The sequence below is a fragment of the Alteromonas sp. BMJM2 genome, from assembly GCF_027257845.1.
Classification (GTDB): Bacteria; Pseudomonadota; Gammaproteobacteria; order Enterobacterales; family Alteromonadaceae; genus Alteromonas.
Genome location: NZ_JAPVOT010000002.1, coordinates 1 through 115343, shown reverse-complemented (window position 1 = coordinate 115343; position 115343 = coordinate 1). Strand labels below are relative to the sequence as shown.

113 protein-coding genes and 2 pseudogenes (1 of these 115 running past the window's edge) are annotated in these 115343 nt (G+C 44.5%); 42 read left to right on the top strand and 73 right to left on the bottom strand.

The genetic code is table 11. The features are described 5' to 3' along the window. Positions 1 to 122, bottom strand: the beginning of a protein-coding gene (locus O9X84_RS03245; RefSeq protein WP_269518122.1) for an ATP-binding cassette domain-containing protein. Its footprint begins 1825 nt before the window's first position; only the first 122 of its 1947 coding nucleotides appear in the window; the start codon lies at positions 120 to 122; its stop codon lies beyond the left edge, outside the window. A gap of 117 nt (positions 123 to 239) precedes the next feature. Here O9X84_RS03245 and O9X84_RS03240 point away from each other — a divergent pair, with 117 nt between their 5' ends. Then, positions 240 to 446: a YheV family putative zinc ribbon protein gene (locus O9X84_RS03240; RefSeq protein ID WP_269518120.1), complete on the top strand. Its 207-nt coding sequence runs from the start codon at positions 240 to 242 to the stop codon at positions 444 to 446. Between the two features lie 80 nt (positions 447 to 526). Here O9X84_RS03240 and O9X84_RS03235 read toward each other — a convergent pair whose 3' ends face one another. From O9X84_RS03235 to O9X84_RS03225, 3 genes are all read right to left on the bottom strand, one after another. Continuing rightward, positions 527 to 700 carry a hypothetical protein gene (locus O9X84_RS03235; RefSeq protein WP_200883155.1) on the bottom strand — a complete coding sequence of 58 codons (174 nt, stop codon included), beginning with the start codon at positions 698 to 700 and terminating at the stop codon, positions 527 to 529. Positions 701 to 797: 97 nt separating this feature from the next. Continuing rightward, positions 798 to 1031, bottom strand: coding sequence for a SlyX family protein (locus tag O9X84_RS03230; RefSeq protein WP_269518394.1), 234 nt, complete (start codon positions 1029 to 1031; stop codon positions 798 to 800). A 95-nt stretch (positions 1032 to 1126) separates the two neighbouring features. Next, complete coding sequence (locus tag O9X84_RS03225; protein WP_269518118.1) at positions 1127 to 2104, bottom strand: WD40 repeat domain-containing protein; 978 nt, start codon at positions 2102 to 2104, stop codon at positions 1127 to 1129. 152 nt (positions 2105 to 2256) lie between these two features. On the opposite strand from O9X84_RS03225, the gene fkpA reads away from it, so the two are divergent. Continuing rightward, positions 2257 to 3042, top strand: coding sequence for an FKBP-type peptidyl-prolyl cis-trans isomerase (gene fkpA, locus O9X84_RS03220; RefSeq protein WP_269518117.1), 786 nt, complete (start codon positions 2257 to 2259; stop codon positions 3040 to 3042). A 402-nt stretch (positions 3043 to 3444) separates the two neighbouring features. On the opposite strand, the gene O9X84_RS03215 is transcribed toward fkpA, so the two are convergent. Continuing rightward, positions 3445 to 3714 carry a hypothetical protein gene (locus tag O9X84_RS03215; protein ID WP_269518116.1) on the bottom strand — a complete coding sequence of 90 codons (270 nt, stop codon included), beginning with the start codon at positions 3712 to 3714 and terminating at the stop codon, positions 3445 to 3447. Positions 3715 to 3958: 244 nt separating this feature from the next. Here O9X84_RS03215 and greB point away from each other — a divergent pair, with 244 nt between their 5' ends. Both greB and O9X84_RS03205 read left to right on the top strand, forming a co-directional pair. Further along, positions 3959 to 4444 carry a transcription elongation factor GreB gene (greB, locus tag O9X84_RS03210; protein ID WP_269518115.1) on the top strand — a complete coding sequence of 162 codons (486 nt, stop codon included), beginning with the start codon at positions 3959 to 3961 and terminating at the stop codon, positions 4442 to 4444. 169 nt (positions 4445 to 4613) lie between these two features. After that, the gene (locus tag O9X84_RS03205) at positions 4614 to 6980 is read left to right on the top strand and encodes a Tex family protein (protein WP_269518114.1); all 2367 of its coding nucleotides are present in this window, start codon (positions 4614 to 4616) and stop codon (positions 6978 to 6980) included. 68 nt (positions 6981 to 7048) lie between these two features. Here O9X84_RS03205 and O9X84_RS03200 read toward each other — a convergent pair whose 3' ends face one another. From O9X84_RS03200 to bioH, 3 genes are all read right to left on the bottom strand, one after another. Beyond that, on the bottom strand, positions 7049 to 8152 hold the full coding sequence (locus O9X84_RS03200) for a putative metalloprotease CJM1_0395 family protein (protein WP_269518113.1): 1104 nt from the start codon (positions 8150 to 8152) through the stop codon (positions 7049 to 7051). A 10-nt stretch (positions 8153 to 8162) separates the two neighbouring features. Next, positions 8163 to 8468 (bottom strand): hypothetical protein, encoded by a 306-nt coding sequence (locus O9X84_RS03195; RefSeq protein WP_269518112.1) that lies wholly within the window; start codon positions 8466 to 8468, stop codon positions 8163 to 8165. 153 nt (positions 8469 to 8621) lie between these two features. Further along, positions 8622 to 9446 carry a pimeloyl-ACP methyl ester esterase BioH gene (bioH, locus tag O9X84_RS03190; RefSeq protein ID WP_269518111.1) on the bottom strand — a complete coding sequence of 275 codons (825 nt, stop codon included), beginning with the start codon at positions 9444 to 9446 and terminating at the stop codon, positions 8622 to 8624. A gap of 135 nt (positions 9447 to 9581) precedes the next feature. On the opposite strand from bioH, the gene O9X84_RS03185 reads away from it, so the two are divergent. Further along, positions 9582 to 10280, top strand: a complete 699-nt coding sequence (locus O9X84_RS03185; RefSeq protein ID WP_269518110.1) for a ComF family protein — start codon at positions 9582 to 9584, stop codon at positions 10278 to 10280. Between the two features lie 79 nt (positions 10281 to 10359). Here O9X84_RS03185 and O9X84_RS03180 read toward each other — a convergent pair whose 3' ends face one another. After that, positions 10360 to 12999 (bottom strand): M14 family zinc carboxypeptidase, encoded by a 2640-nt coding sequence (locus O9X84_RS03180; protein WP_269518109.1) that lies wholly within the window; start codon positions 12997 to 12999, stop codon positions 10360 to 10362. A 161-nt stretch (positions 13000 to 13160) separates the two neighbouring features. Here O9X84_RS03180 and nfuA point away from each other — a divergent pair, with 161 nt between their 5' ends. The 4 genes from nfuA (at position 13161) to O9X84_RS03160 (ending at position 15391) form a co-directional block, all read left to right on the top strand. Next, positions 13161 to 13739, top strand: coding sequence for a Fe-S biogenesis protein NfuA (gene nfuA, locus O9X84_RS03175; protein ID WP_163106077.1), 579 nt, complete (start codon positions 13161 to 13163; stop codon positions 13737 to 13739). A gap of 20 nt (positions 13740 to 13759) precedes the next feature. Beyond that, entirely contained in the window at positions 13760 to 13993 is a 234-nt protein-coding gene (locus O9X84_RS03170; protein ID WP_269518108.1) for a hypothetical protein, read from the top strand. 177 nt (positions 13994 to 14170) lie between these two features. Further along, a complete protein-coding gene (locus O9X84_RS03165; protein WP_269518107.1) occupies positions 14171 to 14866 on the top strand; it encodes an aspartate/glutamate racemase family protein in 696 nt (231 codons plus the stop codon). Positions 14867 to 15007: 141 nt separating this feature from the next. Beyond that, positions 15008 to 15391, top strand: coding sequence for a VOC family protein (locus O9X84_RS03160; RefSeq protein WP_032095298.1), 384 nt, complete (start codon positions 15008 to 15010; stop codon positions 15389 to 15391). Between the two features lie 92 nt (positions 15392 to 15483). On the opposite strand, the gene O9X84_RS03155 is transcribed toward O9X84_RS03160, so the two are convergent. Continuing rightward, positions 15484 to 16830 (bottom strand): MATE family efflux transporter, encoded by a 1347-nt coding sequence (locus O9X84_RS03155; protein WP_269518106.1) that lies wholly within the window; start codon positions 16828 to 16830, stop codon positions 15484 to 15486. Positions 16831 to 16881: 51 nt separating this feature from the next. Here O9X84_RS03155 and O9X84_RS03150 point away from each other — a divergent pair, with 51 nt between their 5' ends. Then, positions 16882 to 18090, top strand: coding sequence for a polysaccharide deacetylase family protein (locus O9X84_RS03150; RefSeq protein WP_269518105.1), 1209 nt, complete (start codon positions 16882 to 16884; stop codon positions 18088 to 18090). A 101-nt stretch (positions 18091 to 18191) separates the two neighbouring features. Here O9X84_RS03150 and O9X84_RS03145 read toward each other — a convergent pair whose 3' ends face one another. Genes O9X84_RS03145 through O9X84_RS03120 form a run of 6 tightly spaced genes read right to left on the bottom strand, consistent with a single transcriptional unit; the run spans position 18192 to position 22740 of the window. Continuing rightward, positions 18192 to 18779 (bottom strand): GNAT family N-acetyltransferase, encoded by a 588-nt coding sequence (locus O9X84_RS03145; protein ID WP_269518104.1) that lies wholly within the window; start codon positions 18777 to 18779, stop codon positions 18192 to 18194. Positions 18780 to 18783: 4 nt separating this feature from the next. After that, positions 18784 to 19431: an SCO family protein gene (locus tag O9X84_RS03140; RefSeq protein ID WP_269518103.1), complete on the bottom strand. Its 648-nt coding sequence runs from the start codon at positions 19429 to 19431 to the stop codon at positions 18784 to 18786. After that, positions 19428 to 20345, bottom strand: coding sequence for a heme o synthase (gene cyoE, locus O9X84_RS03135; RefSeq protein ID WP_269518102.1), 918 nt, complete (start codon positions 20343 to 20345; stop codon positions 19428 to 19430). Before cyoE ends, O9X84_RS03140 begins: the two co-directional genes overlap by 4 nt. Continuing rightward, positions 20338 to 21498: a COX15/CtaA family protein gene (locus O9X84_RS03130; protein ID WP_269518101.1), complete on the bottom strand. Its 1161-nt coding sequence runs from the start codon at positions 21496 to 21498 to the stop codon at positions 20338 to 20340. The genes cyoE and O9X84_RS03130 overlap by 8 nt, the downstream gene beginning before the upstream one ends. 5 nt (positions 21499 to 21503) lie before the next feature. After that, positions 21504 to 22043 carry a hypothetical protein gene (locus O9X84_RS03125; protein WP_032095292.1) on the bottom strand — a complete coding sequence of 180 codons (540 nt, stop codon included), beginning with the start codon at positions 22041 to 22043 and terminating at the stop codon, positions 21504 to 21506. Beyond that, positions 22036 to 22740, bottom strand: a complete 705-nt coding sequence (locus O9X84_RS03120; RefSeq protein WP_269518100.1) for an SURF1 family protein — start codon at positions 22738 to 22740, stop codon at positions 22036 to 22038. The genes O9X84_RS03125 and O9X84_RS03120 overlap by 8 nt, the downstream gene beginning before the upstream one ends. Before the next feature lie 45 nt (positions 22741 to 22785). Between O9X84_RS03120 and O9X84_RS03115 the strand changes: the two genes are divergently transcribed. Next, the gene (locus O9X84_RS03115) at positions 22786 to 22995 is read left to right on the top strand and encodes a DUF2909 domain-containing protein (RefSeq protein WP_032095373.1); all 210 of its coding nucleotides are present in this window, start codon (positions 22786 to 22788) and stop codon (positions 22993 to 22995) included. Positions 22996 to 23077: 82 nt separating this feature from the next. Here O9X84_RS03115 and O9X84_RS03110 read toward each other — a convergent pair whose 3' ends face one another. From O9X84_RS03110 to O9X84_RS03085, 6 genes are all read right to left on the bottom strand, one after another. Continuing rightward, a complete protein-coding gene (locus O9X84_RS03110) occupies positions 23078 to 23956 on the bottom strand; it encodes a cytochrome c oxidase subunit 3 (protein ID WP_269518099.1) in 879 nt (292 codons plus the stop codon). Between the two features lie 24 nt (positions 23957 to 23980). Continuing rightward, complete coding sequence (locus tag O9X84_RS03105) at positions 23981 to 24568, bottom strand: cytochrome c oxidase assembly protein (protein WP_269518098.1); 588 nt, start codon at positions 24566 to 24568, stop codon at positions 23981 to 23983. A gap of 90 nt (positions 24569 to 24658) precedes the next feature. After that, positions 24659 to 26272: a cytochrome c oxidase subunit I gene (ctaD, locus tag O9X84_RS03100; protein ID WP_269518096.1), complete on the bottom strand. Its 1614-nt coding sequence runs from the start codon at positions 26270 to 26272 to the stop codon at positions 24659 to 24661. A gap of 9 nt (positions 26273 to 26281) precedes the next feature. Further along, entirely contained in the window at positions 26282 to 27445 is a 1164-nt protein-coding gene (gene coxB / locus O9X84_RS03095) for a cytochrome c oxidase subunit II (protein WP_269518095.1), read from the bottom strand. A 587-nt stretch (positions 27446 to 28032) separates the two neighbouring features. Continuing rightward, positions 28033 to 28659, bottom strand: a complete 627-nt coding sequence (gene lexA / locus O9X84_RS03090; protein WP_269518094.1) for a transcriptional repressor LexA — start codon at positions 28657 to 28659, stop codon at positions 28033 to 28035. A gap of 112 nt (positions 28660 to 28771) precedes the next feature. Continuing rightward, positions 28772 to 31063 carry a sensor domain-containing diguanylate cyclase gene (locus tag O9X84_RS03085; protein ID WP_269518092.1) on the bottom strand — a complete coding sequence of 764 codons (2292 nt, stop codon included), beginning with the start codon at positions 31061 to 31063 and terminating at the stop codon, positions 28772 to 28774. 271 nt (positions 31064 to 31334) lie between these two features. Here O9X84_RS03085 and O9X84_RS03080 point away from each other — a divergent pair, with 271 nt between their 5' ends. Further along, a complete protein-coding gene (locus tag O9X84_RS03080) occupies positions 31335 to 31826 on the top strand; it encodes a GNAT family N-acetyltransferase (RefSeq protein ID WP_269518091.1) in 492 nt (163 codons plus the stop codon). Between the two features lie 254 nt (positions 31827 to 32080). Beyond that, positions 32081 to 34537, top strand: coding sequence for a glycerol-3-phosphate 1-O-acyltransferase PlsB (plsB, locus tag O9X84_RS03075; protein WP_269518090.1), 2457 nt, complete (start codon positions 32081 to 32083; stop codon positions 34535 to 34537). 154 nt (positions 34538 to 34691) lie between these two features. Here the strand turns inward: plsB and ilvA are convergent, their stop codons facing one another. Together ilvA and ilvD are read right to left on the bottom strand one after the other, a co-directional pair. Further along, the gene (gene ilvA, locus O9X84_RS03070; RefSeq protein WP_269518089.1) at positions 34692 to 36233 is read right to left on the bottom strand and encodes a threonine ammonia-lyase, biosynthetic; all 1542 of its coding nucleotides are present in this window, start codon (positions 36231 to 36233) and stop codon (positions 34692 to 34694) included. Further along, complete coding sequence (gene ilvD / locus O9X84_RS03065) at positions 36230 to 38080, bottom strand: dihydroxy-acid dehydratase (RefSeq protein ID WP_269518088.1); 1851 nt, start codon at positions 38078 to 38080, stop codon at positions 36230 to 36232. The genes ilvA and ilvD overlap by 4 nt, the downstream gene beginning before the upstream one ends. Before the next feature lie 622 nt (positions 38081 to 38702). On the opposite strand from ilvD, the gene O9X84_RS03060 reads away from it, so the two are divergent. Together O9X84_RS03060 and O9X84_RS03055 are read left to right on the top strand one after the other, a co-directional pair. Further along, the gene (locus O9X84_RS03060; RefSeq protein WP_269518087.1) at positions 38703 to 39320 is read left to right on the top strand and encodes a trimeric intracellular cation channel family protein; all 618 of its coding nucleotides are present in this window, start codon (positions 38703 to 38705) and stop codon (positions 39318 to 39320) included. A 93-nt stretch (positions 39321 to 39413) separates the two neighbouring features. Next, the gene (locus O9X84_RS03055; RefSeq protein WP_269518086.1) at positions 39414 to 40928 is read left to right on the top strand and encodes a YifB family Mg chelatase-like AAA ATPase; all 1515 of its coding nucleotides are present in this window, start codon (positions 39414 to 39416) and stop codon (positions 40926 to 40928) included. A gap of 66 nt (positions 40929 to 40994) precedes the next feature. Here the strand turns inward: O9X84_RS03055 and ilvY are convergent, their stop codons facing one another. Further along, complete coding sequence (gene ilvY, locus O9X84_RS03050) at positions 40995 to 41861, bottom strand: HTH-type transcriptional activator IlvY (RefSeq protein ID WP_163107632.1); 867 nt, start codon at positions 41859 to 41861, stop codon at positions 40995 to 40997. A 155-nt stretch (positions 41862 to 42016) separates the two neighbouring features. Between ilvY and ilvC the strand changes: the two genes are divergently transcribed. Beyond that, positions 42017 to 43492, top strand: coding sequence for a ketol-acid reductoisomerase (gene ilvC / locus O9X84_RS03045; RefSeq protein WP_269518085.1), 1476 nt, complete (start codon positions 42017 to 42019; stop codon positions 43490 to 43492). An 82-nt stretch (positions 43493 to 43574) separates the two neighbouring features. On the opposite strand, the gene O9X84_RS03040 is transcribed toward ilvC, so the two are convergent. Continuing rightward, complete coding sequence (locus tag O9X84_RS03040; protein ID WP_269518084.1) at positions 43575 to 44822, bottom strand: multidrug effflux MFS transporter; 1248 nt, start codon at positions 44820 to 44822, stop codon at positions 43575 to 43577. A gap of 605 nt (positions 44823 to 45427) precedes the next feature. Between O9X84_RS03040 and O9X84_RS03035 the strand changes: the two genes are divergently transcribed. Further along, on the top strand, positions 45428 to 47179 hold the full coding sequence (locus O9X84_RS03035) for an autotransporter assembly complex protein TamA (protein ID WP_269518083.1): 1752 nt from the start codon (positions 45428 to 45430) through the stop codon (positions 47177 to 47179). Then, positions 47176 to 51015: a translocation/assembly module TamB domain-containing protein gene (locus O9X84_RS03030; protein ID WP_269518082.1), complete on the top strand. Its 3840-nt coding sequence runs from the start codon at positions 47176 to 47178 to the stop codon at positions 51013 to 51015. Before O9X84_RS03035 ends, O9X84_RS03030 begins: the two co-directional genes overlap by 4 nt. A gap of 16 nt (positions 51016 to 51031) precedes the next feature. Here O9X84_RS03030 and O9X84_RS03025 read toward each other — a convergent pair whose 3' ends face one another. Together O9X84_RS03025 and O9X84_RS03020 are read right to left on the bottom strand one after the other, a co-directional pair. Beyond that, a complete protein-coding gene (locus O9X84_RS03025; protein ID WP_269518081.1) occupies positions 51032 to 51652 on the bottom strand; it encodes a hypothetical protein in 621 nt (206 codons plus the stop codon). Further along, on the bottom strand, positions 51645 to 52151 hold the full coding sequence (locus tag O9X84_RS03020) for an RNA polymerase sigma factor (protein WP_269518080.1): 507 nt from the start codon (positions 52149 to 52151) through the stop codon (positions 51645 to 51647). The genes O9X84_RS03025 and O9X84_RS03020 overlap by 8 nt, the downstream gene beginning before the upstream one ends. Before the next feature lie 232 nt (positions 52152 to 52383). Between O9X84_RS03020 and O9X84_RS03015 the strand changes: the two genes are divergently transcribed. Continuing rightward, on the top strand, positions 52384 to 52656 hold the full coding sequence (locus O9X84_RS03015) for a hypothetical protein (RefSeq protein ID WP_269518079.1): 273 nt from the start codon (positions 52384 to 52386) through the stop codon (positions 52654 to 52656). 54 nt (positions 52657 to 52710) lie between these two features. Here the strand turns inward: O9X84_RS03015 and O9X84_RS03010 are convergent, their stop codons facing one another. From O9X84_RS03010 to proB, 4 genes are all read right to left on the bottom strand, one after another. After that, positions 52711 to 53613 (bottom strand): DMT family transporter, encoded by a 903-nt coding sequence (locus O9X84_RS03010; RefSeq protein ID WP_269518078.1) that lies wholly within the window; start codon positions 53611 to 53613, stop codon positions 52711 to 52713. Positions 53614 to 53631: 18 nt separating this feature from the next. Beyond that, a complete protein-coding gene (locus tag O9X84_RS03005; RefSeq protein WP_269518077.1) occupies positions 53632 to 54573 on the bottom strand; it encodes a D-2-hydroxyacid dehydrogenase in 942 nt (313 codons plus the stop codon). Beyond that, the gene (locus tag O9X84_RS03000) at positions 54570 to 55007 is read right to left on the bottom strand and encodes an acyl-CoA thioesterase (protein ID WP_269518076.1); all 438 of its coding nucleotides are present in this window, start codon (positions 55005 to 55007) and stop codon (positions 54570 to 54572) included. The genes O9X84_RS03005 and O9X84_RS03000 overlap by 4 nt, the downstream gene beginning before the upstream one ends. A 68-nt stretch (positions 55008 to 55075) precedes the next feature. After that, a complete protein-coding gene (gene proB, locus O9X84_RS02995) occupies positions 55076 to 56194 on the bottom strand; it encodes a glutamate 5-kinase (RefSeq protein ID WP_269518075.1) in 1119 nt (372 codons plus the stop codon). Between the two features lie 197 nt (positions 56195 to 56391). Between proB and O9X84_RS02990 the strand changes: the two genes are divergently transcribed. From O9X84_RS02990 to O9X84_RS02975, 4 genes are all read left to right on the top strand, one after another. After that, positions 56392 to 58875 carry a M1 family metallopeptidase gene (locus O9X84_RS02990; RefSeq protein WP_269518074.1) on the top strand — a complete coding sequence of 828 codons (2484 nt, stop codon included), beginning with the start codon at positions 56392 to 56394 and terminating at the stop codon, positions 58873 to 58875. A 22-nt stretch (positions 58876 to 58897) separates the two neighbouring features. Then, on the top strand, positions 58898 to 59410 hold the full coding sequence (locus tag O9X84_RS02985) for a DUF6702 family protein (protein WP_442864502.1): 513 nt from the start codon (positions 58898 to 58900) through the stop codon (positions 59408 to 59410). Positions 59411 to 59585: 175 nt separating this feature from the next. After that, positions 59586 to 59984: a hypothetical protein gene (locus O9X84_RS02980; RefSeq protein WP_269518073.1), complete on the top strand. Its 399-nt coding sequence runs from the start codon at positions 59586 to 59588 to the stop codon at positions 59982 to 59984. Between the two features lie 238 nt (positions 59985 to 60222). Beyond that, positions 60223 to 61554 (top strand): ABC1 kinase family protein, encoded by a 1332-nt coding sequence (locus O9X84_RS02975; RefSeq protein ID WP_269518072.1) that lies wholly within the window; start codon positions 60223 to 60225, stop codon positions 61552 to 61554. Between the two features lie 48 nt (positions 61555 to 61602). On the opposite strand, the gene O9X84_RS02970 is transcribed toward O9X84_RS02975, so the two are convergent. Next, entirely contained in the window at positions 61603 to 61911 is a 309-nt protein-coding gene (locus tag O9X84_RS02970; RefSeq protein WP_269518071.1) for a DUF6482 family protein, read from the bottom strand. Between the two features lie 81 nt (positions 61912 to 61992). After that, positions 61993 to 63243 carry a sterol desaturase family protein gene (locus O9X84_RS02965; protein ID WP_269518070.1) on the bottom strand — a complete coding sequence of 417 codons (1251 nt, stop codon included), beginning with the start codon at positions 63241 to 63243 and terminating at the stop codon, positions 61993 to 61995. Between the two features lie 465 nt (positions 63244 to 63708). On the opposite strand from O9X84_RS02965, the gene O9X84_RS02960 reads away from it, so the two are divergent. From O9X84_RS02960 to O9X84_RS02935, 6 genes are all read left to right on the top strand, one after another. Beyond that, positions 63709 to 64569, top strand: a complete 861-nt coding sequence (locus O9X84_RS02960) for a DUF3014 domain-containing protein (protein ID WP_269518069.1) — start codon at positions 63709 to 63711, stop codon at positions 64567 to 64569. Continuing rightward, positions 64556 to 65143, top strand: a complete 588-nt coding sequence (locus O9X84_RS02955; RefSeq protein WP_269518068.1) for a DUF1285 domain-containing protein — start codon at positions 64556 to 64558, stop codon at positions 65141 to 65143. The genes O9X84_RS02960 and O9X84_RS02955 overlap by 14 nt, the downstream gene beginning before the upstream one ends. Before the next feature lie 229 nt (positions 65144 to 65372). Continuing rightward, entirely contained in the window at positions 65373 to 66665 is a 1293-nt protein-coding gene (locus tag O9X84_RS02950; protein WP_269518067.1) for a metal-dependent hydrolase family protein, read from the top strand. A gap of 27 nt (positions 66666 to 66692) precedes the next feature. Continuing rightward, positions 66693 to 67292, top strand: a complete 600-nt coding sequence (locus tag O9X84_RS02945) for a YqaA family protein (protein ID WP_269518066.1) — start codon at positions 66693 to 66695, stop codon at positions 67290 to 67292. Between the two features lie 133 nt (positions 67293 to 67425). Next, positions 67426 to 68007, top strand: a complete 582-nt coding sequence (locus O9X84_RS02940) for a hypothetical protein (protein ID WP_269518065.1) — start codon at positions 67426 to 67428, stop codon at positions 68005 to 68007. A 22-nt stretch (positions 68008 to 68029) separates the two neighbouring features. Then, positions 68030 to 68209 carry a hypothetical protein gene (locus tag O9X84_RS02935; RefSeq protein ID WP_269518064.1) on the top strand — a complete coding sequence of 60 codons (180 nt, stop codon included), beginning with the start codon at positions 68030 to 68032 and terminating at the stop codon, positions 68207 to 68209. 9 nt (positions 68210 to 68218) lie between these two features. Here O9X84_RS02935 and tusA read toward each other — a convergent pair whose 3' ends face one another. Genes tusA through rph form a run of 3 tightly spaced genes read right to left on the bottom strand, consistent with a single transcriptional unit; the run spans position 68219 to position 69833 of the window. Next, positions 68219 to 68479, bottom strand: a complete 261-nt coding sequence (gene tusA / locus O9X84_RS02930) for a sulfurtransferase TusA (protein ID WP_032095263.1) — start codon at positions 68477 to 68479, stop codon at positions 68219 to 68221. Further along, positions 68469 to 69110, bottom strand: a complete 642-nt coding sequence (gene pyrE, locus O9X84_RS02925; RefSeq protein ID WP_269518063.1) for an orotate phosphoribosyltransferase — start codon at positions 69108 to 69110, stop codon at positions 68469 to 68471. Before pyrE ends, tusA begins: the two co-directional genes overlap by 11 nt. Before the next feature lie 9 nt (positions 69111 to 69119). Further along, a complete protein-coding gene (gene rph / locus O9X84_RS02920; protein WP_071981038.1) occupies positions 69120 to 69833 on the bottom strand; it encodes a ribonuclease PH in 714 nt (237 codons plus the stop codon). 546 nt (positions 69834 to 70379) lie between these two features. On the opposite strand from rph, the gene O9X84_RS02915 reads away from it, so the two are divergent. The 3 genes from O9X84_RS02915 (at position 70380) to O9X84_RS19610 (ending at position 72256) form a co-directional block, all read left to right on the top strand. Next, positions 70380 to 71243 (top strand): YicC/YloC family endoribonuclease, encoded by an 864-nt coding sequence (locus O9X84_RS02915; RefSeq protein ID WP_269518062.1) that lies wholly within the window; start codon positions 70380 to 70382, stop codon positions 71241 to 71243. A gap of 337 nt (positions 71244 to 71580) precedes the next feature. After that, positions 71581 to 71871 carry an Arm DNA-binding domain-containing protein gene (locus tag O9X84_RS19615; RefSeq protein WP_442864499.1) on the top strand — a complete coding sequence of 97 codons (291 nt, stop codon included), beginning with the start codon at positions 71581 to 71583 and terminating at the stop codon, positions 71869 to 71871. A 10-nt stretch (positions 71872 to 71881) separates the two neighbouring features. Further along, positions 71882 to 72256: a phage integrase central domain-containing protein gene (locus O9X84_RS19610; RefSeq protein WP_442864498.1), complete on the top strand. Its 375-nt coding sequence runs from the start codon at positions 71882 to 71884 to the stop codon at positions 72254 to 72256. 106 nt (positions 72257 to 72362) lie between these two features. Here the strand turns inward: O9X84_RS19610 and O9X84_RS02905 are convergent, their stop codons facing one another. Together O9X84_RS02905 and O9X84_RS02900 are read right to left on the bottom strand one after the other, a co-directional pair. Further along, positions 72363 to 73592: a type II toxin-antitoxin system HipA family toxin gene (locus tag O9X84_RS02905; protein WP_269518061.1), complete on the bottom strand. Its 1230-nt coding sequence runs from the start codon at positions 73590 to 73592 to the stop codon at positions 72363 to 72365. Then, positions 73585 to 73896 carry a helix-turn-helix domain-containing protein gene (locus O9X84_RS02900; protein ID WP_269518060.1) on the bottom strand — a complete coding sequence of 104 codons (312 nt, stop codon included), beginning with the start codon at positions 73894 to 73896 and terminating at the stop codon, positions 73585 to 73587. The genes O9X84_RS02905 and O9X84_RS02900 overlap by 8 nt, the downstream gene beginning before the upstream one ends. A 324-nt stretch (positions 73897 to 74220) precedes the next feature. On the opposite strand from O9X84_RS02900, the gene O9X84_RS02895 reads away from it, so the two are divergent. Both O9X84_RS02895 and O9X84_RS02890 read left to right on the top strand, forming a co-directional pair. Continuing rightward, positions 74221 to 74526: a type II toxin-antitoxin system HigB family toxin gene (locus O9X84_RS02895; RefSeq protein WP_269518058.1), complete on the top strand. Its 306-nt coding sequence runs from the start codon at positions 74221 to 74223 to the stop codon at positions 74524 to 74526. A 99-nt stretch (positions 74527 to 74625) separates the two neighbouring features. Next, the gene (locus O9X84_RS02890; RefSeq protein ID WP_000354815.1) at positions 74626 to 74997 is read left to right on the top strand and encodes a helix-turn-helix domain-containing protein; all 372 of its coding nucleotides are present in this window, start codon (positions 74626 to 74628) and stop codon (positions 74995 to 74997) included. Between the two features lie 2 nt (positions 74998 to 74999). On the opposite strand, the pseudogene O9X84_RS02885 reads toward O9X84_RS02890, so the two are convergent. The 4 genes and pseudogenes from O9X84_RS02885 to O9X84_RS02870 all read right to left on the bottom strand — a co-directional run. Further along, a pseudogene (locus O9X84_RS02885) lies at positions 75000 to 75473 on the bottom strand (DUF927 domain-containing protein); the annotation flags it as partial. Positions 75474 to 75636: 163 nt separating this feature from the next. Beyond that, positions 75637 to 76258, bottom strand: a pseudogene (locus O9X84_RS19590) (DUF927 domain-containing protein); the annotation flags it as partial. Further along, positions 76245 to 76334: an AlpA family phage regulatory protein gene (locus O9X84_RS19605; protein ID WP_442864501.1), complete on the bottom strand. Its 90-nt coding sequence runs from the start codon at positions 76332 to 76334 to the stop codon at positions 76245 to 76247. The pseudogene O9X84_RS19590 and the gene O9X84_RS19605, both read right to left, overlap by 14 nt. Next, positions 76307 to 76501, bottom strand: a complete 195-nt coding sequence (locus O9X84_RS02870; protein WP_442864497.1) for an AlpA family phage regulatory protein — start codon at positions 76499 to 76501, stop codon at positions 76307 to 76309. The genes O9X84_RS19605 and O9X84_RS02870 overlap by 28 nt, the downstream gene beginning before the upstream one ends. 401 nt (positions 76502 to 76902) lie before the next feature. Here O9X84_RS02870 and O9X84_RS02865 point away from each other — a divergent pair, with 401 nt between their 5' ends. After that, entirely contained in the window at positions 76903 to 78216 is a 1314-nt protein-coding gene (locus tag O9X84_RS02865) for an ATP-binding protein (protein WP_269518055.1), read from the top strand. Between the two features lie 142 nt (positions 78217 to 78358). Here the strand turns inward: O9X84_RS02865 and O9X84_RS02860 are convergent, their stop codons facing one another. The 3 genes from O9X84_RS02860 to O9X84_RS02850 are packed head-to-tail and all read right to left on the bottom strand — an operon-like array spanning position 78359 to position 81155. Further along, on the bottom strand, positions 78359 to 79477 hold the full coding sequence (locus tag O9X84_RS02860; RefSeq protein WP_269518051.1) for a hypothetical protein: 1119 nt from the start codon (positions 79475 to 79477) through the stop codon (positions 78359 to 78361). Positions 79478 to 79525: 48 nt separating this feature from the next. Then, a complete protein-coding gene (locus tag O9X84_RS02855; RefSeq protein ID WP_269518050.1) occupies positions 79526 to 80875 on the bottom strand; it encodes a type II toxin-antitoxin system HipA family toxin in 1350 nt (449 codons plus the stop codon). Continuing rightward, the gene (locus tag O9X84_RS02850; RefSeq protein WP_269518049.1) at positions 80865 to 81155 is read right to left on the bottom strand and encodes a helix-turn-helix domain-containing protein; all 291 of its coding nucleotides are present in this window, start codon (positions 81153 to 81155) and stop codon (positions 80865 to 80867) included. The genes O9X84_RS02855 and O9X84_RS02850 overlap by 11 nt, the downstream gene beginning before the upstream one ends. Positions 81156 to 81894: 739 nt before the next feature. Here O9X84_RS02850 and O9X84_RS02845 point away from each other — a divergent pair. Together O9X84_RS02845 and O9X84_RS02840 are read left to right on the top strand one after the other, a co-directional pair. After that, positions 81895 to 82944, top strand: a complete 1050-nt coding sequence (locus O9X84_RS02845) for a LacI family DNA-binding transcriptional regulator (RefSeq protein ID WP_269518048.1) — start codon at positions 81895 to 81897, stop codon at positions 82942 to 82944. 114 nt (positions 82945 to 83058) lie between these two features. Further along, on the top strand, positions 83059 to 83541 hold the full coding sequence (locus tag O9X84_RS02840) for a nuclear transport factor 2 family protein (protein ID WP_269518047.1): 483 nt from the start codon (positions 83059 to 83061) through the stop codon (positions 83539 to 83541). A 42-nt stretch (positions 83542 to 83583) separates the two neighbouring features. Here the strand turns inward: O9X84_RS02840 and O9X84_RS02835 are convergent, their stop codons facing one another. From O9X84_RS02835 to O9X84_RS02825, 3 genes are all read right to left on the bottom strand, one after another. Then, complete coding sequence (locus tag O9X84_RS02835) at positions 83584 to 84225, bottom strand: OmpA family protein (protein ID WP_269518046.1); 642 nt, start codon at positions 84223 to 84225, stop codon at positions 83584 to 83586. Between the two features lie 541 nt (positions 84226 to 84766). Next, on the bottom strand, positions 84767 to 85969 hold the full coding sequence (locus O9X84_RS02830) for an HD-GYP domain-containing protein (RefSeq protein WP_269518045.1): 1203 nt from the start codon (positions 85967 to 85969) through the stop codon (positions 84767 to 84769). Positions 85970 to 86015: 46 nt separating this feature from the next. Then, entirely contained in the window at positions 86016 to 86357 is a 342-nt protein-coding gene (locus O9X84_RS02825; RefSeq protein WP_269518044.1) for an MGMT family protein, read from the bottom strand. Between the two features lie 86 nt (positions 86358 to 86443). Here O9X84_RS02825 and O9X84_RS02820 point away from each other — a divergent pair, with 86 nt between their 5' ends. Continuing rightward, on the top strand, positions 86444 to 87046 hold the full coding sequence (locus tag O9X84_RS02820) for a tRNA-uridine aminocarboxypropyltransferase (protein WP_269518043.1): 603 nt from the start codon (positions 86444 to 86446) through the stop codon (positions 87044 to 87046). A 19-nt stretch (positions 87047 to 87065) separates the two neighbouring features. Here the strand turns inward: O9X84_RS02820 and O9X84_RS02815 are convergent, their stop codons facing one another. From O9X84_RS02815 to rpmH, 23 genes are all read right to left on the bottom strand, one after another. After that, a complete protein-coding gene (locus tag O9X84_RS02815) occupies positions 87066 to 87935 on the bottom strand; it encodes a hypothetical protein (protein ID WP_269518042.1) in 870 nt (289 codons plus the stop codon). A gap of 1153 nt (positions 87936 to 89088) precedes the next feature. Then, positions 89089 to 89502, bottom strand: coding sequence for a F0F1 ATP synthase subunit epsilon (locus O9X84_RS02810; RefSeq protein WP_032095253.1), 414 nt, complete (start codon positions 89500 to 89502; stop codon positions 89089 to 89091). A gap of 59 nt (positions 89503 to 89561) precedes the next feature. Beyond that, positions 89562 to 90947 carry a F0F1 ATP synthase subunit beta gene (gene atpD / locus O9X84_RS02805; protein ID WP_269518041.1) on the bottom strand — a complete coding sequence of 462 codons (1386 nt, stop codon included), beginning with the start codon at positions 90945 to 90947 and terminating at the stop codon, positions 89562 to 89564. A gap of 33 nt (positions 90948 to 90980) precedes the next feature. Continuing rightward, positions 90981 to 91841, bottom strand: coding sequence for a F0F1 ATP synthase subunit gamma (gene atpG / locus O9X84_RS02800; RefSeq protein WP_269518040.1), 861 nt, complete (start codon positions 91839 to 91841; stop codon positions 90981 to 90983). 64 nt (positions 91842 to 91905) lie between these two features. Next, positions 91906 to 93447, bottom strand: coding sequence for a F0F1 ATP synthase subunit alpha (gene atpA / locus O9X84_RS02795; protein WP_032095250.1), 1542 nt, complete (start codon positions 93445 to 93447; stop codon positions 91906 to 91908). 13 nt (positions 93448 to 93460) lie between these two features. Further along, positions 93461 to 93994 (bottom strand): F0F1 ATP synthase subunit delta, encoded by a 534-nt coding sequence (gene atpH / locus O9X84_RS02790; protein WP_269518038.1) that lies wholly within the window; start codon positions 93992 to 93994, stop codon positions 93461 to 93463. 14 nt (positions 93995 to 94008) lie between these two features. Continuing rightward, positions 94009 to 94479 carry a F0F1 ATP synthase subunit B gene (atpF, locus tag O9X84_RS02785; protein WP_032095248.1) on the bottom strand — a complete coding sequence of 157 codons (471 nt, stop codon included), beginning with the start codon at positions 94477 to 94479 and terminating at the stop codon, positions 94009 to 94011. Positions 94480 to 94524: 45 nt separating this feature from the next. After that, entirely contained in the window at positions 94525 to 94746 is a 222-nt protein-coding gene (gene atpE, locus O9X84_RS02780; RefSeq protein WP_032095247.1) for a F0F1 ATP synthase subunit C, read from the bottom strand. Between the two features lie 94 nt (positions 94747 to 94840). Then, entirely contained in the window at positions 94841 to 95674 is an 834-nt protein-coding gene (atpB, locus tag O9X84_RS02775) for a F0F1 ATP synthase subunit A (RefSeq protein WP_032095246.1), read from the bottom strand. Between the two features lie 82 nt (positions 95675 to 95756). Then, positions 95757 to 96140, bottom strand: a complete 384-nt coding sequence (locus tag O9X84_RS02770) for an ATP synthase subunit I (RefSeq protein WP_269518036.1) — start codon at positions 96138 to 96140, stop codon at positions 95757 to 95759. A 206-nt stretch (positions 96141 to 96346) separates the two neighbouring features. Further along, the gene (locus O9X84_RS02765; protein WP_269518034.1) at positions 96347 to 97225 is read right to left on the bottom strand and encodes a ParB/RepB/Spo0J family partition protein; all 879 of its coding nucleotides are present in this window, start codon (positions 97223 to 97225) and stop codon (positions 96347 to 96349) included. 45 nt (positions 97226 to 97270) lie between these two features. Beyond that, positions 97271 to 98065 carry a ParA family protein gene (locus O9X84_RS02760; protein WP_269518033.1) on the bottom strand — a complete coding sequence of 265 codons (795 nt, stop codon included), beginning with the start codon at positions 98063 to 98065 and terminating at the stop codon, positions 97271 to 97273. Positions 98066 to 98078: 13 nt separating this feature from the next. Further along, on the bottom strand, positions 98079 to 98723 hold the full coding sequence (gene rsmG / locus O9X84_RS02755) for a 16S rRNA (guanine(527)-N(7))-methyltransferase RsmG (RefSeq protein WP_269518032.1): 645 nt from the start codon (positions 98721 to 98723) through the stop codon (positions 98079 to 98081). A 31-nt stretch (positions 98724 to 98754) separates the two neighbouring features. Further along, a complete protein-coding gene (gene mnmG, locus O9X84_RS02750) occupies positions 98755 to 100656 on the bottom strand; it encodes a tRNA uridine-5-carboxymethylaminomethyl(34) synthesis enzyme MnmG (RefSeq protein WP_269518030.1) in 1902 nt (633 codons plus the stop codon). A gap of 706 nt (positions 100657 to 101362) precedes the next feature. Beyond that, the gene (locus O9X84_RS02745) at positions 101363 to 102187 is read right to left on the bottom strand and encodes an ATP-binding protein (RefSeq protein ID WP_269518029.1); all 825 of its coding nucleotides are present in this window, start codon (positions 102185 to 102187) and stop codon (positions 101363 to 101365) included. 6 nt (positions 102188 to 102193) lie between these two features. Beyond that, positions 102194 to 102862 (bottom strand): DnaT-like ssDNA-binding domain-containing protein, encoded by a 669-nt coding sequence (locus O9X84_RS02740; protein WP_269518028.1) that lies wholly within the window; start codon positions 102860 to 102862, stop codon positions 102194 to 102196. Further along, a complete protein-coding gene (gene mioC / locus O9X84_RS02735; protein ID WP_269518026.1) occupies positions 102859 to 103296 on the bottom strand; it encodes an FMN-binding protein MioC in 438 nt (145 codons plus the stop codon). Before mioC ends, O9X84_RS02740 begins: the two co-directional genes overlap by 4 nt. A 3-nt stretch (positions 103297 to 103299) precedes the next feature. After that, positions 103300 to 104688, bottom strand: a complete 1389-nt coding sequence (mnmE, locus tag O9X84_RS02730; protein ID WP_269518025.1) for a tRNA uridine-5-carboxymethylaminomethyl(34) synthesis GTPase MnmE — start codon at positions 104686 to 104688, stop codon at positions 103300 to 103302. 2 nt (positions 104689 to 104690) lie between these two features. Then, the gene (locus O9X84_RS02725; RefSeq protein WP_032095236.1) at positions 104691 to 105173 is read right to left on the bottom strand and encodes a YajQ family cyclic di-GMP-binding protein; all 483 of its coding nucleotides are present in this window, start codon (positions 105171 to 105173) and stop codon (positions 104691 to 104693) included. Positions 105174 to 105237: 64 nt separating this feature from the next. Beyond that, a complete protein-coding gene (gene yidC, locus O9X84_RS02720) occupies positions 105238 to 106896 on the bottom strand; it encodes a membrane protein insertase YidC (protein ID WP_269518023.1) in 1659 nt (552 codons plus the stop codon). A 10-nt stretch (positions 106897 to 106906) separates the two neighbouring features. Next, the gene (yidD, locus tag O9X84_RS02715) at positions 106907 to 107176 is read right to left on the bottom strand and encodes a membrane protein insertion efficiency factor YidD (protein WP_442864495.1); all 270 of its coding nucleotides are present in this window, start codon (positions 107174 to 107176) and stop codon (positions 106907 to 106909) included. After that, entirely contained in the window at positions 107140 to 107499 is a 360-nt protein-coding gene (gene rnpA, locus O9X84_RS02710) for a ribonuclease P protein component (protein WP_032095234.1), read from the bottom strand. Before rnpA ends, yidD begins: the two co-directional genes overlap by 37 nt. A gap of 17 nt (positions 107500 to 107516) precedes the next feature. Then, positions 107517 to 107651 carry a 50S ribosomal protein L34 gene (rpmH, locus tag O9X84_RS02705; RefSeq protein ID WP_014290886.1) on the bottom strand — a complete coding sequence of 45 codons (135 nt, stop codon included), beginning with the start codon at positions 107649 to 107651 and terminating at the stop codon, positions 107517 to 107519. Between the two features lie 589 nt (positions 107652 to 108240). Here rpmH and dnaA point away from each other — a divergent pair. The 4 genes from dnaA to gyrB all read left to right on the top strand — a co-directional run bounded on the left by dnaA (position 108241) and on the right by gyrB (position 114776). Further along, complete coding sequence (dnaA, locus tag O9X84_RS02700) at positions 108241 to 110010, top strand: chromosomal replication initiator protein DnaA (protein WP_269518021.1); 1770 nt, start codon at positions 108241 to 108243, stop codon at positions 110008 to 110010. Positions 110011 to 110043: 33 nt separating this feature from the next. After that, positions 110044 to 111144, top strand: a complete 1101-nt coding sequence (gene dnaN, locus O9X84_RS02695; RefSeq protein WP_269518020.1) for a DNA polymerase III subunit beta — start codon at positions 110044 to 110046, stop codon at positions 111142 to 111144. A 114-nt stretch (positions 111145 to 111258) separates the two neighbouring features. Beyond that, entirely contained in the window at positions 111259 to 112347 is a 1089-nt protein-coding gene (gene recF, locus O9X84_RS02690) for a DNA replication/repair protein RecF (RefSeq protein ID WP_269518018.1), read from the top strand. Between the two features lie 8 nt (positions 112348 to 112355). After that, a complete protein-coding gene (gene gyrB / locus O9X84_RS02685; RefSeq protein WP_269518017.1) occupies positions 112356 to 114776 on the top strand; it encodes a DNA topoisomerase (ATP-hydrolyzing) subunit B in 2421 nt (806 codons plus the stop codon). 125 nt (positions 114777 to 114901) lie between these two features. Here the strand turns inward: gyrB and O9X84_RS02680 are convergent. After that, the coding region (locus O9X84_RS02680) for an IS3 family transposase (protein WP_269518016.1) at positions 114902 to 115343 on the bottom strand (442 nt) is incomplete at its 5' end.

Genomic DNA, 115343 nt, shown 5'->3' with positions numbered 1-115343 from the left:
GACTTTCCACACCCGTTGCTACCTATCAACGCCACTTTATGACCAGGAAATACCTGAGCAGATGCGTCTTCTAGCAGCATTTTTCTGCCGCGCAATAGCGATACATTTGAGAGCTTTATCATGACTTACCTACGTTGGGACAACTTCGGGCGCGTATAATAGCAAAAACTTAAGGTAAAAGCTGATCAACGCACTGTGTTTGGCGGTATAATAAGGGCATCGCATCAAAAGGTATAGATATGTCAAAATCAGTGAGACGCCGCTTTGTCGCTGGCGCAACGTGCCCAAAGTGCAAAGAGTTAGATACAATTTCTTTATATTATGAAAATAATGTGGAGAAGCTAGAGTGTGTGGCGTGTGGTTACAATGAGGCACAAACCGACGAAAAGGTGAGTGCAGTAACAAGAGAAAGTGAAAACGTTATTGGTATATTCAAGCCTCACTAATTCCTGAGACTGGAAATCACACAAATTCGATACAAGGCGTAAATAGGCATTTACGCCTTTTTTATGGTTGGAATTCCTCGTTATATCGTGCAGCTGTCACCACAATCGTTGGCACCATCTCGCATGCCTTCAATGGCTTGATTGTCTTTTTCATCTTTTTTAGCTTGGTTTTCAGCCATCGACTTTTCCACTGAATCAAAGTCAATATTATCGAGTGCATCTATGTCAAATGCATCCATATCAAAATCGCTCATTTCTTTATCCTTCTATTGCTGAACAAGCTCATCACAGCTTGCTACTTAACCTGAATCCATTTAAGGAAGCGTGCAGGCGTTTTTTATTTGATGTAAATTAAAAGTGAGGAGGCGGTGTTTCCTCGGATTCTTTTGCCATATTTGATGGCTCAATAGACTTTACTCTGTCCACAACATGACGAACCTTAAACGACAAATCGTCCAACTGCTTTTGCTGAGAGGACAGGGCATCATTTAATGAGTCAATGGTGTACTCTTGAAAAGCTACTTTGGTTTGCAGTTCTTCAATACTTTCATGGGCGCTGTCTAACTGCGCCTGTAGCGTTGCCATTCGCTTTTCTTCGTCATCGTGTTTGTGGGTCATCGCGGTCTCTATGGTTTTTCGCTGTTTATTGCACGTTGCTACAGCGAGACTGACTTCTGTGACTATCGCTCTCGCTGCCACTCTTCGGCTAAGCCACTGCTGCTTTCTGTGACTATGTTACCATTTGGCAAGAACCCAACGCCATACACAACTGACGTAGGAGGCGATATTGTTTCACGTACTGCAACCTGAATAGACTGAATTTGATCGCCTGTCTCAATATCCCACAGGTAAGCTTTGCGCGAGGGCGCTCCGGTAAGTAAATACTTACCATCTTTTGAAAACTCCACATCGGTAAATATTTTTTGTCGCGCAATGTAATTTAGGCTGCTCACAGGTTGACCGGTTTGCACATTCCAAATTTGCGATTTACTTTGGCTATCGGCGGTAAAGGCAAATCGACCTTCATCGTCTAATGCGACTTTAGTGACTCGAGTGGGATGGGTAAAGGTATGCAAAATTTGTCCGGTTTCTGTGCTCCATAGATACGCAAGGTAGTCGTTGCCACCAGTGAGTGCATACTTACCGTTTGGCGAAATATCAATAGAATTCACTTTTTCTTGGTGCCCCAGAAACTCAAGACGACGCTGGGTACTGGGCTCAAAAAACATCACTTTACCGCTCGAGCGAGCCACGAGTATTCCTCTGCCATTATTAGTAACGGCTACATCTCTTATGTTCGATTCATCAATACGCCAAAACCCTACGGGCTCGCCGGTTTCCATGTCCCACAATGCAAAAGCAACTCTGTCTGCGGTAACAACAAATCGCTTATCTGCACTGATATGCACCGATACCACCAAGTTATTACCTTCGCTTTGATGTCCCCAACGGTACAGAGGTTCGCTATCACCAATACGCCACACATTAATGCCATTATCGACCCCAGAGACAACGGCAATGGTCCCGTCTGCGGAAATATCTGCCGCATATGCACCTTCTTCAACATGACGCCACTGCTTTAATGGCGTAGTATCAGGAACCGTACACCCTACGGATCCGCAAATAGCTGTGATGAGTAATAATAATCTCAGGAACATTTTGGACCTAAACATAATCAAATGGGTTTCGCTTTGTAAACGCTACGTTTAACATAGCACGGATATCGCATCTTTAACTATCGTGCTCACTGCCTTAGATGCAGCAGTATAGACATTGAAGCATGATGATAAAAATTAATGGAGACGTTTTTATGCAGAAGTCGCTCGTTGCCTTATCAACACTAGCTGCGCTTGGACTATTCGCTTGCCAGCCTAATACTTCAGATGAGGCTACAACTACCAGCGCAGACAATGCCAACGCATCTTCTGTTGCAGCAGAAGAAATGACAGATACGCAAAAGCAGGCATACGCAATGGGTGCAAGCATGGGCTTATTTGTCACCAACCGAGCTGAACAGCAAGAGCAACTTGGTTTAGCACTAGACCAAGACGCACTTAAGCAAGGTTTTACTGACGGTCTAAACGACACACTTAAGTTTACGCCAGAGCAAATTCAACAAATTGCTCAACAAGGCGAAGAAATGTTGCGTACTAAGCAACAAGAAATGGCGGCACAAGCGGCAGAGAAGAATATTGAAGCCGGTGCTGCTTACCTTGCAGAAAATGCAGAGCGCGATGGCGTAACCACTACCGAATCAGGCCTACAATACGAAGTGCTTGAAGAAGGTGAAGGCAACAGCCCTGCTGCCACTGACATGGTTAAAGTACATTACCGTGGCACCTTGCTAGATGGCACTGTTTTCGACTCATCATATGACAGAGGCGAACCAGCTGAGTTTCCACTAAACCGCGTTATTCCTGGCTGGACTGAGGGTGTCCAATTAATGAAGGAAGGCGCTAAATACCGCTTCCACATCCCATCAGAACTTGCCTACGGCGAGCGTGCCACTGGAGCGATTACGCCAAACTCAACACTTATCTTTGACGTTGAGCTACTTGAAGTGAAAACCTCAGCAACAGAAGCACCAGCAGAATAAAGCTTGGCGCTTAGGGTGACGTTTTATCACCTCACAAAATGGCACAAGCACTAAAAAGAAAAAGCCGACGCTTAGTACGTCGGCTTTGTTGTTTAGTGAGTCAGCTAATTCCGTGCCTACCATTCCCTATAAGCGAGTGGTGTTCAACCACGTCTTTATCCAATTAGTAAAGTGGATATTTCAATGTGCTAGGTGCCTCGAATCACTATCTAACTATAGTACAAACATTGAGCTTTGCATTTTGAAATGCGCTTTTTCTTGTAACATTTTAGACTTAAACCACCTTGGTTAGACCGTTTTGGCTTAACGCATATGCTCTCAAACGCTCAGGACTACCTTTCGTGCTCAATACCGCTTGAGGCTGTTTTACCGCTCAAGGCTGTTTTACCGCTCAAGGCTGTTTTACCGCTCAAGGCTGCGGCGGCGCTCGGTCTGCAATTTATAAGTGGCGAAATGCTTAAGCAGTGACTGCCCGAATTTATACATTGCTATGCCTGCAAAAATATAGAGCACGGTTTGAGCACTTTCTAAACGAACAACCACATCTAAAAAAGCATAAAATAGCAGTAGCCCACCAGTTAGCAGCACTACAAAACCGAGTATAGTTCCACTCACATTAAGCGAGTCATTGTGAGATTTTTGACGGTAAAGTACGGATAATTTGTTCTGCATAACACCCCCTTAAATTGTTCACTATTTATACTTTGACAAGCGGGTAAAAGATTATGTTCCTCCAATCGCCGCAAATTTATATCCTTTTATTCGTTGAAAATCCTACAACTCTTATTACACCACACTGACGACGTATTTTTACTGTGGGGCTTTTGCTAACCGCCTTTCCAATAATTAAGGATTGGGTTTTTTATTAACACCCACATACAATAGGTAAACATCCACCATTCATTGACAGGACATTGTGAAGACTCCACTTATCACTCGAAAAGGTTACACGAAACTCAGGAACGAGCTCGAGGTTTTGTGGCGTGAGGAAAGGCCTGAAATAACACGCAAAGTTACGTGGGCGGCAAGCCTTGGCGATCGCAGTGAAAATGCTGACTACCAATACAACAAAAAAAAGCTGCGCGAGATAGATCGTCGTGTTCGTTATTTACGAAAATGCCTAGAAAATCTGAAAGTAGTAGACTACAACCCAGAGCAGGAAGGTAAGGTATTTTTCGGCGCGTGGGTAGAAATCGAAAACGAGGCGGGCGAGGTATTAGAACTGAGACTGGCCGGTTACGACGAAATATTTGGTCGTAAAGACTACATCTCGATCGATTCCCCAATGGCAAGAGCCCTTGTAGGTAAAGAAGAAGACGACGAGTTCGTGGTGAAAACTGAGACCGGCATAAAGGAATGGTGGATCAATAGAATTTGGTACGATCCCACCGATAAAATTTAGCATAATACCTATCACACCATTAACTAGCGGATGATCAGACGACTTTTGCCAAATGGCAATGCTATACTCGCCGCTATTATTTCCAATACAAACACTGCACCACGAACATTGGGTTCGGGCAGGTTTCTCGCTTTTGTCAAAAGCGCATCAATAGTATTTTGGGCCACATATGATTATCAATAAAATTGCTGAAGAACTTTCCGTTCAGGCGTCGCAAGTCAATGCAGCAGTAAAGCTTCTCGATGGAGGAGCGACCGTTCCTTTTATTGCTCGATACAGAAAAGAGGCCACTGAAGGGCTCGACGACACCCAGTTGAGAAACTTAGAGCAACGTCTTACCTATTTGCGTGAACTTGAAGAGCGCCGCGACGTGATCCTTCGTTCTATTGATGAGCAAGGTAAACTCACCGACGAATTAAAAGCTAGCATTGGCAATGCTGATAGCAAAACCACCCTTGAAGACTTATATCTGCCCTTTAAACCCCGCCGTCGCACCAAAGGACAGATTGCGATTGAAGCGGGTTTGGCGCCATTAGCCGATTTGTTATTCAATGAGCCTGACACCAACATTGAAGGTGCGGCAAATCAGTACGTAAACGCAGAGAAAGGGGTAGCCGATTCAAAAGCCGCTTTAGAAGGCGCTCGTTTTATCTTGATGGAACGCTTTGCTGAAGACGCAGCGCTACTCGGAAAAGTACGTCATTACCTCACCGAAAACGCGCACCTGAAAAGCGTGGTTGCGCCAGGGAAAGAGAAAGACGCGGCAAAATACAAAGACTATTTCTCTCATAGTGAGAAATACAAAGGGGTTCCCTCGCACCGCGCACTCGCTATGTTTAGAGGTCGTAACGAAGGCTTACTTCACATTCAGATAGATGCAGACCCTCAGCAAGAAGAAAAAGGGCCGTCTCATTGCGAGCATATTATTGCTTCACACTATTCTATTAGCCACCGCGGGCGTTCCGCCGATGACTTTCTCGCGCAGGTTGTACAGTGGACATGGAAAATTAAAATTGGCCTTCATATGGAAACCGAGCTTTTCAGTGCACTTAGAGAGCGCGCTGAGAAAGAGGCCATTGATGTATTCGCTAAGAACCTCAACGACCTGTTAATGGCTGCTCCTGCGGGTGCTAAAACCACAATGGGTCTAGATCCAGGCTTGCGCACTGGCGTAAAGGTAGCCATCGTTGATAGCACCGGAAAAGTACTAGCTACCAATACAATATTCCCTCATGCCCCACAAAACCAGTGGGACAAATCGAGCCGAACGTTAACCACCTTGTGCAAACAGTACAAAGTGGACCTAATTAGTATTGGCAACGGAACCGGGTCTCGAGAAACTGACAAGCTAGTTGGAGAAATGTTGAAAAACAACTCAGATCTTAGCGCACAAAAAATCATGGTGAGCGAAGCTGGTGCATCGGTTTACTCAGCGTCAGAGCTAGCATCAAAAGAGTTGCCAACCCTCGATGTTTCTATTCGTGGGGCAGTGTCTATTGCACGTCGTTTGCAAGACCCGCTGGCAGAACTGGTAAAAATTGAACCTAAAGCGATTGGTGTAGGCCAATATCAACACGATGTAAGTCAAAGCCAGCTTGGCAAGTCACTAGACCGCGTTATAGAAGATTGTGTGAACGCTGTTGGAGTTGATTTAAACACGGCCTCACCCGCTTTGCTAAGCTACGTGTCAGGGCTAAATAAAACGTTAGCTCACAATATTGTGAAGCTTAGAGACAGCAAGGGCGCGTTTTCAAATCGCAAAGCCTTATTAGACGTTGAGCGTTTAGGCCCTAAGGCTTATGAACAAGCCGCTGGATTTTTGCGCATTGTAAACGGAAGCAACCCACTAGATGCTTCGTCGGTACACCCTGAAGCTTATCCTGTGGTAGACAGAATTGTCGATACGGCAGCAGTGGCGGTGAATGATATTATTGGCAATACCGAATTGCTGAAAAGCTTATCTCCCGAAGAGTTTACCAATGACGACTTCGGTATTCCTACGATTAAAGACATATTTAAAGAGCTTGAAAAACCAGGTCGCGACCCTCGTCCAGAATTTAAAACGGCTTCATTTAAAGAAGGCGTAGAAAAAATTACTGACTTAGAGGCGGGAATGATCCTTGAAGGCGTGGTGAGCAATGTAGCCAACTTTGGCGCTTTTGTTGATGTGGGTGTTCACCAAGATGGTCTAGTGCATATTTCGGCGCTGACCAACAAGTTTATCTCAGACCCTCGCGAAGTGGTTAAAGCAGGTGACATTGTAAAAGTGAAGGTGATGGAAGTGGACGTAGCGCGTAAACGCATTTCCTTCACCATGCGCCTTGAAGATACACCCAACCAGTCTCGCGACAATGCAAACGGCGGCGATGCTAATAACGCTAGAGACAGCCGCTCAAAGCAGGATAAGGGGCCACGTTCAAATCAAAATGCGCATAAGGGCAATCAGCGAGGCGGGCAGAATCGCAATACCAAGCCTCAGCAAAATAGTGCAATGGGCAACGCCTTTGCTGATGCACTAGCGAAAGCGAAAAAGTAAGTAAGCACATTCTGTAACGTAAAAAGGGGCTTAGCGAAAACGCTAAGCCCCTTTTTTTATGTTAACTATTAAGCTTGCAGTGAAAGACCTTCACGGGAGGGTGTGTAAGCTTGAGTATAGAGGTTTTGAATGCGACCTATGCGCGCCTGCATGGCGCTACTCTCTTCTGCCTCTAACGACTTTACTTCTGACGCCTGCGCTTGGGACGTGACAGTAGTTTCGTCGAGACGTCTAGTCGGAGTGTCCACCCCTGCACTATCAGTAATTTCATCAATACTCGGTGGGGCAACGTCTACAGCAGGAATAGTAATTTCGCTAGGGTTTAACGCGCTAATACCCTGAGCGCTAGGACCTTGAGCGCCTATGCCTTGATCGCTAGGACCTTGACCGCTAGGCTCTGATTCACTCACAGCGCCATTGGCACTAACACCTGTGACAGAATTAACACCCTCTGCAGCGCTAACATCGCCACTAGACTGTAACGAGTCTCGGTTTTCTTTTGCTATGTCGTTGCGGGCATCAAACGCTTTTTGCGCAGCTTCCGCAGCGACTTTCAAGTCTTGAGAAGAAGGCTGTGCCGGCGCCAATGCTGCTGCTCTTACTTGCTGCATTTTACGCAACGTTTGTTCGGCAGACTGCTCTTCTGAAATATCTATTGATACCTCTCCGCCGGTAACATAACGCTTATTGTCTGGGCCTGTTGTGTACTCGTATTGTGGAGAGCCAGCATATTGACCGCCAGTAGCAGCGTGCGCTTGCTCGTGGGTACGCACTTCTTGATCTCTAGCCTTGAGGTCCTCAATTTTCTGCTTGTCTTCTTCAGTTAGTGAAGGCTGTGCAGATTGCTGCTGGTTTCTTTGCTCTTGCTCCGCGCTTTCTTTGCCTGCACTTTCATCTTGCGCGTTATCTTTTTCTTGGCCAAACACATTTTGAAACGCGGCTTGAAGGTCTGTCTGAATTTGTGGACGGTCGTAGGTGACAGGAGGTTGAGGTAAACCTGGGCTTTTCGCTTTATCAGCTTCAGAGCCTAAGCCTTTTTGCGAAGCACCTTGTTCTGCATCACCGGCTTTCGGAATAGTTTCGCGCTGTACATTATCCCGACGGGCAGACTCAGTGTTCGTATTCGCAGTGGGATACGCTATAGCGGTAAGGATAGGCGCTACAAAATTCACTGATTTACCCTTACGCTAGTGTATCGATAATGGTGCCAACAGTATCATTTGCCACATCGATTACTTTTGCCGATGCCTGTGCATTGAGACTGTTGACGTTGAGCGAAATAAGGTCGGAGGTAATATTAGCGGGCGCTTTTTGTGATGAGTTCGGTAAAGAGCCGCTCTGTGATGTACCGCCTAATTCTTGCTGGCGACCTGCAGTCTGTTGGGCGATATTGGACGCAGCCTGAGTCATACCATCGCTGGCACGCTGCAAACCGGATTGTCCTGCAAAAAACGCAGAATTGAGTGTGACGCCACTTACATCAGACATATACTTCTCCTAACCTCTCATGCGCAATTATTAACCAACAAGAGGAAAAGATAAAGTACTCACAGGAGCTTTCGCACTAAGTCTCTGTACCTGTAGTGAATTTTTGTGCGGCCGCTTTTACCCAAAGCGGCTTAAGCGCGAATTTGATGACGACTACGACGCCCTCTGCTGCTGTAAATTGGCCGCGAAGCTCGTTAATATGTCAGCAGTTTGCTGTGGATGTGAGATAAACGGCGCATGGGAGGCATGAGGCAAAACCACTGTATCGGCCTGCGGATGAAGCTCACAGATTCTATCGATTCCCGCGGTGGGAACAAGGCTATCTAATCGCCCATATAATCGCAGCGTCGGAACCGATATACGACCAACAACCTGCCTTAAATCTTCTTTTGCAAGAATACCCAGACCGCGCTTTAACGCTTCTTCTGCTGGCTCAGGGTAATCTGTAACATGCTCTCTTATTGTTTTGATATCGTTTTTAGCCGTCGCACTTCCCATCGCCTGAATAGCAAGAAAACGCTCTAACGTTTTCCTGTAGTTCTTTTCCAATTGGGCCTCAAACATGGTGAGTAAGTCTTCTGCAATCCCTGGCCAACAAGGCCCGGCACTGAACCGGGGGGTCGACGCTATTGTAATAAGGCCAGCTAATTTCTGCGGCGCATCAATCGCTATTTTTTGCGCGACCAAACCACCTAATGACCACCCTGCCAATACGCAATGCTTAGGCAGTTGTACGCTAATCATGTTTGCTAAGGCCTCTACAGTGTAAGGCTTAGGAAGGTGGTGCGCATTTTCACCAAAGCCGGGCAAGTCGATAGTGGTAACACAGAAGTGATCTTGTAAGTAGGGAATAAAGGAAGAAAACGCACCGCTGTTCATTCCCCAGCCGTGAAGAAGTACTAGGTCCACTCTCGAATCGTTGAAATCAGTACCATGAGTACGGGTGACAAGCGCGTCATTTATCTGCAAACTTTCCATTTTACACCTCTTGTTCGTGAGTCGTGTCGTTAGCGAAAAAGACAATATAGAAAAAGAGCCAACCTTTTGCGATCCACTGAGCTTCTATACAAAGCCCATTGACCAAAATACGTTAAAAAACTGGCGGAGTCTTCGATGAACCTTTCATGTCTACTATGTTATCAGGCAAGTCCTGCGCCAGTGTGTCAATGGTGTGAATCTGATCTCTTTTTTTTTAATGATGACATACACGGGAACAATCTTCTGAAGTTTGGCCCAGTGGGACGCCACGTCACTCATAGGCATTATCACTCACTCTCCATTCTGAGTCTTCATACCTGGCCAATGTCATCCTTAATTCACCAGTTTAAGTTTAATCATTCTCTCGCTGCGGGCAAGATGCTAAACAAGTGGTTTGTCGATAAAAAGCAACACTGCACACTTTCAGTGCCTGATTTACTTCTCCCAGTGCCCATTAGTGCATGGCGTCTTGCTAAACGTCATTACAATCAAGCCGGCGTTATGGCCGAATTTATCGGTAAGGATTTAGGTATTCCTTGTTTGCATCAATGGGCCATAAGAACGGGAGCGAGCAGTCAGCACCAATTATCAAAGTCCCAAAGGAAAAAGAACGCTGAACACGCATTCGCGTTGACACCATATGCGCTGAATGATGTTATCGCTCAAAAGAGTGATAAGTTTGTTGTAGCTATTGTAGATGATGTAGTAACAACTGGAGTAACGGTAGACAGGCTCAGCAGGCTATTGGTACAGCGCTTCCCACAAGTGACAATACAGGTGTGGGCGATGACATTTACTCCACCACCTAAAAGCACCCTATACCAGTCCACATAGATAACTGGTATTAATAAAAAAATGACGGCGTTAACGAGCGCTAACCCCGCCAAGTCTAACATAGCGCTTTTAAGTGCTATCAGCGGATGAAGTGAGACTGATAAATGGCATTTGCTAACATCTTGTTTGTGCCATACCAGTAGCCTCTAAACTGAGTGTTGTCCGTAAACCCTATGACAACACCGCGCCCTAGCTTCTCTGCAATAACCGCAGGTGTTTCTGCCAACAGGGCTACCATCGCTGTATCGCTGAACCCTGCCATTAGCGGGCCTTTGGTGTAACGCGCCGGAGTGGTAAACGGTGAGTACTCATTTTTCACTATCATGTTGCTCGTTTTAAATAGCGGCAGTGTGTCGTTGCTGTAGCCGTAAAACAGTGGATGAGTGGTATCAATATTGGCCTCGTAAATTGCGCCGGCAATCAGCTTTTTAGCATAAAGCGCCGAACTATCACCGTATGCAAGGCTGCTTTCATCATAGGCATTATCCACAACATCGCGGTTTACAACGTCAATATCTAACCAGTTGTTATCAGCAAAATAACGTAACGCAGACTTTTGACCTATGGCAACACCACCGGCCTCTACCCAACGCTTCAGTGCTAGGCCCTGTGTTTCAGAAAAGTCGTAGCGACCGTCAGGGAAGATAATGTGCGTATAGGTAACGCTGCTATCGCGCAATGCGTTTAGCAAGTTTTGTTGCTCTACAATACTCGCTGACAGTCCAATTTTGGTGTCGAAATAATGCCAAATTTCACCCACATCGTATTCACGAGTGCCTTCACCGCCCACAATAATAACCCGCGGCTCTTTGATGGGCGCCATACTGCGGCTGCCTAAGTCACTACCTGTAGGTGTTAAACCGCTTTTTAAGCTATGCACCGGCACCTGCATTTGCTGCGATACTTTCTCGATAATAGCCGCTATATTGGCAGGCTGCTCAAGGCCTGTAGGTACAACAATACTGCCCGCCGGGAGCTCTACCACGCTGTTGTCAAACTTCACGGCTGCAAAACTCTTCTCTGAACTTCTCACCTGAACGCCAGCTTCTAGAAGCGATTGTAGTAACGCAGGAGAAAAATACGGCTGCCATGAGAATGCGTATGCATAGGCATCGCCGTTTATCTCGGGAAGCGCTAGTGCCGCCAGCCTTCCATCGTATTGTGCAGCAGTTGTGCGCGTTGTCCCGCGCATATCGCTTTTTCCTACAGGGGAATAATCAAGATTAAACGCAAGCGCTAAATTCCATGTAGACACATCGTAAAACGTATTATTTTCAAAGGATGTTTGTGTAGAAAAGATAGACTTTACCAAGCGGTATTGAGGCTGCGCCGTAGGTACGAAAATAGCGTTGTTAGCTTTATAACTAACATCGTTAATAGTGGCGTTTTTGGTCATCACATCATAGGTGATACCGTGCTGGTCTAATAGGTTAGTAAACGCCAAAAAGCGTGCGCTATCGTTTGATGCACTTACAACAAAACCGAAAGTGTCATCATCTTTTGCCAACGCCTTGGTGCTATTTACAAAGCCCGCTTGGTAATCAAGTATGGCCGCTTTATTGGCGATTGCGCCTCTAAACGTACTTAGCGACGTTGTAATTTGATTTTCGATAGTATCGCTGAAGGCCAGATCGCCGTTAATAGAAGACTGCAGGTGACCACGCGAACTCGCTTGCTCAAAGAGGATGCCAATGCTGCCATGCAAGTCTGGGTACGTAGAGCCTTTCCCCGCATAAAAATCATCAAACGCTTCTTCGGTAAAATAAAGCTGGCCTTTGGCATCAAATGCCGCCGCATGATGATCGGCAATGGCTTCAGTCAGCGTCACGTTTTCGTCAGGGGTAAGCGGATTTTTGCGCGAGCGCACACCGGGTTGGAAGAAATAGGTGCTGTCGGTTCCCATTTCATGGAAGTCGGTTAATACGTGGGGACGCCACTTGTGAAATTGCTTAATTCGCGCTTGAGACTCCGGATGCGCTAAAAGCAGCCAATCGCGGTTTAAGTCGAACCAATAGTGATTTGTTCTACCTGAAGGCCAGCCCTCGTCGTGCTCTCTGTGATTGCTGTCGGCAACTAACTGTTTGCCCTTATGCATATTTGCCCACTGAGCGAAACGAGACAGTCCGTCGGGGTTGAAAGATGGGTCGAGCAGCACAATATTGTTATTTAACAACTCGTCGATTTCTTCACCTTGACCCGCTGCAAGATAATAAGCGAGGGCAAGAGATGCATTCGCACCTGATGGCTCGTTTCCATGGATGCTGTAACCCATGTAGAAAACAAGGGGCGCATCGCTTGAAGGAGAATTTCCTTTATCTAACACTTTGATGTGCGCATCTCGCATGGCATCAAGGTTATCGCGATTTGACGGCGCAGTAATGGTGAGAAGCAAAAGAGGACGGTTTTCGTGGGTACGTCCGGTTTCCTCAATGGTTATACGGTCAGATTTTTGTGCCAGCATGTACATGTAATTGACCAACTGATCATGACGTACATGCCACTCGCCAAGATGTGCCCCTAAAACCGACTCAGGTGTAGGAATGGCGGGGTCGTAAGTTACCGTTTTAGGTAAATAGGCCTGTACAGGCATTCCGCCTTTATCAGGCTCGATAGTGATTGTTGATGCGCTTGCAGACATGCACACAAGCGAGCCTATCAATAGCGCGGTTATCCGTCGAAGGTGTGTTTTTTTGGCGGTGTTATACAGATTCGCTAGCATAGCGCTTCCCCGTCTTGTTGTTTCATAATGGCATGTTGAAAGTAAGGTTTTAAATATCAACATGTTCTAAATTTTTAATTAATACTTGACTGTTTTAGTCAGGTAAATTTGGTACAATGCACCAAATTTTGAACACTTTTTGAATACTATAGGACTTGCCGATGATAACTATATCAGAAGAAGCCCAGTCTCACTTCGCAAAACTGCTGAGTAAACAAGAGTCTGGCACGAATATTCGTGTATTCGTCGTAAACCCAGGCACCTCGTCGGCTGAATGTGGCGTGTCTTATTGCCCGCCAGATGCCGTAGAGGACACTGACACTAAGCTAGAGTTTAACGGTTTTGATGCCGTTGTTGACGAAGAGAGCGCGCCGTATCTCGAAGAAGCTGAAATTGATTATGTAACCGATCAAATGGGCTCGCAGCTTACGTTGAAAGCTCCTAATGCAAAGGCGAGAAAAGTGGCCGATGACGCGCCTCTTGTTGAGCGTATTAATTACATGATTGAGTCAGAAATCAATCCTCAGTTAGCCAATCACGGCGGACAGGTTGTACTGACAGAAATTACTGATGATGGCTTCGCTATTCTTCAATTTGGTGGTGGCTGCAACGGTTGCTCAATGGTAGATGTTACGTTGAAAGACGGTATTGAAAAGCAAATGCTTGAACAGTTCGCTGGTGAGTTAAACGGCGTACGCGATGCCACAGAGCACGAAGCTGGCGAGCACTCTTACTACTAAATCTGGCGCAGGTGTAACACGTGATACCCACACCAGATATTCACACAAGCTGGCAGCGGTTTAAAATAGGTCTCACTATTTTCGCTGCTGGCGTTGTGCTTCTTTTTTCCATCAGTGATATTCATATTGTCCTTCACTATGTTTCTCTAGCGGTATTGCTCTGTGGCTTTGCTTATTCTATGTGGGGTTATTTGGGCATTTTTTTGCAGCGCTTTGCTTCTTTGAAAAATGCTAAACGGCCACCTGAGGGTTAGGGCTTTGCAGACTTAAGTATCCAACTTTCCCTCATCTTTCTCATTTCCCTTGTCCACCTCTCCTCTCTCATTTTCCTTATCGTAGGGGCTTCGCGCTTGCATTCTTGGCACTTGCATTACTGTGCAGTACGTTGCAATGTACTTAATAACTACCCGTTCACATTTAAATATTAAACGATGAAAAAGTTAGGCCTTATTGGCGGCATGAGCTGGGAATCGACAGTGAGCTATTATCAGATGATAAACCGCGCTGTAAACGAAAAACTAGGCGGCTTTCACAGTGCTAAAATTCTGCTTAGCAGTGTAGACTTTGCTGAGATAGAGCGTTTGCAACGCGCTCAGTCATGGTCCGAAATGGCGACATTGCTGCACGCTGAAGCTAAGGCGCTAACTACTGCTGGCGCAGACGCCATTGTCATTTGTACCAATACAATGCACAAAGTCGCTGATGAGGTGGCAAGCAATTTACCAATTCCTCTATTACATATTGCAGACGCAACTGGCGCAGTGCTCGTTAACGATAGCGTGAAAAAGGTAGGTTTGCTTGGCACAAAATTCACCATGGAACAGACCTTTTATACCGAGCGCTTAAAATCGAATTTTGATATTGAAGTGGTTGTTCCACCGCAACATGAGCGGGACATTATTCACAACGTCATTTATGAACAATTATGCAAGGGCGTGATTTGCGCTGAATCTCGTAAAGCGTATATTGATATTATCGATGGATTTGCATCTGAAGGGGCAGAGGGCGTAATTCTTGGTTGCACTGAAATTGCGTTGCTAGTGCAACAAAGTCACACCGCAATTCGCCTTTACGATACAACTGCAATACACGCTGGGGCAGCCGTCGACTTTGCCGTTGATGTATAGACGTGCTCTAGTATTGGGGGCTTTTAGTTTTAACAGCCTTAGCGTTGATAGATTTGTTTCTGATAGATTTGTTTCGATAGACGGCTTTCAGATAGCTCAGCTTCTCATCGCTTAATTTTTGATAATAAAAAAGGATACACCATGTTTAGCCATTTAATGATAGGTGCAAACGACCTAGACGCATCTAAAAAGTTTTACGATGCCACGTTAGCCGTTTTTGGTTATGACGCCGGCGTTTATGATGAGCACGGTCGCTTATTCTATTTCACGCCAAAAGGGATATTAGCACTGACAAAGCCCATTAATGGAGAAGAAGCGACTCACGGCAACGGCTCTACAATAGGCTTAGCAGCGAGCTCGCCAGAATTGGTTGATGAATGGTTTAAGGTAGGTAGCGAAAACGGTGGCGTAGTGTGTGAAGACCCACCAGGCATTCGCGGAAACGACGACCGCCAGCTGTACCTTGCTTACTTACGTGACCCAACGGGTAATAAACTTTGCGCCACCCATATCATTAAAAAGTAGCGCTCTAATGACTTAGGCGCAGTGAGCATGCTCTCACTGCGCTTATCCTTGCGGCGCAAATCCTTACGCCGCAAATCATATTCAATGCTAGGCTATGAATCACTTTTACACAGTGTGTCGTTAGCTGCTAATCGATAAAAGCTTGCACCTAACGTTATGCCTCTTGCAAACAGAAAGGCAATAAGTGCGTACCACAAACTTGTATTGCCCGCTTGCTGAGTAAAAAACCATATTGGAAAATACACGCCAAGTGCACTAATGACCATAGTATTGCGCATGGACGATGCTCTTGTTAGCCCCACAAATACGCCGTCAAATAAAAAGCACCAGTGCGCCAATATGGGCAGTAGCACCATGAGAGGGAGGTAGGGTAGCGCAGCGTCAACAATATCGACATGTTCCGTCAGCAAACGGATAATCCCGTCGCCAAAAGCATAGAAAACCACGCTATAGGCAATGGCAAACAATGAAGACCAAAATAGCCCTTGATAGGTTCGTCGCTTAATTTCATCAGCGTCTTTCGCCCCTTTTGCCTCACCCACAAGCGCTTCAACGCCATAGGCTATGCCATCTAGCCCTAGCGCAATCAGTACGAAAAACTGCATTAAAATGGCGTTAACAGCGGCTGATGTTTCGCCATATCGCGCCCCTTGAATGGTCAGAAAGGCTAGGCAACCTTGCAATGCCAAATTGCGAATTAACATATCCCCATTGAGCTTCATCAACACTCTGCGCGCCGCGCGGTTGAACCAAACTCGCGCGATATGCACGCCCTTTACTTGATTAAGCGCAAGATAAAGTGCCATCGCCATCATGCTGTACTCAGCAATAACACTTGCAAGGGCGACACCGGCTACGGAAAAGCCTAGCCCATAAACAAAAGCGATATCTAATCCAGCATTTAGCAAATTACCAACTATTTGGATAATCATTACCTGTTTGGTTTTTTGCTGCCCCACCAGCCAGCCTATTAACACTAAATTAAGCATGGCTGCTGGCGCGCCCCAAACCCGAGTACTAAAATACCCATTTAGGTAGCTAGCCACGCTTTCATTTGGCTGAGTTAACGCTAAACCAGCGTGCAGTATGGGCTGCTGTAGTAGCAAAATAACAAAGCCGAGGATGCAAGAAAACGCAATGGTCTGCCAAAGCACTTTGGCAGACTCCACTTTAGGGGCTTCGCTTCCTCTCGCTTGTGCACTTAAGCCTGTGGAAGACATACGTAAAAAGCCACAAACCCAGTAAATTTGAGTAAGAATAAGCGCACCGATAGATGCCCCTGCTAGCATTGCAGGTATTTGCATATGGCCTAATACTGCGGTGTCGACTAAACCCAGAAGCGGTGTGGTAATATTGGCCAAGATCATGGGCAGCGCAAGCGCAAGCAAACGTGTATGATCAAACCATAACGGTTTTGGCTGTTTGGTGGCAATTGACATCAAGGCTCTCAAACATAGACTGAAATTAGGTTCAATAAGGAGAAGTGTACCATGCTAATAACGCTGAACAGAGAGCGTAAATCCTCATTCACAGCACTCGGTAGCCTGCGTGCCTGCATTGCACTTTTCACGCTGCTGTCATTTCACTGTTTCTCCGCATTTGCGTATTTACCCACTGCACCTACAGCATTGGAAACTAAGACAGTGCGAAGCGCTAAAGTGATAAAAGGCAGCTTTTCAAAAGACAAAGCGCTTGATAAAACATCTCCGTCAACTCAAATGACCAATGCAGCAATACTACTTTATCACCACGTTTCTACAAAAACGCCGTCTAGCACCAGTGTAACTCCAGACACTTTCAAGTCGCACATGGAGTACATAGCTATTAATCACACGGTTTTACCTCTCACTGACGTTGTAAATGCACTCCAACAGAACGAGCCGCTGCCTGAAAATGCTGTGGCTATAACCTTTGACGACGGTTATGCCAATATTTTAGAAAATGCCCACCCTATTCTGAAGAAACTGGGCTTCTCCTATACGGTATTTATTAATCCAGATGAGATTGGCGTAGCACCGCAACAGCTTACTTGGGAAGAAGTGAAGAGGATGCAGGGTGAAGGCGTTATTTTTGCAAATCACACCCTAGATCACCTGCACATGCTTAATGATGAGTTTACCGATGAGAACTGGCTTGAGCGTGTGTTTGAGAATGTCGAAGCTGCAGAAAAGAAAATAGACAGTGAGCTGGGTGTCAGCCTTAAATACCTTGCCTATCCATTTGGAGAATATAATTTAGCGCTGGCAGCAAAGCTTGAAGAAAATGGCTATGTGGGCTTTGGCCAACACTCTGGTGCCGTAGGTGAAACCAGTAATCTTCTTGCATTACCTCGCTTCCCAGCTGCGGGCCCTTACGCAAACCTCAAAACCTTAAAAACCAAGTTAAACAGCCTTGCTATGCCGGTGGTACACACTACCCATGCTGAGCCACGAGTGCGCAGTAATACCCTATCTGACACGATAACACTCACCGTTGATGAAGAAGATGTTAGCCTAAACCAAGTGAACTGCTTCTACTTTGGTCAGAATATAAAGACTCTTGTGGATAACGATAAGGTAAGTTTTTCCATAGATAACGTGCTGCCCGTTGGTCGCTCACGAGTAAACTGTACCGCACCGTCGAAAAGCATGGCAGGTCGTTTCTATTGGTATTCCATGCCGTTTTTCTTGGCTGATGGTGATGGGCGCTACCCTGATTAGCAAGCGCACTGATTTACCACAGCTGTAAAACAGTGAGAGCCTTTAAAAAGGCTCTCTTTGCATCAACTAGCATGACCAACATCTCATTAAAAACACACGTATTATACGCTGCGATAAAACCGAATGAATCCTTTATTGATAGCCTCTTCATTAAAACCTAACGATTGATAAAACCGAATGGCTTCGATATTCGATACTTCTACGTCTAACACAATGTGACGTTTTTGTAGTTCAGTGGCTTTTGCTTGCATAGCGTTAACTAATGAACGGCCAATACCCTGGCGTTTGCCGCCTTCTGACACAGCCAAGTGACCAATCATTAATTCGGTATTGCTAGGAGGGGTTAGATTCACTGCCACTGTTTGATTTCGCATTACAACGGTAATCGCTTCATCTAGGGTAAAGTACGACGTTATACTATCTAAGGTAGCTCTATCAAATGCAGTGCCAAGCTTACTGTGCCACGCCGTGACTAGGCCTAAAATTTGATTGCCTTTTTCTGCCACCCAATGGTTTTCGAATCCATATTGCCCGCCACCGAGCTGCCATGCATGGGCTAAATAACCTAACGCCGTTTTGTCCTTAGCGTGCCCAAAAATAGCATTGAGTAACGTTTCAGCGGCACTTAAAATTAACGGTGTTGCAAATGGAGCGTCAGATGCCACGCCCGGTCTTATATTGATTTCCATATGACTACTTCGCAATAATAATTGGCATATCAGCCAGAATTTGCTGTGGATCGCTTATCGATAGTTTGCCCGGCTCTCTTGTGGGTTTAAACCTTCCTACAGCACGCCCTTTAGGATCGATAAGTACAATTGAAGCGCTGTGGTCTACGAGGTAATTGGGGTTATCTGTACTTTCAGAAATGGCGTACATCATGCCAAGGTTTCTGACTAACGGAAATAACGACTTATGCTCACCTGTAACCGCAATGAACTCTTTATTAAAGTAGCCTACATACTCAGAAAGTCTATCTAAGGAATCTCTATTTGGATCAATTGAAATAAAAACGACGCGCACTGGATAGGTGCTTTCTATCTGCTGAAGCTGCGGGTAAATTCCGTTTAACTCAGCCATGGTCGTAGGGCAAATATCGGGGCAAAAGGTATAGCCCACAAAAACTAAGCTCCACTGCTCTTTTAATGATTGCTCAGTGAACGCCTCGCCGGTGTGATGTAAAAGCGTAAAGGGTGCAACCGCTCGTGGTTGTGGATATGCCTTGAAATAAGACGGTGTTTCACCATTGTCAGTACTAGGCGGTGCTATATAAAGCGCACCAATAACACCACCTATAAGAGCAAGAAATGCAACGACGCCAACAATAAACTTTTGATTCATAAACTCACTGGTATGTAATGGTCTAGTAGCAATACCACAAACAATACCATGAGATGAATAATTGAAAACCTAAAAGTTTTCATCGCAGTTTGATCATCAGCGGCAAACTTTAACTTAATAGCGTAGAGCAAAAAGCCTATATTTAATGCACTAGAACCAACAAGATAAATCATATCGCTCATGCCGGTTAGGTAGGGCAGCAAGCACACTAACCCTAATAGAACGGTATAGAGCAACACTGACGTTTTAGTGAAATCCACACCGTGGGTTACGGGCAGCATAGGCACTTTTGCTTTGGCATAGTCCTTTTCTCGATGAATAGCCAGCGCCCAAAAATGCGGCGGTGTCCATGTGAATATAATAAGCACTAAAAGCAGTGCGTGTGCATGAATTTCACCCGTTACTGCGGTCCAGCCAAGAAGTGGAGGTGCAGCTCCAGCCAGCCCACCAATAACAATATTTTGCGGCGTTGCCCGCTTTAAGTACATGGTATACACGAAGGCATACCCCACTAAACTGGCGAGGGTTAGCCACGCCGTCAGCATGTTGACAAAAACCGCCAATACCACAAAGCCTACCGCCCCTAACGTACCGGCAAACCACAGGGCATTGTTGATACTTACCTTTCCTTTTGCCACCGGCCGATTAAAGGTGCGCGCCATTACACTATCTATTTTATGATCGACAACATGGTTAATTACCGCTGCCGAAGCAGACAGCATTCCAATGCCGGCTAAACCACTGACTAGGGTAAGCGCATCTACCCACGCAGGCGTTGCTAGGCACATTCCCACTAGTGCAGTCAGTAGCAGTAACATCACCACATTCGGTTTTGTCATTTCATAATAATCTTTCCACGATACAGCATTGTGTGAACGGGTGACTCGAGATTGAAGAGAGGCTGATTTAGCCATGAAAACCTCCTGTGGCCTTAGATAGGGCTTGTGGTAAAGCGTGAGACGATAACGTTGTATGACAAGCTGCATTCACTGACGAATCATAAGTAGTTGCAGCTGACGTGTGTTTAATCAGTGAAAAAACTATCCACAGTAGGGACAAAAGTAATATAGCGGCAAACGCGTTGTGTAATACCGCCACGGCTAATGGCAAAGCGAACACCACATTGCTAACCCCTAAAGCAACTTGCGCAAACAGGCAGCCAATCATTACCGCGCTAACGCGCTTAAGCTGCAGAGAAACACCGTGTTTGAAAAAGAGTGTGAGCCCTAGACCCAGTAAATACGAAAAGGTAATCAGTGCCCCGGCCCGATGAACTATGTGCATGGTTGCTCGCTCACCGTAATCATGTGCGCCAAACTCATAGTTCTCAGCTTCTGGAACACTGAATGCGCCTGCAAAATCAAGTCGACTTTGCCAGCCTTCTTCACAAACAGGCATATCAGTGCACGCCAAGGCGGCGTAGTTAGCTGATGTCCACCCTCCAAGTGCAATTTGAATCACAAGCACACCCACACCAACCAATGCGAAAGTTTTCATCCGTGAAAGACCGGCCATTGAAGGCGTTGCAACTGGCTCAGCTGAGTCTATAGAAACTGGCCCCTGTGAGACCGAGCTTTGTGAAACTGAGTTGGTGCTAGTGTCGGCTTCTCGCAGTCGTAAATACAAAAGAAACAAACAGGAAAGCACGCTGAAACCGCCTAATAAGTGGCCCATAACAACCACTGGCAACAAATTAAGAGTGACTGTCCACATACCGAGTGCAGCTTGAAAGGTAACAAGCCCCAGCAGCAGTAAAGGCAGTTTAAAAGGGGTACCTTGCTTGCGCTGCCTAAAAGCGATAAACGCAATGGCGGCAATGCACAAACCTAAGGTGCCGGCAAAATAACGGTGTATCATTTCGTTCCATGCCTTGAAGGCTTCTACCGGCCTTTCTGGGTAAGCGGCATTTGCCGCATTCACCTTATCATCACTCAGGGGCACCGTTAGGTTGCCGTAACAGCCGGGCCAATCTGGACAGCCCAAACCGGCGTCGGTAAGGCGAGTGTATGCGCCAAGAATAATGACAACGGCGGCTAAAAAGAGGCTGAATAACGTGATTTTTTTCATAGCTATCACCCTATGCGAGATAATTTAAGCAGTTTTTTAATATCGGCGAGCATATTACGGCTTTCCATCACAGCTTCTTCTTTGTCGTCGCTGATTTGATAAAAAAGCATGGCATTATTAAGCGTATCTACTACGTACACACTTTGAGAAGCAAGTTGTGCTGTGTCATCTACCGACAGCGTGGCAACGTTAGGATAATCCACAAGCGAAGCCAGTGCGTTAGCGTCACTCGTGGGTGTTGCCAACACTAATGCTTGGGCGCGGTCAGACTCTTTACCGAGCGCTAACCACACTTGATTGATACTGAAAAGTGCATTTTCACAGCGCGAATCGCACTGGGCAGGCATGACGTATAAAAGGCGCCATGTGGGGGAACTATCCTCTAACAACGTCGTTAAATTGATAGTAGGCTCTAGGAGTGCGCCCTTATTCGTTGAGGCTTTGTTAAACCAATCATTTTCTAGGGCGAGCTTTGCTAACACCACGGGGAGTACAAATACAGCGACCATAATTATTAGTGTTTTTTTGGATGTAGTATTACTCATGAATACGTCCTTTTTTACTGATTGCAAACCCACCTATGGCAGCTGCAGCAACGGCTAAACCAAACCACTGCACCGCATACCCTAAGTGTTTTTCTGGAGGCATAACTACCGGCTTATAATCGCGAACAAAAGCCGAGTCTTGTGAAGTAAGCTCTACAACGTAAGGAAGAAGTTTGATGTTTAAACTCTGACTTAACGACGCAAACGCTACCTGTTGAATAAGTGCGGGAAACTGAGAAAAATTAACATTCGTTTCTGTGATAAGGGGGTTACTGCCGGGTACGGTTATGACTCCCTCAAATTCCTTGTTGCCGTTAGGCAAATTTACTTCAGGAATAGTGCGCTGAAGGTCAGGGGCGGCAATCCAGCCATAATTCACCAAAATCCAACCCGCATTCGTTGACACAGGGGCGAATACATCGAAGCCAACTTGCTGTTCGTGAATTTGATTATCAAGCAATAAGGGGCGCTTACTGTCTGGCGTTCCCACAAAGTTAATGGAGATATCTCTAGGGTCTTCTTGTGATAGGGCATCAATTAACGAGAGGCTTTCATTGCTTTGCTTTTGCGCTATGCTAGCTAAACGTTGCTGTTTTTCCACCATGCGTTCCAGTTGCCAAAATCCAAGGCCGCACATCGCCGCTACACTAAGTGCGGTGAGTAGCCAAGGAAGTAAAAACTCTGAACGTTGTGGCATTTTTAACAGCTCCAACCAAAACAAATAATAAAAGAAGAGATGGTTATGTTAATAAAAATAATTCTTGTCGCTTTGGTACTGTTTATGATTGTTAATCTTTTCATGGCCATGCGTGTGATGATGAAAAACGATCCGAAAGACGGGCCAATGAGCAAATATATAGGTCGACGGGTTTTCACCTCTGTCATCATTGTTGTGCTAATACTAATTGCCATTAGTACCGGAGTCATTTCGCCAAACCCCCGACCTTACTGAGGTTTGGCGCTTTCTTTCGTTTTCATTATCGCTGCCATTTCCATAGGCATACACGTTAAGGCGCTGCAGCGCTCAACCCCTCCTACAGCACGTAAACGAAAATGAACAACATTACCCACACCACATCAACGAAGTGCCAATACCAACTTCCCGCTTGGAAGGCAAAGTGCTCTTTAGGCGTAAAATGACCTTTCAATACTCTAAAAAACATCACAATAAGAATAATGGTGCCAAGGGTAACGTGCATGCCGTGAAACCCGGTGAGCATAAAGAAAGTGTTGCCGTAAATGCCTGATTGCAGGGTTAAGCCTAGGTCGCGGTAGGCATGGATATATTCTTCAACCTGTAGAAACAAGAACCCGCAGCCAAGCAAAATGGTAATACCCAGCATAACGGTAAGTTGCTTGCGCTTGTTCTGCTCTAGCCCAACGTGTGCAAAGTGCAGCGTTACCGATGAGATAAGCAGAATAATGGTATTAATGGTAGGCAGGCCACCTGGGCTCATTTCTTGGGTAGATATGCCGCCAGGTGTGCTTACCAACGGCCACATAGCTTCAAACCCAGGCCACAGTACTTCATTGGTCATGGCGTTGTTAGAATCGCCGCCAAGCCAAGGTACTGCAATAAATCGGGCGTAATACAACGCTCCAAAAAATGCGCCAAAAAACATCACCTCAGAGAAGATGAACCAGCTCATTCCCTGTCGATATGAACGACCTAACTGGTCGCTGTACAAGCCCGCCATAGATTCGTCAATTTGGTTCTTAAACCATCCCACCAGCATGACAAGTAAAACGACGATACCGGCAAGCAATATATAGCTGCCATAACCGCTTTCGCCCTTCGTTGCTTCAACCACAAAGTTACCGGCCCCTACGGCAATTAAAAACAGGGCAATCGCTCCTACAATGGGCCACGGACTTTGTGCGGGTACATAATATTTTTGATATTCTTGCTGCATTATTATCTCCTTATCCTTAACGGGCTATTCGCCGCTTTGTGCGGACGGTTCCATAAAAGGATTCGGTTTAGTTGTTAGGTCACTTGCTCTCGCGGTGACGTCATAGAGTGTGTACTGCAATGTAAAAAACGTTATTTCTTCTGGAAGCTGCGGATCGACGTAAAACTGCATAGGCATATAGGCTTCTGCTCCAGCCTGCAAAGGCTGTTGGTTAAAGCAAAAGCATTCTGTTTTGTTTAGGTAAATAGCGGCAGTGCCAGGCGATACCGACGGTATTGCCTGAGCAATGATATTGCTTGACGCTGGATTGCGAACGTAAAAAGACACTGTGTTCAACTCGCCTGGGTGTACTTTGATTCGCTTAGTTTCTGCTCGAAACTCCCACGGCATTCCAGTGTTCGTGCGAGTGATAAATTCAACGGTAACTTCCCGGCTTTCGTCAATCTCTACCGATTGATAAACCGCCGCGGTTCCCTCTGTTTTTCCGTTGATGCCTGCAATATCACAAAACACATCGTAAAGTGGTACTAAAGCAAAGCCGAATCCAAACATACCAATAACAATGGCGATTAATTTCACGACCATTTTATTGTTTGCACTTGCCTGCGTCATACACTTTGCCTCCGGTTGAGACCTGAATCACTTAGCGGGCAAGGGGAGTAAAACATGTCGTCCCCTCGCACCACTAAGCCCAATACTCACTTACTTCACTAGTGGGGGTGTTTCAAATGTGTGGTAAGGGGCTGGAGAAGGTATTTCCCACTCGAGTCCTTCTGCACCGTCCCACACCTGGGCCGATACTGGTTCACCTTGCTTCTTACACGCTTTAATCAATAGTGCTAAGAAAATAAGTTGTGATAAACCGAAGGCAAAACCGCCTAGGCTGATCCACTTATTAAAGTCGGCAAACTGAAGTGCATAGTCTGGGATTCGGCGTGGCATACCTGCCAATCCAACAAAGTGCATGGGGAAAAACAGTACATTTACCGATACTAACGAGCACCAGAAATGCCATTTCGCCAACGTGGTGTTGTACATCTTGCCCGTCCACTTCGGCAGCCAGTAGTACACCGCCGCCATAATGGAAAAGACCGCGCCAGTAACCAAGACATAATGGAAATGCGCAACCACGAAGTAAGTGTCATGGTATTGGAAATCAACAGGTGTTATCGCCAGCATGAGTCCCGATAAGCCACCAATAGTGAATAGCACAATAAACGCTATGGCGAACATCATTGGCATTTCAAATGTCAGCGAGCCTCGCCACATTGTGGCTACCCAATTGAATACTTTCACCCCCGTCGGCACAGAGATAAGCATGGTGGCGAACATAAAGAACATTTCCATGTACACCGGCATACCCGTAGTAAACATATGGTGAGCCCACACTACGAAAGACAGCAGCGCAATCGAAGCCGTTGCGTATACCATAGAGGCGTAACCAAACAGCGGTTTTCGGGAAAACGTTGGCACAATTTGAGAAATAATACCAAATGCGGGCAATATCATTATGTACACTTCCGGATGGCCAAAGAACCAGAAAATATGCTGGAACATGACCGGGTCTCCGCCACCGGCGGCATCGAAGAAGCTCGTACCAAAAAACTTGTCCGTCAGAACCATTGTCACCGCACCGGCTAGTACAGGCATAACGGCGATAAGCAAGAACGCAGTAATCAACCATGTCCATACGAACAAAGGCATTTTCATCCACGTCATACCTGGGGCACGCATATTAAATATGGTGACGATAACGTTTATCGCTCCCATTATTGAAGAGATACCCATGATATGAACAGAGAACACAAACAGCGCGGTAGAATCACCACTGTACGTTGTTGATAGCGGAGCATAGAAAGTCCAACCAAATGCCGGACCGCCACCTTCCATAAATAACGAACTAAGCAAAATTAAAAACGCCCCTGGCAAAATCCAAAAGCTCCAGTTGTTCATTCTGGGGAGCGCCATGTCTGGCGCGCCTATCATCATTGGTATTAGCCAGTTAGCCAAACCTGTAAACGCCGGCATTACGGCACCAAATACCATAATTAGTCCGTGAACCGTGGTCATCTGGTTAAAGAAGTTTGGTTCGACAATTTGCAGTCCGGGTTGGAAAAGCTCCGCACGGATAACCATTGCCATGGCGCCGCCCACCAAAAACATGATGAAGGCAAACCACAGGTACAATGTACCTATATCTTTGTGATTCGTGGTAAACAGCCACCGCCTAATGCCCTTAGGTATATGGTCGTGGTGCTCATGCTCATCGTGATGCACAGAGGTATCTGGCGAAATTACTTCAGTTGCTTTACTCATAACTCGCTCCTAGTTTCCTGATGCTGCGGCGTTGACATCTTTAGCCTGCACCATGTCGCCGGTGTTATTACCCCATGCATTTCGCTCATAAGTAACAACCGCTGCAATTTCTTTTAGGCTTAGCATTTTGCTGAACGACTGCATCGCCGTTCCAGCCTTACCGTGAAGCACAATCTCAATGTGCCCTTGCTGATCTTCTAACGCCATCTTGCTGCCTTTAAGCGCAGGGAAAACGCCAGGTAAACCTTCACCATTTGGCATGTGGCACGCCGCGCATGTTGCGTTGTATACACGCTCGCCCTCTGTCATCAGTTCATCCATCGACATATTCATTGAGAGTAGGCGTTGTTCTTCTTCTTTAGCTTGGCGCACTCGCTCTTCTTGCTCGCCCATCCATGCGTTAAATTCTGCAGGCTCTTTAGCAATAACCACCACCGGCATATACCCGTGATCTTTACCGCACAGCTCTGCACACTGACCTCGATATACACCAGGCTCATTCACCTTTGCCCATGCTTCATTAATGAAACCAGGGTTAGCATCTTTTTTAACCGCAAAATCAGGTACCCACCACGAGTGAATAACGTCATCTGACGTGATCAAGAAGCGTACTTTCTGACCTGTAGGAATAACGAGAGGGCGATCAACTTCTAGCAAGTAATTATCAGTTTTAGTGAATTTGTTTTGAATTTGTTCGCGCTGCGTAGCAAGTAAGGAATAGTACTCAACATCGCTGTCCATATACTTGTAGTGCCATTTCCATTGTGACCCTGTGACTAGCACGGTCATGTCAGCTTCAGATGTATCTTCCATGGCAATAAGCGTATTAGCTGCAGGTACAGCCATGAATATTAGGATAAGAAACGGAACCACAGTCCACGCAATTTCCACTTTCACATTTTCGTGGAAATTCGCTGGCTTTGCGCCACGGGATTTTCTGTGCAGGTACATGGAGGCAAACATGACGCCAAACACAACCACGGCGATGGCTACACAAATAAAGAACATAAGCATGTGCAGGTCGTACACCTGGCCACTTATATCGGTAGCGCCCCGCCTAAGGTTAAGCGAAGACAATTCTTCAGCCGCCTCTTGCGCAAAAAGGAATTGAGAAAAAAACAAAAATGGTAAACTTGCACACCATTTTGCAGTCGCGGTCTTTAGTGATTTCACTCAGCACCTCCGTAATGGTAGAACCATTAACGCCAAATGTTGTTATGCGCAGTCTCTACCAAGTGGTTTGTGAACGATTAACTCAATACATCGATTTGTAAATTGAATTCAAAGTCATTGTTATTATTTTGTTAAAGCTTGTATAAGAATTGCGCAATAATGGCGTTCCGTCTAGTCTTTTCTGTTAAAAAATTAATGAGACGGTTAAAATTTAATCTAACGACGTTTGAGCAGTGAGTTTCATGATGCAGTGTAAAGCGAGGCACATCAGGGGATAGTCAGGTTATTTGAAGTGAAAACTACACCGATTCTCTTGTAACGGAAAACAACATTTAGTTTCTAAAAATCAACCGTTAACCGCGAAAAATTGAACAAATTTCACACAAAGCCAAGGCAATATAGTATGTAATGTCTTACTAATATTAGATAGAAAGCGTGCGTGGATTTTTATCAGATATAGAAATGTATTAATGATATTTATAAGCACTGAAAGTCTTAGCTAATAGTGGTTTTATTAAGCATATCAACAAACTTAAGTGCTAAAAAAAGCGGCTATTGAGCCGCTTTCATAATAACGTCGTGAAAGGCTACATCCAGTCAGCGTTTCGAATGACGCCAACGGCTATACCTTCAATAGCAAACGGCTCGTTTGCCAAGTCGACTTTAATAGGCGCAAATTCCTCGTTTTCAGCATGAAGTAATACTTCTCTACCGCGTCTTTCTAAGCGCTTCACCGTCACGTCTTCGTCAACTCTTGCTACTACAACTTGCCCGTTGTGTACATCGGTAGTGCGATGTACTGCTAGCAAGTCGCCATCGAGTATACCAATGTCTTTCATGCTCATGCCGTTCACGCGTAGTAAAAAGTCTGCATGAGGCTGGAATAGGGCAGGATCCACTTTATAGTGCGACTCTACGTGCTCTTGAGCAAGAATAGGTTCACCAGCGGCGACTCTACCAATTAACGGCAACCCTTCCTCTTCAAGAACTTCTTCTTCCATAGGACCGGTAAGTTTAATACCGCGAGACGTCCCAGGCAGAATTTCAATAACGCCTTTACGCGCAAGTGCCTTAAGATGTTCTTCAGCAGCATTAGCAGACCTAAAACCTAGGTGACGGGCTATTTCTGCACGCGTAGGCGGCATTCCCGTTTCTTGCATGTTTGATTTTATAAGTTCTAAAACTTCAGTTTGTCGAGCTGTGAGTGGGCGCATAAAAGACCTGTCTGTCTATACAGTTCCTGTAAGTATATACACCTAAACATAAATAACAAGCGCTGACACGCTGTCAGAAAAGAAAAATTGACTGTATTTATCACTTATGGCGCTAAAGTATACCGGGTTGCCAGCAGGTGCGGTTTCTACCACTTGACTTAGCCTCGTACAACGCCTGATCGGCCACCGACAAATAGGTACTAAAATCGATATCAAAGCAGTCTGACGTATAGCTTACCCCAGTACTGATAGTGACATTAATTCGGTCGTTTTTGTAAGCAAGTTGCGCAGCGTTTATAGCCTCTCGAAGGCTTTCAAAGGTGCTGTTTACTTCATTAGGGGATTTATTCACTAACACAATGGCGAATTCTTCACCGCCTAACCTAGCTACAACGCCATCCTCGCTGCAAAAAGAGCGAGTTATTTTTGCAACCTCTTTTAATGCATAGTCTCCCGCATCGTGCCCATAGGTGTCGTTGACACTCTTAAAGTAATCTATGTCGATAATGGCTACGGCGACTTGCTGGTGAGTTTGGGAGATAAGATTACATTCATCTAAGAAAGCTCGTCTATTTAACAAGCCGGTAAGGGGGTCGGTCATCGCAAGCATACGCAGTTTTTCTTCAGCTTCTGCCCGTGCGGTTTCCAAATCAACCGCATAAAATAAACCTGCTAATGCATCTAAAAACGGCTGGAAAAACGCGGCATCTGACGCTTTATAGAATTCAAACTTATTAGCTAAGCCAATCATCCCCACAACCTCATCTTTAATCTTGATAGGAAGCCCGAGAAAGCGGTTAATACGAGGGTGACCTTTAGGCGTACCTCTTGATGCAGGATGATTTTTTGGCGTATTGCTTATAATAACATCACCGGTTGTAATAACTTTGCCAAACAAATTATCAAAACTTGTGAAGTACAGGTTTCGCTTTTTATACTCTGCGTATTGCGTAAAGCTAGAACTGTCCCACACAATGTCTGAAATGGCATGAATAAAGAGTTTAGGCTCACTGTCTTTATCCTGCATTTGTGCAATAAAAGCAAACTGACTGTCTGATAGCTCAATTAACTCGGGGAGTACGGTTTGACAGGCCAGTGTAAGGTCATTGCTTTCTAAATAAGACGCCCGCGTTTTATTGATAAACTGCAGCAGCTGCGTTTTTTTCCTTTCATGGATTTCGCTCTCCATTCTTCCCGTAATATCACGGTGAATACCGGCGACTCTTAGCGGTTTCCCCATGGCGTCATTTTCAACAATTTTGCCGTAAGACTCCACCCACACCCAGTTACCACTAGCGTGCTTCATTCTAAACGTAGTGTTAAATACGCTTGTTTCACCTCGTAAATGTTCATCAAGGTGCTGTTCAAATTGCACGAGGTCAGCTGGATGAATAAGCTGTCTGGAATATCGATAGCTTGTATCGTAATACTCATAATCGATACCTACAATTTCACACCATCGCCTGTTTACCTGGTTCACATCGGCTTTTAAATTCCAATCCCATGTTCCTAGCTCTGATGCCTCTAAGAGCAGGCGCATTCGCTGATTGGTTTCGTTGAGTTTGTCCTCCACATATTTTTGATCGCTGGTATCAAACAAAAACGCCTGCACCGAAAAAAGGCTTCCACTGTCGTTGAAACTAGCAGTAGAAATCATGCTCACCCAAATAGTGCGAGTAGGCACAGACATTTTTAGCCTACAAACATGGGTTTCGACCCCTTCCATGTGTGCCTGCATGGCAAAGGTAAAGTCAGCGTCTGACTCATCGCACATCAAATCGGTGAACTCAATTTTGCCATCTAATAAATCTGCCGCATCAGCACCAATGACTGTGTGTGCGTTTTTGGAGATGTAAGCTAATTTAAGGGAGGTATCGAAATTCCATGTCGCAAGTACGATAGGCGACTTCTCGATTAGGCCGTGCTCTCGTTTGAGCATCTCGTGCTCTCTGGAAAGGCCAATGTGTTTACTGACTAACGCGCCTATCCGCGCAAGTAGAATGAGGTGCTTTTCGCTCATATTTCTCGGCTTTGAGTCTATGAGACACACAGCGCCGACTGCTTCGCCGTCGATATTAATAGGCGTTCCGGCATAAAATACAATGTCGTTATCACCTAGTACATTTTGCGTGTTACAAAAACGCTCATCTTTCTTAATATCGGGAATAAGTAGGGGCTCGCCGGACTCGACAACATGGCTGCAAAACGCATTTTCACGAGGAATATACTCAATGTCAGTGCCATAACTCGCTTTTATCACTTCGTCTTGCTTACCAACAATACCAATTAACGCAATGGGCACATCATAAGCTTCAGCCAATAGTGTCATTAAATCGTCTAAATCAAGCGGAAGTTCGCTATTGAGCCTCATTGCATCGATGGTTGTCGGGAGCCTGTTGTCCAAGGTTTCTTGCTCGTAAGTAAAATCTAATATAAAAATAGTTATTTGTGCGCGAAACGCCAACTTAAAAAAGATTACAAAGCGTTATTTAGACAAAAGTCTTATTTTTCTAAGCCTATCTCTTTGACGGTAATGTAAAGGTCCCGGCTTCCTAATGACAAAGCTCTAATCATAAAATGACCTAATGAAAAATTGCCCTAGTGATAAAGATGCTATTCATTATGGCGTTTTTTATCTAGCATAGCGTTATTCATAATTAAGTTAATTTTTACCGATGGAACAATCTTTACCTCTGGAATTTTTACCTTTTAGCGATGAGTTATCGCCTTATTTTGATTCGATAAATAGAGAATGGATAGAGTCTATGTTTGTTCTTGAACCCGTTGATGAAGATGTTATTTCTCACCCAAGAGAATTTATTATTAATAAAGGCGGCCACATCTGGTTTGCCAAACACCCAACCCTAGGTGTGGTGGGAGCCTGCGCATTAGCAAAAAAATCGGAAGGCGTTTTTGAGCTCACTAAAATGGGAGTGATTTCTACTGTTCGAGGCCTTAAAGTAGGCGAGCAGCTATTACAATATGTATTAACCTTAGCGCCCTCTATCGCTCACAACACTCTATTTTTACTCACCAATAAGCGCTGCGAGGCGGCCATTCACCTTTATTTAAAAAATGGATTTGAGCACTGCAAAGAAACAATGGACAAGTACGGAAGTGCCTACGAGCGCTGCAATGTGGCCATGCGTTACACACGAAAAACATAACGCAAGGTTTAGCGTTATTGACTAGGACGTTTTTTCTGCGTGCAGTGTATAGTTTTGATAGTGAGCAATACCGCACATTATGAAAGTTTAAGCCTTTGTATAGGATTGGCTACCATCGCTTATGCTACTAATCAGTCACTTACGTTAATGCTCCGTGTTACGCTTATTCGCCTGCATAAATTCAGCATAAAAGTAGACATTACCGGTTTTGTGATACACTAATTGCGTTTTTATTTCATAGGATGACAGAATTCATGTCGTGGATGCGAAAAGCCTTTTTATCGGTATTTCATTATCCTGTTAAGTTGCTTGTTAAAGCACACAGTATTCCAGTGAACGTCGACTCTGAGCTTGGGATCGATAAAGAAAAGCCCATTGTTTATTTATTACCGACTAACTCGGTCACCGACCAATTAGCGCTAAGAATGTCGACACAAGCGTTAGGACTGCCTAGCCCTACAGATACGCTGACTCTTGCGGGCAGAGAATACCCTTCCACCTTATTCTTGAGGAAAACTCAGCCTCTGTTTCGCACAACTGGCGACAATACCGGCATTGAAGATGTCTTTACCGATTTATTCCATCTGCATCGCGATCACAAAAACTTAGACCTTCAGGTGGTTCCCGTATTCATTACTTGGGGAAGAACGCCGGGTAAAGGCAAGCCAGGATTAGGGGACTTAATTACTTACAAAGCGGCGCCTAGCTGGCTTCGAAAGTTATTCATTGTCTTGTTTTTAGGGCGCGATAACTTTATCAATTATTCAAAAGCGGTCTCTGCTCGTACTATGGCCAATCAGCACGGTAGTGATCAAAGCATAGCGCAAAAACTTGTAAGAGTAGCGAGCACTCACTTTCATCGTAAACGCCAAAGCATGACAGGCCCTACATTGCTAGAGCGACAAGAGCTCAACAACAGCGTATTGGGCTCTGATGCCGTACGTCGTGCAATGGCAGAAGAATCAAGAGCGAAAAAGGTATCACACGAGAAAGCGAAAGAACGAGCGCAGTCTTACATCACCGAAGTGGCTGCAGATTATCGTGAAGGCTTAATTCGCTTTGGTGACAGAATCCTTACCCGGATTTGGAACAAGATTTATAACGGCATCAGCGTAGGTCACGCAGAGCGTATTCGCGAGCTTGCGGCTAATGGACACGAAATTATTTATGTGCCGTGTCATCGCAGTCATATGGACTACCTGTTGCTTACCTATGTTATTTACCACGAGGGCATGGTTACCCCGCATATTGCCGCGGGCATTAACTTAAACTTCTGGCCGGTAGGTAAGATATTTAGGCGCTGTGGTGCGTTTTTCTTAAGGCGTAGTTTTGCCGGAAATAAACTCTACACAGCGGTATTCAGAGAGTACTTAGAGCTATTATTTAATAAAGGTTATTCGGTGAAATACTATCCCGAAGGCGGCCGAAGCCGCACGGGTAGGCTTATTCCACCTAAAACGGGCATGCTAGCAATGACCATTCAGGCCATGCTGAAAGGTGTAAATCGCCCGGTTAGCCTTGTACCCGTATACATTGGCTACGAAAACGTGATGGAAGTGAAAAGCTATTTGAATGAGCTCAAAGGCTCTAAGAAGAAAAAGGAATCGAATCTTCAAGTTTTCACCGCCATCAAAAAGCTTAAAAATTATGGCCATGGCTACGTGAATTTTGGTGAGCCAATTCAGCTTAATCAGTTCTTAGAATCTCACGTTCCAAACTGGCGCGAGTGCAGAGACGCAGAGCCAGAGAAAAAACCAGCATGGTTAACACCAGCAGTTAATATACTGGCTAACGATGTGATGACACGCATTAATAGGGCCGCAGCGCTTAACGGTATGGCGCTTATCTCTCTGTGTTTGTTGTCTTCTAAAACGCAAACCATGAGCGAAGCCGAGCTTCAGCAGGCTATGGGCGACTTTATCGACTTATTTAAACAAGCTCCATTTAGTGGTGACGCAACCATTCCAGAGGCCTCTGCCAATGAATTGCTGCAAGATACCCTGAAACTTGGCCGGTTTGACATACAAGATGATGACTACGGCCGGCTAATAAGCCCGCAGCCCAAATCAGCTGTGTACCTCACTTATTATCGAAACAATATTTTGCATTTATTTGCCATTCCTGGGCTAATAATGGCATCGGTTTTTGCTAAAAAAGGGATCAGCAAGAATAAGGTGTTTGAGTTGATTGCGTCACTTTATCCACTGCTGCAAAAAGAGCTTTTCCTTCACCTTTCTCAAGATGAGGCCCTTACTCATACCGACGCTCTAATCGCAACATTAGTTAGTAGCGGGCTATTGCGTGAAGTTGATGACGAATTGCTTCCTCCTGACGCACACTGTAAGCAATTCCATTCTGCATGGCTGTTAAGCCGGTGTATGCAGGAAACGCTGCAGCGTTATGCAGTTGTGCTGACCATTTTGGATAAAGAAAAGTCCATTAGCCGTGGCGCGCTTGAGAGAGAAAGTAAGAAAGTAGCAGAACGTCTTTCTGTGCTTTATGGCCTAAGCTCGCCAGAGTTTTATGATAAGAACGTATTATCAAGCTTTATTAGTGCCTTAAAAGAAAACCACTGGTTAGACTCAGAAAAAGACGGCAGCTTGAAGTACTCTGAAGAATGCGAAGCCCTTCGTGAAGACGTCATGGCGCTCATTTGGCCTGAGATGATGCAGCACCTTGAAAATGTTGCGCTGAACTCAGACAAAGACTAGGGCGAGTTGATTTTGCTACACATTCTTGCAGCAATCTGTTTTATAAAAAACAAAAGAGGGCCCTTATACTGCTCCAAGGTAAGTTAAAGCTTACGTAGAAGCAGTATAAGGATAAACTGGCTGGTATCGCTAATAATTGCTAGCGTGCAAATCATTAGCGTGCAGGTTGAGATAAGAAGAACCGGTATGCAGGGTTGTCCGTGACCTCTTCATATTTATAACCAAGCTCTACCACGTGTTGATTAAAGGCTTCACGGCTTTCTGGCAATATGTCAAAACCAACTAACACAAGCCCTTCAGCAGCCCCGTGATTGCGATAGTGGAACAAGGTAATGTTCCACTGCTCGCCTAGTGTGTTTAAGAAGTTAAGCAGGGCGCCAGGGCGTTCTGGAAATTCAAAACTAAATACCTGCTCGTTAAGTATGCTAGGCGGTCTTCCCCCTACCATATGACGAACATGCAGCTTCGCTAACTCGTTATCCGTTAGGTTAAAGCAGTCGTAACCTCTATTTTCTAAGTCCGATTGAAGCGCAGCAAATTCCTGCTGTCCTCCCTTGAGTTTTACGCCTACAAAAATATGGGCTTCATTTTCACTGGCATAGCGATAGTTGAATTCGGTTATCGCTTTAGCGCCAACGCACTCACAGAACTGCTTAAACGCACCTTTGGTCTCTGGAATTTTTACCGCAAACACGGCTTCTTTCTGCTCGCCTAACTCACAGCGTTCAGACACATAGCGCAAGGTGTGGAAATTGATGTTAGCGCCACACAAAATGCCGCCTAAGGACTTTCCTTGTAGGTTGTGCTCTTTGGCATATTTTCGAATAGCAGCAACCGATAACGCACCAGCTGGCTCAGCAATAACGCGGGTATCGTCAAAAATATCCTTAATAGCGCCGCATATTTCGTCGTTCGTCACCGTAATGGTTTCATCGATGAGGCGATTACACAGTCTGAAAGTCTCCTGACCCATCACTTTTACCGCCACACCATCAGCAAAAATGCCCACACTATTCAGTTCGGTTGGCTCACCCGCTGCTTTAGCTTTAATAAAGCAGGCTGACTCTTCTGACTCTACGGCAACAATTTTAATGCTGGGTTTAAGCTGCTTCAGATACACAGAAATACCGGCGGCCAACCCTCCGCCACCAACGGCTACAAATAGAATATCAAGGTTCGGGTTTTGCTCTAGTAACTCACGAGCTACCGTGCCTTGACCTGCAATCACATCAGGATCGTCAAAAGGAGGAACAAACGTATAGCCAAACTCTTGGCATAGGGATTTTGCATGACCACTGGCTTGGTCAAAACTCGTGCCGTGCAGCACGACCTCTACATTCTCACCACCAAAGCGACGCACAGCGTCTATTTTAATGTCAGGCGTGGTTTCAGGCATGACAATAGTGGCCTTAATACCTTTCATTTTGGCGCTGTATGCAAGGCCTTGCGCATGATTACCCGCCGATGCACCTATTACGCCCGCCTCAAGCTGCGCTTGAGAAAGGGAGTGAATTCGGTTGTACGCCCCGCGAAGCTTGAAGCTTTTTACTGGCTGCTGATCTTCACGCTTTAAAAAGATGTTGTTGCCCAACTCGGCCGATAACAAAGACATATAAGACAACTCGCTGGCCACGGCAACATCATATACCGGCGCCAACAAAATTTTCTTTAGATACTCGTGATCGCTTACACTCATAACCCTTCCAATTTCGTCACGTCTCGAACAGCACCTTTATCTGCACTTGTGGCAAGGGCCGCAAATGTTTTGAGCGATGTGGACACTTCGCGAACGCGATCTTTTGGCCGCCACGGTTTATCGCTTGCTTCCATTTTCGCGCGACGCTCAGCCAAGGCTTCATCGCTTATCTCAATATTGATGGTGCGATTAGGAATATCAATTTTGATTTTATCGCCATGCTCAACCAAAGCAATACCACCACCACTTGCCGCTTCAGGCGAACAGTGACCGATAGACAAACCGCTGGTACCGCCGCTGAATCGACCGTCGGTAACCAGTGCGCACTGCTTGCCAAGCCCTTTAGACTTGAGGTAAGACGTAGGATACAGCATTTCTTGCATACCCGGTCCGCCACGAGGGCCTTCGTAACGTATGAATACCACGTCGCCCGCTTTGACTTCATCGCCTAAAATGCCCGCAACCGCGTCATCCTGGCTTTCGTAAATACGTGCAGTGCCGTCAAACGTCAGTATAGATTCATCCACGCCAGCGGTTTTTACAATACAGCCGTTTTCAGCCACATTGCCGTAAAGCACCGCAAGGCCGCCCTCTTGGCTAAATGCATTTTCAATTGAACGAATGCAGCCATTTTCCCTATCGGCATCAGCTTCATCCCAGCGGCAGCTTTGACTAAATGCTTTAGTAGTACGAATGCCTGCCGGGCCGGCACGGAAAAACTCGATAGCTTTTTTATTCTCAGGGTTAGTAATATCCCAGTCGCTGATCACGTCGGTAAGGGGCTTACCCAGAACGTGATAAGTGTCTTTGTTCAGTAGGCCCGCTTTATTTAATTCGTTGAGAATACCAATTACACCACCAGCTCGATGCACGTCTTCCATATGGTACTGAGGGGTAGCAGGCGCAACCTTGCATAAGTGAGGTACTTTACGAGACAGCCTGTCTATATCATCCATTGTAAATGGCACTTCGCCTTCCATTGCAGCAGCAAGAAGGTGAAGTATGGTATTCGTCGAACCGCCCATGGCGATATCGAGACTCATGGCATTTTCAAAGGCGCTAAAATTAGCAATATTACGCGGCAATACGCTCTCATCGTTATCGCCGTAGTAACGCTTACACAACTCGACTATCTGCTCGCCTGCCTTTTTAAATAACTCTTCACGATCGGCATGGGTTGCCAACATAGAGCCATTACCCGGCAACGACAGTCCTAGCGCTTCCGTTAGGCAGTTCATTGAGTTTGCCGTAAACATACCCGAGCACGAACCACAGGTAGGGCATGCTGAACGCTCTATTTCATCAGAGTCGGCATCGCTTATTTTGTCATCAGCGGCGGCCACCATGGCATCGACCAGATCAAGTTTAATAAGTTGATCAGACAGTTTGGTTTTGCCCGCTTCCATAGGCCCGCCGGAAACAAACACAACAGGTACATTTAAGCGCATCGACGCCATTAACATTCCCGGCGTAATTTTGTCGCAGTTTGAGATACAAACAATAGCGTCTGCACAGTGTGCGTTAACCATGTATTCCACACCGTCGGCTATAATTTCTCTCGATGGTAGGCTGTAGAGCATACCGCTGTGGCCCATGGCAATGCCGTCATCTACTGCGATGGTATTGAACTCTTTGGCTACACCACCTGCGGCCTCAACACTGCGAGCAACCAGCTGGCCCATATCTTTAAGGTGTACATGCCCTGGAACAAATTGGGTAAATGAATTGGCAATAGCAACAATAGGCTTGCCGAAGTCAGAATCTTTCATACCTGTGGCACGCCAGAGCGCGCGCGCTCCAGCCATATTTCTGCCTTGCGTGGTGGTTGCAGAACGTAACTTGGGCATAAACCCCTCCCGTTGATATAGTCAAACGAATAAATAATGCTCAGCAGATACCGTTACCTGCTAAACGTGTTTTATTGCTGTTGCCTTTCTCACATCTAGGCCAAGGCACCCATTTTGAGGGACACCTAGTCGACCATAGCCAACCCGTGCGTAAATACCAGCAACATCAGAAATTAGTTAGCAAAAGAATACAGTGGCGCTAAAACATCATGTGCTGAATCATCATGAATGTAGCGCAATACTCTTCGCCGTTGCGACAGAAAAGGCTGTTCAAAACTTACCATTGTGGTGTTGTTTTTAATGATATAATTGACATGCTGTGTATCCAACTACAGGCACTTTTTATAAGCAAGTAAGTCTGCAGGTAAATAGGACACGCGCACAAAATGAAAAGTTGTTCAAAAAGGGTTATGGCGACCCTTGTTCTAAACTAGTAGGTATTCAATAAACTCTCTTGCAGTGGCCGCTGCAGGTCGAGATTTTGTCTCGCTGAATTTATGTACGTACAGTGTTCGCAAAGAAATATCATAAAACCCAATATTGAATCAAGTATTTTGCGGTTTAAACGGCTATAAATAGCCATTTTCATAAATAGTAGCTTTTATAAACAAGGCAGGTATAGATGTTTGACTGGTTTCATTGGCTAAACCTTGCTGGTGTAGCGGTATGTGCAATTTCTGGCACCTTAATGGCTTATCAAAAGCGCATGGACGGATTTGGTGTTATCGTGCTGGCTAGCGCAACAGCCATTGGTGGCGGCACACTGCGCGATGTGATGCTAGACGTGCCCGTGTTTTGGATTGCTGATACCGATTACCTATATACCACCCTTGTTGCCGCTTTTATCCCCATTTTGTGGCTGCGCATAAGTCCCCGATTTCCTTTTCATTACCTATTAATTGCCGATGCCTTCGGTTTGGCGCTATTTAACGTAGTGGGTATTGAAAAAGCATTGGCAAATGATACAGGCATTGCGGTTGCCGTTGCCATGGGAACGATTACCGGAGTATTCGGCGGCTTGCTGCGAGATGTTATCTGCCGAGAAGTACCGCTAGTGTTAAACGGTGAACTTTACGCGATGACATGTATTGCCGGTGGCTTTGCCTACGGTGCAGGGCTGTATTTCGACCTTGCAACACAGTGGTGCGGCATTGCCGCACTTATCACCACAGTGCTATTGCGCTTAGGCAGCTTGCGGTGGCACTGGCAGTTACCTGTATTCTACAGCGAACAAAGCTAACTCAACACGCCTTGCGTACAGTTACACTGAGCCACAGCCTCATTTACATTACTTACCTACACAGAAGGAGCGAGAAAGCACTGGGGTAAATATATGAGCATGGCCGTTGTAAAAACCTTCGCAGGACAGGGCCTTTCTGCACCAGAGATCTCCGTTGAAGTTCACTTGGCCAACGGCTTGCCGGCTTTTCAGCTAGTGGGAATGGCAGAAACCAGCGTAAAAGAGGCACGAGAGCGAGTAAGAAGCGCACTTATCAATAGTGGTTTCGATTTTCCTGCAAAGCGGATTACCGTTAATTTAGCGCCCGCCGATATTCCTAAGTTTGGAGGACGATTCGATTTACCCATTGCGGTAGGCATATTAGTCGCCGCGGGCTACTTACCCGACACAAGCTTACTTAATATTGCCTTTGTTGGCGAACTTGCGCTTAATGGCGACATAAAGCCTGTTGGCGGCCTGATACCCGTGGTTATAGCCGCCGCAAACGAAGATATACCGCTTATTTACCCCGGCGATAATGATATTGAAGCGGCGCTGGTCTCTCACGCTGCTCGACTGCCGGCTTTTGACTTACTCTCTGTTTTTGAGCACCTAAGTGGCCATAAAAAGCTCACCTCTGGGCAACCATTCACGCCTATCTCAAGCAGCATGAGTGACATTGGGTGGGACGATATTATTGGTCAAGAACAAGCAAAACGCGCCTTAATTATTGCAGCAAGTGGCGCGCATAATTTACTGATGGTTGGTCCTCCAGGTACAGGAAAAAGCTTGTTGGCCAGCCGCATGCTTGCCCTGTTGCCTCCGCTCACTGAGGAAGAGGCCTTAGAGGTTGCCTCTGTCTATTCGGTAAAAGGCGAAACGCTCAATGCTGAAAAATTTATGCATCGCCATTTGCGCTCACCTCATCATACAAGCTCTGCCATTGCCCTTACTGGGGGCGGTTCAAATCCAGTACCCGGGGAAATATCCTTAGCCCATAACGGCATATTATTTTTGGATGAATTGCCTGAATTTGGCAGAAAAGCATTAGACGTATTGCGAGAACCATTGGAAACAGGCGACGTGCATATTTCTAGGGCGTCTGGCAGTGCTACGTACCCAGCAAACTTTCAGCTGATTGCCGCAATGAATCCCAGCCCAACGGGGGATATTGACGACAACCGCCTTTCTCCTCAGCAGCAGCTTAATTACTTAAACAGGTTGTCTGGCCCCTTACTCGATAGAATAGACATTCAGGTTGAGGTACCCAGACTGCCCGATTACGATTTGCCTATCGCAAAACCCTCCACTGACGACTCAATACACAGGGTTAGAAAAGAAGTGGCTGATACTCGCCATATTCAGCTAATGAGGCAGGGAAAGCCAAACGCGTCCCTAGGTGCTGGAGATCTGGCTTCCGTGTGTAAGGTAAACGATAGTGATCTTCGCTTTTTAAAAGCGGCAGCTAAACAACTTAACCTATCAATGCGTGTGTTTCATCGTACGTTAAAAGTAGCGAGAACCATTGCTGATTTGCACCGCGAAGAGGCCGTAAGCCGGGCTCATATTAGTGAAGCTTTAGGGTATCGCGCCCTCGATAACTTAATTAAACAATTAAGTAGCTGTTGAGAAACTAGTAACGTAGCAACCTATAGTTCCACGTAGATAGATGTTAAACAGTTACTAACTAAAGCACTAGCTACGCACATCTAGTTTTAAGAAAGCGTCGACTAAAGGCTCATGCTGCTTATTTTGAAGGCAGCATAATCCAAGGGCATAAGGCTCTATATCATCTACCTGAATTTGCGTTACTGCGCTGGCCATACTTGAATGATCTAACACAACTTTAGGCACAAAGCCTACTCCGCATTCCAATGCCACCATACTCACAATGGCTTCATTACCGCCTACATAGGCGTAAACGTTAGGGCGAATGCCATGCTCTGCAAACCAGTGATACGCGGTTCGTCGGGTAGGCCCGGTTTCGGGCATGATCACCTTATGCTTTGTCCAATCTAACTGGCTCAATTGGGTTAATCGCCATTCACGAGGTGCAATGAGCACCAGGGGAACATCGTCAAGGGCTGAAAAATGAAGGTCAGTAGGCATGTCAGGCGTATAAATAGCGATAGACAGGTCACACTGCTTGCTTTTTACCTTTTCGATTGCCAATGCAGGGTCGCCCGTAATAAGTCGAATATCAACGCCTGGGTGCTGCTCTCTAAACTGCCGTAACATGCTTGGCAAGTGACTTTGACTGGCGGTTACCGAGCAAAAAACACTAATCTCACCCTGCAGTGCGTCGCTGTCTGCCTTTAAATCAATCTTCAGCTGCTGCCATTCTTTTAAGGCCTGTTTTGAAAATGACAGCAGCTTGTGACCACTGTGGGTTAGAGCTACTTTTCTGTTATCGCGCTTAAATAAGGTGCAGCCTAAGTCATCCTCTAGCCTTTGAATAACGCGACTTAGCGTAGAAGGAGACACATACATGGCTTCGGCTGTATCACCAAAATGTAAGCTGGTGGCCAAGTGATTGAAGAGTTGTAAACTGCGAAAATCCATAATGTTTCACTATTTGCAATATTATCTTGCAAATATATCATTTTCCAAAACAAAAGAAATCTTTTAGTCTTCACAGCAAGTCGTCATAGACGAGGTCTGTCAGCACCAAGGTGGTGTTTGATATTGACAAAAATGAATGTTGTTCGGAAATTTTTATGGCTAATTATTTCAATACCCTATCACTTCGCCAGCAGTTAGATCAGCTTGGCCGCTGTCGCTTCATGGCACGCGATGAATTCGCTGACGGTTGTCAGTTCCTTAAAGGCAAGAAAATTGTGATCGTGGGTTGCGGTGCGCAAGGTCTTAACCAAGGCTTAAACATGCGTGATTCAGGTTTAGACGTGTCTTATGCATTGCGTCAAGCAGCCATCGATGAGCAGCGTGACTCTTACAAACGCGCATCGGGTAACGATTTCACTGTTGGTACTTACCAAGACTTAATTCCTGATGCCGACTTAGTTTATAACCTAACACCTGATAAGCAGCATGCTAGCGTTGTAGAAGCGGTCATGCCGTTAATGAAAGAAGGCGCCACACTAAGCTATTCTCACGGTTTTAATATCGTTGAAGAAGGCCAGCAAATTCGTGACGATATTACTGTTGTCATGTGCGCTCCTAAAAGCCCGGGCTCTGAAGTACGCGAAGAATATAAGCGTGGCTTTGGTGTTCCAACACTTATTGCGGTTCACCCTGAAAACGATCCGCAAGGTAAAGGTTGGGATACTGCAAAGGCACTGGCTAGTGCCACCGGCGGCGACAGAGCAGGTGTATTAGAGTCATCGTTTGTTGCTGAAGTTAAGTCTGACCTGATGGGTGAGCAAACTATTTTGTGCGGTATGCAGCAAGTTGCAGCAGTACTCGCTTTTGAAAAAATGGTTGATGACGGTATTGATGCAGGCTACGCCGGTGCACTTATTCAGTATGGGCTAGAAGCCATTACTGAAGCACTGAAGATTGGCGGCGTTACTAACATGATGGACCGTCTGTCGAACCCTGCGAAGTTGAAAGCCGCAGAGCTTTCAGACCAGCTAACCGAATTACTGCGTCCTTTGTTTGAAAAACACCAAGACGACATCATTAGCGGCGAATTCTCTCGCACGATGATGGAAGATTGGGCAAACGGTGATGCAAACCTACTTAAGTGGCGCGAAGAAACCGGTGAAACGGCTTTTGAGAACGCGCCAGCTTACGAAGGTAAAATTAGTGAACAAGAGTTTTTTGACCACGGCATTCTACTTGTTGCCATGATCAAATGCGGTGTTGAAGTTGCCTTCGACGTCATGGTTGAAGCAGGCATTTTACCTGAGTCGGCTTATTACGAATCACTGCATGAAACACCACTTATTTCAAATACCATCGCGCGTAAGCGTTTGTACGAAATGAACGTGGTTATCTCAGATACTGCAGAATATGGAAACTACTTGTTTGCGAACGCAGCCATTCCAATTTTGCGTGAAAGCTTTATGCCTACTATCGATACTTCAGTGATAGGTAAAGGTTTGCCTGCTACTTCTAATCAAGTAGAGAACAAACGCCTTGTTGAAGTTAACGATGCCATCCGCTCACACGGTGTGGAATCAGTAGGAACAACCCTGCGTGGCTACATGACTGACATGAAAGCCATAGTGTAAGACAGTGGTTAAGACAGTTTCTGTCGTTAGGTGCTTTTAATAAGCCCTTTTGCCCGACCATTTTGGTCGGGCTTTTTTATGCCTACGCGCCGCACTCTCTAACACGTTCAGCAAACCGCACTGCCACATAAGACAACGCAAAAAACACGAAAAAGCCGATGCCAATTGGCATAAGGTTACCGTTTAGAAAGCTATCAACAAACAGGGCGACTGGCACCGAGAAAAGGCTGGAGAACGAGCCAATAATAGCTGCCCCTAACCCTGCCACATCGCCTAATGGCTGCATGGCCATAGCATTTAGATTGCCAAACAAAATACCCACAAAGAAAAAGCCAATAAACATAACCGATACAGTGAGTGCTAAGGGTGGAAGGCCATCGTAGGCTATCAACAAAGCTAGATACACGACGGCAAAACCATTCGCACCTTTAAGCGCAAACCGGCACAGCTTTCTCATGCCAAACCGCATCACCATTTTGCCGTTAAAATAGCTTGCTAAACCAATAGAAAAGGCAAGGGTAGCGAAGATATAGGGAAACATATCACCCACGTTGTAATACACCTGAAAAATAGTTTGCGAAGCACTTAAATAGGCAAGAAAAGAACCAAAGATGCAGCCCATCGCAAAGGTGTATCCCATCACCGAAGGATTAGTAAGAATTAATTTTGAAGATACAAAGAATTGCTTCCAAGAAAACGCTTTCCGGCGATGTCTCGGCAAGGTTTCCCCTTGCCTTGAGAAAAACCAAATACCGGCCATCGTAGCGACAACAAGAAATAGCGTAAAAATATGGAACCAAGAAAATAGATCCATCACTGTTTGGCCAATAATAGGCGCTAACATGGGCACAAGAATAAACACCATCATAATGAACGACATCACCCGCGCCATGGAGTCACCCACGTATAGGTCGCGGATAATTGCCATTGAGGCAATGCGTGGGCCTGACACCCCGAACGCTTGAATAACTCTTCCCACCAGCATAGTTTCAAGTGTGGTAGCCGACATACACACAAACGTACCAAGCGCGAATATACAAAGGCCCACAAGAATAGTTAGTCTGCGTCCTCGGCTATCCGAAAAAGGGCCAAAAAACATCTGCCCAAAAGCCATGCCTACAAAGAAAACCGTAACAATAAGGTGAGTATGATGGGCCTGCTCGACATTCAACGATTCGCCAATTTGCAGCAAAGCTGGCAGCATTGCATCAATGCTTAGGGCAACTAAGGACGTCATTGTTGCCATTAATGCGACAAACTCAACAATGCCTAGAACAGGCTTTCGAACAACGGCTGCATCGTGCGATGCGCCATGAGCATTTTGGGGCATAATTTCTCTTATATGAAAGTAGTGGGGAGTGAAAAAAGCGCACCGATGCGCGCTTGGAGCGATTATACCGTAAAGCTGATTAAAAAGCCGCCAGCATTGATAGCGCCTATCGCAATTACTGGCGGCTTAGTCGGTTAATGAAGTAAATAGTAAGAGCGTAACTAAATAGAAAACGTAGCCTGATTCGTTCTATTTGCTTGCCTTGCTCGTATTAAATAGCGAAATAAGAAAAAATAAATGCACTGCTCACTACTTCAGGGTAGTTAACGCAGAATTTTTCTCTCTCATCGCGCTTTTCAGTGTGAAAGTGTGAATGTGGTATGCTGATTACTGGTACGGCAATAGACTCCGGTACAGCAACAGAAACACAAGGAAATCACGAGCGCCAAGGGTTATAATATTGCGGCGAGTATTTGTGACTAGTTGTTGGCGCCAATACTTTGTGGTTAGTGCGCCCATACATCGAATCAATGCTTTAAGGATCCTGCATTTACATGCTCTCAACTCCCGTAGAAAACAAACTTCTACTGCTTCTTACACACACATGTACAACGTGGTGCCGCATGAATTTGCGCCGCAGCCAGGCTATATTGCGTAGATTTTTTGTGGCTGTCCCATTTTTAGCTCTGATTTTGGTTATCTCACCTTTTTCAGTGAGCGCCGAAAGCGACATCTCCTATTCAATATCCGGAGTCGAAAGTAGTAAGCTTAAAGACAACATTCGCATCCATCTGAACAATTTGGATGTTGAAAAGTCCTTACTGAGCGACCCTTATTGGCAAGACGAAGTGTCTGAAGCGGTAGCAACAGCTGTCCAACCTTTCGGTTATTACAATAGCGAAACCACCATAACGGTGAATGATGAGAATACGGTAAAGGTATCTGTGACTCTGAACGCACCGTTAACTGTAAATAAAGTGACACGTGAAATCATTGGAGCGGGTCGAATTGACGACGAATTTCGCAAACGCTTCAACGCCTTCAAGTTAAAACAGGGCGACGTATTAAACCAACCGATTTACGAAAGCTTTAAATCTTCAATGTTCAATTACGCGCTTTCTCATGGTTACTTTGATTTCTATTGGCAAGCAACGCGCTTAGACTTAGTGAGAGAAGAGAAGCAGGCCAACATACTATTGATAGCGCAAAGTGGCCCTCAGTATCATTTTGGTGAACTAAAAATTATTGGTGACGACAAGGCAGAAGCGATTATTTCTCGCCTCAGACCGTTTAAACCAGGCGACCCATACTCTTCTTCTGTACTAAACGATTTTAATCGCAGTTTAAATCAGGCTGGCTATTTTAGCCGTGTTATCGCGCGCCCGGTAGTGAGCGATGCCGAAGGACTGCAAGTTCCCATTGAAGTATCGCTGCTGCATCGCCCCTCAGACTCGTTTAATGTTGCGCTTGGTGCCGCAACAGACACCGGACCTCGTATAAGCCTGGGCTGGGAACGACCTTGGGTGAATAGTCGTGGTCATTCAATAAACGCGGATATTTTTGTGTCCCAGCCAGAACAATCTGTTTCTGCTGACTACCGCATCCCTATGAAAAACATCACTCGCGACTACATTAGTTTTGAAACGGGTTATCAATTTATTGAATACAGCAATACCTCCTTTGAGAGTGAAACGCTATCGCTGTCTGCACATCGCTATTGGCAAGAAGACAATTCTCCTTGGCAACAAGACGGCTCTATTACCTACTTGCGTGAAACCTTCGACCAAGGTGCGTTGGATACCAATACCACCTCGCTAGTTCTGCCAGGATACTCCATTACCTACCGTAATAAAGATGGAGAGTTAGACTTTAACAACGGACTGTATTTTCAAGTTCTTGGTCAAGTAGGCCGAGAAGATGCGGGGTCAGATATCGACTTTGCCAAGGCAGTTGTTGAGGGGATGTTTATTACCACTTTTAACGATGTACACCGATTGACCATTCGCGGTGAGTTAGGCGCCATCAAGGCAAGCAGTTTTTCCGACGTTCCTACCTCGCTGCGGTTTTATGCCGGCGGCGATCAAAGCATTAGAGGTTTCGACTTTAGAGACATTTCACCAAAGGCTGAACTCTTTAACCCACGTAAAGGTGATTTCGACATAGAATCTATTGGTGGTAAGTACCTACTAACAAGTAGCGTGGAATATGCCTATCGTTTTGCCGATAATTGGCGAGTGGCAGCATTCGTTGATGCAGGAACCGCGTCAAATACCACTGATGCCGAGCTAACCTATAGTGTAGGTCCAGGGCTACATTGGCTTTCTCCTATAGGCCCTGTGAGAATTTATATTGCGCGAGGCTTTGCTCCAGACGATACCAAATGGAATTTTCATTTATTGATAGGGCCTGAAATATGAAAAAGCGTACTATTTCCGCTCTATTGCTATCACCAGTATTCTTTGTTGTTGCAGTATATGCTTTGCTCATCAGTCCTCTTGGCGGCCCTACGGTAAAGATACTGGCCAATACCTTTGTTGATAATCTACATATTGAGAACATTGAAGGTGGATTTGCTGGGCCCTTAACAATACAGAAATTGACGTACATCAATCCACAGTGGCAGGTTGACGTAGGTCGAGTCTATGCAGATATAACGTGGCGCTGCGTCTTTGAGCCTCGCGTTTGTGTAAACAACCTTGAGGTGGAAAACGCCACGGTTGAACAAGTATCCGCTGCATTAGAAAACGATACAGCGAGTGAAGAGAGCGATACCGTTGCCCTCCCTCTTCCAGTTGATGTGGCGCAGCTTACGTTGAAGAATGTGACGGTGGCCTTACTCAATGCATATATCGCAATTGAATCTTTACTACTAGAGGATTTCTCTGGGTCCAATCGTATTGATTTTGAAAATTTAGAGGCAAGTGGTTTAGCCATTACACTCAATAGCACAGACGCAAATAGCAGTAAGAGTACAAACAGCGCAGCTACACCGCCAAGCAAGCAATCAGGCCAAGGCTCTGGCCCAGATACAAAATCCGGTTCATCGCTACCCACTTCATACTCGCTTAATTACGATGTGCCATCATTGCCGGTAATAGGCACTCCCATTCCCATTAAATTTAGCGCGCTTAATATAGAGAATATTAGCTTCACTCAAGGTGATAGCACTTCTCAAGGTGACAGCTCTTCTCAAAATGGAGGCACTCAGCGATTGTCTCTGTTATCAGTAGACGATATGTCATTTCAACGCTCTGCAATTCGCGTAGAGAGGGTGATTGTTAAGCATGAGCAAGGTCAGGTAGCGGGGTTTATAGAAGCTAACCTTAAAGATAATTATCCCCTTGATATTGAGTTAGATGGCTTTGCAACAATAGATGGACAGCGACAAAACATTACTCTTAATGCTTCAGGGGCGCTGGATGATATTGATGTGACGATTGCAGCCACTGGAATGATTACTGCCAACACCACCTTGTCTGCAAACTTTCTATCTGAGTCGCTGCCAATAAATTTCGACGCTAATTGGCAGGCTCAGCCTATTCCTACCGTTGAAAACGCAAGCTTAGATGCGGGCCAGCTAACCATTAGCGGCACCATGGGCGACTACAGACTTAAAGGCACAGGCTCGGCGAATGTACCTGATATGGGTGACGTTCCAGTTGCGTTAGATGTAGTACTTAAAAAGAACAATATTTACGTGAATGAGGCTGATATATCGGCTTTAGAGGGCAGTATTAAGAATACGGGTACCTTATACCTTAACGACACCATTGCATGGCAAGGCAAAACAACGCTGAAAAATGTGTCGGCTCAGCAATTTAGTGAGTTTGCCCCAGCGAAGCTGCAAGGCAATATCGACAGTATACTGCAATATTCCGAGGCCGGAGGTTTGCATGTAAGTTTACGCGATATGGATATTACCGGCGCACTGCGTGGCTCACCTATACGAGTAGTAGGCGAAGCGGTATACGCCGGCCCTAGCGATTTATTAGTGGCAAACCTCAATGTTGAGCAAGATCAAAACCGCATAAAAGCAGTGGCTCAAGTGCTCAATAAACGCTACATAAACGCCGATATTGATGTGGATATCGCAGAGGTTAGCATGTTGTACAGCGATGTGTCGGGCTCAGTAAAAGGTGCGATTAAAGCGAGTGGCCCTTGGCAGAATCCATCAACAACCAGCAATATTAACCTATCAGATATTAGCGTTTCGCCGAGTTTGAGCGCTCAGGCGGCACAGCAAGGACCGTTAAATGGCGACGTGTCTGTCTCAGGCACTTATGAAAATCATAATGCAGACATCGCATTGAGGCTGCCTGACAATGCGGTAAACCTGGCGATGTCTGGCGCATGGAAAGCGCAGCATTGGAAAGGCACCATATCTGATTCGAAGCTAGAAATTGCAAATATGCGTTGGCTATTAACATCCCCGTTAAACCTCGATATTGGTACGCCAACTGAAACTTCCTCCATCACGGCAAAGGTAAGTAGTCACTGTTGGTCTTCAAGGGGAGAAGGGGAACTGTGCATTGAAAATGTTAACTATCAAGAAAATAAGGCCAGTTGGGATATAACCGCCTCGTCGTTACCCGTTGGCTTGTGGGCTCACGAGCTCGCACCTCTAACTGTTTCAAAAGCCTCAGAAGCAGCACTAACAGTGAAATCACAGGGCAGCTACTCTGCGGCAGACCCCATTGACGCAACCTTTACAGCCTCGCTAAGTCCTGCCAAGTGGCAACTGGGAGAATCTAGGCCCATTGAGTTGACCATAAACTCGATGGAGACATCAGGCAACATTAAGCAAGGAAAATTAACGTCGACCTCGTTAATTTCAAGTGAAGATATTGGGGATGCAACGCTTACGCTTAATACTCGGCCCTTAGATGATAAAAAGCCACTTGACGGCACGCTTGTAATGGAAGGGCTAGATGTGTCGCCGCTTAAACCACTGTCACCGGCAATTCGCACGCTGACGGGTTTACTGAACGGCAAAATCACCTTGGGCGGCTACATTGATGACCCCGCTTTAAATGGCGAACTCACTATTGAAAATGGGGCAATTGACATACAAGACACCCCCGTATCATTGTCTAATTGGAATCAGTCAATTGTGCTTGATGGTCAACAAGCTAATCTTGACGGCTCGTTTATATTGGGCGGTGGCAAAGGCTCACTCAAAGGCGATGTAAACTGGTCGTCTACCCCGAGTGCTAATTTTACGTTGCAGGGAGATTCTTTTGAAATTAGACAGCCCAATACGCGGCTTAAAGTATCGCCAAATATCGATATCGCTGCGACAAAAGAAAAGATTGATGTTACTGGTGATATAAATATCCCATGGGCCAGAATCGAAGTTGCATCGTTACCGAATAGTGCCGTATCACCGTCAAAAGACGTGCATTTGCGCGGAGAGCCTCGCAGTGAAGATCCGCTGGATATTGTGCATGCTAATGTTATGGTGCATATCGACCAAGCCAAAAAAGAAGAAGTAAAAATTGAAGCTTTTGGCCTAACGGCAAGTCTTTATGGTGGAATACGCATAAATACTCAGCCAGCCCTTGTGGGATACGGAGATCTGCAGATTTTAAATGGTCGATATAACGCCTACGGTCAAAACTTGATAATAAAAACTGGCGAAATACAATTTAATGGCCCGATAAGCCAGCCTTCATTGTTAGTAGAAGCTATTCGAAACCCAGCGAAAACCGATGATGATGTGATTGCGGGCATAAGAATAGATGGGTCTGCAGACTCGCCAAGCATTAATCTATTTTCACAGCCGGCAATGGATCAGCAGGGCGTTTTATCTTATTTACTTACCGGTTCAGGGCCTAATTCAGGTTCATCAGATCCAAACTATGCGGCCCTACTGCTCGGCTTCGGGCTATCTAATACAGAATCGCTGACCGGACAGGTGGGAAGTGCCCTTGGCATAGATGACTTTAGCTTGAGCACCAATGAAGATAAGCTTTCTCTCACAGGGCAGATAAACGATAGGCTATCGGTTGAATATAATGTCGATGTTGGTCTTGGAAATAACGACGTAAACAGTACGCTTCGACGCAGACAGCTTCCCCCAGATCTTGCGTTAAAATACCAGCTTCTACCCAATCTCTATTTAGAAGCGATTCAAACCACGCTAGAGGATCAGTCTGAATTTGCTCTCGACCTCTACTATGAGTTTTTCTTAGGCGAAAACCGCAGGCGCTCTGAGAGCGATGACGAACAAAGCGATAAGGAAAATAACGACTAGGTAAACAAGAGCGCCCCTAAACTGTACGCTGCTCTGCCATCTCTTCTAGCGCTTTGAGTTGTTTTTCAAAGCGCAGTTGACGCTTATGCGCCCAGATACCCCATACAATAAGAATGAGTGCTGCGATGGGAAAACTGAAGGCGATTTTTTCCCATTTGTCGGGGCTTAATTCTCCAAAAAAGTATCGCTCTAATGCAAACGCAGGCAGCACAAAAAGCGCGGGCCACGCAGAGTGCTTGGTGATGAACGCAATGCGTATATTATTTTTTATCTGGCGCGTGTATTGATGTAAATGATCGAGAGTTTGTGAGTCTTTGGCAAAAGCCGCCACTCGTCGGAGCCACAACTGATAAATTAAAAACGGAATGGCCGTTGCCACCATAAAAATACATAACCCTTTTGCGGTAAAAGATAGCTCTCCCCAGTAAATAGATAAAAAATAGAGAGTAGGCAGAAGCGCTAAAGAGTCTATAACCATATAAATACGCTGTTTTACTCTCTCGCTGTTAAAGCTTTTTTTTACTTCAGATAGGTCGATATCGTTAACTGGCTGATTCTGCCATAGCAAAGTCAAATCAGTGTCACTAGCTTTTATTCGATTAGCTTTTACTCGATTTTTATTATCATCATTATGCATTGGGTTCCTCCTGCAGCACTTTTTGCTTAGCCCGTTTCAAAATAACACCCACATGATTTTTCGATATACCGCATACCTCGGCAATTTCGTCATAGCTCAATCCTTCTAACGACAGGGTAAGCACTTGTCTTGGCTGCAGGGGAAGTGCACGAACGACTTGCAACAAACGTGCTAGCGATTGCTGCTGGCTAGAAACGACTTCTGGAGAATATTGTGGACTTTGGTAACCATCAGAGCCCAACGTATCACTTTCATATCGGTGAGTATCAACACGTTTTACTTGGCTTGCTACGTGGGTTACCGCGCGATTGTGGGCAATTTTCAGAATATAGGTTTTTACACTACTATCGCCCTTGAACCGAGACAGCCCCTGCCACACAGCAATAGCAATCTCTTGCAAAAGCTCTTGCTGCATAGCGTCGTTAGCTTCGTAGCTATTTGCAACACGGCTTAACAATGCACCGTATTGTGTAAAAACGTCTTCAAATCCTTGGCCCAAGCAAGTTGCCCTTTCTAAAAGTTTTTATGTTTAGCAGGTACGTAAGTACCCTAATCATTACGATAGCGAGTTGACCACTACAAAAATGCAGCAAAAAGCTCAACACACCCAGTTACAGTCTGCACCCATTTATTTTTATTACACGTTTTTAAATCTTTTTTGTAATTTATTCTGAAAAGCCATGACTAGTAACAACGAATGCCTTGAGCCAACACTAGTGAAGGAGAGTTCTATGTCTACATTAAGCCTTGTATTGTTACTTGGAAGTATCACCTCTATTGCGCTATTAGCGAGTTATTTAGACGCGAAATTACAGTGGCGCTTGAACGACTGGATGAACGGAAAGTGCAGTAACCCGTTTATAGCGAGCAAAGCAGCATTACATCAGCAGCGATTACAAGAAAAAGACACTCAAATAGAAGCGCTTATGGCGCGCATAGAAACACTAGAAGCTATAGTGACTGAGCCAGCTTATGAACTAAACAAGAAAATAAATGCGCTCTAAGCCGTTTACTTAGTGAAAACTTATTTTAGTAGGCCTTAGTTTGTTAACTTTGGTTTAGTGAGATAAAAAAGGGCGACGCATAAAGCGCGGTATTTTTCCCATGGCTATTGCGTTGCCCACTAGTACCACAGCAACACCGACGAAAGAGAGCGCGGTCCATTGATACCCCTCAAAGAAGGTTGAAATTACCAGCGCAACCATGGGATATACCAATACCACGTAAGCCGCTTTATCTGCCCCCATTTGTTGAAGTAATTTCATATAAGCACCAAAGGCAAAAACAGAGCCAAACAAAGCTAGATAAAGCAGAGATAAATAAAACTCTGTACTGGTGGGAATAATGAGCTTACCCGGCAACAATAACGACGTTATAAATAGCAAAATCATAGCGTAAGACATGGCATAAAAATTCATCTGAATAACCGGAGTGCCAGAAGTTAAAATCCGCTCAGAAATGACGTTGCCCACTGAAGCGCAAAAAAAGCTGACAAAGGCAATGCTTAATCCTAGAGCCAGCGCTGCGTCCATGGAAACTTTCGAGAACTCGGGTACGAACAAACACACAATACCGCTTAGTCCAAACGTCGCCCCAATCACGACCTCTTTGCGAATAGGCTCTTTTAACCACCAGCGACGTAGCACCACGTTAATATAAATAATACAGGAGCTCATCAACGCTAAAAGCGCACTGATAATATGCGCCTGTGCCATGTAAAGCAGGGTGTAATTTAAGCTATAGAGAAATAAGCCCACCGCAGCCATCTTCACGTGTATGTGTAAGGGAAGGGCAAACGGTAGCCTTTTTACTAAACAATAAATTCCCAAGCATACAGCGGCGAGTAAGTAGCGCAGCGCTATTGCAAATGTCTCAGATGTATGGCCAATCTGATAGGTAATCGCAATCCAAGTTGAGCCCCAAATTAGACAGCACAATGAGAATAAGGTTGGGTTGTTCATTTGCCCATTAATCCTCAATTATAATTGCGCTAGAAATTGCGTTAAGTGGTTAACCACTGAATCGAGCAACGTTTGTCGCGCGCGTTTCCCCACCCATGCATTATGAGGTGTTATTAACAAATTAGGTAAATTAGCCTGCATTAAAATATGACTAGAGGGTGGAGGCTCAACAGACAATACATCAAGCCCAGCGCCACCAATTTGTTTATTTTTAAGTGCTCCAAGCAAGGCGGGTTCATCAACCAGTCCACCTCGCGCGGTATTGATTAAAAAACAATTTGGCTTCATTAACGATAGGGTTTCTGAATTTATCAACCTGTCTGTCTCTTGCGTCAACGGACAATGTAGGCTCACCACATCAGCACTAGGTAATAGCGATGAAAGCGACGGGCGCGGATCGTCGGCTCTTCCCGGGCGCCCAGCAATGGTCACCTGCATGCCCATAGCTTTAAATAAATCTTCTACCCGCTTGCCAAGCTCGCCATGACCGACAATGACAGCGTGCATTCCCTCTAATTCAACAACAGGGTGAGACAGTAAACAAAAATGGGAAGATTCAGACCAAGCCCCCGCTTTTACATCATGCTGATAGTGCACAAACTGGGTGGCTAAATTAAGCAGTAGCGTTAACGTATGCTGCGTCACACTGCTGGTCCCGTATGCCTGAACATTTTGCACTTTAATATCATTAGTTTTGCAATACGCTAAGTCGACATTATTCATGCCGGTAGCGGTAACACCAATGTATTTTAACGTGGGCGCTTGACGCAGCGCTTCTGCGCTTAGTACAACTTTGTTCACCAGTACAGCAGTGGCACTTTCGATTCGCGTAACAACATCGTCGGGAAGGGTATTTTGATACAACGTAAGGCATGCATCTACGTCACTGAGTCGTTGAGTATCCAGCGACTCTAAATCTAATGTCTCTGCATCAAGAAACACCACATTAGGTAAACTCATACGGCATCGCTTATCGACTCAAGGGCCGCTTTTATCTTCACAGGAATAGGAATAGATTTATCCGAGGCTCTATCAACAAAAACGTGAACAAACTGACCGTGAGCAACCCGGCGTTTGCTTTCCCCAGCAAACACAGACAAGCCATAGGTAACTGAACTTCTGCCCACTTTACTCACGCACAAGCCCACATAGATATCTTCTGGGTAAGCCGCTGGTGCAACATACTGGCATTGACTGCTTACTACGTATGCTACGGTTTTTCCGTTGTGAATATCTAACCCACCACGTTCAATCAAATAACGATTAACTGCTGTATCAAAAAAACTGTAGTACATCACATTATTGATGTGCCCATATGCATCATTGTCTTGCCACCGAGTAGCAATAGTCACTGAAAAGGGATAGTCCGAGAGCGTTGGCGTTATTTCTGTCATGGGTATCCTCTTTGTTGCAGTTTGGCCAGCTAAGGTTATTGATAATGAGCACGCGGAAAACGGTGCCGCTACAGCAGCACCATATCGTCTCTATGTACGGCAACATCTGTTGTTTCATAACCTAGCACACTGGCAATATCTTTCGACTTTTTCCCTTTTATGAGTAATAAGTCTTTTGCGTTATACACACTTAAGCCTTTCGCTATAGCGCGACCATCGCAGAAAATCTCTACCGCTTCTCCCTGAGCAAATTCTCCGTCAACATCAACAATACCCGACGGTAACAGTGAAGCGCCATTTTCAACGAGAGCTAACTTTGCGCCACTATCAACAACAATGCGTCCAGCGGTTTTGAGTGTATGAGTAAGCCAAAGTCTTCGGGCGTTTGAAGGTGTGCGTGTTGGTTTAAAAAGGGTACCTGGTACCATACCGGCAAGCAGAGCATCGAAGGTCTCACCCTTACGGCCATTTACAATCAATGTTTGAATACCGCTATTAATACACTTATCTGCCGCTTCTATTTTCGTGCGCATACCTCCTGTTCCCACAGAAGTGCCAGCTCCGCCGGCTAGCTCATAAATGCTGCTGTCGATATGGTCAACTTCAGATATTAAGGTGGCAGACTTATTTTTGCGCGGATCGGCAGTGTAAAGCCCATCAATATCAGAACAAATAATGAGGGTGTCTGCTTGCGCAACCAGCGCGGTATAAGCGCCGAGATTATCGTTATCACCCACTTTCAGCTCATTCACTGCCACCGTGTCATTTTCATTAATAATGGGCAAGGCATGGTGGTTGAGTATTTCTCGCAGCGTATTTTTTATATTTACATAGCGAGTGCGATCGCGAAGATCGTCAGCGGTAAGCAGCACTTGCGCGCAGGGGAAATCGAAAAAACGTTGCCAATTTGCCATCATTAAATTCTGCCCAATGGCAGCCATAGCCTGCTTTTCAGCAATTGATGGTGTATTGCGTAATACAACACCATTAGCACCAGAAGAGACCTTATTACGACCAGCAGCAACGCTGCCTGAAGACACTAAAATGACTTCTTTACCCTGTTCACGGCTAGCGGTAATAAACCGGGCTAAGGCTAATAAGTAACGGCCGCTGCATTCTCTGCCATCAGGTGCAATTAAGGCACTACCCACTTTAACGACAGCTCGCTGCCAGGAAAAACTATTCATAGATGAAGGAAATGAAAAAAGGACAAGAAGATAAGAATACGACAGTTAAAGACGTATAACAAAACGTTCTGTTACATAAACTTTGCGTTAAACCGAGGGTAGTTTACGGTCGGGAACTATGATTCACAGAGCCAGACTTATATACTAAAGGCGATAACATATAATAATTCCAACTTAACACGTTGCAAGGAAACACTATGAGCACCGCTAAACGACATTTTTTCTGGCTAGCGCCAGTATTGTCTATGCTGATTTCTCTTCCCAGTGCACACGCCTCAATAAAGCAAACTAAGGGCGACTTTGAAGATAAATTCCGTCAGCTAGACGAAGTTTTACCTACTCCAAATGTATATCGAAATGCTGCTGGCGAACCAGGCCATCAGTATTGGCAGCAACAAGTTGACTACGATATCGACGTGAAATTACTTGAAGGCGAGCGTCGTATTGAAGCAAAAGAAACCATTACTTATCACAATAATTCACCGGATACACTGAAGTATCTGTGGATTCAATTAGACCAAAACAAATTCCGCGATGACTCTATGTCAGCGCTTACTACCACATTCGGTGGTATTGGAAATCGTGGTCCGGCTACAGAAGCAGCCAGTGATAGCAAGCCAGCAAAACTGAGCATGGGCGCGCTTCGTCGCCAGCAGTTTGTTGAAGACAATGAGCTAGGCTACACCATCTCTCGCGTTGAAGATAAATCAGGTAATGGCCTTCGCCATACTACGGTTGGTACATTAATGCGTGTGGATTTGGCTAAGCCATTGAAGCCGGGCAAAAAAGTCACTTTCGACATTGATTTTGCATTTAACATCGTAGAAGAAGATGCGGTATCTGCTCGCGCAGGTTACGAGCACTTCCCTGATGATGAACGTGAGGGCGGCAATGACATCTTCTTGCTTGCCCAGTGGTTCCCTCGTTTAGCCGCGTACACAGATTACGAAGCGTGGACAAACAAAGAATTCATCGGGCGCGGCGAATTCACACTAGAGTTTGGTAACTACGAAGTCGACATTACCGTTCCTGCCGACCACATTGTGTCATCGACAGGTGAGCTTCAAAACCCAAAAGACGTGCTGACCAAAACTCAGCGCGATCGTTTGAAGAAGGCAGAGAAAGCAGATCGCATTGTTTTTGTTGTAACGCCTGAAGAAGCTATCGAGAATGAGAAAGAAGGTACATCAAAGCTAAAAACGTGGACGTTTAAAGCAGAGAATGTACGTGACTTTGCATGGGCTTCATCACGTAAATTTGCCTGGGATGCACGCGGTTACCAACAAGGTGGCGACACACAGCCTCTTGTCATGGCGATGTCGTTTTATCCTAAAGAAGGTGGTGAGCTATGGCAGAAGTATTCAACTGAATCCATTATTCACACTATGGACGTGTACAGCCGCTTTAGTTTCGACTATCCATACCCAGTAGCCCAGTCGGTTAACGGCCCTGTGGGTGGTATGGAATACCCAATGATTACGTTTAACGGCCCACGTACCGAGTTACAAGACGACGGCTCTCGCACGTATTCACTTGCTGAAAAACGCTTTCTTATCGGCGTTGTTATTCACGAAGTGGGGCACATTTATTTCCCGATGACGGTAAACTCTGACGAGCGCCAGTGGACGTGGATGGATGAAGGGTTAAACAGCTTTCTTGATGGCGTAGCAGGTCGTGAATGGGATCCTACGATTCCATGGGGTGTTGAGCCACGTGATATTACAGGCTACATGAAGTCTCAAACTCAGGTGCCTATTATGACTCAGTCAGACTCGGTACTTCGTTTAGGTCCTAATGCTTATACTAAGCCTGCAGCAGCACTCAACATTTTGCGTGAAACTATTCTTGGTCGCGAGCTTTTCGATTTTGCATTCAAAGAATATGCACAGCGTTGGATGTTTAAACGCCCAACTCCGTCTGACTTTTTCCGCACAATGGAAGAAGCATCAGGGGTTGACTTAGACTGGTTCTGGCGTGGCTGGTTCTACTCAACGGATCACGTAGACATTAGCTTAGACAGCGTTTACAAGCTTCGTTTGAACACCGAAGATCCAGATATCGACTTTGGCCGCGAACGCCAAACAGAGATGGATAAACCACAGTCGCTTACTGTTATTCGCAATAAAGAAGAAGGTAAAGAGTTGTGGGTTGATCGCTTCGATGACATCAGCGATTTTTACGACGAAAACGATCGCTACACCGTGACCAATAAAGAGCGTAATAGCTACCAAAAATTCTTGAAAGGCTTAGAACCGTGGGAGCGCACTGCATTCGAACGTGCAGTAAAAGAAGACAAAAACTATTACGTACTTAACTTCAGTAACCTTGGTGGCTTGGTTATGCCTATCATTCTAGAGCTTGCTTATGAAGACGGCTCTACAGAAGAGATGCGTATACCTGCTGAGATTTGGCGCAGAACGCCGAAAGCGGTTAGCAAGCTTATCGTTTCGGAAAAAGACAAAGAGTTAGTGAGTGTTACCGTTGACCCACATTGGGAAACAGCCGATGTGAATGTTGAAAACAACCACTATCCACGTCGAATTATTCCATCGCGTATCGAAGCGTATAAAGGAAACTCTCGCAACTCATACGAGTACCGCGACCTTATGCAAGACTCAAAAACTGAGTTAAAGACTGATGACGAAGACGATGAGAATGATGAAGGCAACGATGACGAGTAAATTGTCCTCTATCAGGCAGGGCATGGTTGCCCTGCTTGCACTGCTATTAGTAGCAGGTAGCTTTGCATACAGCACAGCGGTGAAGGCCCATCAAATTAAAGCGGCTATTACGACGGTATTGTTCAATCCAAGAACCGAAAACATCGAAGTAATGCATCGTTTTAATTTGCACGATGCTGAGCATGCGGTAAAGGTTCTGTTTGATAAGAACGCCGATATTATGGATGACGAAAAGACGCAGCAAGCATTTGCTGATTACGTTGGTCACCATTTTGCGCTGTTAAACAGTGAAGATACCTCGCTAGCGCTTGGCCAAGTAGGTTTTGAAGTGGATGGTAAGCACTTTTGGGTGTACCAAGAAACGGCTCAACCACCGGCACTAGAGGGTCTGAAAATACGTCACGATGCACTTCGAGATTTATGGCCTAGCCAAGTAAACACCATTAACGTTGAAGGTAACGGACCACTAAAAACCCTTACTTTCACCGACAATGTAACGCTGCTTGAGGTGGGTTTTAACAGCGACCATCACTAAACCCAGTGTTTGCAATACTAAGCCCGCGGGTGCTTCTTTTAGCATTAAATCCGCGGGCTTTTTTATGCCTTTTAAAAAGACTGACCAGAGCACATCTACCACCGAAGTCTTATAGCGTTTCTTTTAACAATACATTAACGTTTGCGTGAGAACGTCATTCTATGAAGGTATTATCATGAGTAACAGCGCTTCTAGTGCATTTGCGCACAACGCTCGAAAAGACAGAAAGAAAAAGGAAGTAGCCGACACCAGCAATCTCGAAGCGCGCGCGGCGCTGGGGAACTCTGAAGACTCAAATGGTTCACAAGGCTCGAACGCAAACAATGCCTTTGCTGATAAAAAAAACATCATGTGGGTGCTCTTAAGTGGGGGAATGGCCATGACGTTTATCATCATGCTGTTTTTGCCCAATACCGGTATGGGTGATGGAATGATTGCCACCTATTCATCTATGTTGTGGTGTGGTTTCTTTGGTGCGGCCCTTTGGCGTTATCGCAATGCCAACGGCTGGACAGGTTTTGCTTTTGGCAGTGTAGTTGGCTTTGTTTTGCAGGTGGTGTCGCAAATTATCTAATACCATTAGCCCGAATAGATAATTACCCACTTAGCGAGACTTGAAATGTTCATAATCGCAGCGTGTTACCGCAGGTGCAGTGTTTCTACATCAAGGTGACACAGCAAAGAGAACGGATATTTTAAGCGTATACGGTAATCAAAACCGCCCACTACCTCGTACATACCTATATCATTAGATGACCTCTCCTTGAGGTAAGCCCGCTACGTTTCTATCGTAATGCAATAGAGTAGGTAACATGTCCGAAGACTCCCCTAAAAGAAAGTCAAAAGCTATTCCCTCTTCTCGATTATCCCGGGTGAGCCGCTTAGGCGCGTTGGCAGGTAAAATTGCCGGAAATGTGGTTACTCAAGGTGCAGGACAACTGTTAAAGGGCGAGAGACCTGCCCTTGCCTCATTACTATTAACACCAAAGAATATGACGAATGTGGCCAACCAGCTCGCTAGCATGCGTGGCGCGGCCATGAAACTCGGTCAGCTTATCTCCATGGATGCAGGAGACTTTTTACCCCCCGAGCTTGCTACTATCTTATCTCGTTTAAGAGAAGACGCAGATCCAATGCCTAAAGCGCAGCTTATCGAAACCTTGAATAAGGCGTGGGGCGAAGGCTGGCAGGACAGCCTACTGTATTTTTCTTTTGCACCAGTGGCTGCGGCATCGATTGGTCAGGTGCATAAGGCCATCACCATGGATGGAAAAATGCTCGCGATAAAGGTGCAATACCCTGGGGTGAGAAAAAGTATCGATAGCGATGTGGATAATGTGGCTACGCTAATAAAGCTCACGGGGCTTATACCGAAATCTTTAGATATTAATCCTCTTCTTAGTGAAGCAAAAACACAGCTTCATCAAGAGGCTGACTACAACCGCGAGGCAGCTATGCTAACTCGTTATGGCCAGCAGCTTACAGAGATAGAACGCTTTATCATTCCTCAAACTTACGAGCCCCTTACCAGTGAAACGGTACTCGCGATGGACTTTATTGAGGCTTCAAACCTAGATACGCTGCTTGATGAATCACAGGAAGTACGCAATGCTGTTATGACTGACTTGATGGGGCTATTTTTCAATGAGGTATTTAACTTTAAGCTGCTACAAAGCGATCCGAACCTTGCCAATTACAAGTTTAATAAAGAGACAAAGCAGATAGTACTTCTTGATTTTGGCGCAACCCGTGAGATCCCAGAAAGCATTTCGATAGGCTACAAAGCACTGCTTAATAGTGCCGCTTTGCAAAATAAGCAGTTAATGGCAGACGCAGCCCTTGATATCGGACTAATAGATAAATCGCACACTCCCGAACAGGTTGATGCCGTTATTGGTATTGGCATGGAAGCGTGCGAGTCGCTTATACATAACGAGCCCTATGATTTTGGCACTAGCGACCTTATTCAGCGCCTGCACGATAAGGGCATGACTCTCACTACGGAACATGACTTCTGGCATACGCCACCGGCTGATGCGTTATTCATTCACAGAAAGCTAGGGGGGCTGTTTTTATTGGCCAGGCGATTAGGTGCGCAAGTGAATATGCGAGCGTTGGCGGCTCCTTGGCTTGAAACCACCTAGCTTGCGTATTCCGGACACCAAACAAAAAACCATCAAGCGGAGATGTGTTTAGTAAGGCAATTCCATACTGAAGGGCAGTGCCATTTGCTCTGCACTTTTAGGTGGGTTACCTATCATTTCGTCATAAGGCGTGTCGTGCTTCATCACCGACTTTTCGACGCTGCAGTGAGCAAATGATTCGCGAATATGACCCGTGCTAAAAAATCGCATTGGCTTACCTTTCTTGTCGTAAACCATCCCGCTTTTATCACCAACCATTAAATAAACGAGATACACATTCATCTCATATGACTGCACTTCTAAGTAGTCTATTACTGTTGGTGTATCTTCTAAATCGCTAAAAAGAAACTTATGCATACCTACCTCAAAAAACGCCCTAATATAGGTAGCAGCTGACGCTATACACAACGCCGGCGCTAACAAAACGTCTTTATTACGTTACGCTAAGTTTTCAGGTTCAGTTGATAGCCTGACTTCTTCGATAGGGCGGCGATAATTGCTGTAGCGCACTGCCAATAACAGCATAACGAGGCCAACGACAGAAGACAGTGCGAAACACCACGCCGCAATACCAATGCCAGAGGCAATCCACAGTAGTGGAAACATGAGTAACCGCGGCCCCTCTAACGCGAGTGCCAATTTAGATTGAGACAGAATAAAGCCATTTTGAATACTCATAACCACAACGGTGAGAACAATAGCCGTTTGCTGCATACCTGAGAGCGTGTCTAAATTGAGCAAAAAATAAAGCGCAGCGCCAAGCATAATTACGTGCTGTAAAAGACTATAGCGCGTCACTGACTTATGGATATGTGGATGATATTTTCTAAAATTACTCAAAGGTAGTTTTTCCTTAGGAAAGCGCTCTGATACGTCGGCTGGTCGCCACCCCGTGCGACCAAACCAGACGCGAAATTTGTCATTCCATGAACGAGTATAATAGCTATCCTTAGCGAGTTGACTGTAAATTTGTAAGTTAGCCCAAAGTGGATTAAAGCTTTTGAGCGCACCGCGAATACCGAAAACTACGGGCTCTTCTTTTTTCTCGGGCATGTAGGTTGAAAACAACCGATCCCAAAGAATAAAAACGCCGCCATAGTTTTTATCGATATAAATTCGATTTTGAGCATGGTGAACCCGGTGGTTTGAAGGGGTGACAAACACCTTTTCCATCCACCCCAACGTGGTGATGTGTTGAGTGTGAACCCAAAACTGATACACCAAATTAAGTGCTCCCACCGTTATTATCATCTGTGGCGTAAAGCCAACCAACGCCAGCGGCAGATAAAAAATCCAGCTAAACACAGCACCACTTGTTTGCCTCAATGCCGTAGTCAGATTGTAATCTTCACTTGAATGATGCACGACATGGGCGGCCCAGAGTATGCTCATTTCATGTCCAAGCCGATGATTCCAGTAGTAAAAGAAGTCATAGGCTACAAATGCAATAACCCACACCCACCACGCTTGCGGTAGCTCAAACATAGCCACCGCATCGAAGACGAGCACGTAGATAGTAAAGGGGATAAGTTGATGACCAATTGCCACAATGCGAGAAAGCACACCCGCACTTAAACTTGTGATAGCGTCATTAGTTCGATAATACCCCGTTTTTCTTTTGTAATCGGCGTAAAGCTCAATTCCAATAAGTAGAAAAAACAAAGGAATAGCAAATAATATAACGGTCATAGCTGGCAACCAAATTGATAGTCACCACATGTTAAACAAATGTTTAAAATAACCCAAGTTATTTACAATGATTGACGCAAATAATGACAAGTGTATTTGTAACGACGTGTATTTGTGACAATGTGTACTTGTAATAATGGGTATTTGAGCGGTGAATATTTCTAGCAAAGTGTAGTTTTACTCTGTGTTATAGCCTATTGGTTACGAGCACGCGCTATTCATGTAATCGAAACGCGGTATTGACACTTATTTACAACGACACAGACTGATTAACCCATGCACCAATAGGAGACAGCATTTATTTTGTTGTAGGTAAGACCAATCGAAATCGGTGTTTTCAACGTTAAAAGGCTATCACGATTGAAAATTTAAGCAGAAAAGGAACATTTCTCTTGTTTGATTTTCTAACATTGAGTGTTATGTCTGGTAGTATTACCTAAAGGAAATCTCAGCAGCGGAGTCATTATGAGCGAAACAACAGAGAAACAGTCGTTAGGCCCACACTTTCTGATAGCGGGAATAATCCTTGTCGTCATCCTTGCGATAGTTTTTTGGCCAAGCGATGAAACGCCTGAGCCAGTAGAGGCACCTAAGCCCGAAATTAATGAACCCGTACTTACCGAGTCTGATGAACCGGAAGTATTTGAAACAAAACCTGCACCACCACCTGTTGAACTTGAAGAGAAAGACGAAGTAGAACCTCTGCCTGAAGTTGAGGAAAGTGAGCCCGAACCACTTGATGTTAGCGATCCAGCAGTGAAAGAAGCCCTTGTTGATAGTGCAGCTGCCGATGAGAATACGGTGAACAGACTATTAGTAAACGAAGGGTTACTTCAGCGCTTTGTGGTTTCTGTAACTAACCTAGCGGGCAACAAAATGGCGCCAAACCATCAACTACTCACTCCACCAGAGCAGAACTTCAGAGTGTATTCTCAAGCTGATAAGCAATGGATAGATGCCGCTAGCTATAAGCGCTATACGCCATATGTGAATGTTTTAGAGTCGTTTGATAACGAAGCGCTATTAGCGGTATATCAATCTTATAAAAGCGATATACAAGCTAAATATGCTGAAATTGGCGATCCTGACAAAGATTTTAATAGTGTATTGCTTAGCGCAATAGACGAATTACTTGATACGCCAGAAGTACCGGTTCCGGTAGAAGTCTATTCAGACTCTGTGATGTACAAATACACCGACGAAAGGTTAGAAAGCCTTGATGGGCCGCAAAAACAATTGTTGAGAACGGGGCCTGACAATATGCGCCGTATTAAAGCAAAGCTTCGCGAAGTCAAAGCGTTGATTGAGCAAAATGGACTTAACTAAGTTTCAAAAGCAAATAGAGGGGTCGTCTGATAAGACGCGCCCCCTTCCGCCTGTAGAAAAATGGAACCCTGATTTTTGTGGCGATATTAAAATGACAGTGACGTTAGACGGTCGCTGGTTTTATGAAGGTACACCTGTAGGTCGTGCGAGTTTGGTAAAACTTTTCTCGTCGGTGCTTAAACGAGAAGACGATAAGTACTTTCTTGTTACGCCAGTAGAAAAAGTAGGAATTACCGTTGAAGACACGCCTTTTTTAATCACTCAATGGAAAGAGATTGAAGCAGACGCTAACGGCGGCAAGAACACTGCGCTTGTGTTGATTACACAGACTGGCGATGAAGTTGTTTTAGATAGCGTTGATCAAATGGAACTACGCGTTCCACCAAAAGCAATTCGAGATAAAGAGGCTACCGCAATACCCTATGTATGTGTTCGCAGAAATCTTTGGGCTCGCCTACATCAAAATGTGTATTACCAGCTACTTGAAAAATCGAAAGAAATAAAAGGCGGTGATGAAACTCACTTCGTTGTTCACTCAGCTAACATAGACTTTGTTATTGGAAAGGTAGGCTAGTCTCCGCTTTCCATTATCCTCGTCCGCTTCTTGCTTTTCTACTCTTTCGCTTTCTTTCAATACATCCCGCTTAATTAGCCCAAAATTCGTACACCATAAAACAACGCTTCGTAAATACCTCATATAAACCCGTAAAACCCGCCACTAATAGCGTAATACTTTGCGTTACTTTAATGAGTGCTTTACATTAAATTACTGTGTAATTATCCATCAAAAGAAGAACTATATTATGAAAAAAACACTGACCGCATTAGCTGTATCTTGCACACTTTTACCGCTTACGTTTAGCACCCAAGCAGCCACGCTCATCCATGCTGGCAAAGCCTTTACCGGCACTTCTAACGACTTACGCAACAAGGTGACTATCGTTATTGAAGATAACAAAATCGAAAGTGTGAAATCAGGATATTTAAGCGCTGAGAAGGGCGATACTGTTATTGATTTAAAAGATAGCACGGTAATGCCTGGCTTGATGGATATGCATGTACACTTGTCGTCTCAACAAGGCGGGCCGAAGAGCTACCTAGAGCGATTCACGCTTAATGAAGCAGACTATGCATTGCGGGCAGCAAACTACGCAAAGATCACCCTAGACGCAGGCTTTACAACAGTACGAAACCTCGGTGACTCGCACAATGAAACCATTGCCCTTAGAACCGCTATCGATAAGGGCTATGCTGTTGGCCCGCGAATTTACACGGTAGGAAAATCTATTGCCACCACAGGCGGCCATGCCGACCCATCTAATGGTATGTCTCATTTACTTCGCCCAGACGTAGGTCCTGAGCAAGGCGTAGTCAATGGGGAAGCGCAAGCCCGAGAAGCAGTAAGAACACGCTATCAAGACGGCGCTAACCTGATAAAGATTACTGCCACCGGCGGTGTACTCAGTGTGGCTAAAAGTGGTCAGAACCCGCAGTTTATGACCGATGAATTAGAAGCCATTGTCGATACAGCAAAAGATTACGAAATGACCGTAGCCGTTCATGCACACGGAAAAGAAGGCATGAAGCGAGCCATTACGGCAGGTGTAGACTCAATAGAACACGGCACCTACATGGATGACGAAATTCACGAGTTGATGAAAGCAAACGGCACGTATTATGTGCCCACCATTCTGGCCGGCAAGTTTGTTGCAGAAAAAGCAAAAATCGATGGCTTCTTTCCAGAATTAGTTCGCCCAAAAGCAGCGGCAATTGGCCCCCTAATTCAGCAAACATTTGCTACCGCTCATAAAGCGGGCGTGAAAATTGCTTTTGGAACTGACAGTGGCGTATCAGCCCATGGCGATAATGCACAAGAGTTTGCCCTAATGGTTGAAGCGGGAATGACTCCTGCTGACGCGTTAACAAGCGCCACGGTGAATGCCGCAGATTTACTCGGTGTAAGCGACATACTAGGTACGTTAGAGCCGAGTAAATTAGCAGATATTGTTGCGGTAAAAGGTAACCCGTTTGATGATATAACCCTAATGGAAAATGTGTCGTTTGTAATGAAAAACGGCGTTGTTCACAAACAGTAAAAAAGAAGCAGTACGAGAAAGGATTTCATGGCACCTGGTAAAAAGCTCAGTAAAAAGATGGCGCAAAAGATCAAGCAATTGGTCGATTCGAAACATATGTTGAAAGGGATTACGCTTTCTTCGTTTTTAGAATCGACCATAGTGCCGATTCCTTTGGAAGCCGTGATGTTGCCATTGATGCAGGCAAGAAGAGAATCGCTATGGCACATCGCTGCAATGGCAACCCTTGGCTGTGTGATAGGGGCTATTTTCGGCTATGCCTTGGGGTATTATCTTTTTGATTTGATTGGAGAGTGGGTAATTTCCACTTTCTTCAGTCAGGACCAATTTGAAAATGTAAAAGACCAAATGCAGCAGCAGGGATTTTGGTTTGTTATGACCTTGGGCATTGCCCCCATTCCTTTTCAGGTGGCTATGCTTGCAGCAGGTGCCACAAAATATTCGCTCCCCTTGTTTTTACTGGCCACAATTATAGCGCGCTCACTTCGCTATTTCGGCCTTGCGGCAGCCGTGTATTATGCTGGCGACAAGGCAGAGCAAATAATTAGGCGCTATAAAATGAAGGCGATTATTGGCGCAACACTTATCGTGCTTCTACTTTGGTGGGGCGCTAACGCACTCTTATAATAAGGCTCTTTGGTATTTTACCGCTGCGCAAAAACATTTGTAAAAGCTTTTACCAGTCTTGTTGAACTTCTTTATTGATAATGATTCCTATTTACATTAGTGTAATAACGAGTCCTATCTAGGAGGTGCAACAATGAGTACACAACATTTATGCCCTGTTTATACAAAGTGGCTTCAGTTAAATCCAATTGACGCGCGCAAACATCGGCATTTCTTGCAAGATAGCATGCAGAAGGCACGCCTTCAGGGGCAACTTGATAAAGCGTGCACGCTGGCATATCAGACGTTAGAAGCCGCAAAGCTTGTTCTCACGGCATTACAAAATGTGTCTAATCAAAACATTTCAAATTACAAAGACAATAGCGTGAGAGAGGATATAATTTCCTATTCGGCCGCAGGCATGTATCTGTCTTCTCTTTTGCACTGTAGTGACAATTCGCAAGAAGCTCATAATGTATTACAGCAGTGCCAGCAGCAGCTAATTGCAGTACTGCCTCTTCATGCTACCAACCATACTATTTTAGCGTTAATCAAAACTGCGATGCATGCATTTGAACAAAGCAGTCTGCTGTTAGTTAACAACACGTTAGCTAACTTTGATGCAGCTAATAGCAATGCCGATGGCGGCCATTCTGTTGGCAGCCATTTTGTTGACAATCACTCCGTTAGCAAACGTATCTACCGCGCCAATAACCGCCTTTCTCTCGTCCATTGATTTATTTAATGAGGAAAACACGATGAGCGTCAAACAGCGTACAGCCAATGAGGGCTATATCTCGTTAAGTGTCAGAGCGTCTGTACTGAAAAGAATGTTGAGCGGAGAAAACCTGCATTTGAGCGATATTCATTGCTCAAACAAAAAAAGCAAATTGGCTGTTCAAAAGCTGCTTTTGCAAGCGCTTAGCGAAGGTGAATAAAAAGGGCGCTTACAAGCACCCTTTCTGTATAACAAATTGATATGGCATTGTATCAGTTTGAGACGCTACCAGCGTGTGTCCCATAAACCGACAAAAGCTTGGGATATCCCTCGCTGTTGACGGGTCGTCTGCCGACACTGACAAGGTTTCCCCATCCGCTAATTTACGAATGTTTAAACGCACCATCATAACCGGCTCAGGGCAGCGAAGCCCCAACGCGTCTAAATGGGTGTTTGCCTCATTAAAAGCAGTATCAAAATCAGATGCCATAATTCTCACGGTAGGTGTTTATGGCATTAATTTCAGTGCTATGACCGCCTTTTTCTTGCAAATAGGCAACCACATCAGCAAGGGCAACAATGGAAATCACTGTGGTATTAAAATCGCGCTCAACTTCCTGAATCGCTGACAATTCACCTTTGCCTCGCTCTTGTCTATCCAATGCAATGAGAACACCAGACAAACTAGCCTGCTGTTGCTCAATAAGCGCCATAGACTCACGAATAGCCGTTCCAGCGGTGATCACATCGTCCACCAGCATCACCCGTCCTTCTAGAGGACTCCCTACCAAGTTTCCACCTTCACCGTGAGTTTTAGCCTCTTTGCGATTAAAGCAGTAAGGCACGTCACGTTGATGGCTATCGGCTAACGCTACCGCAGTGGTGGTAGCAATAGGAATACCTTTGTAAGCAGGCCCGAATAATACGTCAAACTCTACGCCTGCATCGACTAATGCATCAGCATAAAAGCGACCTAGTTTTGCAAGGTCACCGCCGCGATTAAACAAACCAGCATTAAAAAAGTAAGGACTAATGCGGCCCGACTTTAACGTAAATTCACCAAACTTTAGTACGCCGCGCGCAATGGCGAACTCAATAAAATCACGCTGAAACGCTTTCATGTAGACCTCTTACGCTAGTGCCGCTTTTTGGATATCAAACAACTCGCGAAGACCGTGTTTCGCTATCTTCAGCATTTCTTCTAACTCTTCAAACGAGAAAGGTTCGCCTTCTGCCGTACCCTGTACTTCAATTAGCTTGCCTGTTTCTGTCATCACAATGTTCATGTCAGTCTCAGCTTCTGAATCTTCTGTGTATTCAAGGTCAGCAATCGGTGTGCCTTCAAAAATACCAACCGACAGCGCAGCTATCATGTGCTTGAGCGGGTTTGCTTTTAAAATACCTTTAGCACGCATATAGGTTAATGCGTCTACAAGTGCTACACAGGCGCCAGTTATCGATGCTGTGCGCGTTCCGCCATCGGCTTGAATAACATCGCAATCTAAAGTAATGGTGTTTTCACCAAGTAGTTTTAAATCTACTGCGGCGCGAAGAGAGCGAGCAATTAAGCGTTGAATTTCTAGCGTGCGGCCACCTTGCTTTCCGCGAGCCGCTTCTCGGCCACTTCGGGTATGCGTTGCGCGCGGTAACATGCTGTATTCAGCAGTTATCCATCCTTTTCCTTGCCCTTTCATAAAGCGAGGCACGCCTTCCTCTACCGTTGCGTTACACAGCACCTTGGTATTGCCGAACTCAACTAATACCGAGCCCTCAGCATGGCAAGTGTATTGACGAGTAATAGTAACAGGACGAATTTGACTGGCGGTTCTGCCGCTTGGACGCATAGAGTTCTCCACAACGTAAGTGCGTTAATGTAATTTCCAGATGAGGCTTTTAAGGCTAAACGCTGTTGAGCGTCGCCACCACACTCTCCAGAAATAAGAATGAGCCTAAGTATAGCGCAATGGACCCATCCTATGAAAACGAGTTTTGCTCGTATTCCTTATAGAAATGGTTAAATGTGCGCTAATACCAGTTCGCATAGATAATTACCCACTCAGCGAGACTTGAAATGTTCGTAATCGCGGCGTATTACCGAAGGCGCAGTGGTTCTACATCAAGGTGACACAACAAAGAGTACGGACATTTTAAACTCGCCCTTCGGGAAGGCCTGGCAAGTTTCCTAGCTTCATTCTGGGAATTTGAAAGGGAACAGCCATTCCTGCATTCCCACGCTTTGCTAGAAAACTTGCTAGCGCCTTCTGATTGGGCAATTATCTATGGGGACTGGTATAATATACCGAACGAGAGAGACTGCCCGTTTATTTGTCGATACAACACGTCGTTCGCGTTGTTTTTGCAGGCTTTCAGTAACACTTCAAAGGAAAATTATGATTTATAGCATGACAGCATTCGCCCGTGTAGAGACGAAAAAAGAATGGGGTTCTGCCGTATGGGAAATACGCTCTGTTAACCAGCGTTTTTTAGAGACCTACTTTCGCTTGCCGGAACAATTCCGCTCACTTGAACCTATGCTGCGCGAGCGCTTTCGCAAAAAGCTGGCTCGAGGCAAAGTAGAATGCGCCTTACGCTTCACGGCAAACGATGCAGCTACAACAACGTTAAGCTTAAACGAAGACTTAGCGAAACAGGTTATGCAAGCCGCTGATTGGGTGCAGTCTCATGGACAGTCGTCAGGCGTAAACCCTTTAGACGTATTGCGCTGGCCTGGTGTGATTGCGGCAGAAGAAGCCGATATGGACTGCATTCACGCAGACGTTATGGCAGCTTTCGATCAAGGTCTAAAAGACTTTATCGATGCACGCGCATCAGAAGGCGATGCACTTAAAGCGATGATAGAACAGCGATTAGACGCCATTGATAAAGAGGTTGAAAAAGTGGCCGCTCGCATGCCTGAAATCATGGTGTGGCAACGAGAAAAAGTGCAGGCACGCTTTGAAGAAGCAAAAGTAGAGTTAGACGCTGGGCGCTTCGAACAAGAAATGATCATGCTAGCCCAAAAAGTAGATGTTGCTGAAGAGCTTGACCGTTTAAATACTCACGTAAAAGAAACGCGAAATATTATGAAAAAGGGGGGCGCCATAGGTCGCCGTTTGGATTTTATGATGCAAGAATTTAATCGCGAATCAAACACCTTGGGCTCAAAATCGATAAGCACCGATATCACGCAGTCGGCCGTAGAGCTGAAAGTGCTGATTGAGCAAATGCGTGAGCAGATCCAAAACATCGAATAGGTTCCTAGGTAGAAAGTTACCCGTCCAAGAATGTCTTAGAAGCCCTGTATCACCTTGTGAAGAGCATTGAAAATACAGGGCTTTTTTATTTTTCCCGTCCAAATCGGTTTGCAGATGTCCGTTACCAACTACCTGTTTAGTGGTGGGCAGAATGGTGGGCAGTCCCCTCATTTTGGCTCAATAAGCATTTTGCGGTGAGCAAATTGGTGGGCAGTAAGTTACCCAATTTTCGCATTTAACTCACCACCACAACAGGTTAGCTGCTGATTCAATAAGCAAATCGGTGGTGGGCAGCCATTATTGCCCCCTCCATTATTTCAGCAACTATGGAGTAAACATGGGAAAACTCACAGCAAAACAGGTTATTGCATACAGCAAAGCCGACCCCAAAAAATATTCAGATGGTGAAGGTCTATACTTTTGCGTCCGCAAACAAGGCTCGCCTTACTGGATGATCCGCTACACCACAAGCCAAAGGAAGACGAGAAGCAACCTTGGGGCAATTTCCTTTAATGTCGTTGGCAGACGCTGCTTCCTATTTCAGAAAAAGTGCCGCCGCTTATTTTCGAAAGGAAGTACGCGACGGCATAGACCCTCTTCTGGAAAAACAGAAGATCGAGTTACCTGACATTGAAACCGTGGATCAACTGTTCCATGACTGGTATCGAACCGACCTGAGCCGACGACTAAAGCATCCCAAGATTCCGTATCGGGTTTACACCAAAGACATAAGCCCAGTCATTGGCATTAAGTGTATTGCTGAGGTGACTGCACGTGACGTGCGCGAAGTATTAGAACGCATTCGAGAAAGTAACCGCCCTACCATTGCCAACGACACCTTGATGTACATGAAGCAGCTGTTTCGACATGCGATAAAGCTCGACTTAACCCTGAACAACCCAGCCGCAGCCTATACCGTGGACGATGCCGGTGGCGTGGAGTCCAGTAAAGACAGGATGCTCAGCAAAGAGGAAATTAAACTGCCCCAAGGAATGGGGCAATCGGGGCTTTGATTGATAACACAAGTCACTAAACATACCTTTCAAACACAGCTTTCAAACACAGCTTTCAAGCCAATATGACCGACGCCTCTGCATTTTGTACGCGTCGGTTCTCATTTTAGCGTAGCGGTATATTTTGTAAGTGCGTTTCAATTGCTTCAATCATTGATTTGGTAAGCGGTAAATGCGACTTTTCTTTCTGCCATAGCTCATGAAAGCCGGCCACGGTTTGCTTGGCAGTATCTAACACCAACTTTTCTGGCAACATGGCTTTAGCCGCTAAATGTGATAACTCATCCAGCGAGAAATCACTGAATTTTTTGCTACGACTCACCTTTAACGACGCACTATCATCGGGGATATAGGGAATGGTCGAAACAAAGTCATAGGCTGGTGCTAGCGATGAAGTGCGCTTGTCTTTGTAGATCACAGACCAATTCTTCAAATGCATATCGGCATTGCCAATTAGAGTATTGAACACCAATCTGCGTGTAAATTCTGCGATGTCCTCGTTTTGACCTTCGATGCCGATAACCTGAGCAATATTGCGCATACTCGCTTTTTTGTATTTATCTTGAGGGTAGACACCAAACACTTGCGCAAAATCTTCAATGTGTACGGCTTGATTATCTGCACGGTCAAAGCGCTTAATCACAAACGCCTGAGCGTTTTTAAAAGAGCGGCCAAATTTACCAATACCATCTGGGATATTAGCTATCTGGTTAATGGGGAGCAGCTGGGTCTCTGGCACATCCATACCTAACTTGCGCGCCAGCTCCATCATCGAATATTCATTTTCTGGCACAGCATCAAATCGAGACGACGGCAATTTCACAATCCAAGAGCCACCTTTACCTGTCGCTGGAATCGTCAAGCCACCGTTTGCCTGTTGTACGGCTGAAAACTTCAACTGTACACCCGCTAATGAAAAGCGCATAGGAGCTTCAATTTTCGTTTCATCGTCAATGTCTTGATGCACATTAGGCGGCAACGCTTCACCATCAGCTGGTTCAACCGTGATCGCACCTGCTAAATCCTGCCCTAATACCCACAATAGAAAAAATTCCCGCGCTGGATTCACTCCGGCACGCTCTGCCAGATAATTACGCATGGTTTCTTCTGGCAAAAGATTGGAGAAAAACGGAGTTAACTTGGATTGGGTCGGTTTAAAATTAGTCAGCAAGCCACCCAGTGCATCTTTAAAACCCAGCCCCAACACAGGCCGCGATTCGTCATGAATGTACGAATCCATAAAGGCAAAAAGCGTTCTGTCATTGCCCACGTTGGTGATCGTTGCGATGGGCTCACCGTAGAGCAACACGTTGAGCGTAGAAACATGATTAGTCATCGTCGTCTTCCCCTAACTGATATGCAGGCGACATTGCCTCACCTTCATCGCTAATCCCTTGGCTACTTCGAATGATCGACTTAATGGCGGGTACAGACTTTTTTGGTGCGACAAATAACTCTAGGTCGAGTACGCGGGCAAGTGCAATCAAACTAGACATTCTTAAATCAACACCGCCAGACTCGATTTTCGAAATATGGCTTTGAGGCACACCCGAACGAGCACTCAGCTCTCTTTGGCTAAACCCCTTACGTACCCGAGCTTCTCGAAGACTTTCTAGTATCTGCTCTGTTACATAGCTCATTTTGATACACCTTAATACATCAATTAATAATAATTATATATAAAAACATATCACCGTAACTCCAAAAATACAAGAATGATTAGCTATTATGTATCACAAGATACCTTTTGATATGCAATTATAGATAAATCGTAACATGCGCGCTCAAGTACTGTGGGAGGTTGGGACAATGGGGCAACACTAGATACAGCAAGCTTTAGAAGGTGAATAAGGGGAAACTAAACTGCCCCAAGGAATGGGGCAATTGGGGCAGTGCCAAAAACTCCTTTCAGTCAATCAAACTACAAACTTGCAATAGTCCCAATATGGGACTATCATCGATTTATGAGAATTATCGCACTATCAACCTTAAAAACATTTTGGGAAGACAGCCCAGAATACATTGACGCGATAGAGCCAACGTTAGCGTGGTATAGGCATGCATTAAACGCTGATTGGGGATCACCGGCCGATGTGAAACAGGACTTTAGAAATGCCAGCATCCTCAAAGATGGGCGTGTCGTATTTAACATTGCCGGTAATAAATACCGGTTAGTCGTTTGGATCAATTATGCCTACAAGGTGGTTTACATACGGTTTATCGGCAGCCATGCGCAATACGAAAAATTCGTCGGGAACGAATTTTCATGAGCAACGCGAGCCCGAAGGGTGAGGCTCATGGACGAGCCGAATAAAAAATTGATGTGCAAACGATTTGAAGCCAAAAGGTAGTAACAAGAGGTAAATATAATGGACATCAGACCTATTAAAACAGATGCCGACTACCGCGCGGCATTAAACGACATCGAAAACCTAATGATGGCGGAGCCTGATACCGTCGAAGGCGAAAAGCTGGACATTTTGGTTACGTTAGTCGAGGCCTACGAAGCAAAGCATTTTCCAATGGATTTGCCAGACCCTGTTGAGGCAATAAAGTTTGAGATGGAGCGCAAAGGCTTAACGGTTAAAGATCTTGAACCCATGATAGGTAAAAGCAATCGTGTTTATGAAATCCTAAACCATAAGCGATCACTCACGCTAAAAATGATTTGGAAACTTCATGAAGGGCTAGGTATTCCAGCAGAGTCACTGATCAAGCCACCGCAAGTTCGCGCTTCATAGCGCTGCGAATCAAAAATAGTTTGTTTGGGCGTAAAGCGGCTTTCGCCATGCTGCTCGATAAAACTGCGCACCTGACGAATGGCTTGTTGGTCTTCATTGGCGGCCACACCACCGCGAGCAAGTATCCATTGGTTAAGCTGGCTTAAACAGGTAGCTTCGACACTTTGAGCTGACCAATCGAGTACTTTGGCTTGAATGGCTAACAGGCCTGCGCTGGCAAGTAAGGCAATCTTTTCGGCGACCCGGCGCACTTGGCCGTCAGCCTCCGCTGGTAAGCTGGCTAAAAAACGTTGGCGTACGTTTTGGAAAACGGGTCGCACCTGCGCGCTGTGCTGCGTTAAATACCGTAACCAGTCCAAGGCCAAGCAGCCGTAATGTTGGCGACTTTGCTGTTTTAGGTGATCGGCTAAATCGGCGGCGTTCATGCCATGGCTATGGTTAAACACGCCCATTTAGGGGCCAGCATCGGCACTCCTTCGTCATCTTTCTACCTGCAAGGGTGTTGGCTGCACTTTTTCATCCTAATCACTTAGGCTACTAAGCTCATAGGATTCAAAAGCTTGCCGCCTACTTGCAGGCAGAAATCTATAGAAGGGATCAATCACGCGCACTTGCTGCCCCGCTTTTATGTTCAGGACGAACACCAACGATTAATAGCGGGTTATCCAGACAAGAACGGCCAACGTGCTGCCGCCAACTGTCGCTACTTCCTTGTTGAATAAAGCCTTCTATCGGGTGCATGGTTTGCAGCACCATGCGCGGGTTGTTGCTGTGTTCGCTTGGGTAAAAGGTGAGGCGCGGATGCACATAAGCGTGGTGATGCCAGCCAATGCAGTTCACGCTGATGGCCTTTTGCGTGGCAAGTTCGCCCATTTGTTGAATAAACAGCGAGAGCAACTGCCGCGCTTTGACACTGTTACTTAGGCGCATGCCTCGGCTGAGTAGAATTCGGCGGTACTCGCTGCCGTCTCCGGCCAATAGCTCTGCTGGCATGGCCCAATAGCGATGGCGATTGTCATCGTCTAACCAGTGCAATAAATAGCCGCCCTTTGTTTTCAAGAAAAGTGTCCCCTTGCGGATCGCGGGTGCGGGCGGCCACTTGCAACCAAGAACAGATTTTAACTGGGCTATCTTGCCCTGTCGGTTGCATCACCAGCCAGTTTTGCGCGTTATAGGCAAAACCAGCCGGTAATGTTGGCACGTTGTGATTCATCTCATTGGCAAGTAACTGGGTTGATGCTGATGGTTTATCCACGGCCATAAGCAGCACCGATACGGCGAGTTTCAATCCACTGGTCGATATCGCTTTCTAACCAGCCCACGGCACGCGCCCCAATACGAATGGATCGCGGAAATTCACCGTTGGCCCCTCTCTTTGTGCAAACAAGGCATAAATGGTACTGCGGCCAAAGCCGGTTTTTGCCTTGACCTCGGGCAAGCGCAAAATCCGCTGCTGACGCGCTGGCTGGGTTAATTTGGTGGGTGATTGTGTAGTTGGGTTCATTGTTTGCTTCCTCACTGTTCTGTTAAGTTCAGTTAGGAGTTTGCCAGCACTAAACGGACGCAGTAGGCAGATAAATGCCCAGATCGTGCAGCTTTCTGAGGGTACAGGTATCTACCTGCCCCAGTTTGTAGATAGTGCCCCAAATAATAAATACCATGTGGGCAGGGTTAGTGTGTGGCTAAATGGCATGAATTAAGGCTTTGCCCAGACTGCCCCAAAAGCCCAAAAGCCCAAGAGTTAAGTGCCAAAAGCTTTCTCAAAAAAGGAAGGTCTTGCTCAATTAGAACACCATAACACTTTTATGCGCATAAAAATGTAAAATATCACACTTTTCTGCGCGTAAAAGTGTAGATTGAGTTATACTACAGGCAGTTAACAGTCTTAATTAGCGGGAAATGACAATGCAGCGCAACTTACTCAACGCCCTAATAGCATGGAAAAATCAACCGGTGCGCAAGCCATTATTGATCGATGGTGCAAGACAAACAGGTAAAACCTATCTGCTACAAGAGTTATTTGGGAACACCTTTGCCAACATCCTTCGTATCGACTTCCTTGAAAACCCTGCCTACAAAGAAGCGTTCGATGGCTCATTGGCACCTGACGAGCTAGTAATGAACATTGAGTTGTTAACCAACCAAGCGTTCAATCCAGAAACCGACTTGCTGATATTAGATGAAATTGGCGAATGTGAACGAGCCGTTACTTCGCTTAAGTATTTTGCCGAAAAAGCACCGTCCAATTTTGTCGCAGCCAGCGGTTCCAACATTGGTTTGCTCAATACCTTCCCTGTAGGCAAGGTAGAACAATACAATTTACGCCCACTGACCTTCCAAGAATTTATTTACGCATCCAACGAGCAAGCACTGATCAAAGCATTTGATAGTCAAGCAAGCACACCGGCGGTGCACACTAAACTGATGGATAAACTAACCGACTATTTTTTTACCGGTGGTATGCCGGAAGCCGTTTCTGCTTGGTATCAGTATAAGGATTCAAGCATTCTAGAGCGTGTTGAAAAAGTCACAAAAATTCATGCCGATTTAGTTGAAGGTTATCGCCGCGATTTTGGTAAGTACGCGGGCAAGGTCGACGCCACACTGATTGAATCGGTATTTAATAGCATTCCAGCCCAGCTATCACTTGTCAGCGATGAGTCGGTTAAACGCTTTAAATTTAAGCATGTGCATGAGCGTAAATCTCGTTATAGCGATTTTGAAACCGCGATCCATTGGCTTAACTGCTGCCGCTTAGCTTTGCCAAACTACCCCGTTGAAGGATTGCCGAAATCTCCGTTGGCGGCCTATAAAAAAGAAAATATGGTTAAACTGTTTCTGTTTGATGTGGGCCTGCTCAATCATATGCTAGGCAGCAGTTATAAAGAGATTAAGCAACAAAACTATGAATACAAAGGTTATGTGGCTGAAAACTTTGTGCAACAAGAGCTCACTGCTATTGGCGTTGACCCAAGCTATTCATGGAATGATGCCCGCGCCGAAATCGAATTTATTTTGGCAACCGATGAAGGCGATATAATCCCTGTTGAAGTCAAAAGTGGCAAACGTACTAGAGCCAAATCGTTGGCATCCTACGTTGAAAAATGTACTCCAAGTAAAACCTTTAAGTTAACGGGTACACAAGGCTCTTCAGCGTTAGAACAAACCAATATCGTGATGCCTTTGTATTTCACGCAGTATTTACCTCAGAGATGGTAAAGGCGCGTTGCTTAGCCCCGTGATCTACATAAAGTGACTTAAAAGGTAACAATTTGTAGACCTTTGATGGGCTTACAACCTTTCAATCAACCCTCAACCAGTGTTTTGCCAACGTCATTTGGCCAGCCTATCGCCTCATCGTTTAAAGCAAATCACTCAAACGATTTAATAGTGCTTTACGGCTATTATTCGCCACAACAAAGCGCTTAAAAATATGCTGAAACTCCGCCACTTCGTTTTTAAATTGATAGGCTTCCTTCAGCTGATGCAGATAGCCCGATGCCGCATCGTAACCACTGGCGCAGGTTCGTTTAGCTTGGGCCTGTGCTTGTTTCCAGTAGTACTCACGCTGATTGTAGATATCCGTCAACGCTTTTTCTTTTGCCGCTTTTTCGATGGCTAATTTTTTTGCGAGTGCTGCGGCTTGCTCTTGTTGTAATTGACTTTGCGCTTGCTCGATGAAAGGGAAAATCAGATCGGGGGTTAACCAATATTGATAGATTTCGCCTGAGTTGGCAGCGTCTTTTCGCGTCAGCGCTAAGGCTTGGTGTCGGGTTAGCTGGCCTTGCTCAAACAGCGTGCGTAATAGCGTGTCTTTCTCAACTTCCGAGAGATTGTTTAGCCACGCATCAAATTGAAACTGGGGTTGTTTGGCCTGGTGACTGGGTTGTTCGTTCAGCACCATGGCAAGTGCCTTAACTAATGCTAAGGGAATATCATACAGTGCTGCAAAGGCCTGCAAATCTTCACTGAGGTGTTCAAAATCGAATTGAATCAACGGTATTCGTTCAACCTCGTCATTACAATCAAACGCTTTGAGCCACAGATAGTACACAAGGCGCCAATCCCCTTGTATTAACCCACTGCGTAAAGCAGCTAAATACTGGAAAAAGTCGTCGGCATCTTCATCGTCAAAATATTCGTAATACTCCTCAAGGGAGAATATCAGCAACTGCCATTCATCGTTTTCGTGAACATGAAGCCCATCACTTGAAAAGCCAAGCAACGCATCAGGAAGTGTTCCAGCTGGTAACTTGATGTAAGCATCGATTGAGCCCCAATCAGCATAGTAAAGTCCGATGTCGAAGTATTTTAACATCAACTCAAAAGGTTCTGCCTTTAAGTCACTGTAGGTGTAATACACCTGAAAGGACGTTGTGCTGATCTCAGCACGGCTTGAAATGGATCTGAGTGCTTGACGCGCTGTAGCGTCTAAATACCCATCCAGACGATCGAATTTATAGTATTGATATTCGCTCACGATGACCTTCCTATGTATTTATTAAGAATTGAAAAGTTTGTTTTACTTTTATTGAAAAAGCGCGGCATTTTCTTGTTTACGCTGATCCAATGTCTTAGTAATCGCAGCTACTGTTGTTTTACTGATCCCTTGTTGCTTCGCAAGATACGTAAATTGGCTGATGGCTTCTGCGACTTCTTCAATGACTTGCTTTGCATCATGCCAATTCGCAAAGCCAGCACTGGTAGCAAGTTTTTGCATCACCTTAAGCGGTGGCGCTTTGCCATAACCTCCGAACGCAGTGGCGTGTTCGTTGAATGGATGTGGGCTGTAGGTAACATCGTAAAAAGGTGCAGGGTTCCATTGACCGTCATCCGCTTGCAAAAACGCCCAGTTTTTACTGTGGTCGTCTTGGTTAGACGACAGCAGGTTAAAAATGGCGCGGCGAAATTGCAGCTGCCCAGCGGCTGGTGATTTACATAACTGACGACTGGCTTTTATCAAGTCAATATAATCTAAACTTGGCGTTCTAAAGTCTGCATCCAGCAGCCCGCAAGCGCTGTGCATATGTAATCGACCTGCACTGCGCTTGCTGCCTAAGTCGGCCTGTTCAGTGACATAATCAAACCGCTTAAGCGCCAACCAAACAGGTGCACCGCTTGAAGATGGTGCTTCAATGAGTTGCCAGACTGGTGTTTGACACTTGGCAAGCTCGGCCATTTGCAAATAAACCGCCTCACACAAACCTTCTTCATGGCCAAGCGCGAGATTTTTAGAAGTAAATTTAATCAGCCACGCTTCATCATCAGGCTTTGCAAAGGTTCGGCATTGCCGAGCTTCCCCAGCAGGCATATAAATCTGTGCCTTTGGTCTTGCCCCACCCGAACTACCTCCGGCGACTAATGCGGCCAGCACCTGTTGAGTATGTCCATCTAACTCATCGTGGTTGTCGTCCATATAATCTGACATTGAAGCATCGAACAGCGTTTGTGCTTCTAAGCCTAACGTCGCTAAATCAATATCCGCGTGCGTGGTGGCTGAAAACTCAGATACCGGAGAAAAAGACAATGCTCCCATGCCTTTATCTCCGACAAAGGCCAGTCTATCCATCGCCGTTAATTGATTAGGTAGGATACCCTTTTGCCGGAACATACGATCTTGTAACAGCATGCCCCAGCCATCGGGTAAACAATCTCCAAATACGCCATGTACACCTTGGTGCGGCGCTTTAGGTGCGACTTGAACTTGCGCGTTCGCATGCAAGGTAAAAGGTGATAAATTGCCAAACTGCTGCAAATAGCTGTCTGCATACTGAAAAAAAACACCTTGCCGATTCTGTGCCAAGACCCCTACAGCAACCTGCTCACCTGAACTTAAGGTGCGAGTTACCATGAGCTTTTGAATGGGTTTAAAACTCATCTTTTAGCACCTCATCAATACTTGTGGGTATAACAGCAAGCTCTTTGTTAGGTTGTGTGAGTTCGTACAAACGCCCAAGCGAGTCGAGGGTCTGCCAAAGCAACAGCAATTGGCGAAATGAAATTTGCCCAGTCAACTCAAACTTCTTAATGGTGGCCGCAGGCACACAGCTCCGCTCAGCAAGCGCTGCTCGTGACAGCTTTGCCTGCTTGCGTAACTCACGCAAATAAGCCGCATAGGCTTGGCTTACATCGGTATCATCAAGTAAGGTAAAATTCATCCGCAAAGACCAATTGGATACAATTATATCCATTATAGCGAAATAAATCAGAAAGTGGACACTATAATATCCATCAGTGCGTAGAGTGTTGAAAAAATTATTCGATAAAGCCCTTCAAAACTGCTATTTTTATACTCTAAAAGCAGCATAAAAACGGCACTGTTTTTCCTTAGTCATAGCCAAGAAGCACCACTAAGATTTAGTAAAAGCCATAGGCAAGTGGTGGGCAGTTTGGTGGGCAAACAGGCATTTTTGAACGGTTTCTTTTCGATAATCTATTGAGTTTCTTAGGGTCTAGACTGGTACTCAATGAGCAGATCCAGAATATAGAGTGATAATTTACTCCGTTGATTAAGGAAGCCCAGCACAAAAACTTTGCTGAGCTTTTTTCTTCACTAACACTTATCTGGCCATTTATTTTTTAATACTGCGTTAAACAACTTATATGTGTTGCACCTAATGAAGTAGTGCTAATTTTGCTAGGTTACGAACAGTTAGATTTCACGGCTGATGATGTATCTAAAGTCTCTCACAAGGTATAGTGAGCCAGAAAGCGCTTTCTCACACTACGCGTCTCACTCGTCATAGTTTAATTTAGCTACACTAGAGATAACTGATAGATTGCGTTCTTTTTATCATTCTATATAGCGTTATTGCTCACCAACATGAGAATAAAATACACTGTGAATAACCACTTTCTGGGGAAAGCACAAATGAAAAAGATAGCTGACACATCTAAATGACCACCATCTATGAGGTAGCGGCACGAGCCGGAGTATCCTTGTCCACGGTATCTCGCGTACTCAATGGCAAGGCATCTGTGAATACAGAAATGGCCGATAAGGTAAAACGAGCGGCAAGCGAACTACGCTATACACCGAGCCAAAAAGCTCGCTCATTGGCATCTAAATATAGCCATGCGATAGGCGTTGTGCTGCCTAACAAGAATATGTTGTTCTCTTCGCACTTACTTTTTTCTTTTGAGCATATTTTGCGACAATACCAAAAGCATTGTGTAGTGGCTTTCTCTCACGATACTCTTGAATCGGAAAATGAGGCAATTGAGTTTTTGTTATCTCAAGGATGTGACGGTGTATTCGTTACCACCATTGCCTCGAACCCCATTGCGTCCACTACACAACATCTGCAGGATAAAAAACACAGGGTTGTCGCATTGAGTAAAAGCGAACTTAAAGGTGGTGTGACGGGGTTTTCTGCGTCTATTTTTGAGGTGGCAGCATACGCGTTTACACAACTCAGAGACTTGGGTCATAACGATATTGCACTAATTAGTGATAATTCCGAGTTGGTTAGCCACACCAATGATATATCACCGGCACTAAAATCGGCACTTTCTCGTTTATCTACAACTGGTTCCGCATCATTTCGTCCCGAGCTATCCGTTTATGTGGGCAGCGAAAATACAGATGATCCCTTGTTAGACCTACTCGCTAGAGATGCAACATTTTCAGCGCTCATTTGTACCAGCGACACGTTGGAACAGCGTATTGTAAGCAGTGCAAAAGAATTAGGTATGGAATTGCCATATGATTTATCAATTATTACAGCCCAGTCACCGGACTCGCCCTTGAGTACTTCAAAATCCACATTGTCATACTCTGTTTCAACAGTGGCTTATTCAACCCTAGATATCGCTAAAGTGGCAGCACACTACTGTCTTTCAACCTTTTATGAACAAGCAGCAGGTGAAGACACAATTGATTCCACGCTTCCTATGTCAACAGCACCTATCTTTCTTGATTACGGAAGCACGGTTTCTTTTACTTAACATGTTAGGTAACAACGTGTTGAACGCTCCTGTAACGCTTAGAAAAAAGCGCTAAAGATTTACGTAAAGTAACGCGTTATGCTGTGTATTACACTCTCGTTTTAGGACATTACTATGACTCGAATTTTAGCTGCACTCCTTTTGTTTTTGAGCACCACGCTTTTGAGCGCTGAAAATAACGAAGCCGATGAAAGAAAGGTTTCTCATGTACTCAATGCCCTGCATGAAAAAGCGTCCGCAGCTGATTTTGAAGGGTACTTTGATTTATATTCCTCTGATGCTGTATTTATTGGTACAGATGCTCATGAGGTATGGAGTATCGATGCCTTTAAAGCCTACGCAAAACCCCATTTCGATAAGGGAACAGGTTGGACCTATTTACCACGTGAAAGGCATATTTACTTTTCCCCCAATGCACAGGTCGCGTGGTTTGATGAATTATTGGATAACGAAAAGTTAGGCGAAACGCGAGGCACAGGGGTACTTATACAGACTGACGACACATGGAAGGTAAGTCAATATCACCTCGCTATACCAATTCCAAACAGTTTGGCTACTTCTGTTGCGTTACAGATTAAAAAGCAGACAAAAAAATAGAGTCATCTACATGACTCTATTTTTTAATAATTGCACTTTACTCTAGGTATTTGATTGTGTGAGCGGTTGAATTTCCATTTCCACGCGACGGTTCATCGAGCGATTGGCCGCGCTATTATTTGGCACTTTTGGGGAATACTCGCCCATGCCTACTGTCGTAATTCGAGTTGAATTAACTGAAAAGTTAATTAGCTGATTCTTCACCGCACCAGCCCTGCGTTCAGATAAAGACTGATTATACTGTTCAGCACCAATATCATCGGTATGACCTTTAATCATAAGTACCGTTTTCTCATAGTTATTCACTACTTTAGCAACGTCTTGTAAAACTGGATTAAAGTTTGGACTAATACTCGAACTGTCAGTGGCAAAGGTAATGTCACCCGGCATGATAAGGCGGAGATTGTCACCTTCTCGTACAACTTGAACACCGGTGTCAGACAGTTCGCTACGTAGCTCCTCTTCTTGCTTATCCATGTAGTTACCGATTGCACCACCCGCAATGGCGCCCACTGCCGCGCCCCAAGCATATCGACTTTTGTCGTTATCGCCCGTTGCTTTACCTAGTACAGCACCTAGTACGGCACCAATCGCTGCGCCTTTTTGTGTATTATTCGGGTCATTTGCACAGCCTGCAACGGTAAGTGAAGCAGCAATTACACTTATAGCTAATGTCTTTTTCATAAATTCCTCTTTTGCGCTAGGCGCTTTCGTTGCGTACTTTGTAAAGCGCTACAAATAGGCGGCCAGCGTTCTGTTGATTAATCACTATTAGTCGTTGTGTGAAACTTTTTGTTCAAGTTCAACGTTAATAAATCTTCTTCGTTTACCTAAACCAGCAATAAATATTCCAATTCCAAATAGTGCGACCACATAAAACAAGCTGTTCGCTTTTCATAGTTTTGCTTAAACCTAGTTACATAAGGGCTTAGCTGTGAATAGGTTTATACTAAATTAGGAAAGCTGAACATAAGATTAATGCAGCTTTTACTATTAAAGAGTCTCATTAAATTCTGACCCAAACGGCATATATCTACACGATCGGCATAACAGCATGTAATCTCTACATACTATCTGTTGCTTAAAAGCAACAATGTTCAAAAGTCTATCATTGAGTTATCAATCAATTCAGTCACAAACAATCGGCAGGTGGTTTTGACGTTTAACCACAGTGGCGGGTTCAATGAAGTTTTCATGGAGGAAGTTGAGTACACAAGGCGCTGACTCAACCTATGGATACTGAGCGCTCAAAGAAGCTATTTACATCTATTTTATAGTCTGACGGGATAACCGCCTTTTGAATTTTTAACGAACTATCGCTTGAAAGATCGATATCTTTGGGCGTCAAATAATGACTGCTTTTTACTGAATAGAATACTTTTACAATAGGGGATAGCGGCGAGTCATTTTGTTTCAACACCATAGCCAACCTGTCGTTAGACAACAGTACTAGACTTCCTACGGGATATACTCCCATACACTTTATAAATTGCTGGACCAAACCTACATCGAGACGACTTTGCGCATCATTCATTAGTATGGAAAAGGCTTTTTGACTAGACATCCCACTTTTATAAACTCTGTCGGCTGTTAACGCATCGTACATATCAGCAATGGCCAGCATACGACCCGCAGTGCTTATTTCATCACCTTTCTTCCCTGCTGGGTAACCTAAACCATCTAAACGCTCGTGATGCTCGCCTATCGCTTGAATTAAAGGCAGTGCCACGTCTGTATTTTGAAGGTAATCTACACCGTGGTTAACATGGCTTTTCATAACGTCCATTTCTGCATCGGTAAGCCTTCCAGGCTTATGTAGAATCTCGTCGGGAATATTTATCTTTCCTAAGTCATGAAGGAAACCCGCGTACGAGAGATCTTGAACCTCTTCTTCAGACATCCCCATAAAGCTTGCGAAATTAGCCAGCAAAATAGCAACGTTTAAAGAGTGCTCGAGAAGATAGTCGTCTTTTTCACGAATTTTAGTTAAACACAGCAAGGCATCGGGGTTTCTGTCTACCGACTCCACTAGCTTGTTAGAAAATGCCTTGGGGATACTGGCATCAAAAGGGGTTTCTTTTTTAACGTTATTAAGTAAAAGCTTTTGTATCGCCTTACCTTGAGCATGTAATTTCTCTGCTCTTACCAGCTCATTTTCTAATGAAACATGTGATGTCTTTTTCACACTTTTTTCTGCCGAATGGCGTGCTAACTGGGAAGTGTCCTGTTTGTCTTTGTCTGATAGTGGTACGAATGCTTTTTCAGTATCAATAGCAAGCAATTTAACACCTTGCTTTTTAAGTAGCTTTATTACTTCTTGCGAAGTTACCTTTCCTTGGTTTTTTACAGCTAACGTACCTTTCTGTTCAATAATTTTGTGAACAAACATACCTGGCTTCAATTCATCAATACTGATTTTTTTTAGCATTCGTTGTACTGCGCTCTTAATAACTACAAAGGTGTGGCAAAGTTTACTAATACTCCAACTTAGAAAGTACGGTATATAAGTCTGGCTGCCAACCATAATCTTTTATGCTTACACGACCGTTTGTTACCAATACTCCCTCTTCTAAAAGGCGTGCGCCCTGCACTTGTGCTAAGTCTGAGCCTAGAGGGAAGGCAATTTTACCATCAGCTCTCAATACTCGATGCCAATTATGATGCCCATCTAATAGCCTTAAGCATTTGCCCATTACCCTTGCACGCCCGGGAAGTCCACAGAAATCGGCGAGTTGCCCGTAGCTGACTACCTTACCGCTAGGCACCAGTGATAATGTCCTCTCAACTCGTGATTTTATCGTGTTTATCTCTGTCATGTATATTAAACAACCTTCCTAACCACTGTATTTGCAGATAAACTGCTCAAGTTATTAGTGTTATAACTTTACTGCTTATCGAGACTATGTCAAAAAACACGCTCAGACGTTATTGCTCTTCATGCAAGTACCCGCAATCAACCTGCGTGTGTAGTGAAATAGACATTATCAGTGTTCCTGTCAACGTGATTATTTTACAACATGCAAAAGAACAGCGGCACGCGAAAAATACGGCACGTTTAGTGTCGTTGTGTATTCCTACCACTAACATTATCAGTACAGATGACGATGATGCTGTTACTAATCTTCGTAAACACTGTACTGAGGCGAATTCGGCGGTTATTTATCCCAGTGATAAGAGTACGGCGATAGAAAGTGGTTCAGGCACACCCCTTGATGGCGTAGATACCGTTATTTTTATAGACGGTAGCTGGAAACAAGCGTTTGGTATGGTGCAAAGATACCCTTGGCTTAACACATTGCCAGCTTTTCATTTCAGACACGCGCCCAATACCAGTTATGCTATACGCCATACTCGCGTTGATAAAGCCTTATCGACGCTAGAAGCCGTGGCTTATACCTTGTCGTTCGCGTTTAAAACTGATGTGACTTCATTACATAAGGCGCAGCGAGCAATGCAGCAGCACTGGAAGGGTCCACAATCTCATCGTCGTCGTAGTAGTGAATAGGATAAATTTACTGAATTTTTTAGTGTTTAAAACTAAGCTCCACTAGAGATAAAAGAACCCAAGAAAAAGGAAGAGGTATTAAACACAAGATAAAATAGAGCGCATGACGTTTCATTAGTGGTGCTTTGTATTTTTCCATTTCATTGAGTAGTAACTCTATTTTTTTACTCGCGTCATACGAGGTTTCACTCTGAATAAGTTTGGTAATTTGGCTTTCGTTCTCATTTATCAATTTCTCCGACAAAAATTTTAATTGCCTGATTAATTTCAACATAGGCAAAAGTACTATTAAAGAAAAGGATGTGCCTAGGCCAGAGATTACTGCTAAATCTGAAAAATGTACTGGTTGATTTATCCAGAAGACAGGCATTATCGCCATCGCAAATAACAAGGTAAAAGCCGTGGTCAATCCAAATGCCAGCAAGTTTTGTAGCACTGAAATCTGCTTTGACAGACTTTCATTTTCCACCTCCTTCGAGAGTACCCTGAGATATTGATTGTTCGACAGGATTTGAAGACAAAATAACGAAGTAAGCACCCAAAATGGTATAGCGGTTACCGCGATGAAAAACACTTCAGGTTCGTTTATCCTAGCGATAACACCTTCAGTAATCATATAGACTATTGGCATTATAAATCCAATGGATGTTGACCAGATTAGATGCTGTTTAAACTTCCGAGAGATTTCACTTCGATGGTAATAAAAACTTTGGTATTGCCGATTGACTTCCATCACTCTTTCTAAGTTCTGAGCCACTTTTTTGTGAATATACCGAATAGCAAACAAGAAATAGCAGGTGAGTAGACTTATACCTAATGCGGTATTGAAATCTCGCTGGGCATTTTCTGATGAGATAGGAACGCTAATAGAACCTACAGATATATGCACTATCAGTAGTATGCATAGTAATATAATAGGGTAGAGAACTAATGTAATATTTTGTGTTTTCATTGTTCAAAAAGCAGCACTATTCAAATTAGATACTACGTTGTTGCCTTTTATCTATTTAAATAATAATAACTAAAAAACCAGAGGAGTATAATAAGGCTTAGACTGGCGACATACTTTTTAATTTCGAGTAGGTTTCGTGCACGCATGTGAGTAAGTTTAAAGCTAGTATCATCAGTATTGGTGTCAATTGATACCTCAACATTTCGATTACTATAGCGTATTTCATCAGTTTTGTCTGAAATACGTCGCTTATCAGCACACCAAAGACTGTATAACCTCCACGTTTTTCTTGTAGGTCCGCAAATAACTAAGATCAATAAGAGTGTGACAATGACCACCTCACTTATCAGCATTGGTTTATTAAAATAAAGTAAGGGGAAAAAAAGCGTTAGATAAATCAATTTTGATATATTTGAAACAACAAATTTAACGATTAAGAACGATCCATTCAGACGGTCAATCTTACTTGATGTTTTGAATAGAATGGTATGAATCAAGTAATTGAGATTTGAATTTATTTGAACTATCGCCAAACCTAGAAAGAAGTAAAACGTGGCATAATTTAAAAGATATACATATTGATAGAGGGTAGGCGGTAAAGCTAATAGGCTCTCTGCGAAGACTGAAAATGTAACGAAGATTAATGCGACAATTAATGTGTTGAACGAATCAAGTCTATACCTACTCCTAATTTGCTTACGCTTAGCACTTAATTCACTTAATTGATTGGTCTTTATCAATAATGAAATAAGTAAGCTTACTAAATTTAAGTTATTAAATTTCAAACATAACCATAAGTATCCACTACCGACACTCATTATCATTCCTGACAAAAAGTATGTATCCACAAAATCACTGGTGCTTGAAACGCTCAATCCAAAAGCGGTAAAAAATTGAGAGAGAATCAAAAGTATTGTAATTAGGCACGGAAACACCGTAGTAAGAAAATGATTTCTTGAATTATTATCAGACATTAGATTCATTATTTATTGAACGTCTTCTTCACCGGCTGATAAAACATTTGAGGCAATGGCCTCAAATGCAAACAAAAAACCCGCCTTTAGGCGGGTTTTTTAATATAACTGCTCGCTTATTTGCGTAACTTCTGAATAAGACGAAGTTGCGCGATTGCTTCAGCTAGCTGGTGAGCTGCCTCTGCATAATCGAAGTCAGCGCCTGGGTTGGCGATGTGCTCTTCTGCACGTCGTTTGGCTTCTTCTGCTGCCTGCTCGTCAAGATCTTCAGCTCGAACCGCGGTATCAGCCAGTACGGTAACGTTACCAGGCTGTACTTCAAGTACACCACCAGCAACATAAATTACTTCTTCTTCACCGAACTGTTTAACCAAACGCACCATACCAGGTTTTATAGCAGAGATAAGTGGCGCGTGACCTGGGTGTATACCCAATTCACCTTCGCTACCTGTCACTTGAATCGTTTCTACAAGACCAGAAAAAATTTGTTTTTCTGCGCTTACTACGTCCAAATGTACTGTCATTGCCATGTGAACCTCCTGATTAGGTACGTAAGCATTATAAGGGCTAGCGTTAGCTAGCCACCTAATTATGCTTTATTGGCTTTCTCTCGCGCTTCTTCGATAGAGCCAACCATGTAGAATGCTTGCTCTGGAAGATCGTCGTATTCACCTTCCAGGATACCTTTAAAGCCACTGATTGTGTCTTTAAGAGATACATACTTACCTGGAGAACCTGTAAATACTTCTGCTACGAAGAAAGGCTGAGATAGGAAACGCTGAATTTTACGAGCACGTGATACCACTTGCTTGTCTTCTTCAGATAGTTCGTCCATACCTAGGATAGCAATGATATCTTTCAGCTCTTTATAGCGCTGAAGAACCGTCTGCACGCCACGAGCAACATCGTAGTGTTCTTGACCAATTACTAGTGGGTCAAGCTGACGAGATGTTGAATCTAGTGGGTCTACCGCTGGGTAGATACCTAAAGAGGCAATATCACGTGAAAGTACTACCGTTGCGTCTAAGTGAGCAAAGGTTGTCGCAGGTGACGGATCCGTCAAATCATCCGCAGGTACGTATACCGCTTGGATTGAAGTGATTGACCCCGTCTTCGTTGACGTAATACGTTCTTGAAGTACACCCATCTCTTCCGCTAGCGTAGGCTGATAACCTACCGCAGAAGGCATACGACCTAGAAGTGCTGATACTTCAGTACCTGCTAGTGTGTAACGATAGATGTTATCTACGAAAAATAGTACATCACGACCTTCGTCACGGAACTTCTCGGCCATTGTAAGACCAGTAAGTGCTACGCGAAGACGGTTACCTGGAGGCTCGTTCATCTGACCGTAAACCAACGATACTTTATCAAGTACGTTAGAGTCGTTCATTTCATGATAGAAATCGTTACCTTCACGAGTACGCTCACCAACACCGGCGAATACAGAGAAACCACTGTGCTCAATAGCGATGTTACGAATAAGCTCCATCATGTTAACGGTTTTACCAACACCGGCACCACCGAACAAACCAACTTTACCACCCTTAGCGAATGGGCAAACCAAGTCGATTACTTTAATACCTGTCTCAAGTATTTCTACTGAGCTAGATTGATCTTCGTAGCTAGGCGCTTCACGGTGAATAGACATACGCTCTTCTTCACCAATTGGACCTGCTTCGTCGATTGGGTTACCCAATACGTCCATGATACGGCCTAGTGTGGACGTACCAACTGGAACCATAATTGGGCCACCAGAGTTTTCTACTGAAAGACCACGACGTAGTCCATCTGTTGTACCTAGCGCGATGGTACGAACAACACCACCACCTAACTGTTGTTGCACTTCCAGGGTTAAACCTGATAAGCCACCTTCGGTAACTCGTAGTGCGTCATAAACTCTTGGAACCGCATCTTGTGGAAACTCAATGTCCACAACGGCGCCAATGATTTGGACGACCTTACCTTGACTCATAATTTGTCCTCGTTATCTCTTTTAAACCTTTGCCTACACCGCTGCGGCACCGCTAACAATCTCACTAATTTCTTGTGTGATTGCAGCTTGTCGCGCTTTGTTATATACCAGTTGCAGATCATCAATAAGATCGCCGGCATTGTCTGTTGCTGCCTTCATGGCAACCATTCGCGCAGCCTGCTCTGACGCTGCGTTTTCTACAACACCCTGGTACACCTGAGATTCAATGTAACGAACCATTAATGCTTCCAAAATTTCTTTTGGATCCGGTTCGTATATGTAATCCCAACGATGTTGATATTCTTCGTCTTGTGACTTTGGCAAAGGCAATAACTGATTGCTCACAGGTTTCTGTGTCATCGTGTTTACGAAGTCATTGAATACCAAGAATACTCGGTCTATCTTGCCTTCGTCGTACGCTTTAAGCATAACGCGTACAACACCCACTACATCACTCACTGACGGCTTATCACCCAATCCAGATTCAGCTGCTAGCAAGCTGCCACCAAATCGATTGAAGAAACTACAAGCCTTCGCGCCTAATGCAGCGAAATCTACTTCAACACCCTGATCACGCCATTGTTTAACGTTCTGAGCGACAAGCTTAAATTCGTTGGTGTTTAAACCACCACATAAGCCTCGGTCAGTGGAAACCACAATATAACCAACACGCTTGATTTCACGCTCTTCCAAGTAAGGATGGCGATACTCAAGGTTACCGTTAGCAATGTGACCAATCACTTTTAGCATGTTTTGTGCGTACGGACGGCCGGTGGCCATACGTTCCTGCGCCTTTTTCATTTTAGACGCAGCAACCATTTCCATTGCACTGGTAATTTTTTGAGTATTTTTAATACTCCCAATCTTACCTTTTATCTCTTTACCGCTGGCCATGACTATCTCTCCGATTACTCAACGTGTCGCCGGTTATGCTATTACACATTACCGGCTGCATTGATTACCAAGTTTGTGTCGCTTTAAAACTAGTTAATGCGTCATTCAACTTAGAGGCAATCTCGTCGTTGTAGTTACCCGTTTCGTTGATAGTCTTCATAAGGTCAGCGTGCTCGCTGTTCAAATACGAGTGAAGAGAGGCTTCAAAATCTAAGATTTTGTCCAGCTCAACGCTCTTTAGAAACCCTTTTTCTACCGCGAACAGGGATGCACCCATATCAGCAATTGAAAGTGGAGCATATTGCTTTTGCTTCATCAGTTCTGTAACGCGCTCACCGTGCTCAAGTTGCTCACGAGTCGCATCATCAAGGTCTGAAGCAAACTGCGAGAACGCAGCAAGTTCACGATACTGTGCAAGTGCTAAACGAATACCACCACCTAGCTTCTTGATGATTTTAGTCTGTGCAGCACCACCAACACGAGATACCGATACACCCGCGTTTACGGCTGGACGGATACCTGAGTTGAACAAGTCAGTTTCTAAGAAGATCTGACCGTCAGTAATCGAGATTACGTTAGTAGGTACGAATGCAGATACGTCACCAGCTTGCGTTTCGATAATTGGAAGCGCAGTTAATGAACCTGTTTTACCTTTCACTTCGCCTTTGGTGAAACGTTCAACGTATTGATCGTTTACACGTGCAGCGCGCTCTAGTAGACGCGAGTGAAGATAGAAAACATCACCTGGATAGGCTTCACGACCTGGTGGACGCTTAAGTAGCAATGAAATTTGACGATAAGCAACAGCTTGCTTAGACAAATCATCATATACGATTAATGCATCTTCACCGTGGTCACGGAAAAACTCACCCATTGTACAACCAGAATACGGCGCTAGGTATTGAAGCGCAGCAGATTCAGAAGCAGAAGCAGCAACAATAATTGTGTGCTCTAACGCTCCGTGCTCTTCTAGTTTACGTACAACGTTTGCAATAGTTGATGCTTTTTGACCAATCGCTACGTACACGCACTTAACGCCTGTACCTTTTTGATTGATGATAGCGTCTATCGCCATTGCAGTTTTACCGCACTGACGGTCACCGATGATCAGCTCACGCTGTCCACGGCCTACTGGCACCATCGCATCAACAGATTTATAACCTGTTTGGATAGGCTGGTCGACTGGCTGACGTTCGATTACGCCTGGTGCAATTTTTTCAACAGGTTCAAAACCTGCAGCTTCAATTGCGCCTTTACCGTCGATTGGCTCACCTAGTGTGTTAACAACACGACCAAGTAGAGCGTAGCCTACTGGAACTTCAAGAATACGACCTGAAGATTGTACTTTATCGCCTTCTTTCAGGTCCGCATATGGACCCATAACAACAGCACCTACTGAGTCACGCTCAAGGTTTAGTGCCATTGCGTAGCGGCTTCCTGGAAGCTCGATCATTTCACCTTGCATTACATCGGCAAGGCCATGAATACGGATAATACCGTCGGTTACTGCGACGATAGTACCTTCATTGCGTGCTTCACTGCTTACATTGAACTGTTCAATTCTTTTCTTGATCAGTTCAGCAATTTCAGTGGAATTAAGTTGCATGCTCTTATCCCCGTTATGCTTGCAACGCGTCTGCTAGACGGTTCAATTTCGACTTTACGGAACCATCAATTACTGTATCACCGGCATTTATTACCATTCCAGCGATCAGAGCAGGGTCCACGTTACAATTAAGCTTCACTTTACGTGCCAAACGTTTTTCCAACGACGCAATCAATTCAGATTGTTGTGCGTTGGTCAGCGCTGAGGCTGACGTTACGTCAACTTCTATTTCTTTGTCATAATCAGCTTTAAAAGCATCAAATAACGCAGAGATTTCAGGCAACGCGGCTAAACGTTTATTCTCAGCCAATACCTTCATCAGGTTTTGGCCGTGTTCATCGAGTTGCTCACCACAAACATTTACAAAAATGTCCGACAGCGTGTCAGCGGCAACGGCACCAGTTAGTAACTCGTGCATTTCATCGTTAGCAGCAACAGCACCGGCAAAGGTGAGCATTTCTTGCCATTTTGCAACAGCACTTTTCTCGACGGCAAAATCGAAAGCGGCTTTAGCGTAAGGACGAGCAACGGTTGTCAATTCAGACATGGCTCATCTCCTTCTCAAAGCTCAGCGACAAGTTTTTCAACAATGTCGTTTTGTGCGTTAGCATCGATTTCGCGTTGTAAGATTTGCTGTGCGCCAGCTACTGCTAATGCAGAAACTTGCTTGCGCAAATCTTCTTTGGCACGATTGCGTTCAGCTTCAACTTCGGCATAACCAGACGCGATAATTTTCTCGCGCTCTGCATGGCCTTTCTGCGTTTCTTCGTCAACCAATTGGTTGGCGCGCTTTTTGGCCTGCTCGATAATTTCAGCTGCTTGCGCTTTCGCGTCTTTCATTTGCTCAGTGGCTTTCGCTTGGGCAAGTTCTAAGTCTTTCTCTGCGCGTTCAGAAGCTTCAAGCCCATCGGCTATTTTCTTCTGACGCTCTTCAATCGCTGCAATCAGCGGTGGCCACACATATTTCATGCAGAACACCACGAACACAGCGAAGGCGATTAATTGACCTATAAAAGTGGCGTTAAAATTCAAAATCGCCCCTCCTCTTAAAGTTCGCTAAAAAAGTGGTTAGTAGAATTAGGCACCAACAGCGAACAATAGGTATAGAGCGATACCAACACCGATCATTGCGATGGCATCGATAAGACCCGCTACGATGAACATCTTAACTTGTAGTTGAGGTGCAAGTTCAGGTTGACGAGCAGCAGATTCTAGGAATTTGCCACCAAGTAGACCGAAACCAATAGCGGTACCTAGGGCACCAAGACCAATCAGTAGTGCAGCAGCGATGTATAACATTTACGTCTCCGATTTTAAGTTAAATTTAAAGTTAAAAGTAAAACTCTGTAAAAACGGCGCTAATTTTCCAGGTTTTATCAGCGCGCGTTAATGCTTAATGTTCTTCACACGCCAAGCTTAAATACACGATGGTCAACATCATGAAAATAAACGCTTGTAGCGGAAGTACCAAAATATGGAACACAGCCCACATGAAATGTAGTGGAAGCTGGAAGTAACCGATAGTGGCTATCAAAATAAAGATAAGCTCACTGGCATACAGGTTACCAAACAAACGTAGCGCAAGTGATAACGGACGCGCTAACAGTGTTACTGTCTCAAGAATAAAGTTTATCGGGATAAACGCAGGGTGTCCGAAAGGCTGCATTGTCAGCTCTTTCATGAAACCGCCGATTCCCTTCATCTTGATTGAATAGAACAAGATTAAGATGAATACACCTGTTGCCAATGCAAAGGTAAGATTTAAATCAGTGGTTGGCACTGCTTTGTTATAAACGTCGTGTGGGTCCATCCCAAATGCGGCTTGGCCAATTAACCCAGATACCCAAGGGATCAGGTCAACAGGCACTAAGTCCATTAGGTTCATCAATAAAACCCAAACGAAAATAGTGAGCGCAAGAGGTGCAATAAGTGCACTGCGACCGTGGAACGTGCTTTTTACGTTGTCATCAACAAACTCGACAACCAACTCAACGAATGCCTGCATCTTGCCAGGTACGCCAGTGGTTGCTTTTGACGCAACGCTTCTAAAGATAATTAGAAAAAGTAAACCAAGTCCGATTGACCATGCCAGTGTATCGACATGCCATGCCCAAAACCCAGCATCAGAACATGCTTTGTTAAAAGCAATTCCATTGTCGGTTGAGCACATGGTGGCATTGGTCAAGTGGTGCTTGATGTATTCTGAGGTAGTGTATTCAGATGCCATTGTTTAACCTAAGTTGTAAAGTGTAAAAATTCAGTAACTGGTTATCGTGTTTCTAACGGTTTCGCTAATGTCGTCGTTGTTATTATTTCGAACCGTAATGAAACATCGCTAGCGCGTGGCTAACGGTTGTAATCACAAATGCCGTAAATAAAACAAGTGGCATAACGTGTAAAAATCTAAATGCAATTACAAATAAAATAATTGTTAGCGCCAATTTCATTTTTGAACCTTGGCTAAAGCTGCGTGCAACAAGTTCGTTTTTACTCGCACCGGCGTATCGAAATGCAAATGCAGTGAAAACTGTTTTCGGCAAGATACTGATTAAGGCACCTGTCGCGGCTGAAATAGCCGGTATCGCGCCACCAATAAGCGCTGCAAATGCAACCATTACTGTGGCTGTGACAATTTGAAAAAGTAGCCCTTTTTTGGCGAGGGTTACCCCCCGTTTCGCTAACTTGTTTGTCACTCTATCTCGCTGCTTGTTCACGTCTTACAAAAAGCGTCAGAAGTATACTGTTTTACCGACAATTTTCAACAGTACATCGCTTTTTGAAAGTTATTCTGAAAATATCCTATTGCTATAACCGGAAAGGAGAGTGTCCGTTATTGTTAACAAACACCGATTATGGCAAAGAGACACCTTAGTGATGCACTACTTAAAATTAAAATAAGCTACTGAATTTTAGATATAATTCCATCTAACTGCTCTAAATCACTAAAGCTAATTGTCAGTTTTCCTTTGCCCCTCGCATTATGGTCTATATCCACTTGTGTACCCAAATTTTCTGAAAGTCGAGTCATAAGGTTTTGAACATCAGGATCAATTTTCTTTTCTGGCTTGGGTTTGGCGGGCTCTAAAAGCTTTTTCACTAGCTTTTCGGTATCTCTTACCGTTAGGCCTTTACCAGATACAATTTGTGCGGTGTCTGATTGAGTCTCGCCTTCTAAAGCGAGCAATGCCCTAGCATGACCCATTTCGATATCGCCATGCTCAACCAATGTTTTTACATCGTCGTTAAGATTATTCAAACGCAATAAATTGGTTACCGTCGTACGGGACTTCCCAACAGCTTCAGCAACTTCTTGGTGTGTTAATGAAAACTCACTCATTAAACGGTCGAGTGCTTGAGCCTCTTCCATCGCATTTAAATCTTCTCGCTGAATATTTTCAATTAGCGCGATGGCAACGGCCGCTTCGTCAGGCACGTTTTTAATCAGGCAAGGTACTTCGTCAAGCTGAGCCAACTGAGATGCACGCCAACGACGTTCACCGGCTATAATCTCATAGCGATTTTCATCGACTTGACGGACCACAATCGGTTGAATAATCCCCTGTGCTCGAATAGACGATGCAAGTTCTTCCAATGCATCCGGCGACATGTCTTTACGAGGCTGATATTTTCCGGGTACCAAAAATTCGATAGGCAGTTTACTTAAATCACCATTCGTTGATACGACCTCTGCGGCATCCTGTTCTCTTTGAGACGATGATTGGCTAGTAGCGAGAAGCGCATCTAACCCTCGGCCAAGGCCTCTTTTACGTGCTGACATAGTGTCCTCTATGGCATGTGCTGATAGGTAGCAGCTTATTTTTGTTTAACTCGCTTTTGCCTGAGAAGGCGAAGTTTTATCCCTGCGTCGCAGAATTTCACCGGCAAGGGCTAAGTAAGCTTTAGCGCCGGTAGACGACTTGTCGTAATACATTGCTGGCGTTCCAAAACTGGGCGCTTCAGCAAGACGAACGTTTCTTGGTATCACTGTGCGGTAGACTTGCTCACCAAAGTGACGCTTTAATTGCTCTGAAACGTCGTTAGCAAGGCGATTCCGAGGGTCATACATAGTACGCAAAACGCCTTCGATCTTCAATTCAGGATTAACAACAGACGCCAATTTTTGGATGGTGTCCATCAGTGCAGTCAAACCTTCAAGAGCATAATACTCGCATTGCATTGGAACCATCACAGAATCTGACGCCGCTAGCGCGTTAACCGTGAGTTGATTGAGTGATGGCGGGCAGTCAATAAAAATGAAATCATAATAATCGATGACGGGTTTCAGTGAATTACGAAGGCGCACTTCTCTGGCGAACATTTCCATCAGCTTAATTTCAGCTGCTGTCACATCCCCATTTGCTGCAATGAGATCGTATTTGCCAGCTGTGTTTTTGACAATAACCTCGTTAATGGGTTTTTCTTCGATGAGTAACTCAAATGCCGTTGCATCGACTTCATACTTATCGACGCCACTCCCCATAGTCGCGTTTCCTTGAGGGTCAAGGTCAATAAGCAATACTTTTCGCTTAGTCGCCGCCATAGATGCTGCAACATTTACCGCTGTGGTTGTTTTACCCACACCGCCTTTTTGATTCGCGATTGCGATTACCTTTGCCACACTAAATCCTGTTTTAACGTTGCTGAGTCTTTCTTAGCCAAACTAGATGCCTTTCACCTTCCAAATTTGGTACCGCAATATTTTCCGTAGCCGTAACTTGAAAGTGATCACTTACTTCATCAATCTCGCTTTGTGGAAATTGACCTTTTAGTGCTAAAAACTGCCCATCTGAATCTACCAGATGTTCACACCAGTGCAACATATCTTTTAGTGATGCGAATGCGCGACTAAGAACAATATCGTATGGCTTGTCGCCGACATGATTTTCTACACGGCTGTTGACGGGTGTTACATTGGTGAGTTTGAGCGTATGCACGCATTGTGTCATAAAGCGAACCCGTTTGCCTAAACTATCTAACAACGTAAAGGTTTTATCTGGGAACGCTATCGCCAGTGGCATCCCTGGTAATCCAGGGCCAGTTCCCACATCAATAATATTCTCACCGGTCAAGTGCGGCACAATGGCGAGTGAATCTAAGATATGCTTCACCATCATTTGCTTTGGGCACCTCACGGAAGTGAGGTTATAAGCTTTGTTCCATTTATCGATAAGTAAAACAAATTCAACAAGTTGTTGTTGCTGCTTGTCTGTTAGATTAAGTGAGAGGGCCTCAAGTCCAGAGGCCAATATGGAATGCAAATCTTGCTGTGTAGTCATCAAAAGGATTCTGTGTTGATATTGAACGCGGTTATGCGCTGATTTTTTCGTGTTTTCTTAGCATGCCATGTTTTTTGAGGTAAACCAGAAGCAAAGATATTGCCGCAGGAGTAATACCTGAAATTCGCGACGCTTTACCGATTGTCTCAGGTCTGGCTTCAGTAAGTTTAGTAATAACTTCATTGCTTAGACCCGAAATTTTACTAAAATCCATATCACGTGGAAGCAACGTATTCTCGTGGCGCTGTGCTTTGGCTATTTCATCCATCTGACGCGCAATATAACCTGCGTATTTAATTTGGATCTCTACCTGCTCAGCAGCGATGGGATCGGAAAGTCCAGGTCCCACGCTTTCAATTTCCATCAATTGTGAATACGTCATCTCTGGGCGACGAATTATTTCCTCCAGAGAATGTTCACGACTCACCGGTGTTTTTAGCATGGTGTTAAGTTCTGGTGTTGCAACGTGATCTTTGTGTATCCACTGACTGCGCATACGCTGAGTCTCAGTTTCAACAGCTTCCATTTTTTCGTTAAACTTAGCCCAACGCGCATCATCAACTAAACCAATTTCTCTTCCACGGGCCGTCAGGCGACTGTCTGCATTGTCTTCTCGCAGTAATAGTCTGTATTCAGCACGGCTGGTGAACATACGATAAGGCTCTTTCGTCCCCATGGTAGCGAGATCGTCGATAAGCACACCCATATAAGCCTGATCTCGACGCAAAATGAGCGGGTCTTTTTGCTGAACTTGAAGCGCAGCGTTCGCGCCAGCCACTAGACCTTGAGCCCCAGCTTCTTCGTAACCAGTAGTACCATTAATTTGACCAGCAAAAAATAACCCATCGATAAATTTGGTTTCCAGAGTTTGCTTGAGATCCCGCGGATCAAAGAAATCATATTCAATTGCGTAACCCGGTCTTACGATATGCGCGTTTTCAAAACCTTTGATGGAGCGCACAAGGTTCATTTGAATATCGAAAGGTAAACTGGTTGAGATCCCGTTTGGATAAACTTCAATGCTATTCAGCCCTTCAGGCTCAACAAAAATCTGATGAGAGTTTTTATCTGCAAATCGCGTAATTTTATCTTCAATACTTGGGCAATAGCGAGGTCCTATCCCTTCGATATTTCCAGTGAACATTGGAGAACGGTCTAATCCGCCGCGGATAATGTCATGGGTTTTTTCGTTAGTGTGAGTGATATAACACGGAATTTGTGTTGGATGCATATCACGATTACCCATAAACGAAACAACCGGAGTAGGGTTGTCGCCTGGTTGAGCTTGCATAACTGAAAAATCAAGAGACCGCGCATCAAGTCTTGCAGGTGTGCCTGTTTTTAAGCGATCAACCCGAAATGGCAGTGCCCGCAAACGGTCAGCTAATGCGATAGACGGTGGATCGCCTGCTCGGCCTCCGCGATAATTTTCTAACCCAATGTGGATGGTACCACCTAGGAACGTACCTACCGTTAGAACAACAGTTTGCGCCTTGAACTTTAATCCCATTTGGGTAACAACGCCGCATACACGATCGTTTTCGACAACCAAGTCGTCTACGCTTTGCTGAAATAACGTGAGGTTAGGTTGATTTTCGACCATATTGCGGATCGCATATTTGTAAAGCGTCCGATCCGCCTGAGCGCGTGTTGCTCGTACAGCAGGACCTTTGCTTGAGTTCAACGTTCTAAATTGAATACCACCGTGATCGGTAGCCAGTGCCATTGCACCACCTAAAGCGTCTATCTCTTTTACCAAATGACCCTTACCGATACCACCGATCGCAGGGTTACATGACATCTGGCCAATTGTTTCGATATTGTGAGTAAGCAAAAGTGTATTTGCACCCATGCGTGCAGCGGCAAGAGCGGCTTCTGTGCCTGCATGACCACCACCTACAACGATGACATCAAATGCTTGAGCATAAAACATGGAGTAAACCTCACTGAAAAACTATCGATAAACAAAAATTCTTTTTCCAGGATTTGCTGAAAAAAGGGCGCGTATTTTAGCTGACTTATTACCTAAAGAAAATGATTAAATTTTCTTCAAAACACAGGTTTGAAAAAGTGTGATCGGCTTTAATGATCTTAAGATCTCTTTTAGATCTGTTTTATATTTACTTTTATTAGGATCGGCAAGATCTGTGGGTAACCGATCAAAAGGCATTTAGATCATCGTCTTACGCGATCAATAACTTTGGGAAACACAGTCATATAACCCCCGGTTGATCTTGTGCATAAGCACCCTAGTTATCCACACAGGTGAATTTTTAAAAAGTTATTCTTTTTACGATCAGAGCTTATACACAGGGCGTTGTAGGATCCTATCCACAGGCTTGATCAAGATGTGATCGAGTTGGGGATAAAATGTTTGTTAATTCAATAGTGTGATCGCAGGATCGAGCAAATACACGGTGTACAAAGGGATCTTCCTGTGGAGGAGATCTTTCCACAATTTCGATACTGATCGTCTGATCTCCTTAACCTAAAGATCTCTAAATAATTCGTACTGCGAAAATTAATTTACCTTTTTTTATTAATTTAGAGCGCTAAATACAAAAAAGGACAATAAAGTTATTCACTTTGTTGTCCTTTAACAGGTCGTTTTGATTGTTATAAGAGGGAGGGTAACGAGATTAACGTACCTGATTTGGTTGGTACCTCGGTGTGGCTGAAACGCTTTCTTCTTCATGATCGGCAATTAATTCATCTCGCCTGCTAGGGCCTTGAAAACGCACCTTATAGGTGTCGTATTCTCGTATAGACTCGTAGCAATAGCGTCCTAGCGCATTTTCTAATTCTGCAAGGTTATGGTTGGTAATAAGAATACAGTTTTTCTTATTCACTAGTCGTTGACGTAAAAGATTACCAAACCAGCTTTGCGCGTTCTTTTTTAAGATGCTTTCGTTAACGCATACTTCATCGAGGATCAGCAAGTCAACGTTAAGCAGTTCGTGGTGAATTTCCCTGAACCGTTGCCCAGCATTGTCAGACGCCGAAAAATCATAAGAGAAATTTCGCATCTCTAAAATAGTGGAAAGCTGCCTATATAGAACAGATATTTCGTATTGATCGATAAGTTGATGAGCTATAGCACCTGCAATGTGCGATTTACCTCGTCCATAATCGCCGTAGAAGATCATCATATGCGATCCGCTTTGACGCCATGCAGGGTCGTCATGCGCAGCAATGAACGACTGAGCTATTGATACCGCTTCTATAACGTCGTCGCTATCTTCAACAAGGTTAGAAAAGGTCCACTTGGGATTGAGATCAGAACGACCGTGTATGGCCTCTACGCGGGCTTTCTTGCTGCGCTGCTGTAGTTGCGAGATCTCTTCATTAGCCTGCGCTTCATATTGCTTACGCAGCGTTTTGTAGTCGATGTATTCGTTATCCGGATCGACGGGCTTATTCAACGCCTTGGCTAAATTTGCGATTTTATCTGTAATGCGATCCATATTGAATTAACTCTTTTTTGATGAGGCGTACTTGGCGACCAACTTCTTAGCATTATCATCCGCTTCTATGCCTGCTGCAACTTTCACTTGCTGACTTCCTACAACTTTCGTAGCGGAATAGCCTGAAGCAAGCCTCTTACGTTTGATATTGTTAGCAAATTTTTGCGTCCACTGAAACTCACTAAATATGGAGCTAGGCCGTCCCAACCAGTATGCTACGAATTCGCCAATATCGTTATCGTCAAAGGTTTTGTCAATAATGCCAAGTAAGTTTGCCATTTCTTTAAACAAAGCGTTATTTGGCTTCCAGTCTTGAGTCATAGCGCTGTGCTGTTTGTGTAACACATCGAAATCGGAAACAGGCTCACTCAGTAAAGGTAACAGTAATGTTTTACCGTTAATACTGCGTTCTAGGTCGATATCAAGGGGAAGGGTAACAAGACCAGCTTGCTCTAGCTGTTTTAGCAGGCTATTGATTTGTCTCCCTCGTAAATAGTGAGGCTCTTTGCTGTCACCGTTAAGTAGTGCTAGCAATGATTTATAATCAATAGCCGATGAAGACGTGGTAGCGGTGTTGGCATTTGTGCGAAGTCCTAACATGTATAGCACGCGACAGTCATTGGAAATGGGAGACTGCAGAACCGTTAGTTCAGCTTGGGTAAGAGGTTTACTCATGCGGGTTCTAGTACGCCTTCAAACCATTCACTGGCGATGTCTTCTGGGATTGGATGCTCAAGCACGTCAACATGAAGTGCTGGAGTATTAAGGGTACCGCCACGCTCTGTGATGAGTGATTCCATGGTTTTAGCGCCATAACAGAATGTGTCATAGCTTGTATCGCCTAACCCCACAATATAGGCACTGACTGAGGACAGATCAGTATTTTTCAACTGCGCTGAAAACGGCTGTATATTGTCGGGCAGTTCGCCAGCGCCGTGGGTAGAGGTGCACACTAACCAGTGCGCCGATGTAGATATATTGTCAAGGTTAGGCTCAAGGTGAATAGTGTAGGTAAAACCCTTTTGCTTTAACGTTTCTGCAAGAGCGTCTGCAACGTATTCCGCAGCACCTAACATCGTGCCAACTATAATTTCAAAGTGCTTAGTCATTAACTATTTACCAATACAAAAAGAAGAAAATATCTTTCCAAGAAGATCATCAGAGGTAAATTCACCCGTGATTTCGCAAAGTGCCTGATGGGCTAATCGCAATTCTTCGGCTAAAAGTTCACCCGCCATTGCATCATGCAGCTGTTGCTCTCCCGTTGTCACGTGATTATTTGCTTGGTCGAGTGCGTCAATGTGTCTACGGCGAGCAATAAATTGACCTTCTGTCGTCGTGTCAAACCCCATGGTGGTTGCTAAATGAGACTTTAACGTATCAACGCCGTCTCCTTGTTTAGCAGACAAATTGATAACAGAAATATCGCCTTGCTGAGTGGCAACGGTACTGTGGCCTACATCTAAAGTGCTTAAATCGGCTTTATTTCTTACTACAGTAACCGGAATACCAAGAGGTAAACGCTGCATAAACTCCGGCCAAATCTCGAACGGGTCGATGATAGATGTGGATGTGGAATCTACGACAAAGAGAACGTGATCTGCATCGCTTATCGCTTGCCAGGCACGTTCAATACCAATTTGCTCTACTTTGTCGGGGCTTTCTCGTAGACCCGCAGTATCGATAATGTGAACGGGCATACCATCAATATGAATATGCTCTTTTAATACATCCCTTGTTGTGCCAGCTATATCTGTGACTATGGCACTTTCTCTACCTGCCAGTGCATTCAGTAAGCTTGATTTCCCAGCATTGGGTCTTCCGGCGATAACCACCTGCATACCTTCGCGTAAAAGAGAGCCTTGCTTTGCTTGCTCTCGCACTGAAGCCAAGCTTTGAACAATGGCTGAGAGGTCCCCAGACACTTTGCCATCAGAAAGAAAGTCTATTTCTTCTTCAGGAAAATCAATCGCTGCTTCAACATACATGCGAAGATGAATAATTTGGTCGGATAAGGCTTGGATTTGTGTTGAAAACTCACCTTGAAGGGAGCGTAACGCACTGCGAGCAGCTTGTTGTGAACTTGCGTCTATTAAGTCAGCAATGGCCTCTGCCTGAGCTAAATCGAGCTTATCATTGAGAAACGCTTGCTCGCTAAATTCGCCAGGATTGGCTAATCGAGCGCAGCCTGTAGCGAGTACAGCGTTGATAAGCATGTCCATAACAACTTGACCGCCGTGCCCTTGAAGCTCAAGTACATCTTCGCCAGTAAATGAGTTAGGGCCCTTAAAGAAAAGCGCGATGCCTTGGTCTATGACAGTTTTTTTACTATCAATAAACGAAGTATAGGCAGCTTGTCTAGGAGTGAGTTCACAGGGCACTAACGCTTGTGCGACTTCCTTTGCCTTTGGGCCTGACACGCGAATAATTCCCACACCGCCTCGTCCTGGAGCCGTTGCCTGAGCAGTAATAGTGTCCGTTGAGAAGGTGAGTGAATCCATAATTAATCGCGAAAATTCTTAAATTGAAACGGTTGACCTAGGTCAGATGATTTAACCAATGCCATTACTTGTTGAAGGTCGTCACGTTTTTTACCCGTCACGCGCAGCTCTTCACCCTGAATCGCAGTTTGAACTTTCATTTTGGCATCTTTAATCAGCTTAACGATTTTCTTCGCCATAGGCTGCTCAATACCTTCTTTAAACGCAATAGTTTGGCGATAGGTTTTGCCATGGGCATCAAACGGTTTTACGTCTATAGAAGACGTATCCACATTTCGTTTTGAACAAGCCGTTCTAAACATGCTTTCCATTTGCTGAAGTTGAAATTCAGCCTCTGCTTTCATAACAACGGTTTTTTCTTTGTAATCAAAGCTAGCTTCAATTCCGCGAAAATCGAAACGCGTAGAAAGCTCTCTGCTGGCGTTTTCCGTAGCGTTTCGCACTTCTTCCATATTTATTTCTGAAACAATATCGAATGATGGCACAGTAAATTCCTCGTTAGACAAAACAGCCCGCGTAGGCGGGCTGTGTAATTAAACAAACAATATGTTATTTATTGCTTATGCCCCGCTTCTCCATGGAAGCATAGATCATTTTGGCTTGAACCAGTGTGATGACATTACTCACTAACCAGTATAGTACCAGACCTGCAGGGAACCATAAGAAGAACACACTCATCATCACCGGCATCCACTGCATTATTTTTTGCTGCATAGGGTCGGTAATGGTAGTGGGTTGCAATTTTTGTAGTAAATACATACTTGCACCAGTTAATACTGGCAACACAAAGTAGGGGTCTTTAGTTGATAAATCGGTTATCCATAGCACAAAGTCGGCATGGCGAAGTTCAACACTTTCCATTAATACCCAATACAGGGCTAGGAAAATAGGCATTTGTAAAAGCAAAGGTAGGCAGCCACCCATAGGGTTTACTTTTTCTTTGCGGTACAACTCCATCATTGCTTGAGACATTTTTTGTCTATCGTCGCCAAAGCGGTCTTTAAGCTGCTGCATCTTAGGGGCTAAGTTACGCATACGGGCCATAGACTCGTATTGCTTTTTGGTTAGCCAATACATAGCGCCTTTAACCACAATAGTGATAAGGATAATTGCAACACCCCAGTTATTCACAAGGCTATGTAAGAAAGTAAGCAGTGAAAACAACGGCTGAGAAATCCAAAATAGAATGCCGTAATCAACAGTTAGGTCTAGACCTCGCGCTATTTTTGCAAGGCTATCTTGGTCTTTAGGACCCATATAGAGCGTTGAGGCAATTGTTTTAGACTCACCGGCGTTGATGGTCTCGGCAGGTGAAAGCACACCAATAACTGCAAACTGATTATTAATATTGCGAGAATAAAGGGTGTTGGTTTGTTCTTGAGAAGGAACCCATGCAGACACGAAGTAGTGCTCTAGCATTCCCACCCAACCAGCTTTAGTGGTTTTGCGAAGGTTTTCGTCTTCTATTTCATCAAAAGAATACTTATCGTATCTATCATCTTCTGTAGAGAATGCCGCACCGCGATAGGTTGGCATAAACATGTTACCGTCGTCTTCAAAGTCCATAACCTGCTTTAGCTGGGCATATGGCTGAACGTTTGCAGCGGTGCTCGTTGCGTTTTGTACATCATAACTTACGTTCACATCGTAGCGACCTTGGGTAAACGTAAAGGTTTTAGTAATTGAAAGACCCTGACTATTCTTCCATGTTAATGGCACGACTAAGGTATCGCCACTAAGCTGATAAGCCGATTGTTGTGCGGTATAAACGGGTCTGCCAGTTGCGCTAGCATCTGGGCCTTGTTTACCAATTAATCCACTTTGCGCAACGTACAATCCCATGCCCGAACGCAATAAACTGTAAGGCTCATCAGAACCTTGAGTTACAGGGAATTTTATTAGATTTGCAGAGATAACATCGCCGCCTAATAAATCGATACGCACATCTAGCGTGTCGGTTTTTACCTCGATAATGCGATTTGTGTTTTGCGTCTGAGCTATGGTTTGTGCAGCAGGTACACTATCGCTAGTAGGAACATCTTCGCTTTGTGCTTCGTCAAAAGAAGGTACACCTTGATTTGCTTGTTGCGTCTGTTCTTGTTGAACAGGATTTATAGGCTGTGGCCCATAATCTTTTTGCCAAGCTTGCCATAGCAAAAAGGTAACTAGCGCTAGGCCAATTATCAGAAAACTGCGTTGCGATTCCATATAGGTCTCTTTATTTTGAGTGTTTATCTTGTTGTTTTTCTGGTACCGGATCGTATCCCCCGGCATGCAAAGGCTGACATTTTAATATGCGTTTAAACGATAACCAACCGCCTTTTACTAATCCGTGTGTTTTTAGTGCGTCTATAGCATACCAAGAACAGGACGGATGGAAACGACATCGTTGGCCTAAAACAGGCGAAATAAACCATTGATAAAATTTTATCAATGCTAAGGGAGCTACAATTAAGAGTTTCCGCAACGCTTGTTTAATTTTTTCCATAGCTTTTCTAAAGTTGCAAAAACTTCTTGATTGCTAAGATTATCGGCACCTGACTTACCTATAACAATAATATCTACATTTGGTAAGTGATGTTGTTTGTGTCTAAAACTTTCACGTACAAGTCGTTTGAGCCTATTTCTATCATGGGCTTTTCGGACGCGTTTCTTCGCAATAGTAATACCGAGTCGCGAATTATTATGAGAGTTTTTTCTAGCTAGAATAGTAAAAGAGGGAGATACAGCTGGGGTTGCGTTATCAAACACATAAGTAAAGTGGGAGGGAGTCAACAGACGCAACTCCCTTGAAAAATTATTTTCGCCCACTTTTGGCGTCTTTCTAATTAAGCTGAAAGACGAGCGCGGCCTTTTGCACGGCGAGCTGCTAGTACTTTACGACCATTTTTAGTCGCCATACGAGCACGAAAACCGTGAGAACGCTTGCGCTTAAGATTGCTCGGTTGAAATGTTCTTTTCATGACCAAAGTCTCACTTATATTTAGTTACAAACATAGGCGTTTTTTGGTAACACATTATTTCATTATTAAAACAATGTGGAGTTCTCACCAGAAAAGCCCATCGAAAAAGGACGCTGAATTCTAGAGATCTCGGGGCCTTGTGTCAATGCATAATGTAGCTTTTGGGGAGAATAATTGAACAAATTTTATTATTTTTTATTGAAATGAGTTATTAAACTCCATTAAGGCTGTGAATAACCTAATTTTTTAGCAAAGGTTATCCACAATAGGGTGTGCACAATCATAAATATGGGGATCAGATCAAGGGCTTTTACCTTATTTTTAGGTGTAAGAAAGTCTAAAGTAAGTTCGTTTTGATCTAAAAGAAAAGGTAATAATTTACAATGAGTTATCAGTTTGATCGTAGCGATCTGCTGAGATCGGGATTTACTTTTTGTTGATAAAATAAGATAATCCACAGACTAGAACGATAATTTACTTTCTCGCGATTATTCAACATACCTTCTAAGAACGTTCACGGCTTCCTCTTACGCGATGTCGACACTACTCTATTTGGTTTTTCGCGAGCAACGGGAGCTAACAACGTACCATGTCCTTATGGAATCAATGTCTTGAACGCCTGCGTCAAGAATTACCGACGCAACAATTCAGTATGTGGATTAGACCGCTTGTTTGTGAAGAACAAGAGGGATATGTAGCTCTTTTTGCGCCTAACCGCTTTGTTTTAGATTGGGTGAGAGATAAATATTTAGATAATATTACGGGTCTTCTCCGTGAGTTTGCAGGTGAAAGTGCGCCACAATTGCATCTTGAAGTAATGAACCGACAACGAGTCAATAACTCGTCGCAACAGAATTCAGCACCCTCACAAGCTTCTTCATCAGGGATGTCACAGTCTGCACCACGTCAGAACGCTTATCAGCACAGCGCGCAATCTCATGCTGGTTCTAATCAATCTGGTTCTTATCAATCAGGTTCTATACAACAAGGGCATTCTCAGTCTGCGTCGCAATCGCAGCAATCGTCAGCGAATCAGAGTCCGTCTAGTCATAACTCTTATAATCACAGTAATACGAACCAACATCATTCCCAGCAGAATAATAGTGGTTTCTCTAGTGGCAATGATTTTGGCGATAATAAGGCTGGTGATAAAAACTTTGGTGATAAAAGCTTTGGTGATAGAAGCTCTGGAGGTAGCAGTTCAGGGGATAGGAACAGCAGTATAAATGCAAACAGCAGCCGTAGTTACCATGAGCAAAACAGAGCAGCTAATCAAGCGTCTGCGCCTCGTTCTCAGCCCTCGCCCAGGGTAGTACCTATTCCCGAGGCAATGAAGCATAAGAGCAATATCAACCCTACCTATCAATTTGATAATTTTGTAGAGGGTAAATCAAACCAACTTGCTCGTGCGGCCGCTACGCAAGTTGCTAATAATCCTGGTGGTTCATATAACCCACTGTTTATATATGGTGGCACCGGCTTAGGTAAAACTCACTTATTGCATGCAGTAGGTAATGGTATTGTTGCAAATAATGGTGATGCAAAGATTGTGTACATGCACTCCGAACGTTTCGTGCAAGACATGGTGAAAGCATTGCAGAATAACGCTATCGAAGATTTTAAGCGTTTCTACCGCTCTGTTGATGCTCTGCTTATTGATGATATTCAATTTTTTGCCAATAAAGAGCGATCGCAAGAAGAGTTCTTTCATACCTTCAATGCGTTGTTGGAAGGTAATCAGCAGATCATTTTGACATCGGATCGTTATCCAAAAGAGATTGATGGCGTTGAGGATCGCTTAAAGTCCCGGTTTGGATGGGGATTGACCATTGCGATCGAACCGCCAGAACTTGAAACACGGGTTGCGATCTTAATGCGTAAAGCTGCTGAGAATCGCATCCACCTTCCTAATGAAGTGGCATTCTTTATTGCGAAACGATTGCGCTCCAATGTTAGGGAATTAGAAGGGGCATTAAATCGGGTTATTGCCAATGCTAATTTTACTGGTCGCCCCATTACTATCGATTTTGTTAGAGAGGCATTGCGTGATCTCCTCGCTTTACAAGAAAAGCTTGTAACTGTTGATAATATTCAGAAAACCGTGGCAGATTATTATAAGATAAAGGTAGCTGATATTTTATCTAAGCGAAGAAGTAGAAGTGTTGCTCGTCCTCGTCAAGTTGCAATGGCGCTGGCCAAAGAGTTAACCAACCACAGCTTACCAGAACTCGGTAATGCGTTTGGTGGAAGGGACCATACTACGGTACTCCATGCGTGTAGAAAAATAGAGCAGCTAAGAGAAGAAAGTCATGATATAAAAGAAGACTATAAAAACCTCATTAGGACTTTGTCTTCCTAAATAATACGACCTTAGAGGCGAGATAGCACTGCGATGAAATTTACTATAAGCCGCGAACAGTTTTTACAACCCCTCCAACTCGTGTCTGGTGCTGTTGAGCGTAGACACACGTTGCCTATTTTATCTAACGTTCTGATTAAAGTTAGCGAAGGCGCATTGTGGTTAACCGGTACCGATTTAGAAGTTGAGCTTATTTCAAGTGTTAAGCTTGAATCTGAATTTACCGAAGGGGAAATTACCGTTCCCGCCAAGAAGCTCTTTGATATTATTCGCGGCATTTCTGAGGGTACGGATATTCATTTTTCTATCGACGGCAGTAAAGCTCTGATACGAGCTGGACGCGGCCGTTATACTTTATCAACCCTATCTGCTAGTGATTATCCAAATTTAGAAGATTGGGAAGGTGAGGTTGAATTTGAACTATCTTGTAGCGACCTTAAACGTCTTATAGATTCAACGAGTTTTTCAATGGCGCAGCAAGACGTGCGCTATTATTTGAATGGAATGTCGCTAGAGACCGAGGAAAATGTCATTCGCACAGTGGCCACAGATGGCCACAGATTAGCGCTTTGTCGCCTTAACTATGAAACTGCATTACCGGCCCGCCAAGTTATTATTCCTAGAAAGGGCGTATTAGAAATTTCTCGGTTAATCTCTGACGATGATAAATCGTTGAAGGTGCAGATTGGTGCCAACCATCTTCGTATATTTTCAAATGACTTTATCTTTACGTCAAAATTAGTAGACGGGCGTTTCCCTGATTATCGTAGGGTACTTCCTCAAAATGGCGATAAAGAAATTATTGCTAGCAAAGCGGTGCTAAAAGAAGCCTTTTCACGTGCAGCAATTTTATCGAATGAAAAATTCAGAGGCGTTCGCTTAAATCTTGCTACCGGCGAGCTTAAAATTACGGCCAACAATCCAGAGCAAGAAGAGGCTGAGGAAAACGTAGACGTTCAATACGAAGGCGATGATCTTGAAATTGGCTTTAACGTTGCGTACCTCATTGATGTATTGAACTCTTTAAATTCGGATATGGTTAAGGTTAGCCTGTCTGATTCAAATGCGAGTGCGTTAATTGAAGATAACGCTGATGGCGCTGCGCTTTATGTCATTATGCCTATGCGTTTGTAGCACTGCAGAAAGTAAAAACATCAATTTAAGGCCTACAGCATTATTTTAATTGCTATCGATAGAGCGGTGCATTGTTTATCAATGTATCGCTTTTATTCCCTTTAGAGTTCTATTATGAAATTGGACCAGGTCCAAATTGCGAACTTCCGTAATTTGTCATCTATAAGTTTCTCCCCGTCTCCTTCTTTAACTATCATCCAAGGTGTTAATGGTAGCGGTAAATCGTCTCTCATAGAGGCGCTTTATTATCTTGGGTTTGGCCGTTCTTTTCGTACCAACAAACACAGTGCTGTCATTCAGCACGATAAGAATGAGTTTAGTGTATTTGCATCGTGTCATAACGAAAATGGTGATAAACAAAAGATAGGATTTCAGCGAACTAGGGGAGACCAGTTTACCTGTAGTATCGATGGTGAACATTCTAAAAAGCTTTCAGATTTAGTTAGCTTAGTTCCTATTCAATTATTCACGCCGCAAAGTACAGACCTCATTATAGGTTCTCCTTCTGAAAGACGTCGGTTTTGTGACTGGGGATTGTTTCACGTGAAACATGAGTTTCAGTCGGTTGCGAATCAATACGCCAAATTCTTAAAGCATAGAAATGCACTGCTAAAACAGCAGGCTAATCTATCTGCACCAGAAAACCTGTATTGGGAAAGTCAGTTCGCGTTGTTAGGTGAAAAACTCACTGAGATTAGAGAAGAGTACCTGCTGTCATTGACACCAATATTTGAAAAATACGCCAATGAATTCTTACCAACCTTTGAAGTCAAACTGAGTTACTATAAAGGATGGGAAAAAGATGCGTCTTTATCAGAAAGCCTAGTTAAAAAGAAAGAGTATGATGGTAAAATAGGACATACTTCTTCTGGGCCGCACAAAGCTGATGTTAAGCTTAAAGTGAATGGTGTGAATGCCCAAGAGCTGTTATCCCGAGGTCAGCTTAGAATGGCTGTCGCGGCGTTACAAATGTCACAAACAGAATTATTTAATACCACTACAAATAGAAAAAGTATTTTTCTGTTAGATGACGTCGGTGCTGAATTGGACGCCGACAAAAGAGAACAATTTATTGACGGGTTATTAAGGATGGACACGCAGGTTTTCGTTACTGCAATTGAGTCCACTCAACTCGAATTTATACAAAAATACAACGAAAAGAAAATGTTTCACGTGGAACATGGAAACGTGAAAGAGGAGTAAAAGCTAGTATGTCAGAAGAGAACAACTACGACTCGTCCAGTATTAAGGTACTTAAAGGATTAGACGCTGTAAGAAAACGTCCGGGTATGTACATTGGTGATACCGATGACGGCACCGGTTTGCATCACATGGTTTTTGAGGTTGTCGATAATTCAATTGACGAAGCACTTGCTGGTCACTGTTCTGAAATTGTCGTACTTATCCATAGCGACGGTTCTGTTTCCGTATCTGATGATGGCCGTGGAATACCGACAGAACTTCATGAAGAAGAGGGGGTTTCTGCTGCAGAAGTCATCATGACAGTTTTGCATGCTGGCGGAAAGTTTGATGATAATTCTTATAAAGTATCTGGCGGCCTACACGGTGTTGGTGTTTCTGTTGTAAACGCACTATCTAGTCGCCTTAAACTTCGTATCCGTCGAGGCGGAAAAGCTCACGAACAAGAATACAAGCATGGTGTTCCACAAGAGCCTCTTGCAGTTACCGGTGACACAGATAAAAGCGGAACAATGATCCGCTTTTGGCCAAGTGAAGATACGTTTACTAACACCCTTTATCACTACGACATACTTGCTAAACGCTTACGCGAACTTTCATTTTTGAACTCTGGCGTATCAATAAAGCTAAAAGATGAGAGAGACGGTAAAGAAGACCACTTTAAATACGAAGGCGGTATTAAAGCGTTTGTCGAATATCTTAATGATAAGAAAACAGCTATTCACCAAAAAGTATTTCATTTTAGTGCAGAGCGCGAAGACGGTATAAGCGTTGAAGTGGCTATGCAGTGGAACGATAGCTTCCAAGAAAATGTTTTTTGCTTTACCAATAATATTCCTCAGCGTGATGGCGGAAGCCATTTAGCCGGTTTCCGTGGCGCCTTAACGCGCACATTGAACAACTATATGGAAAAGGAAGGGTTAAATAAAAAAGCAAAAACCAATGCAAGCGGCGATGATGCTCGAGAAGGTCTAACCGCTGTTATTTCTGTGAAAGTACCCGATCCTAAATTCAGCTCGCAAACAAAAGACAAATTGGTATCTTCTGAAGTTCGACCAGTTGTTGAATCAGCAATGAATGAAAAGCTGGCGGAGTTTCTTCTAGAAAACCCTTCTGAAAGTAAAATTATCGCGAACAAGATAATCGATGCTGCTCGCGCTCGTGAAGCCGCTCGAAAAGCCCGTGATATGACTCGTCGAAAGGGCGCACTAGATTTAGCAGGTCTTCCAGGTAAGCTTGCTGATTGCCAGGAAAAAGACCCAGCACTGAGTGAGCTTTATATCGTGGAAGGTGACTCTGCTGGCGGTTCAGCCAAGCAGGGCAGAAACAGAAAAAACCAAGCTATCCTTCCGCTTAAAGGTAAGATTCTAAACGTAGAAAAAGCGCGCTTTGATAAAATGCTATCTTCTCAAGAAGTGGCAACGCTGATCACCGCCCTTGGTTGTGGCATCGGACGTGATGAATACAACCCTGAAAAGTTGCGCTACCACAGCATCATTATCATGACGGATGCGGATGTGGATGGTTCTCATATTCGAACGCTGCTACTGACTTTCTTCTACCGTCAAATGCCAGAAATTATTGAGCGTGGGTACGTGTATATTGCTCAGCCACCACTTTACAAAGTGAAAAAGGGCAAGCAAGAACAGTATTTGAAAGATGATGATTCATTAACGAATTATCTAACGTCCATAGCGGTAGATGGTTCTTCATTACACACTAGTTCTGATGACCCAGGCATTTCAGGTGTTGGTCTTGAGAATCTTGTTAAGCAATATCAAGCCGTAGAAAAAATGATTAATCGTATGAAGCGGTTAATGCCACAGTCTATGCTTTATAGAATGCTATATACGCCAACACTTGACGTCCAAGATTTGAAAAATGAGGACGCGCTAGAAAATGTCGCTAAGCATTTTGTTGCACAGCTTACTGAACGCGAGAATGATGGTGCGACGTACAGTTATGAAATTAGACGCGATCAAGAGTTAAGCGAATATTACATTACTATTATCATGCGTATGCACGGTATCGACTACGAGTATATTATTGATAGAGAGTTTATCGATTCTAACGAGTATGCACGTTTACGTGAATTAAACCTTGCTATCAACGATATGATGGGACCTGAAGCTTATATTCAGCGTGGGGAGCGTAAGCAACCCGTAGACTCATTTAAAGCAGCCCTTGATTGGTTGATGAGTGAAGCAAAACGCGGTCAATATATTCAGCGCTATAAAGGTCTTGGTGAAATGAATCCGAGTCAATTATGGGAAACTACAATGGACCCAGACAGCCGTCGCATGCTTCAAGTTACCATTGAGGATGCTATTAGCTGCGACCAATTGTTTACAACGTTAATGGGCGATCAGGTTGAGCCACGAAGAGAGTTTATTGAAGCGAATGCTCTTAAAGTTGCAAACCTTGACGTATAGGCTACTAGCTTAGCCTAGCCAAAAAACAAAAGCGTCGGCTAAAACAAAGCAATTCAGATGCAGGCGACGTGAAAAAATAAAAAAGGCGATTATTATGAAGTGACCCCATAAAGTTGGACTCATTTCTAAGCGGCAACTAAGGCCTGATTTCGATATTGTATCGGACTCAGGCCTTTTAGTTTTAGCTTAATGCGTTCGTTGTTGTAATAGTCGATGTATTCTTTGATATTTTCAATGAGTTCATTTGCGTCTTTGAACGTTTCATTGTGATACATCTCAGTCTTTAATATGCCGAAGAAGTTCTCTGCAACGGCATTGTCTAAGCAGTTCCCTTTTCTGGACATACTCTGGAGCAGCCCATGTTCTCTTAGGTGTTGTTGGTATTGTTTATTTTGATACTGCCAACCTTGGTCTGAGTGTATGAGTGGTCTCTCATGCTTCAGCAGCTTTGCTGTTGCGGTTTTAAGCATGTCAGTGACTAAGGGCAACGTGACAGATGTTCGCACCTCATAGCTGACCACTTCTTGGTTAAACAGGTCGATTACCGGCGACAGGTATACTTTCTGG

Bases quoted from the DNA above. Each gene is read 5' to 3' on its own strand.
- O9X84_RS02950 (WP_269518067.1), top strand. From the start codon at position 65,373: ATGAAAAAAACACTGACCGCATTAGCTGTATCTTGCACACTTTTACCG.
- atpG (WP_269518040.1), bottom strand. From the start codon at position 91,841: ATGGCCAGCGGTAAAGAGATAAAAGGTAAGATTGGGAGTATTAAAAAT.
- O9X84_RS03180 (WP_269518109.1), bottom strand. From the start codon at position 12,999: ATGCTAGCGAATCTGTATAACACCGCCAAAAAAACACACCTTCGACGG.
- O9X84_RS03130 (WP_269518101.1), bottom strand. From the start codon at position 21,498: ATGAAAAAAATCACGTTATTCAGCCTCTTTTTAGCCGCCGTTGTCATT.
- rpmH (WP_014290886.1), bottom strand. From the start codon at position 107,651: ATGAAAAGAACATTTCAACCGAGCAATCTTAAGCGCAAGCGTTCTCAC.
- O9X84_RS02915 (WP_269518062.1), top strand. From the start codon at position 70,380: ATGATTTATAGCATGACAGCATTCGCCCGTGTAGAGACGAAAAAAGAA.
- yidD (WP_442864495.1), bottom strand. From the start codon at position 107,176: ATGGAAAAAATTAAACAAGCGTTGCGGAAACTCTTAATTGTAGCTCCC.
- O9X84_RS03185 (WP_269518110.1), top strand. From the start codon at position 9,582: ATGAACCTTTCATGTCTACTATGTTATCAGGCAAGTCCTGCGCCAGTG.
- fkpA (WP_269518117.1), top strand. From the start codon at position 2,257: ATGCAGAAGTCGCTCGTTGCCTTATCAACACTAGCTGCGCTTGGACTA.
- O9X84_RS03115 (WP_032095373.1), top strand. From the start codon at position 22,786: ATGTTAATAAAAATAATTCTTGTCGCTTTGGTACTGTTTATGATTGTT.
- O9X84_RS03110 (WP_269518099.1), bottom strand. From the start codon at position 23,956: ATGCAGCAAGAATATCAAAAATATTATGTACCCGCACAAAGTCCGTGG.
- gyrB (WP_269518017.1), top strand. From the start codon at position 112,356: ATGTCAGAAGAGAACAACTACGACTCGTCCAGTATTAAGGTACTTAAA.
- plsB (WP_269518090.1), top strand. From the start codon at position 32,081: ATGTCGTGGATGCGAAAAGCCTTTTTATCGGTATTTCATTATCCTGTT.
- O9X84_RS02980 (WP_269518073.1), top strand. From the start codon at position 59,586: ATGAGTAACAGCGCTTCTAGTGCATTTGCGCACAACGCTCGAAAAGAC.
- O9X84_RS03060 (WP_269518087.1), top strand. From the start codon at position 38,703: ATGTTTGACTGGTTTCATTGGCTAAACCTTGCTGGTGTAGCGGTATGT.
- O9X84_RS02970 (WP_269518071.1), bottom strand. From the start codon at position 61,911: ATGCATAAGTTTCTTTTTAGCGATTTAGAAGATACACCAACAGTAATA.
- O9X84_RS03010 (WP_269518078.1), bottom strand. From the start codon at position 53,613: ATGAACAACCCAACCTTATTCTCATTGTGCTGTCTAATTTGGGGCTCA.
- O9X84_RS03235 (WP_200883155.1), bottom strand. From the start codon at position 700: ATGAGCGATTTTGATATGGATGCATTTGACATAGATGCACTCGATAAT.
- O9X84_RS02965 (WP_269518070.1), bottom strand. From the start codon at position 63,243: ATGACCGTTATATTATTTGCTATTCCTTTGTTTTTTCTACTTATTGGA.
- O9X84_RS02940 (WP_269518065.1), top strand. From the start codon at position 67,426: ATGAGTACACAACATTTATGCCCTGTTTATACAAAGTGGCTTCAGTTA.
- O9X84_RS19615 (WP_442864499.1), top strand. From the start codon at position 71,581: ATGGGAAAACTCACAGCAAAACAGGTTATTGCATACAGCAAAGCCGAC.
- ilvA (WP_269518089.1), bottom strand. From the start codon at position 36,233: ATGAGTGTAAGCGATCACGAGTATCTAAAGAAAATTTTGTTGGCGCCG.
- O9X84_RS03145 (WP_269518104.1), bottom strand. From the start codon at position 18,779: ATGGAAATCAATATAAGACCGGGCGTGGCATCTGACGCTCCATTTGCA.
- ilvD (WP_269518088.1), bottom strand. From the start codon at position 38,080: ATGCCCAAGTTACGTTCTGCAACCACCACGCAAGGCAGAAATATGGCT.
- ilvY (WP_163107632.1), bottom strand. From the start codon at position 41,861: ATGGATTTTCGCAGTTTACAACTCTTCAATCACTTGGCCACCAGCTTA.
- atpB (WP_032095246.1), bottom strand. From the start codon at position 95,674: ATGGCATCTGAATACACTACCTCAGAATACATCAAGCACCACTTGACC.
- O9X84_RS03080 (WP_269518091.1), top strand. From the start codon at position 31,335: ATGGAACAATCTTTACCTCTGGAATTTTTACCTTTTAGCGATGAGTTA.
- O9X84_RS02825 (WP_269518044.1), bottom strand. From the start codon at position 86,357: ATGACAGAGATAAACACGATAAAATCACGAGTTGAGAGGACATTATCA.
- O9X84_RS02765 (WP_269518034.1), bottom strand. From the start codon at position 97,225: ATGTCAGCACGTAAAAGAGGCCTTGGCCGAGGGTTAGATGCGCTTCTC.
- O9X84_RS02830 (WP_269518045.1), bottom strand. From the start codon at position 85,969: ATGCTAAAAAAAATCAGTATTGATGAATTGAAGCCAGGTATGTTTGTT.
- O9X84_RS02840 (WP_269518047.1), top strand. From the start codon at position 83,059: ATGACTCGAATTTTAGCTGCACTCCTTTTGTTTTTGAGCACCACGCTT.
- O9X84_RS02985 (WP_442864502.1), top strand. From the start codon at position 58,898: ATGGTTGCCCTGCTTGCACTGCTATTAGTAGCAGGTAGCTTTGCATAC.
- O9X84_RS03215 (WP_269518116.1), bottom strand. From the start codon at position 3,714: ATGCAGAACAAATTATCCGTACTTTACCGTCAAAAATCTCACAATGAC.
- O9X84_RS03120 (WP_269518100.1), bottom strand. From the start codon at position 22,740: ATGCCACAACGTTCAGAGTTTTTACTTCCTTGGCTACTCACCGCACTT.
- O9X84_RS02905 (WP_269518061.1), bottom strand. From the start codon at position 73,592: ATGACTAATCATGTTTCTACGCTCAACGTGTTGCTCTACGGTGAGCCC.
- O9X84_RS02975 (WP_269518072.1), top strand. From the start codon at position 60,223: ATGTCCGAAGACTCCCCTAAAAGAAAGTCAAAAGCTATTCCCTCTTCT.
- O9X84_RS02895 (WP_269518058.1), top strand. From the start codon at position 74,221: ATGAGAATTATCGCACTATCAACCTTAAAAACATTTTGGGAAGACAGC.
- atpA (WP_032095250.1), bottom strand. From the start codon at position 93,447: ATGCAACTTAATTCCACTGAAATTGCTGAACTGATCAAGAAAAGAATT.
- O9X84_RS03125 (WP_032095292.1), bottom strand. From the start codon at position 22,043: ATGAGTAATACTACATCCAAAAAAACACTAATAATTATGGTCGCTGTA.
- dnaN (WP_269518020.1), top strand. From the start codon at position 110,044: ATGAAATTTACTATAAGCCGCGAACAGTTTTTACAACCCCTCCAACTC.
- pyrE (WP_269518063.1), bottom strand. From the start codon at position 69,110: ATGAAAGCGTTTCAGCGTGATTTTATTGAGTTCGCCATTGCGCGCGGC.
- O9X84_RS02870 (WP_442864497.1), bottom strand. From the start codon at position 76,501: ATGAACCCAACTACACAATCACCCACCAAATTAACCCAGCCAGCGCGT.
- mnmE (WP_269518025.1), bottom strand. From the start codon at position 104,688: ATGGATTCACTCACCTTCTCAACGGACACTATTACTGCTCAGGCAACG.
- O9X84_RS03015 (WP_269518079.1), top strand. From the start codon at position 52,384: ATGTCTACATTAAGCCTTGTATTGTTACTTGGAAGTATCACCTCTATT.
- O9X84_RS02855 (WP_269518050.1), bottom strand. From the start codon at position 80,875: ATGAGTTTTAAACCCATTCAAAAGCTCATGGTAACTCGCACCTTAAGT.
- O9X84_RS02960 (WP_269518069.1), top strand. From the start codon at position 63,709: ATGAGCGAAACAACAGAGAAACAGTCGTTAGGCCCACACTTTCTGATA.
- O9X84_RS03165 (WP_269518107.1), top strand. From the start codon at position 14,171: ATGAAAAAGTTAGGCCTTATTGGCGGCATGAGCTGGGAATCGACAGTG.
- O9X84_RS03240 (WP_269518120.1), top strand. From the start codon at position 240: ATGTCAAAATCAGTGAGACGCCGCTTTGTCGCTGGCGCAACGTGCCCA.
- mnmG (WP_269518030.1), bottom strand. From the start codon at position 100,656: ATGTTTTATGCTCAAGCATTTGATGTCATCGTTGTAGGTGGTGGTCAT.
- O9X84_RS02865 (WP_269518055.1), top strand. From the start codon at position 76,903: ATGCAGCGCAACTTACTCAACGCCCTAATAGCATGGAAAAATCAACCG.
- ctaD (WP_269518096.1), bottom strand. From the start codon at position 26,272: ATGAGTAAAGCAACTGAAGTAATTTCGCCAGATACCTCTGTGCATCAC.
- recF (WP_269518018.1), top strand. From the start codon at position 111,259: ATGAAATTGGACCAGGTCCAAATTGCGAACTTCCGTAATTTGTCATCT.
- O9X84_RS03150 (WP_269518105.1), top strand. From the start codon at position 16,882: ATGCTAATAACGCTGAACAGAGAGCGTAAATCCTCATTCACAGCACTC.
- O9X84_RS03205 (WP_269518114.1), top strand. From the start codon at position 4,614: ATGATTATCAATAAAATTGCTGAAGAACTTTCCGTTCAGGCGTCGCAA.
- O9X84_RS03160 (WP_032095298.1), top strand. From the start codon at position 15,008: ATGTTTAGCCATTTAATGATAGGTGCAAACGACCTAGACGCATCTAAA.
- O9X84_RS03230 (WP_269518394.1), bottom strand. From the start codon at position 1,031: ATGGCAACGCTACAGGCGCAGTTAGACAGCGCCCATGAAAGTATTGAA.
- O9X84_RS02835 (WP_269518046.1), bottom strand. From the start codon at position 84,225: ATGAAAAAGACATTAGCTATAAGTGTAATTGCTGCTTCACTTACCGTT.
- atpE (WP_032095247.1), bottom strand. From the start codon at position 94,746: ATGTTATACATCGCTGCTGCACTACTGATTGGTCTTGGTGCCCTAGGT.
- nfuA (WP_163106077.1), top strand. From the start codon at position 13,161: ATGATAACTATATCAGAAGAAGCCCAGTCTCACTTCGCAAAACTGCTG.
- atpH (WP_269518038.1), bottom strand. From the start codon at position 93,994: ATGTCTGAATTGACAACCGTTGCTCGTCCTTACGCTAAAGCCGCTTTC.
- dnaA (WP_269518021.1), top strand. From the start codon at position 108,241: ATGTCCTTATGGAATCAATGTCTTGAACGCCTGCGTCAAGAATTACCG.
- O9X84_RS02740 (WP_269518028.1), bottom strand. From the start codon at position 102,862: ATGAGTAAACCTCTTACCCAAGCTGAACTAACGGTTCTGCAGTCTCCC.
- O9X84_RS03000 (WP_269518076.1), bottom strand. From the start codon at position 55,007: ATGACAGAAATAACGCCAACGCTCTCGGACTATCCCTTTTCAGTGACT.
- O9X84_RS03195 (WP_269518112.1), bottom strand. From the start codon at position 8,468: ATGTCTGATGTAAGTGGCGTCACACTCAATTCTGCGTTTTTTGCAGGA.
- cyoE (WP_269518102.1), bottom strand. From the start codon at position 20,345: ATGGCTAAATCAGCCTCTCTTCAATCTCGAGTCACCCGTTCACACAAT.
- O9X84_RS03040 (WP_269518084.1), bottom strand. From the start codon at position 44,822: ATGCCCCAAAATGCTCATGGCGCATCGCACGATGCAGCCGTTGTTCGA.
- O9X84_RS03025 (WP_269518081.1), bottom strand. From the start codon at position 51,652: ATGCATAATGATGATAATAAAAATCGAGTAAAAGCTAATCGAATAAAA.
- O9X84_RS02990 (WP_269518074.1), top strand. From the start codon at position 56,392: ATGAGCACCGCTAAACGACATTTTTTCTGGCTAGCGCCAGTATTGTCT.
- O9X84_RS02845 (WP_269518048.1), top strand. From the start codon at position 81,895: ATGACCACCATCTATGAGGTAGCGGCACGAGCCGGAGTATCCTTGTCC.
- ilvC (WP_269518085.1), top strand. From the start codon at position 42,017: ATGGCTAATTATTTCAATACCCTATCACTTCGCCAGCAGTTAGATCAG.
- bioH (WP_269518111.1), bottom strand. From the start codon at position 9,446: ATGGAAAGTTTGCAGATAAATGACGCGCTTGTCACCCGTACTCATGGT.
- O9X84_RS02900 (WP_269518060.1), bottom strand. From the start codon at position 73,896: ATGAGCTATGTAACAGAGCAGATACTAGAAAGTCTTCGAGAAGCTCGG.
- yidC (WP_269518023.1), bottom strand. From the start codon at position 106,896: ATGGAATCGCAACGCAGTTTTCTGATAATTGGCCTAGCGCTAGTTACC.
- O9X84_RS02935 (WP_269518064.1), top strand. From the start codon at position 68,030: ATGAGCGTCAAACAGCGTACAGCCAATGAGGGCTATATCTCGTTAAGT.
- O9X84_RS02955 (WP_269518068.1), top strand. From the start codon at position 64,556: ATGGACTTAACTAAGTTTCAAAAGCAAATAGAGGGGTCGTCTGATAAG.
- rph (WP_071981038.1), bottom strand. From the start codon at position 69,833: ATGCGTCCAAGCGGCAGAACCGCCAGTCAAATTCGTCCTGTTACTATT.
- O9X84_RS02945 (WP_269518066.1), top strand. From the start codon at position 66,693: ATGGCACCTGGTAAAAAGCTCAGTAAAAAGATGGCGCAAAAGATCAAG.
- O9X84_RS03225 (WP_269518118.1), bottom strand. From the start codon at position 2,104: ATGTTCCTGAGATTATTATTACTCATCACAGCTATTTGCGGATCCGTA.
- O9X84_RS02850 (WP_269518049.1), bottom strand. From the start codon at position 81,155: ATGAATTTTACCTTACTTGATGATACCGATGTAAGCCAAGCCTATGCG.
- O9X84_RS03140 (WP_269518103.1), bottom strand. From the start codon at position 19,431: ATGAATCAAAAGTTTATTGTTGGCGTCGTTGCATTTCTTGCTCTTATA.
- O9X84_RS02820 (WP_269518043.1), top strand. From the start codon at position 86,444: ATGTCAAAAAACACGCTCAGACGTTATTGCTCTTCATGCAAGTACCCG.
- O9X84_RS03105 (WP_269518098.1), bottom strand. From the start codon at position 24,568: ATGACGCAGGCAAGTGCAAACAATAAAATGGTCGTGAAATTAATCGCC.
- O9X84_RS03155 (WP_269518106.1), bottom strand. From the start codon at position 16,830: ATGTCAATTGCCACCAAACAGCCAAAACCGTTATGGTTTGATCATACA.
- tusA (WP_032095263.1), bottom strand. From the start codon at position 68,479: ATGGCATCTGATTTTGATACTGCTTTTAATGAGGCAAACACCCATTTA.
- mioC (WP_269518026.1), bottom strand. From the start codon at position 103,296: ATGACTAAGCACTTTGAAATTATAGTTGGCACGATGTTAGGTGCTGCG.
- rsmG (WP_269518032.1), bottom strand. From the start codon at position 98,723: ATGACTACACAGCAAGATTTGCATTCCATATTGGCCTCTGGACTTGAG.
- lexA (WP_269518094.1), bottom strand. From the start codon at position 28,659: ATGCGCCCACTCACAGCTCGACAAACTGAAGTTTTAGAACTTATAAAA.
- O9X84_RS02890 (WP_000354815.1), top strand. From the start codon at position 74,626: ATGGACATCAGACCTATTAAAACAGATGCCGACTACCGCGCGGCATTA.
- O9X84_RS03005 (WP_269518077.1), bottom strand. From the start codon at position 54,573: ATGAGTTTACCTAATGTGGTGTTTCTTGATGCAGAGACATTAGATTTA.
- O9X84_RS03055 (WP_269518086.1), top strand. From the start codon at position 39,414: ATGAGCATGGCCGTTGTAAAAACCTTCGCAGGACAGGGCCTTTCTGCA.
- O9X84_RS03030 (WP_269518082.1), top strand. From the start codon at position 47,176: ATGAAAAAGCGTACTATTTCCGCTCTATTGCTATCACCAGTATTCTTT.
- O9X84_RS02810 (WP_032095253.1), bottom strand. From the start codon at position 89,502: ATGGCAATGACAGTACATTTGGACGTAGTAAGCGCAGAAAAACAAATT.
- O9X84_RS02745 (WP_269518029.1), bottom strand. From the start codon at position 102,187: ATGGATCGCATTACAGATAAAATCGCAAATTTAGCCAAGGCGTTGAAT.
- atpD (WP_269518041.1), bottom strand. From the start codon at position 90,947: ATGAGTCAAGGTAAGGTCGTCCAAATCATTGGCGCCGTTGTGGACATT.
- proB (WP_269518075.1), bottom strand. From the start codon at position 56,194: ATGAATAGTTTTTCCTGGCAGCGAGCTGTCGTTAAAGTGGGTAGTGCC.